Source organism: Ureibacillus thermosphaericus, from assembly GCF_002370195.2.
GTDB lineage: Bacteria > Bacillota > Bacilli > Bacillales_A > Planococcaceae > Ureibacillus > Ureibacillus thermosphaericus.
The window spans coordinates 3,347,501-3,462,843 of sequence record NZ_AP018335.1 but is presented as its reverse complement, the minus strand read 5'-3'; the positions used below and the strand labels follow the sequence as shown (position 1 = coordinate 3,462,843).

Sequence of the window (115,343 nt, the reverse complement as noted above, 5' to 3'; positions counted from 1 at the left end):
TGTCATTAACCGTATATCATCAGCTATTATTCGCAAGGAAGTACCATCCATTAATGCATTAGACGTTTTAAGATCATTAAAAGATGGACTAGATCAACATCCTTCTATTACGCCAGAAGATAAGGAAAAATACATGAACTATATTGCTATCGCAAGACGGGAGTATGATGAAATCGCGAAAAACGAGGTACAAAAAGCCTTTGTTTATTCTTATGAAGAATCAGCAAAAACATTATTAAACAACTATTTAGATAATGTGGAAGCCTATTGCAATAAAAATAAAATTAAAGATCCGTTAACAGGAGAAGAAATGCCGCCAGATGAAAAATTAATGCGTTCTATTGAAGAACAGATCGGTATTTCAGAAAATGCGAAAAAAGCATTCCGAGAAGAGATTCTCATTCGACTTTCTGCTTATGCACGAAAAGGAAAAAAATTCGATTACAATTCTCATGAGAGATTAAGGGAAGCAATTCAAAAGAAACTATTTGCTGATTTGAAAGATGTAGTAAAAATTACAACATCTACAAAAACTCCTGATGAGGCACAATTGAAAAAAATCAATGAAGTGATTGCTAGGTTAATTGATGAATATGGTTATAATTCCACTTCAGCCAATGAATTATTGCGTTATGTTGGAAGCTTGTTGAACAGATGAATAATGAAGAAAGAAACTATTAATTTATGTGCTAAGATTTTTTCTTAGCACTTTTTTATTTTCAAAATGAAGTGGTAATTCCATAAAACTCCCGCATATGATAAAAAAAGTGATTTTCCAGATAGATTAAGGAAAGTCATGAAAGATGGGTGATGATGAGATGGGTAAAAACGATAATAAAAGCTATATTGTTTCTCGAGAAGATTGGTCATTACATCGTAAAGGTTATCAAGATCAACAACGTCATATGGAAAAGGTTAGAGAAGCTATTAAAAATAATTTACCAGATTTAATTAGTGAAGAAAGCATCATCATGTCAAACGGTCGTGAAGTGATTAAAATTCCAATCCGCTCTCTCGATGAATATAAAATCCGGTATAACTATGGGAAGTCTAAACATGTTGGTCAAGGGCAAGGGAATAGCAAAATTGGTGATATTGTTGCAAGGGATTCCCAAGGTGCTCTAGGGCCTGGAAAGGGGAAAGAAGCAGGGAACCTTCCAGGGCAGGATTACTATGAAGCAGAAGTTAGTCTTGATGAGGTACAAAACATCCTATTTAGCGAATTAGAATTACCAAATTTGCAACAAAAGGAAATATCGAATATTACAACAGAAAAAATTGAATTTAACGATATTCGTAAAAAAGGATTAATGGGAAATATTGATAAAAAACGCACCATTCTTTCAGCATTTAAACGAAATGCCCTAAAAGGGAAACCAGCAATCGCACCGATTACAGATGAAGATTTGCGATTTAAAACATGGAACGAAGTAGTGAAACCAGAATCGAACGCAATTGTGTTAGCGATGATGGATACGAGTGGTTCAATGGGGAATTTTGAAAAATATTGTGCTCGCACGTTCTTCTTTTGGATGACTCGCTTTTTACGTTCAAAATACGAAAAAGTTGAAATAGAGTTTATTGCCCACAGTACAGAAGCAAAAGTAGTGACAGAAGAGGAATTTTTCACAAAAGGTGAAAGTGGTGGAACAATTTGTTCATCTGCCTATTCAAAAGCCATTGAACTTATAAAAATGAAGTATAGTCCAAGTCGATATAATATTTACCCAGTTCACTTCTCAGATGGTGAAAACATGTCCAGTGACAATGAAAAATGTTTAAAGCTCGTAAACGAACTAATGGATGTTTCCCAAATGTTTGGATATGGGGAAGTAAACGCTTTAAATCGTTATTCCACTTTAATGAATACGTATAAAAAAATCGATAACCCGAAATTTCGCCACTATATTATTCGTCAAAAAAGCGATGTATATGAGGCGTTAAAAAGCATGTTCCGTAAACAAGAAGCAAATGCTTGATTTTCCAAAGAGAGGTGAGTTTTCTTGGATAAAGAGCTTCAAAAAGCAATTGATGAAATTACGGAAATAGCTATTGGATTCGGGTTAGATTTTTACCCTATGCGCTATGAAATCTGCCCTGCGGATATCATCTATACAATTGGTGCATACGGAATGCCGACAAGATTTTCCCACTGGAGTTTCGGAAAGCAATTTTACAAAATGAAATTGCAGTATGATTTAGGTCTCAGTCAAATATATGAACTTGTCATCAATTCGGATCCTTGTTACGCCTTTTTGTTAGAGTCCAATACACTAACGCAAAACAAATTAATTGTAGCCCACGTATTAGCCCACTGTGATTTCTTTAAAAATAATATTCGCTTTTCTAATACAAGAAGAGATATGGTTGAAAGCATGACAGCAACAGCTGAACGCATTGCTAGCTATGAGAGGGAGTACGGAAAATATGAAGTGGAACAATTTTTAGATGCGGTCCTGTCCATTCAAGAACATATTGATCCCTCTTTAGTTCGTCCACATTTAATATACGAAGAGGAAGAAGATGAAGTTGAGAGCAGCATCCTTATTCAAACCCCATATGATGATTTATGGAATTTAGATGAAAAATTAGAAGGGAAAAAAGAAGAAAATCGAAAGAAAATAAAAAAGAAGAAATTCCCACCGAAGCCGGAAAAGGATTTGTTGTTGTTCATTGAACAATACAGCCGAGAGTTAGATGAGTGGCAACGGGATATTCTTACAATGATGCGAGAAGAAATGTTATACTTCTGGCCACAGCTTGAAACAAAAATTATGAATGAAGGATGGGCATCCTACTGGCACCAACGAATTATGAGAGAATTAGATTTAACGACGGCAGAAACCATTGAATATGCAAAACTCAATGCTGGTGTACTTCAACCATCAAGATCGTCAATCAATCCATACTATTTAGGATTGAAAATCTTTGAAGATATTGAAAGACGTTATGACAATCCGACAGAAGAAATGAAAAAGATGGGCGTAAAACCTGGATCAGGTCGGGAAAAAATCTTTGAAGTGCGAGAAATTGAATCGGATATTTCCTTCATTCGAAATTATTTAACAAAGGAACTTGTGGATCAAGAAGATATGTATTTATTTGAGAAAAAAGGGAATACGTATCAAATTACCGATAAGGATTATGAAAATATTCGAGATCAACTAGTTTCAATGAGGGTGAATGGAGGATTCCCGTACATCGTTGTAGAAGATGGTGATTATTTAAGAAATGGAGAATTGTATTTAAAACATTGTTACGAAGGAATGGAATTAGACCCTCATTATTTAGAAAATGTGTTGCCATATATTTATCAACTTTGGGGCCGTTCTGTTCACTTAGAAACAGTTGTTGAAAATAAACCTATTCTCTATTCATATGATGGAAAACGAAATACAAGGAAGACATTATAATGGTTTCTAAAAAATGCTCATGAAAAACTAGATTCATGGGCTTAATTTTTTTAGTATTCAGCAAACTTTCTTTTAGATCATAGGCTATCTGAAATGAAAGCGGCGATTCTCTGTAGCGCACGCTTAGTCGCAATTTATCTGCGATGAAAAATAAGTGACAGTCACAAAGATTTCCTGTGTGAAAAGCGTCAAACAATACAAAGCTCCGAGGAGTGTGAAGATGGGCTCCTCGGAAAACGTCTGACGAAACGAAAAACGGAAAAAATAATCACCTATACAATTGAAAGATGATTATTTTTTGGAAATGTCCTAATAAGATTTTGTATCTTTTCCTTTCTGAATGGCTTGTTCTACCGCTTTTTTCGCGTTGTAAGCGCCAAGTGGATGAAACTCTTCTGCAATTTCTTCATGATGTTTTTCTTTATTTTTGGCTTCTAAACCTTCTCTTAAACGTCTACCATATTCTTCATCGGCAGCTTCAGCATAAGAAATCATTTTTTCTTGAATATCTTTTGGACAGATGGATAGGTCATTAACGAGATTGTTAATAAGCTCATCTTTTTCCCATTGTTCAAAATTACGATATGTTTCTCCAGCCTGTTTAAAATCGTTTGTTCGATCAATCGATTCTCGCACGAGATTCCCTTCAATCATAGGCGTATATTCTTTTCCAACTTGCTCTGCTTCTTTTAAGCCTCCCATGCTTGAAGGTTCATAGTTTACATGCAAGTTTTGATTTGGGCCTTTATCATTATGATAACGCATGAATCCGCCTTCTTGATTCGTTGCAACCCGCTTCTTTGGAGCGTTTATTGGTAATTGCAAATAGTTAGCTCCCAGGCGATATCGCTGCGTATCAGAATAAGAGAATGTTCTTCCTTGGAGCATTTTATCATCTGAAAAATCTAATCCGTCTACGAGTACTCCTGTTCCAAAGGCGGCTTGTTCAACTTCTAAAAAATAGTTTTCTGGGTTTTTATTTAATACTAATCGACCAACCGGTAACCAAGGAAACTGATCTTTTGGCCAAAGCTTAGTACAATCTAGTGGGTCAAAATCAAGCTCAGGATGCGGCCCGTCCTCCATAATTTGGACGAACAGTTCCCACTCAGGGTAATCTCCCTTTTCGATTGCTTCGTATAAGTCTTGTGTTGCGTGGTTAAAATTTTTCGCTTGAATTTCTTGCGCTTCTTTTGTCGTTAAATTTTTAATGCCTTGTTTTGGTTCCCAATGGTATTTGACAAGAACTGCTTTTCCTTCGCTGTTGACCCACTTATATGTGTTTACTCCGGAACCTTGCATCATGCGATAGTTAGCAGGAATTCCCCACGGAGAATAGACAAGAGTTACCATATGAAACGTTTCAGGAGAATTTGCACAAAAGTCAAAGAATCGTTTTGCATCTTGTATGTTTGTCACTGGGTCTGGGCGAAAGGCGTGAATCATATCAGGGAATTTCATTGCATCCCGAATAAAGAAGATTTTTAAATTGTTTCCAACTAAATCCCAGTTGCCATCCTCAGTATAAAACTTTACTGCAAAACCTCGAGGGTCGCGAACGGTTTCAGGAGAATGTGTACCATGAACAACAGTTGAAAAACGAACAAACACTGGTGTTCTTTTTCCTTTTTCTTGGAATAACTTCGCTCTTGTATATTTAGAAGCTGGTTCATCACCTACTGTACCATAAGCTTCAAAATAACCATGTGCACCGGCACCACGAGCGTGAACGATGCGTTCTGGTATCTTTTCCCGGTCAAAATGGCTAATTTTTTCAATAAAATCGTAGTTCTCTAACGTAGCTGGACCACGATTCCCGACCGTACGAATGTTTTGATTGTTTGTGATTGGATGACCTTGTCGGTTTGTTAATGTATCATCATTTTCAATATTGGTAAGTTGTTTTTCTTGGTTGTTAGTCATGATGGTTAACACTCCTTATATTGGTATAATGATTGGTAAGATCATCGGTTTTTTCTTCGTTTTATCATACAAATATTGACCAACTTCCTTTTTGATGGCTTTCTTCATCGCAAAAATGTTCGGGTCTTTAAATGGATCGACAGCCCCTTTTGCGATTTCGTTAATATTACGAATAAGTTGTTCCGATTCTTTCGCATAAACGAACCCTCTAGAAATTGAATCAGGTTCAGAAATTCGGCTACCGTCCGACTTATTAATGGTGATGACAATGACAAGCATGCCTTCTTCTGAAAGTTGTTTTCTATCCCTCAAAACAATATCTTCAATTCCTTCTTCACCAAAGCTATCAACATATGCGTCTCCTGCTGGTATTTTTCGTGTCTGGCGAGCTTCCTGAAATTGAATATCCACCACATCGCCATTATTCAATATGAAAATATTTTTACGATCTACCCCAACATCTTCGGCTAATTTAGCGTGCAGATGTAACATGCGATATTCTCCATGAATCGGAATGAAGTATTTCGGTTTCATTAATGTCAACATTAGTTTTAAATCTTCTTGATAGCCGTGTCCGGATACATGCATCCCTGTTTTGCTAGCAGCACCGTAAACAACATTGGCACCTAGTTGGAATAAGTTATCAACGATTTTGGTGACGTCTTTTTCGTTGCCAGGGATTGGTGATGCTGCAAAGATGACCGTATCTCCAGGATCTATTCGAACATCTCGATTGCTATTCGTCGATAAACGTGAAAGAGCAGCAAGGGGTTCTCCTTGGCTGCCGGTACATAATACAACCACCCTTTCAGATGGCCATTGTTTAACGTCACGTGCATCAATAAGCAGCCAATCAGGAATATCGATATAACCTAATCTTTTGGCAACGCTGACGACGTTTACCATACTTCTGCCAAGAAGTGCAAGTTTTCGGTTTGTTTTGATTGTTGCCTCTACAATTTGTTGAATTCGATTTACATTGGAAGCAAAAGTAGAGATAATAATTTTTCCTGATGCATTAAAGAATGTTTCTTCGATATGTTTGCCTACTTCTTTTTCAGAAGGAGTTGATCCAGGTCGTTCTGCATTTGTACTTTCAGAGATGAGTAATAATACCCCTTCATCTCCAATTTTCGCCATTTTATGAATTTGTGAATATTGCTTATTCACTGGTGTGAGATCAAATTTAAAGTCGCCAGTATGGACAATTTTTCCTTCTGGCGTATTGAATACAATTCCTAGACAATCAGGAATGCTGTGGCTCACTTTAAAAAAAGTTGCTTGGATTTGTCCAAAATTCAATTCAGATTCTGAATGAATTTCAATCAATGTTGATTCCCGTAAAATTTTATGTTCCTTCAGCTTTAATTCAATTAATCCTAATGTAAAGCGTGTAGCATATACAGGAACATTGATTTTTTTCAATAAATAAGGGATGCCACCAATATGATCTTCATGTCCGTGGGTAACAATGATTCCTCGAATTTTATGTTCATTTTCTAACAGATAGGTAAAGTCAGGAATGATTAAATCAACACCTAAAAATGTTCGATCAGCGAATTTCCCCCCACAATCGACAATAACCAAATCATCTCCATATTCAATTACATACATATTTTTTCCAATCTCATTGATACCACCTAATGCAAATATAGAGAGCATATGTTTAGATGACAAAATCATCCCCTCAATCCATTAAAATTCTTTTAACAGTATTGGTTTTTCTTTTATTTCATATACAGTAGAAAAAAGAAAAAGCCTGCATCCTCTTTTAGTGAAGGATACAGGAGGCTGGGACAAAACCCCCTCTAAAATGGAAACAGCCCATGAAATTTTGGAATGAAATTTCATGGGCTGTTTTTCATTTTTTCAATAAAAAATAAGGACCTCTTCTGTTAAAATTAAGTTAGCACACAAAACCTAACAGAAAGAAGGGTCCTTATGTTCAAATATTATAACATGAATCAATTAGTTTTGCCTCTAGATTTAGAAATAAAATTACAAGAAAATGATATTGCCTTCCACATTCACCATTTAGTTGAAAGTATTCCAGATGAAGCCTTCCAGCCGTTTCTTCGAAATACAGGTTGTCCTGCTTATCATCCACGCATGATGCTAAAAATTATTTTGTGTGCCTATTCGCAGTCTGTCTTTTCAGGTCGAAAAATTGAAGCGCTATTAAAGGACAGTATACGAATGATGTGGTTGGCACAAGGATATGAACCAAGTTATCGGACGATCAATCGTTTTCGTGTGCATCCGGAAGTAAAAGAATTAATTCGTCAATGTTTTGTCCAATTCCGTTGCCAACTGGTGGAAGAAAAGTTAATCGATCAAGAAGCCATTTTTATCGATGGTACGAAGATTGAAGCGAATGCCAATAAATTTACTTTCGTATGGAAGAAATCCATTGAAAAATACAACCAAAACTTAATTGAAAAGTCCAATCAGTTATACAACGAACTATTAGAAAAAGAAATCATCCCTGAAATGGAGCGGGAAAATGAGGGAGAACTGTCCGTTGAAGAACTCGCTCAAATGGTGCAACAAGTCGATGAAGTCATTAAGGAATATGACCAAAAGATAGAAACATCGCCCGATGCCACAGAACGAAAAGCATTAAGAAGCGAACGGAAATATCCGAAGCGAGTGTACAAACAGTTGATTGACTTGATTTTACGTAAACAAAAGTATCAAAAAGACTTCGAAATCTTGGGTGAACGGAATAGTTATTCCAAAACAGACTTAGATGCGACGTTCATGCGAATGAAAGACGACTATATGAAAAACGGTCAATTGAAGGCTGGATACAACGTACAAATCGCAACAGAAGGTCAATACGCACTAGCTTATAGCATCTTTCCAAATCCTACTGATACACGTACATTAATTCCGTTCTTGAATAAGATAGAAAAGGATTATTTTCCGTTGCCAAAGTATATTGTCGCAGATGCTGGTTATGGTAGTGAACAAAACTATGAAGACATCCTTTCGAATCGAAAATGTGAGGCACTCATTCCATATACCATGTATGAGAAAGAACAAAAGAAGAAATATAAACAAAATCCATTTCATCCAGACAATTGGATGTACGACGAAGAAAGTGATACCTACATTTGTCCAAATCAGCAGCGAGTAACCTTCCGATATCGTTCTGTACGTACCGATAAGACCGGTTTCAAACGAGAATTGAAAATCTATGAATGTGAAAACTGTTCAGGATGTCCATTTCGTTCATCATGTACAAAAGCAAAGGAAGGCAATCACCGAAAGGTCATGGTGAATGAAAAATGGGAACAACAAAAAGAATATGTAAGAGCGAAGCTTTCAGAAGAAAAAGCTGGTTCTATTTTCCGTCAACGTAAAATAGACGTAGAACCAGTTTTTGGATTCTTGAAGGCTAATTTGCGTTTCACTCGATTTTCCGTTCGAGGAAAATCGAAAGTGGAAAATGAAATGGGCATTGCCTTAATGGCCGTGAATTTACGAAAATACACGGCCAACAAAGATCAACTAACCAAAAATAATGGGTATAAATGGAAAAAGGAGAATTTGAGTTGGCTCAAATTCTCCTTTTTCCTATCTAGAAGCTAGTTTTGTCCCAGCCTCATTCATAATGGCATTAGGATTAAATCCAACAATCCATTGACCATCAATTTCTATTTGAGGAACCCCCATTTGTCCTGTTTTATTTACTAGCTCTAACATTAGCTCAGGCTTCGCTTCCACATTGATTTCTTCGAAAGGAATACGTTGTTGATTCAAAAAGTTTTTCACCATCACACAATAAGGACAACTATTTGTCGTATAAACTATGACATTCTTCAATATATTCTCCCCCTTTTTAATTTTTAAATACCCCTATGAGTATATTATATTTAATCGAGAAATATGTCTAATGAAAATGGAGGATTCAAAATAAATTTCGTTTACCGAATGGGGTATTTAGATAAAAATTCTAATTAACAATCATAAATAAGAATTCAGCGAATAGTATGTTTAATAACTAATAGAAAGATTGAAGTTTTGGTTAATGACTTTAATAGAGGTGATATTGAATGTCTCTCATAATATGCGTGTTGGAAATAGTTTATTTGTTTTTATGGATGGAATCTGGAAACAATATTTTTTTCTTTGTTGCATTAGGAATTTTCCTTTGGTGGATTATTGAAAGGCGAGAGGAAGAAAAACGCTATCAAGAAAAAATCGAAAAGGATACGATTGAAAAGTTGGAACGAATTCCCCATAACCGAAGAGCTGTATCAGAAGATTGTTTATCAGCTATTTTGTTAGACGATTATTCAAAAACGTTTTACTATGTGAAAAGAAAAGATGTTGAGTCTAACTTTAAAAAGAAAAGTTATGCATTTGATGAAATTTATGAGTGTGCCATTAGTGTTAACGATAATATCTATTCTTTAATATCAAAGGGTGGTATTCATGGATGGTCAATATTAAATGATGATGAAGAATTATATAGTGATGATGATGTTGACGAAGAAGATGTTATAAATAAATTAAGTTTAAAATTAATTGTTGATGATTTGTCCAATCCGCTTATTGAATTTGTGTTTTATGAGGACGAGCGAGGCATTGATACTGAATCAGAAGAATTTGAGGAAATTTGGGAAGAATGTAAAAATTGGCATAAGAAATTTAGTATTATTATTAAACGAGATCAGCGAGAAAAGGTAGCGGTAAATAGTTGGGTTCATCATTAATCTTCTCGTCTTTTCCAACAAAAATTACGAGAATGTAAACATGCGTAATCTTGATAATTATGCGTGAATAACAAAGCAATGAGAAACAAAGTAGCTAGAGATTGAAAAACTATAATATGTTTATACAAGTATTGATAAGCGGGCCACATAATTGGTACAAAATAAGGGGACATCTCATCGGTTTTTTAGACGCCCCCAATGAATTAATAATGAATATATACAGCTGTTCCATTTGGTACAATGCTTGCCAATTCTTCCACGTCTGCATTTAACATCCGGACACAACCCCTTGAAACAGCATAGCCTATTGAACTCGGATCATCCGTTCCGTGAATTCCATAACTTTCTTTGGAAAGAGTTAGCCACATTGTACCAAAAGGGCCGCCTGGATTAGGTGCTCTATTAACAATGACAAAATTTCCTGTTGGTGTTTCAAAAAGCATTCGTCCTACAGCAATTGGATAAGTTTTTACTAAGATGCCATTATTATATAAGGATAATGTACGATTATTTATTGAAATATCGATTTCATATGGAATTGTACTTGGATCTGGCAAACCTGGTATATTAATAGGTTGACCGATGTATAACAAATCCGGATTTGTGATTTGAGGATTGTTTTCCAAAAGTACTAGATACTCGATTCGATAATCTCTTGCTATTTGTACAAGGGTCTCACCAGGTCTCACATAATGAATCACAATAACACCTCCAGCCCTTAATAACTAAACACATATTATTCGTACCAGGTATAATCGGTGCTAAAAAATCAAAAAAGGAAAAAGTACAATAGGAATTGTCGCTAACTCAACAATTGTTGAAGAATAAAAACGACCTGGTATGCAATGTCTACCAGGTCATTATGTTGAGTAAACGAGGCGATCTCTTCCATTTCTTTTCGCATTGTATAAGTTTTGGTCCGCATGATAAATTGTTTCTATTAAATTCATTTCGCCCTTAAATTGTGATAAGCCAATCGAAACTGTGATGTTAACTTTCTCAACGGTGCTATAAGGGAAGGAAGTATATTTAATATCTTTTCGTATCTCTTCCAGTATATTTTTAGCAGTTATCAAATCCGATTCTCCTATATATACAATAAATTCCTCTCCACCAAAGCGACCAACGACTAAATTTTTGCACTCATATTTTCTTAATATTTTAGCCACTTCTACTAATACTTTATCTCCAAATAAATGACCATAAGTATCGTTTACTTTTTTAAAATGATCAATGTCGATCATCGCTATGTAATGATTTGGCTTTAAAGTATTTACCTTCTCTTCTACTAATTCATAGAACTTTCTTTTATTTACTAGTTTTGTGAGCGGATCTTCATCAGCCATTTTTTCTAGATGACTATTCAAAAATCTGCGTTGTCGATCTTGCATAATGAATGTATATAGAATGATTGAGGTAACAACAATGGAGGATACTCGTAATATTGCTGTGTCTTTAAAAATCTCCCATCCATTCGGTACGATAAATATAATAGGGAAATCTGAAACGAACCAGCATAAAAGAACAATAAATATTTTTTCTATATAGTGTTTTTTGATGTTTGAGCGATGGTGGAAGATAAGGGCGATGAACGTCGGCAATATCATGCCATACAAAATTCCTGGAACCATTCCATCTCCCCCCATGAAGAAGCGCCATGTAGAAGCAATTAATAATGCTGGTATTGCAATCCATCCTTGTAAATATGCTAAAAAGGCTAAAGGAACTAATCGCATATCGACGAAATAGTTTTCATTTAAATGGATTGGTAAATAAAAAAGTACAATTACACAAGTAGAATTTAAAAAGATTGAAATGACTTTCCTATAGAAAGGCGGGATTTTTTTTTGATAATCCCATATGAAGGTCATGGTTAAATGCATTAATAAAATTACAGCTATATTGGAGAGGACAGACTGAATCAAAAGGGGTACATCCTTTCATAATGAACTCAACTTTATAAACCATCCATAATTTTACCACAATGATTATTTAATAAATGCATGTTCTGAAATTTTTCATTATTCTTCAAAAATATAAATATTTAGAAATTAGTACATTTTACATGCTAAAATGGATAAATAATGTTTGATTTTATAAATGTCTTTATGGAGGCGGCTATGAGTAAATATATTGGAGAAATAATGCTTTTTACTACAGCGATTATTTGGGGGAGCGGATTTGTGTTCAGCGCAATTTCGTTAGACTATTTAACCCCTTACCAAATACTAGCTGTTCGATTTTCCGTTGGTGTATTAATTTTAAGTTTTATATTTTATAAGAGGCTGAGAAACATTAAGAAATCGACTCTATTGAGAGGTTTTATATTAGGATTTCTATTATACTTGGCATTTCTATTACAAACGGTTGGTTTACAATATACAACACCGTCAAAAAATGCTTTCATTACTGCTATTAACGTTGTGATAGTCCCCTTTATTGCATTAATTATGGATAAAAGAAAAATCGATAAATTTGAAATGTCCGGAGCGTTCTTAGCCATTATCGGAATTGCTTTTTTATCGTTGCAATTATCAGTGGGGAAAATTAATATAGGTGATTTGTTAACATTGGGATGTGCTTTTGGCTTTGCTTATCAAATTTATTACACTTCCAAATATGTAAAAGATGAAGATCCAATCTTGCTTACCGTTGTGCAAATGGGAGTAGCAGCACTCTTTGCATGGATTTTTGTCATTGGAAAAGGAGAAATCTATTTCTCACTGGAATGGGAAGGTATTTTATCCACATTATATTTAGGAGTATTCTCGACGACACTCGCGTATTGTTTTCAAACGACGGCGCAAAAATATACGAGCGAAACAAAAACTGCAATTATTTTATCAACAGAGGCGTTATGGGGAATGGTTTTCTCTGTTTTGATTTTAAGTGAAGTATTAACTGGAAGAATGATTATTGGAGCAATTTTAATATTATTGGCCATCATTTTAGCAGAAACAAAGCCTGACTTTTTCAAAAGAAAGGCGATGGAGGACATATAAAGAATTTAAGGTAAACCTTTTATCTTTTGCTGGTTACAGCACTAGTTGTGATTCCAACAGTAACAATGGCCATAATTGATAACAGCAAGGTGCTTGCAGATAGTAAAAGCCCTCCGATCAAGACAATAATGGAGTCAATAAATAAAATAATTAATCCAACATTGATTTTTGTTTTGTCGCTGATGAATTTAGCTAGTAAGTCAGTTCCACCAGTGCTTGTGTCATATCTAAGCATTATGCCTATACCAAGCCCCACAAATATCCCACCAATGATTGCAGCAAAAGAGGCTTCTATGTCTAAGAGATAACGAAGGGGCTTGAAAATATCGATAATTACAGAAGAAGTTGGTAAACCGTGAACACTATTGTAAAAATATCGTCTATATTTGAACCATGCCAAAATAAAAATTGGCGTGCTTAACACAATGACCATCAATCCGATTTTGAGGTTAAAAAGATAATGCAAAATAAGGGATAGCCCGATAATCCCACCGTCCAATATTTCATAAGGTGCAAGAAAAAGGTTAATGCCAATTGCCAATAAAATGCTGCCAATCATAATAGCTAGTCCCTTTTGTAAATAGTACATGAACATTCCTCCACATTAGGACATGCACTATTGTATGAAAGGGAAAAAAAGAAAATGATAAATCATGTTGAAAGCAAAAAGACCCTCTATTGCTATGCCTTTAATAACGATATTTATTCGAACAAAGATTTTTTTCAATATAAAGTGCTCCATTTGGAAAAAAATATACGGAACATTACACGAATAATTAACTGCAAATTTAGCATGATAAAGGCATAACAATCTTGGAGGTGTTTTTATGGCTAATAACAATAAACGATTTACTCAAACTGGAACAGATATTGAAGAAGTAAAACGTCAAAATGCACAAGGAAAAAGTAGTTCAACTTTCGGTACTAATCCTCAAAAAGTACGAGAGGAAATAGCTCAAGAAGGTGGTTTTGGAAACCAAACTTTTGCTCAACCAAGTCAACCAGGTAAAACACCAGCTGGAACAAATATTCAACAAGTGAGAGATGAAATTGCAGAAGAAAGTGGTTTTGCAACTCCAAATAAACCGCAACCAAATCCGACGCCAGCGAAATCACCAGCTGGAACAAATATTCAACAAGTGAGAGAAGAAATTGCAGAGGAAAGCGGTTTTGCAACTCCAAATTCGCAACCAAATCCGACGCCAGTGAAATCACCAGCTGGAACAAATATTCAGCAAGTGAGAGAAGAAATTGCAGAGGAAAGCGGTTTTGCAACTCCAAATTCGCAACCAAATCCGACGCCTGCTAAAACACCGGATGGAACAAATATTCAACAAGTAAGAGAAGAAATTGCAGAGGAAAGTGGATTCCAACCGCAACAACGTAACAAAAAGAATCAGTCTAATCAATAAAATAAAAAACGCCTCTTCATTTGAGGCGTTTTTCATCATTTTGTACCATATAAAATAATTTATCTAAAACAAAATTTGTTAGTATGGGAATAGTAGGAAAAATTAGTAAGGTGATTTTTATGGAAAAACGAAAAATTATTGGTTTACAAAAATTAGGAACGCAATGGACTACAGAAAGCCCTTTTATTTTAACCGTATATCACAAAGATCATTATCCACCAGGCAACGATGAACAAGGGGTAGACAAAGAGAGGTTAGCAGGAAGAAACTTAGGGGAAGATTTTGAATTAAAAGATGGATTTCGTATGTATCATGGAAAATCAGTTCCGGGATTTCCCGCTCATCCCCATAAAGGATTTGAAACAGTAACGATTGTTCTTCAAGGTGTTGTTGATCATTTTGATTCTAAAGGTTGTTTTGGTCGCTATGCTAGCGGCGATGTTCAATGGCTAACGACGGGCAAGGGGTGCCAACATTCAGAAATGTTTCCGCTTGTGAATAGAGAACAGTCGAATCCACTTGAATTGTTTCAAATTTGGTTAAACCTAGACCGAAATGGAAAAAAGGCAGAGCCGGAATATCGAATGTTTTGGAAAGAAGATATACCTGTAATTGAGAAGCTTAACAATGGCAACAAAACAACAGTAAAAATTATTGCGGGTGAAATGTACGGCATCAAAGCATTAGAGCCAAATTTAGCTTCATGGGCAAGAGAAGAGTCGCATCATGTAGGAATTTATTTGATACATATGGCACCAGGAGCAACATTTACACTGCCTAAAGTATCAAGTACTATTAACAGGAACTTATATTTTTACGAAGGCAATACAATTCAAATTGAAGGGGCAACAATTCAAGCTTCTTACCGTTGTAAACTTGTTGGAGATGAAGAAATTGTTATCCACAACGGTAATACAAACAGCTCCTTACTCCTTTTAGAAGGAGAACCTATAAATGAACCGATTGCCCAATATGGCCCGTTTGTAATGAATAAAAAAGAAGAGATTTATGCCACTTTTGCCGAATATAATAAGACAAAATTTGGAGGCTGGAAATGGGATAGACCGGATCCCGTTAACGAAAGGAATGCGGGCAGGTTTGCCCAATTCGCTGATGGCACTATAGAAAAGCCTAAAGAGGAATAGAGAAAGGGTTTCCTGTTGGCGTTATAGCCTTTACAGGAAACCCTCTATCTATACATCAAGTTTTGCGGAAGTACCAATATGGTTGAGTATCGTTGGCTAATATATGGATGAAGTTGACTAATATCGTGCTCCGAATGGCTAATAAATTCCCGAGAATGACTAATATCCGCAAACTGGAAGCCCAAAATTTTTTCGTTGGCTAATATATGGCTGAACTTGACTAATATCATGTTCCGAATGGCTAATAAATTCCCGAGAATGACTAATATCCGCAAACTGGAAGCCCAAAATTTTTTCGTTGGCTAATATATGGATGAACTTGACTAATATCATGTTCCGAATGACTAATAAGTTTCCGAGAATGACTAATATCCGCAAACTGGAAGCCCAAAATTTTCCCGTTGGCTAATATATGGCTGAACTTGACTAATATCGAGCTCCGAATGGCTAATAAATTCCCTAGAATGACTAATATCCGCAGACAGGAAGATTAATAAAATTTCATATAAACTAGTAGAAAAAAGAGGAGCCTAGAAAACTTTCCAGACTCCTCCACCTCTACATCATCATAATATTATCTTTGCTTAAGTGTATAAACCAGTTTCCACAATTCTTATTGCAAGGGGACTGTCTAAACATCACTTTTTAGACAGCCTCTTTAACTTAAAGGGTTCTTTCAACTTATTTCAAAACATCATGATCAACATAACGTTCGCTGTTTAATTCGCTAATGACGTTGATTGCCACTTTTGCACCGTCGCCAGCAGTGATGATTGTATGGACACTCACACCTGCACAAGTACCTGCAGCCCAAATCCCTTCTACATTTGTTCTGCCTTCATTGTCCACATCAAAAATTGTTTTAACTCTTGGCTCAGTGCCAGGTTTTGTTGCTAATCCAACACTTTCAGCTAAGTCTGTTAAAAATCCAGTTGCAAGGATGATATGTTTCGCTTCCACTTCACCATTCTCATATTGCAATTTAAATCCTTTGTCTGTTTTGGAAATACCAGTTACTTTTGCTTCGATTAGTTCAGCACCATAGTTTTTCGCTTGTTCAATTCCCGTTTTCACTAATTCTGGACCTGTTATTTCTTTAACGCCGTAGTGATTGTAAAGCATTGCGCGTTTTGTAACACCTTGGTCGCTATCTAAAATAACTGTTTTTTTACCTGCCTTTGCAGTAAAAATTGCAGCACTTCCTCCAGCTGGTCCTGCACCGATAATGGCTACATCATACATTACAAGATACCTCCTTTTCTATATTTATCATTCTATCAAAATACAAGCATACTCTCTAAAAATTTGTCTATTTTTTCAAAAAATAGAGGGATTGTTTGAAATTTAATTTTTTGAGTATTACGATTTTATTGTCAACACTTATATGGTTTTTGGAGGGGATAGTAGTGGCAAGTTTGTTGTCAATTGATTGGGACTATTTTATTTCCGCTGAAAATCAAGAAATTACTTCAAGTGTTGAAAATAAAAGAACCATTCATGACTTATGGTACAAAAAATACTTCCAATACAAATCTTTTGGGAAAGATTTTGAAAAGTCTTTTTTTCTTTCAAAAGATGTCGATCAATTCTGGAATAAAATTAAACAAATTTTCCGATGGGATCAGCAAGTGAGAATATATGTGTCAGATTCTCATGCGTTATCTTACAAAATTGCAGAAAAATTTGAAGTCGATGAAGTATATCTATTTGATGCTCATTCTGACTTAGGCTATGGAGGACTTGCTTCCTTACAATTTAACGTTAACTGTGCAAATTGGCTTGGAAAACTTTTGCAAAATCGAATAATTCAAAAAGCATATATTATTTACAGTCCTTTTACAAAAGAAAAACCAGAATTTTTTAATGAAATTAATAAAGCTTTTAATATTCAATATTTGAAGTTTGAAGATTTATATGAAGGAATTAAAACGAATGTTATTCATATTTGTCGTTCGGGAGCATGGACTCCACCTTGGTTAGATGGGAAATTTGTAGAATTCGTAAGAGCAATTGGCTTGCCTTATAAAGTGTATCAATGTCCAATTAGAAAATGGAATCCAAATAATGTGACATTTGCTGAAAAATTGGATTATTTAATGGCGTGACGTTGATTTTGAATAAAGAAGCACAATCAACACATACTACAAAAAAGGAGTGTGTTGTTGATATGAAAAAAGAATCGCTTCCAGAATCAAAAAAGAGATTTGCTGAAATGCCTTATGAAGAAAAACCCGACCGCGTACCATCAGATAATATCAGCCTTTTTGATTTGCATGAAGACATGCAAACGGTGGACGCGATAGCGGTGGACGAATTAAATAAACGGGTAAAAGCTGAAGGAGATGAACTTTTAGAAGAAGTGTTTCGAAAAGAATCTCCTGATGAGAAAGAACATTTTGATAATGCATAGATGCAGTGGCAAACTGCATCTTTTTTATTTACTTTAAAATCTCCATGGTAAAGATTACTACCTTTTAACTTTGTATAAAAATTTACAGAAATCACAATCTTTTAATCTTATAATAGAGTCAGACGGGGACTTTGAAAGGGGAAAAGATATTAATGAAACATTTTATCATTCTACTTCATACATTGGTTCTGTGTGGATTATTAATTTTAAGTCCTATTAATGTCCATGCAGAGAAAGTATTTATAGATACAGATGTGTTTAATGATCATTATGAAAGCACGAATTATTTAAATCAGTTAAACGTTTATGATTATATAGAAGGGAATCAATTTTATCCTAATCAAAGTATATCCAGAAGCGATGTTGCAAAAGTAATACATACATTATTCAAAGACCAGTTAAAGAAAATTAGGGATTATGAGGAGCAACCATTTATTGATGTGTTATCAACGAATCCTTACTATGAATCTATTATTTGGTCTTATGAAGTAGGGATTTTTGATGGAGATCATGGTCGTTTTAAAGGAGAGGAATCATTAAATCGAGCTCAATTAGCAAAAATACTAGTCAATACATTTAATTTACAATCTTCTAGTAAGACTCCATCATTTATTGACGTTCCTGAAGGACATTGGGCATATGACTATATTTATACATTATACGGACTAGGAATTACGAAAGGAAGCAACGGCTACTTTATGCCAAATCAACCTGTAACAAATGGCCAATTTGCTAGTTTCATTTATCGAACAATGCAAGTTACAGGATTAGATGAAATTTTAGCCTCCAAAGAACCTAAATTTAAAGAAAAAAAGCAACTAGCAAGTAAAAATGTATTAGCAACTTTCCCGTCAGAGTACGATTTTGTTTGGAATCAGATCGGAAAAAACGAACAGTTAGAGCTGGAGGGAGTCAATGAAAAAAATGAAGTTGTTGGTTTCTACAGCACAATTATAGGAAAGGAGTTATTTGACATTACAATTGGAGAAAGTGATAAAGAGGACGTCTTACGGCTTTATGGGAAAGGGATTGAAGCAATATTAAAAAATAATACGCCTTATATTTTAGCAAAAGATGATGGACATGCAATCTACTTAATTGAAGGTAAATATGTTACTTTCTTTTTTGATCAATTCCAAAGTGATGTAGTGAGATCAATACTTTGGATAGAAGAAGAATACGAGATGAAAAAAGAAGGTTTTTATGGTAATTATCGCGTGGAAGCTCGTCAAGAAGGCTTTGAAAATTTAATGGTTGAGCTAATGAATCAAGCGCGGGTCATTTTTGGAGTACCACCGCTAAAAAGCGCACAACAATATAGGGAAACGGCGAGAAAACATAGTATGGATATGGTCAAAAATCATTTCTTTTCTCATACAGGTAGCGACGGAAAAAATGCTCTAGAGCGAATGCTTGCTGACGGTATGAATTTTATCCATGGTGGAGGAGAAAACTTAGCAGCAGGTGCATATAACACGATTTATGCTCATGAAGCGTTAATGAATAGTAAAGGGCATCGGGAAAACATTTTATTTAAGCAATATACACACGCTTTTACGGGGGTAGCCTTTGATGGCACAAGGCCGTATTGGACAATCAACTTCTTTATTGCAAACGAATGATATTAGTTAGGTTTTACCTATCCAAATAATTGATTTTGATACCATTTCGTGCTACTTTCATTTTAGTCAAGAAATTTGTCTGTAAAAATAAAAAGTAAAGATGAAGAGAGATGAAGAAGCAATGAATCAACCGTTTTTACCTGTATTATGTGGTTCAGATATGAATGCCTATGGAATGGCACGCGCCTTCCATGAAGCATATGGAATAAAATCAATCGTAGTGGGACGCTCTCACTTAACAGCAACACAGGACAGCAAAATCATTATCTTTGAACAAGTGGACAATTTTAATAAGCAAGAAGCCTTTTTACCAGCATTAGAGAACATTGCAGAAAAATATAAAGATATAAAACTATTGCTTCTTGCTTGCGGAGACGATTATGCAAAATTAATCATTAAAAATAAGCCTGAATTGCAAAAGCACTTTATTGTTCCATATATTGATGAATCTTTAATGGATCAAATCTTATTAAAAGAAAACTTTTATAAAATGTGCGATAAATATGGCTTTAAATATCCAAAAACAACGATTATTAGCTATGAAAATTATAAAGAGTTTGAAATTCCATTCGATTATCCAATTATCATCAAAGCATCTAATTCTGTAGCCTATTGGGCATGTTCTTTCCCGGGAAAGAAAAAGGTATTTGTTGCCCACGATGAAAAAGAAAAAAATGCTATATTAGATGCTATTTACAGCTCTACTTATAAAGATCATTTAATTATTCAAGAGTTCATTCCTGGCGACGACTCTTATATGCGCGTTTTAAATGCTTATGTAGGAAAAGACGGGAAAGTCAAATTAATGTGTTTAGGCAATCCGATTTTAGAGGAGCATTCACCTGAAGGGATTGGCAGTTACGCAGCAATCATTACTACATACGATAAGGAATTAATGGATCGTGTACGTCATTTCCTTGAAGATATCGGATATACGGGCTTTGCCAATTTCGATATGAAATTTGATCCGAGAACTGGAGAATACAATTTATTTGAAATTAATTTGCGAAATGGACGTTCAAGTTATTTTGTAACAGCTGCTGGATATAATCTTATGAAATATGTTGCGGATGATCATGTGTTTAATATTAAACAAGAGTTAACATATGCCGATAACAAACATTTATGGCTTGTTATTCCTAAAGGCGTATTATTTAAATATACTACAAATGAAAAATTAAAAATTGAAGCGAAAAAATTAATTCGAGAAGGCAAATGGACAAACTCCCTATATTATTCATATGATATGAATGCAAAACGTTGGATGAAACTAACATTAAATAAATTAAATTATTACCGAAAATATAAAAAATACTTTAATAAAAAAGGTTTGGCAGAATAATGAAAAAAACTTTAGGAATTATTGGCGGCGTTGGCCCACTTGCAACGATGTTTCTTGGGGAAACAATCGTCCGCCTAACAAAGGCAACATCAGATCAAGAACACATTCATACGATTATTGACAATGATACATCAATTCCGGATCGTACAGCCTTTATTTTAGGTAAATCCAATCAAAATCCAGTACCGATTATTATTCAAGATGCGAAAAAGTTAGCAGAATATGGTGCTGATTTAGTATGTATACCATGCAACACAGCGCATACATTTTATGATGAAATACAACAAGGTTCGCCTATACCTGTTATTCATATGATTAAGGAAACAGCGAAACAGGCAAGAAAACTTGAAGCGAAGAAAGTAGCAATATTAGCAACGGATGGCACCATTCAATCAAATGTTTATCAAGAGGCGCTGATTGAAGAGGGGATAGAGCCAGTCATTCCAGATGAAAATACCCAAAAACTCGTCATGTCCATTATTTATGATGATGTAAAATCGGGTAAAGAAGTTACGAGAGAACGGTGGAATGAAGTGGAAGATGCAGTTGTTGCGCTCAATTGTGACCACATTATTTTAGGATGTACAGAGTTGTCCGTTGTAAATAAAAACTTGCAATTAGGAAGTCGTTACATAGACTCATTAATCGTACTTGCAGAAACAGCAATTCGTAGCTGTGGATATGAAGTAAAAAAATAAAATGAACAGAAAGAATTCGCTTATATGAAGACAGCCTCAATTGGGGAGGCTATAACTAGTACTTAAGCGAATTCTTTTTTCGTGAACGCTAATAAGGTTGCTATTTATTTATAAATAACTTGAACACTTTAGGAAAGAATGGATGTAACAACGGTTGATATTTTCCGATATGTGGTAAAATAAATTTGGGAAGGTGGGAATGCTGATGTCAGCTATCAATTTATTGGATGAATCATTGCAAAAAAAGTGGAAATTTGAAACAACAATGAAAGTACAAGAGCAAATGATTCCAGCGATGTTGGAGGGAAAAGATATTGTTGCCGAATCTCCAACGGGTTCAGGGAAAACATTAGCTTATGTATTACCTATATTAAATAAAGTGGACGGTTCAAAAAAAAGCACGCAAGCTTTAATCGTCGCACCTTCTCAAGAATTGGCTATGCAAATTGTAGAAGTGATTCGAGAATGGATTGTTGGAACAGATATTACCGTCCAACAGCTCATTGGTGGAGCAAATATGGCTCGTCAAATTGAGAAACTAAAGAAAAAACCGACCATCGTTGTAGGGACACCGGGTCGATTAAATGAATTAGTAAGAGCGAATAAATTAAAATTGAGAGAAATCGAAATCGTTGTATTAGATGAATGTGATCAATTATTGAGCAGAGATTATCGGGTCATCGTGAAATCCTTTATTGAAGGAGCATCTCCAAACCGACAAGTCGTTCTTGTTTCAGCGACGATAACTGATGAGATTCGGTTAGTTGCTAGCAGAATGATGAAAGATCCTATCAACATTCAAATTAAACCGGAAGATATGGTAAAAGTGGGGAAAGTCGTTCACTCCTTTGTGAAAGTGGATGAGCGAGAAAAAACGGATGTGTTAAGAAGACTCGCAAATATGGAAGGGGTACGAGGCCTTGCTTTTATCAATAATTTGGATCAATTATTATTAAAAGAAGTGAAATTAAAATATAAAGATGCAAAAGTAGTATCCCTTCATGCAGATATGAATAAAGAAGAGCGCAAAAAATCTTTGGATAATTTCCGTAAAGGTGAAGCCCGCATTTTGCTCGCAACAGATTTAGCCGCAAGAGGATTAGATATTGAAGGGCTTACTCATGTGATTCATGTTGATTTGCCTCATACAGTTGAACAATATTTGCACCGTTCTGGACGTACTGGCCGAGCGGGTGCTGATGGAGAAGTGATAACGCTTCTTTCATATAAGGATGAAAAAAATTATAAAAAATTATTAAGAGAAGTAGGACAAAAACCTGTGCAAAAGATAATTTATAAAGGTCAATTAATTGAAGGGAATTCAAAAACCATCGCTAAAAAGTGAGGGAAAGTTTATGACATTTGAAGAAAAATTAGAACAATATGCGGAATTGGCTGTCAAAGTCGGTGTAAACATTCAAAAAGGGCAATATTTATTAATTAATACAACGACAGATACATTAGATTTTACTAAAATCGTTGTGAAAAAAGCGTACGAAGCGGGAGCAGGAAGAGTACATGTCAATTTGTCTGACCAAGAAATTACCCGTGCTTTTTATGAATATGGAGCGGAAGATGAATTTAGCAAGTTTCCAAAATGGATTGTTGCACAGCGGGATGAATGTATTGAACGGAAAGGGGCTATTCTTTGGATTGACGCAGAAGATCCTGATTTGTTAAGCGGGATTCCAGCGCGTCGCATTACTGCTCAGCAAAAAGCTAGTGGAGAGGCGCTCGTGAATTATCGAAAAGCAATTATGAACGATGATATTGCTTGGTCAATTATAGCTGTGCCTTCAAAAAAATGGGCTGCAAAAGTATTTCCAGACTTACCGGAAGACGAACAAATGAAGGCGCTCTGGGAAGCAATTTTTAAAACCGTTCGCATCGGTGAAGGAGATGCAGTTGAAAATTGGCGCAAACATCTTGCCGAGTTGGAACATCGAGCAAAACAATTAAACAGTAAAAAATATGCGAAGTTACACTATAAAGCACCTGGTACGGATTTAACAATTGAACTTCCTGAAAAGCATGTATGGTGCACTGGTTCAAGCAAAACGCCAGAAGGAGTTACATTTATTGCGAATATGCCGACTGAAGAAGTGTATACTCTCCCATCAAAATTTGGGGTTAACGGTTATGTAAGCAATACGAAGCCTCTCGTTTATCAAGGAAATATTATCGATAAATTTACACTCACATTCGAAAACGGAAAAATTGTAAAGGCAGACGCTAAGCATGGCAATGAATTGTTGCAGGAGTTAATTCAAACAGATGAAGGTGCTGCATATTTAGGGGAAGTGGCATTAGTCCCACATGAATCTCCAATTTCAAAGTCAGGCATTTTATATTACAATACGCTTTTTGATGAAAATGCCTCCAATCATTTAGCGATTGGGGAAGCCTATCCAACTTGTTACGAAGGTGGACGGGAATTAGAAGAAGGGCAATTAGAATCGCTCGGAATTAATGTTTCAGTTACCCATGAGGATTTCATGATTGGCAGTGCTGAGATGGATATTGATGGCATTTTGCCAGATGGAACTAGAGAACCGATATTTAGAAAAGGGAATTGGGCGTTTTAATTTCGGTTTGACCACATCTTTTCTCTATGAGAGATGTGGTTTTTTTATTTGGAATAAAGTTTTTCAGGTTGAGGATGAAAATTTTTGTTTAACGAAGTTGCAAGTATTAATACGAAAATTTTAAGTTGATGAAGAATTTTCCAAAATCGATAAGAACATATATTCGTAAATTTGGTAGTCACTCAATTGAACTCGTGTTAAAATAGATGCATAGCAAAAAGCGGAGGTCGATTGAATTTGAAAATTTTCCATACGGCAGATTGGCATTTAGGAAAGCTTGTGCAAGGGGTGTACATGACAGAAGACCAGCGTTATGTACTCAATCAATTTATAACAGCAATTGATGAAGAAAAACCGGACGTTGTTATCATTGCTGGAGACTTATATGATCGAGCTCTTCCCCCGGTGGAAGCGGTAGATTTACTTGATGAAATTTTTGCCGAAATCGTGCTGAAACGAAACGTGCCTGTACTTAGCATAGCAGGAAATCATGATAGCCCTACACGTCTTGAATTTGGGAGCAAATTGATGAAAGAGAGCGGATTGTACATTGTCGGCGAACTCGATCACCAATTAAAACCGATTATTTTACAGGATGAATTTGGAGAAGTGCATTTTCATCTTGTACCATTTGCAGAACCTTCCACTGTGAAAAATGTATTTCAATGCGAATCAATTAACACATACGATGATGCCATGAAAACTATCATTGAAAAAATAGAAGAAAATATGGATAGAACGAAGCGTCATGTGTTCGTTGGACATGCCTTTGTAACGCATTCTGGAGAAAAGGGAGAAAATACAAGCGATTCTGAACGTCCGCTCTCAATTGGAGGATCTGAATGTGTCAATGCTCATTATTTCCAGGCATTTCATTACACAGCCCTTGGGCATTTACACAAAGCTCATTACGTATTAAATGAAACGATACGATATCCGGGATCTCCATTAAAATATTCGGCATCTGAAGCGAATCATCAAAAAGGATTTTTAATAGTCAATTTAGATGAAAATGGACAAGTTTCTATTGAAAAACGAAATTTCACACCGAGACGAGATTTGCGCATCATTGAAGGCACCATTCAAGAAATTTTAAAACATGATTACTGTGAAGATTATGTATTCGTACGATTGACTGATTTAACACCAGTTGTAGGAGCGATGGAACAAATTCGCACTGTTTACCCGAATGCCATGCATGTGGAACGAAAAACGATTCAAAGAATTGAAAGTGCTGAAGAGAATATTAAAATTCAGCGAGAACAATTGGATGATATGACGTTATTTAAAGCTTTCCATAAAGAAATTTTAGGCTTTGAGCCGACAGAAGAAGCTCTTCAATTATTTGAAGAAGTATTGAATGAAATGTTGCGTGATGAAAGAGAAATGAAAGAGGAGGCGGTGACGAAATGAAGCCAATTTTATTAAAAATGACCGCCTTTGGACCATACAAAAATGAAGAAGTGATCGATTTTACAAAACTTCAGGAAAGAAAGCTTTTCGTGATTTCCGGACAAACTGGCGCCGGAAAAACGACGATATTTGATGCCATCTGTTTTGCGTTGTATGGTTTTGGTAGCGGTCAAGACAGGAAAGATACAAAAATGCTGCGCAGTGATTTTGCAGAAGATGATGTGCATACTTCTGTTGAATTTGTTTTTGAAATACGTGGCAAAAAATATCGTGTTTTGCGCAGGTTGTCCCATGTGAAAAAAGGAAGAAAAACACCAACTGGTGAAAAATATGAGTTGTTTGAAATACTGCCAAATAACGAAGAAATTCCAGCGGTGGAACGGCAACGAGTGACGGATATTAATGAAAAGCTTGAAGAATTGATTGGATTAACTTACGAACAATTTAGCCAAATCGTGATGCTGCCACAAGGAGAGTTTCGTAAATTATTAACTTCTAAATCGGACGAGAAAGAAGAGATATTAAGAAAAATCTTTAAGACAGATCGCTTTGTAAAAATGGCTGATAAACTGGAAGAAAAGAAACGATTAGCGGATCAACAACTAAATGAAGCAAAGGCATTAAAAAATAGCTATATTAATCAAATTGAAGGAACATTACCAAAACGAGAATCATTGTTGTTTACAATGCTTAGTCAACATTCCAATATTTATCAGATTCTAGAAGGATTGGCAGAAGAACAGCAATATTATCAGAAAAAAATTAAAGATGATGAACGAATGTATCGAGAAGCTTTCAAAAAACATCAAGAGGCATATGAAGTTTATGTTGCGAATAAAAAGTTAAATGATCAAATTGATGAATATGAAAGGAAAAAAGAAAAGCTATCCTTTTTACAATCTCAAAAAGACCATTATGAACAAATAAAACAAACAATCGATGCAGCAAATCGTGCAAGCCGAATTTTCCCACTCTATTCTTATCTGATGGAACTGGATAAGGAAAAACAATCCATCGAAAAGAGAATGGAACTCGTTACAAAACTGTTAGAAGCAGCAAAATGGACATTTGCTAAAGCAGAAGAAATGTTCAAGATGGAAGCAATGAAAGAGGAAGAACGGGAACAAGCGAATGAACGAGTAAATGAATTAGAAAAACTTGTCCCTATTTATGAGCAAATGAACGAACAAATAAAGCTCGTGGACAAACTGTTGAATGAAAAAAATCAATTGCAAACTCGCCTACAAAACATAGTAAAACAGATCGAAGAAAAGGAATGGGCTATTCAACAGTTGAGCGAGATGATTGAAAAGCTGGAAGAAGACACAGAATCATTGAATGAACTATTAGAACAGCAACGACTATTAAGAGAAATTGTAGATACCTACACAAAATACTTTGAGGTAAACGCTGAAGTCCATAAACTAGAAAACGAATGGCTTAAAGCGACATCTACCTATGAAGAAGTTCAAAATATATATGCTCAGGAAGAGGAAAAATGGTTGAATAATCAAGCGGCCATTCTTGCGAAGAGTCTCCTGCCTGGAATGCCTTGCCCTGTTTGCGGTAGTACGGTACACCGAATCGAACATACAGCATCAACTGAAACCGTTAATCAAACGGAATTGAAAAAACTGAAAGCAACATTAGATGAAGCTCAGCAAAAGAAATTTGCTGTTCAAGGGAAATTAGAATCGAAACGACATCAATTACAAGAAATAGAACAAAAATTAATGCAATATCACGCGCCATTAAAAGAATATCAAAAATATGTTCATCAATTACAAGATATAAATATTGCTATAAAAGAAAAAGAACGTCAAAAAGAAGTACTTACATTAAATAAAAAACAAATAAAAATTCTGCAAGATGAAAATGCACAATTAGTTCATTTTCGTAAGGAAATCGAACGTCAGTATCATGAAAAACATGAACAATACACGCAGAATAGTACGATTTTAGAACAACAAAAAAAATTAATACCAGAAGAGATTAAAGACCTTTCCCAATTACAAGTTGCACTTCAACAAGCAATCAGCAATAAGCAACAATTAAAACAATCTTGGGAAACAGCCCAAAAGCAGTATCAGGAAGCTAACAAACAAGTTGTAATGAATGAAGAGGCATTTAAACAAATAACTGAACAAGTGAAACATATTCAAGTAAAATGTCAACAATCAAAGGAAAATTTCCATTCAGCTCTTCTACAAGCAAGGTTTACATCGACGGAAGATTTTCTACTTGCTAGACGTCCAGAACAGGAAATTGAAGCTTTACAAATGCAATATGATAATTATTCAAAGGAGCTTCATTCTTTACAAGTGCAAGTGAAAGAGGAAGCAGAAAAATTAAAAGATAAAGAAAAGGTCGATTTAACAGAAGCTGAAAAAGAATTGGAAGCGTTGCAGTTTAATTATGAAAAAGCGTTAGATGAATTAAACTATTCGAAAGCCTGTGAAAAACATTGCATCGACTTTGCAGAGAAGCTTGAAAGACTTGCCAATAATATATTTCAAATGGAAGAAAAATCGAATCAAATCATAGATTTATATAATTTACTTCGTGGACACAACAGCAAAAAAATTTCCTTTGAACGCTATGTACAAATGGGGTATTTAGAGCTCATTACAGAAGCAAGCAATCTTCGCTTGAAAAATTTATCGAACGGTCAATATTATTTGCAAGTTTCTGACCGATTGGAGTCCTACGGTAGGCAAAGTGGATTAGGATTAGATGTATATGATGCATACACTGGACAAGCAAGAGATGTAAAAACTTTATCTGGCGGAGAGAAATTTAATGCTTCGTTAAGTTTAGCACTAGGAATGGCGGATGTGATTCAAAGCTTCCAAGGAAATGTTCAAATCGAAACAATGTTTATTGATGAAGGTTTTGGCTCCCTTGATGAAGAATCGTTGATGAAAGCAATTGATACGCTCATTGAACTACAAAAATCCGGCCGAATGATAGGGGTTATTTCTCATGTGGAGGAATTAAAATCGGCAATGCCTGCTATATTACAAGTAGAAAAATTAAAAGAGGGCTATAGTAAAACATCCATTATATTAAAGTAAATAATGAGGTTGCAATCTTCATATAATTTGATAAAATGACATTATTCCCAATAGAATATAAGATTTGTACCACAAGGGGTGCTGATGAAGTCAGCTGAGAGTGTGCCGGATGCACTAACCCTTAGAACCTGTAAGTTAGTACTTGCGTAGGGATGTGGATAGAAACCGAAACAAAGACGTCTCGGCTCTGTCCGGACGTTTTTTATTTTGTAGTTTTCTATCCTTCTCTCAAGTTCTATAAACGAAGAGAAAGGAGATAATTGAATGAGAAACCAAAAATTATTATGGATGGTTGAAATTGCGATTTTTGCTGCAATTGGTTATGTGTTAGACCAATTGAAATTTTCTATTTGGGCGCAGGGTGGATCCGTTAGTTTAGTTATGCTGCCTATTATTTTAATCGCTATTCGTTGGGGACTATCTGCAGGACTTATGACTGGATTGATTGTAGGATTATTGAACATGACAATTAATCCTTATATTGTCCATTGGGCTCAAGCATTGCTTGATTATGTTTTTGCATTTACTTTCGTAGGATTTGCGGCAATTGTTCGTAAACAAGTGTTAGATGGAGTATCAGAAAATCGTAAAAATAAAATTGCATTATTTGTTATCATCGGAACAATTATTGGCGGTTTGTTGCGCTTTATTTGTCATACACTTGCAGGAGCTATTTTCTTCAAAGAATATGCAGGCGATCAAAATGCCTGGATTTATTCTATCGGGTATAATGGTTCATATATGGTTCCGGCTATTATTTTAACTGCAGTTGCAGCGGTGCTCATCTTTACTGCAAGCCCAAGATTGATAAAAAAAGAAAATTGATTACAATTCTGAATTAAAATAAAAAGCGAATTGGGAGACAATATTGTTTTCCTAATTCGCTTTTTTATGGATAAATTTTTATACGTTTATCTAATTTTACCTACAATCCATTTCCCAAAAGGTAAATACGAAATGCATTTTGAAATGGTAATGGCAACGATTACCGTTGATATCATCATTGCTAAAATTGCTAGATAACCATTGTTGAAAAATGATACAAAGTACTTTGCGGTTAATGATAGTATGTTCCAATGAATTAAATAAATTATAAATGCATACTTACTAATAATTCGAATAATTTTAAAAGATGGAATCAGTTGTCCATAGGCTAAGATCATGCTTGTTATTCCAACGACAAAAGGAATCAAATCCATCCTTCTAGAATGTATTTCAACCATACCGAATTTATAGCCATACCAAATATAAAGAGCTGATAGTGCCGTGAAAATTACAGTGAAAATGCGATATTTTTTCAATAGTGGCTGAATTTTTTCATAATTTGCACCGATTATGAATGCGATTACAAAATAAACGAACCAAGCTGTTCCATACAATTTTTCATACTTCATATTTTCTTGAAAGAATGGATATGGTAAATCAAAAATTCGATGCTGCAGAAAATACAACAATGCACATAAAGGTAACACGACAAAAGATGGCCATTGAAATTTAATCATTAGCCAAAAAAATAGATACAATTGAAGAATAACTAAAACAAACCAACCTACAAATTCACCTAGAACGATATTGTTATAAAAGGTTTGCCAAATTAGACCATTTTGGTAGTTATATTCAATGACAAGGGCATCAATAAAAGCCCAAAATATATATGGAAGTAAAATGAATTGAAGCCGTTTTGACCAAAACGATTGTGGGATTCCATCTTTATATTTTGCTGCAAGAATGATGATGGATAGTAAAATAAATGTCGGTGTAGCATAACATAGAAGTATTCGGATATAATGAACCACTACTGAATTTTCAGAAAGACCTGATTCTAGGTTATAAAAAGTAGTTGAATGTAATAGTAAAATTGATAAACATGCAATAACTCTTAATAAATCCCACTCTTTAATTCGCAATGATAAAACTCCTAATGTTTATAATGTTTGATTATAACATGATTAAAATACCTTTGGAGGTCTAAATAAAATTTTCATTATATATTCTATCATTTCTTGAGTAAAATCATATATCATATTGTGTAGTACATTCCTAAATTTAAATTTGGATTTCCGAAAAACTTTATAGAGTATGTTATATTATAAAAAGAAATTGTATAGAAGAAAGGAACTTTTACATGATTGTAAAAACACAAGAAGAATTTGAAGCGTTAAAAAAAATTGGGCGCATTTGCGCGGAAATTCGGGATGCGATGAAAGCGGCGACTAAACCAGGCATCACAACGAAAGAGTTGGATGAGATTGCCGGCCGCATGTTTGCTGAAGCAGGAGCAATTTCTGGCCCAAAAGGTGAATATGATTTCCCGGGATATACATGTATTAGCGTCAATCACGAAGTTGCACACGGTATTCCAGGCAATAAAGTCATTCGAGAAGGTGACTTAGTCAATATTGATGTTTCAGGATCATTAGATGGTTATTTTGCCGATACAGGCATTTCTTTTGTTGTAGGAGAAGGGTATGAAGACAAAGAAAAACTTTGCCGTGTTGCTAAGTCTGCCTTCGAACGAGCAATGACAAAAGTGAAAGCAGGCTCTAAATTAAATCAAATTGGGAAAGCCGTTGAACGAGAAGCAAAAGATCATGGATTAAAAGTCATTATGAATTTAACGGGGCATGGAGTAGGGCGTTCTTTGCATGAAGACCCACAACACATATTAAATTACTATGATGCATGGGATGGAACTATTTTGAAAGAAGGGATGGTTCTTGCGGTTGAGCCATTCATTTCTGAAAAGGCAGATCATATAATTGAAGCTGGGGATGGATGGACATTTATTACACCTGACAAATCACTCGTTGCACAAGTTGAACATACAATTGTTGTGACAAAAGATAAGCCAATAATTATCACGCAAATTAATGAATAATCATTCGCTTTTATTTCATAAAAAACAATCATGAATTTTCATTCACAACCCTGGCATGAAAATGGATATTTCTTTCCCATAATGTAGATAACACAAACAGTTAACAATACGTAGGCTTTTATGGTGGATGATACCCTGAATAAAAAACTGTTTGAGTGGATTTGGTGAACAACCCATTGTTAGCTCATTCATTTGGAATGATGACTACGTACAGAAAAATGCTTATATTTCAAATTCACTCGCTGTTTGTGAATCTACTTTATGGGAGGGATTATATTGGATGTACTGATGACACGTTGTGCAGGATTAGATGTACATGCTGAAACAATTGTTGCTTGTGTCATGATTGGCGAACAGGACGATGAATTATTCATTGAAACAGAAACTTTCCCCACTTTAACAAAGGATCTCTTTCGTTTACTAAAGTGGTTGGAAAACCATGGCATTACGCACATTGCGATGGAGAGTACTGGAGTTTATTGGAAACCTGTTTATAACATTTTGGAGGATTACTTTGATATTACATTAGCGAATGCTCAAAGAATCAAGAATGTCCCTGGAAGAAAAACAGATGTTTCGGATGCAGAGTGGATTGCGAAGTTATTGCGTTATGGACTGATTGAAAAAAGTTTTGTTCCACCAGAAGATATACGAAGCCTTCGTGATTTAACTCGGCTTCGTAAAAAATGGATTGGCCATTTGACTTCAGAAAAAAATAGGATTCTGAAAGTATTAGAATGCTCAAATGTTAAACTAAATTCAGTTATTTCAGATGTGTTTGGTGTTTCTGGAAGAAAACTTCTATCCAAATTAATTCAAAATGGATATGTTGATTCCATTGATGTAGAAAATAGTATTCACGGAAGAATGAAGCACAAAAAACAAATGATTACAGACTCTTTATTCGGTACTTTAAACGATCATCAAATCTTTCTAATCAAACAATCTTGGCAACACATCGTTTATTTAGAATCATTAATCAGCCAAATCGAGGAAAGAATAGATGAAATTCTGAAGAATTATAAAGAAGAAGTGGAGTTATTACTAACGATTCCGGGTATTAAAAAGGATTCCGCAGCAATTATTATTGCAGAGATTGGGGTGAACATGGAACAATTTCCTACCTCTCAACACTTAGCGTCTTGGGCCGGAGTTGCTCCAGGAAATCATGAAAGTGCAGGAAAACGAAAGTCAACTAAAACGACTAAAGGGAATCCTCATATCAAAACTGTACTGTGCGAAGTAGCATGGGCAATCTCTAGAAGTAGGAATCGTTGGTTAGCTGCTAAATATTGGTCGATTGCTGCAAGAAGAGGAAAGAAAAAAGCACTCGTTGCCATATCGCATCGAATGCTTCGAATCATTTACTCCATGCTAATTAATAAGGAGCCTTATAAAGAACCTTTAATTAATTAGTATAACCAAAGAAGAATAAGTTTAAACAAAGTTACCTTCCATTAGGTAGCTCTGCTTTCTTATTGTCTTTTTTAGGTTATTTATATATTACCCTCAATAGATTGAAGCTATTCATGGGCTAAGTGGAATTAAATTATTTTCACAGAAAAATCCTGAACGTTTAATGACGTACAGGATTTTTTTTCATAAATAATACTCCAACAATTAATACACCACTTAAAAATAGGGATGAAGTTGTAACTAACAGTTCATCAAATCCGTTTGAAATTGCAATTCCTATAAAAGACCAAACAAACACAAGTGGATATGCGGTGTCATAATGATGATAACGTAAATGCAATGCAACTAATGTGGCAAATGTTAATATAATTACCACCCATAAAGCATTACTCAAGCCGAACCCGTGCCATTCTTTATACAATAGTAAATAACAGGTATTGATAATAAAAATAAAAGTAATCCAGCCGAAATAAATAGCAATAGGAATTCTTTTTTTCAAATGTTCTCCTTGCATCGGATATGTAAGATATAGTGCGAATAAGGACAGTAGTTGGATTCCAACGCATATAAAGGAGTAGAATAATGCTTCCTTATTCCATAAGTATATCGAAAGTATTTGGAAGATCATCACGAGCAAAAAGAAAATTGTCTGAATAGGCGAAATAAAGGTTTCAGAGTTACGCTCCTTTGAATAATTAATTGCCCAAATAAATAAAAGAATAAAAAGAAAGAACCAAAATATATATACATAGGTAGAAGGCGATATTAGAAGTGGTAGGCGATTGATAATTGCTATAGTGGATTTTCCTTCGATTGGTAGCCAAAAAGAATATAAGGTATAGATGGTCGCTGCTATAAGGCTACAAAAAATGACGATCATTCGACCCATGTTTCGCACTCCTTTCCATAAAATTATAAACGTTTATTTCAACAACTTAAAGTGAGGAATTAAATTTTTCACTTTTATATATGACAAATATAGCAAGAGGAAAATATTCGAATAGTACTTTGGAAAACAATAGATTAAATGAATAGAGAGAACGAAATGCGGATGAAAACTAAACAAGCACAGCTTTTAACGTGCATATAATATTGTACAATCGAGTAGGTAAATAATGGAGTTTACGGTTCTGCAAGAACAAAAACAATCTAGTAAAGTTTGGGTTTCTTTAGCATGTTTATAACCTACTAACTAAATGCTAGTAGAATTATAAAATATGGAAGAAAGGCATTAGGTAAGTACAATGGTGAAGAAGCTATTACAAATATTTAAAAAGAAGGGTGATCATGTGATTCGAATCGAAAGCGACAGGTTGCATTTACGTACCTTTGTAGAAACAGATGCAAAAAAATTAGCGGAATTGTTACAGCGAAATAAATATTTTTGGGCAACTTATGAGCCATTACATGATGCGGAATATTATACAGAAGAGGCACAGTTTCGAAAAATTTTAGAAGGATTGCATCTTCAGCGTACAAATCGCGAATATTCCTTTGGGATATTTACAAAAGATGAGGAACAATTAATTGGCCATATTTCCTTATATGCGATTAAAAGGTTGCCATATAGCAGTGCATTTATTGGTTACTCCATCGACGAACGATTTACGGGACAAGGTATTGCAACAGAAGCAGTGAATGAAGTTGTGCAATTTGCTTTTAATGTAGTGAATTTACATAGAATCGAAGCATATGTATCACCCAAAAATATAGCTTCTGTGAAGGTTTTAGAAAAGGCAAATTTTAAACGAGAAGGTCTATTAAGGGAATTATTGTATATTAACGGATCTTGGGAAGATCATTATATGTATGCCCTTTTACAAAGCGATTATTTTCGTAATCAACGTTAACCGTTCGCTTCTTAACTAAAATCCTAAAATTAGCGATTTTAGTTAGGAGCGAATTTTTTATATTGCATGTGTGGGAAATCGTGTATCTTGTGTGAGGGAAGTCAAGCTCGAGCGGGAAATGTTCGAACATGTGCGGGAAATCGTCTGTCTTGTGCGGATGGAACCATGCTCGAGCGGGAAATGTTCGAGCATGTGCGGGAAATCGTGTGTCTTGTGCGGATGGAAAGATGCTCGTGCGGGAAATGTTCGAACATGTGCGGGAAATCGTGTGTCTTGTGTGGATGAAACGATGCTCGTGCGGGAAATGTTCGAGCATGTGTGGGAAATGGTTTAACTTGAGCGGATGGAACGATGCTCGTGCGGGAAATGTTCGAACATGTGCGGGAAATGGTTTAACTTGAGCGGATGAAACGATGCTCGTGCGGGAAATGTTCGAACATGTGCGGGAAATGGTTTAACTTGAGCGGATGAAACGATGCTCGTGCGGGAAATGTTCGAGCATGTGTGGGAAATGGTTTAACTTGAGCGGATGGAACCATGCTCGTGCGGGAAATGTTCGAACATGTGCGGGAAATCGTGTGTCTTGTGTGGATGGAACGATGCTCGAGCGGGAAATGTTCGAACATGTGTGGGAAATCCTTCAACTTGTGCAGAACTTTCTTAAAGTTGAAAAAGATAAACTTGCACAAAAAGTCCACCCGCTCGCCAGTTTAATTCCTGACCTATGCAGATGGACTCAATGTTCAATCGTTGTATCATTTGTTACCTAAATATTCATGTCCATTTGTTAATAAATCAAGTTTGCCTGTTTCAGGATTCATAACTAAGCCATGCACTGGCGTATTTTTTGGAAACAGTGGATGGTTGCGAATGATATCAACACTATTCAATACGTTTTTTTCAACATCTCCGAATCCACGTAACCATTCAATCAAATCGATTCCTGAATACTTAATAGATTTGATTATCTCCTTACTTATCCCTTTTTCAATCATATGATCAACCATCAAATAAGGATCAACAGTGCTCATGCCACAATCATAATGACCGATTACATACACTTCATCTGCTTGTAGTTCATAAACAGCCACTAAAATGCTTCTCATAATTCCCCCAAAGGGATGGGCTACCATTGCACCGGCACTTTTAATTATTTTTGCATCGCCATTTCGCAAATTCATCGCCTTTGGTAATAATTCGATTAAACGTGTATCCATACACGTTAATATAACAATTTTTTTATCTGGAAATTTTGATGTTTTATATGGTTCATATTGCTTTTTTTCAACGAATTCTTTGTTAAAACGCAAAATCTCATTTAATGATGCCATTTATTAATCCCCTTTCTGATGTTAAGGACGATTATAGCAATAAGAAATAGGTTGATACAAATGAATGAATTGAATATGAATAAATATAGCAAAAAGTGATAAAAAAAATCGACAAATACAGCTTAACCTGTTTTGTCGATTTTTCATTCAAGTGCTATGGCATTAAAATTTTTCAGATGGTTTTGCGTCAACTTTTACTGAAGAAGTGGAATCTAAACCTTTACGTAAATAGTGAATGAACATCATAACTGCAACTAAAAGAATGCCAATATATCCAGTTACAGTTGCTAAAAATAAGCCCATTGCTAGACTCCTTTCTAAAAAACAATAATGATTTAAATTAATTATACTATAACTATACGACAATTATAAAGGTTTTAGGAGAAAAATAGGATTAGTAATTCCAAGGAACGTTACGCAATTTTGCTATTTTTGTAGAAATTGTGACTTACGTAGTGGAACCGATTTACATGAAAAATCTGTGGTTACGCTATTTTGCTATTTTTGTAGAAATTGTGACAGACAATAATGGGAAGTATGCAAAATTTGATGTGAAAGTATCATTTTTTATTTCCTTACATAAATATTTATTAATTACTCAACTTTCGCACACAGATATTGTCAGACATCTCTTGATGTAATTGGGTAAAGACGCAATCCATTCTTGTACTTTACTTTTAAATAATTCCATGTTCAAACAAACATTAGCTTCTGCTAATGTTTGGAAGATCGCTAATAATTGATTCAATGCACTCTCTAGATTCATATCTTTTACATCTTCACATAATAGAAAAAAGAGATTTCCAATCGTTTTAGGATCGTTGTTTTGTCTACGCTCCCACTCTAAGAGTATAAAGCGAGTAAACACAATCGTTGTATGACTAATCAACAGATCATACGAACGACCTTGAAATTCTTTTGCTAGGTTAAGCAATGATTTGGTACACTTGAAAAATGTTTCGATGTCCCAGCGCATCCCGTAAATACGCACAATTTCTTCATCTGAAAGTGTGGTATCTGTACTCAAAATGGCTAACCATTCACTCTTTTTATTGCGGTTACGCACGAATACAATCTTGACTTGTCGTCCTTTTGCAAGATGAACATGGATCGAACCGAGTAGGTCTTTCTTTTCCATGGTACGCTTTGCTTTTTTAAAGAGTTCATCCAGAGTATGGGCTTCACCATCTATGAAATAACGTTGTTTTAGCTGCTTGACCATACCAATGACAAATAAACCTTTATCCGTGATTTTTTCAATCAAAGGCTCATGCGTAAACCAAGTATCCATTAACACATAATCAGCTGTAATTCCTGCATTTAAGGCATGATCCAATAAAGCAGAGACAACGCTTGGCTTATCTTGTTGTGCTTCAAGACGACGCTTGTAGCCGGAAGTGCGTTTATCAATGGATTCATCGACCCCGTTAAGTTGATTTTCCTTTTTCGCTGAACTCAATAAAGCAAAGTCTACAGGTAGAAAAGAATATCCATCAGACCAACCAAGAGTAAGCAACTGAAACCCCTTATAGAATCGTTTCTCTGTATGATCAAATACTCGTGAAAGAAGTTCAACAGACTTGCTTCGGTTGCGTGAAAAGAGTGAATCATCAACAATAAACACCTTCACTCTGTTGTTTGATGTAAGCTTTTTTATACGTCCAGTAAGATCTTGACATAAGGAAAGTAAAAAAGTTCGCCAAGCATAAGTAGATGAATTTAGAAAACGGTAGATCGTATCTTTTTTAGGTAAGTCCACGGCTTTCTTACTTTGAAGTGCTTGAAACCAATTTTTATATTGGAAAACAAGCAAAAAAATAAGACGGAAAATAGATAAGCATGAATAACCAAATCCCTTAGTAATTCTCGCTTTTCTCAAATGTTTGCCTATATTTAATTCAGAAAATCTTCGTTCAAGTTCTTTTGGTAGTTGTGCAAAAGTATCTTTTTTCGTTATCATAATGGTGACACCTTCTTTGGTATTTGGTTTGTTCACCATAATTTTACCAAAAGATAGGTGTCTTTTTCTTTTAAAAAAATAAAATCAATAAAAAACAAGAGAAATAATGAAAGACGATATAAAACAGTCATATCAAGAGTTGCAATAAGATATTACTCTGCGAAAGTTGAGTTAATTATAAAAAATAATATTTGAATGAAAATAGAAAATTATTATATGAACCATTTATTTTCTATAAAAATTACTCATTATTATAGTTATCTAGTAAAAAGATACTTAAAAAAATATTGGAAAATGTCGAAATATAAAGTAGTGGAAGATTTGGAGGTACAGTTATGGATTTAGCTACAGTTATAGGTATTTTTCTCGGCATTATTGCGGTATTTGTCGGGATGATAGTAAAAGGGGCGTCCTTGAGTATTTTAATCAACCCAGCGGCATTTTTAATCATTATCGTTGGTACAATATCATCTGTTGTGATTGGATTCCCAGGAAAAGAACTAAAAAGAATCCCTAAATTATTAAAAGTAATTTTTACTGAACAAAAAACAGTAAGCGATGTAGAAATCATTCAAATGTTTTCAAAGTGGGCAGACCTAGCTCGCCGTGAAGGTCTCCTTGCATTGGAAAGTGAAGCCCAAGAAATTAAAGATCCATTTTTACGAAATGGTTTAATTCTTGCAATCGATGGTCAAAGTGCAGATTACATACGGGATGTATTAAATGAAGAAGTTGAAGCGATGGTAGAGCGCCATGAAAGTGGTGCCCAAATTTTTTCGCAAGCAGGTACATATGCTCCAACACTCGGAGTACTTGGGGCGGTTGTCGGTCTAATTGCCGCTTTAGGAGATATGGAAAATATCGATAAATTAGGTTATGCAGTTTCTTCGGCTTTCGTTGCAACATTATTGGGGATTTTCACTGGTTATGTATTATGGCATCCATTTGCTAATAAATTAAGACGTAAATCCGCTTTTGAGGCTAGACAAAAACGATTAATGATTGAAGGTGTTTTATCTGTATTAGAAGGTGAGGCTCCGCGTATTATTGAACAGAAATTAGCTTCGTATTTGACAAATGAAGAGCGTAAACTATTCTACGAAAGCGGGGCTGGCGGTCTTGGCAAAGAGAACTAAAAAGCGTGGAAAAGAAACAGAAATCAATGAATCATGGCTTTTACCGTATTCGGACTTAATGACGTTGCTATTAGCGTTATTCATTGTATTATTTGCTTCCAGTAGTATTGACCAAGTAAAGTTCCAAAAAATGTCGCAAGTGTTCAATGAAATTTTTAATGGCGGCGTTGGGTTTATGGAAAATACCTCAGTCATTGATAATCCAACGGCTAGAACAGATGGAATGACAGTAGAGCAAAAAGCTTATTTAAGAGACCAAGCTCAACTTAAACAAATTCAAAGTGAAATTGAAAATTTTATCGCTGTCAATGAATTGGAAGATACATTTTCAGCAAAAATGACAGATGAGGGATTGCTGCTTACAATTCGTGATAGTATTTTATTCGATTCAGGGAAAGCAGATATAAAACTTGAAAACATCCCAATTGCTCAGGAGTTATCGGCTATTTTAGAATTTGACCCACCACGTTATATTGTTATTACTGGACATACGGATAATGTGCCTCAAAATACTCCGGAATTTCGATCAAATTGGGAATTATCTGTGATGCGGGCAGTGAATTTCTTAAAATTAATTATCGATTCAAATCCGAATTTAGATCCTAAATATTTCAGTGCAAAAGGGTATGGAGAATACAATCCAATTGCAACGAACGAAACAGCAGAAGGTAGAGCGAAAAATCGTCGGGTTGAAGTGTTAATTCAACAACTCGTGAAAAAAGATGAAACTACAACTTCAGAAACGAATTAAAACAATATGATGTAAAGGAGCGTTTCATAGTGGAACGCTCCTTTTTAAATCGTTTTATTTAAAGTGTATGATTTACTTTAAAAGAACATAATGAATGCTTTTACAAGATATTTGAATAATGATTAATTAAATAGGAAAAAGTATGCGGTAGTTAATAAAATGAAAATGGTTTATTTTCGAAGCGAACCTAATTCAGAGACGATTGCCTCTATTTCGCTAGGGCTAAAGGAATCACGCTTCATGACCATTTCGTATAAGTCATACAAATCTTCGTAATTAGCTTCTGTAAAATCTTCTGAACGCAATGCGCTCGAATTGACCATTTTCAATTTTTCTTTAATTTTTTCTACAATATACGCCACATTATCTTTAGAAGGCGTTGATAAATTCATCTCTTTTTAGCCACCTTTCAATTAAGCTTTGTATCATCATTTCATTTCATATTATTGTTGTCAAGTTGTATCCATGTATTCGCCCTTACTTTTAAAAGATTAAAAGTTCTTATAGAATATTATTAGTAAAACTTTACATGAATCGACAGGAGGAGAAGGTAATGAGCCAAAGCAAATTATGCAAAGGTGTTGTGATTGGTGCAATAGTAGGTGCCGCAGTGAGCATGTTTGATCGTAAAACAAGAGAACATACCGTTGAAACAATGAAAAATATAAAGGATTCTGTTATTTACTATGCTAAAAATCGTGATGAATTCCAACAACTCGTTTATGAAAAGATAGAAAAAATGCAAAAATTATATGAAGATACGACGGAAAATGTAAATTTTATTATGGAAAAAATCGATGAAATGAAAGAAATTCCAAGTACCGTTCAAGCGATTGTCGAAGATACAAAAGCAGCTTTTTCATCGAAAGAAGAAAAATAATGTGATGTGGGATGAAGGGAAGTGAGCTAGCGCTTGAATGATTCAAAAGTTTCGCAAACAAAATGGGTTTTAATGTTTCAATCAATTTTTAATCCAGATGAATCAAAAATTGATATTACGACTTTTAAAGGATTTGTCCAGGAAATCATTATCAGAATGAAGAAAGTGGACATTTCCGGAATGGGGGCGCAACTAGCTTACTTCTTCTTACTATCATTTTTCCCGTTGTTATTAGTCGTCGTTTCCACATTACCTTTTTTGGATATTAATCAAGAACATGTTTTTCGTTTTATTCAAACCATTGTACCAGCTGAAGTTTTCATGTTGACCCAAGGAACGATTGTAGAAGTATTGACAACGTATAATGGGGGCGGTGTTTTATCAATCGGGATATTAGGTACATTGTGGTCTGCTTCAAGAGGAATGAATGCGATAATTAAAACGTTAAATGAAGCTTATGAAACAGAGCCAAAGATGGGAATTATAAACCGAGCTTGGTCATTAGTCTTTACAGTATTATTAATTTTAATATTGCTGCTTGCTTTAATAGTGCCGATTTTTGGTCAACGATATGTATACTTGCTATTCGATTTTTTAGGAGTCGAGACATCATTTGTTGACTTTTGGAATTATGTACAATGGATTTTACCACCACTACTCATTTTTATTGTGTTACTTTTATTGTACTGGGTTATACCTTATACAGAATCACGAGTTCATATTGTGGCTGTATTACCTGGAACAGTATTTTCAACTATTTCATGGGTAGTGTTAATTTACGGGTTTTCTTTTTATGTGAATCATTTTGGTAATTTTACTTTTACTTATGGAAGTATTGCCAGTGTCATTATTTTTATGCTTTGGTTGTATTTTACGGGAATGATTTTAATATTCGGTGGAATATTAAATGCAGCAATGCGTAAAAGACATTTTGCGAAAATAAGAAAGGCAACATCTCCTAATTAAAAAATTTCCCAAAGCAGACACTCCACTCATAGCAATTTTGTACTTCATACAATTATACAGAAAAGCGGTTTAAGTTATCCGCTTTTCTGTTTACATATAAACCAATGCATCAACTAAATATTCTATGATTGTGTTTTAAGCATTCTTAATCCATTTAATATCACTAAAATAGTGCTACCTTCGTGCCCAACTACCCCAAGTGGGAGATCGACGATTTGAAGAAAATTAGAAATGATGAGTAAAGCAATGACTGCTGTTGAAAAAATAACATTTTGTTTCACAATTTTTTGCATTTTTCTTCCTAGTTTAATAGCGTAGGCAATTTTCGATAAATCGTTTTTCATTAATACGACGTCTGCCGTTTCCAATGCTACATCAGTACCTCCGCCCATAGCAATTCCTACAGTTGATTTTGCAAGGGCAGGTGCATCATTGATACCATCGCCTACCATTCCAACGTATTGATGTTGTTTTAAAGCTTTATTAATAAATTCTGTTTTTGTAACAGGAGAACATTCAGCAATATATTCCGTTACCCCTGCTTCTTTCGCAATCGTTTTGGCTGTTTTTTCATTATCTCCTGTAATCATGGTAATATTGATTCCAAGTTCTTTCAATGTTTGAACAGCTTCTTTCGCTTCATCACGAATTATGTCTTTTAAAGCAATCAATGCGGCAATACCTTGCTCATCTTTCATAAAGACAACGGTTTTTCCCTCTTCTGCCAGTTGAGCTGCAACACCATTCGCAAATGTCTTTGCTTCATTGCTTCCTACAAAATCTCCCTTACCAATCGTGTAAGATTGACCGCGAATATTCCCTTTTAACCCAAATCCAGGAACATCAGCAATATCAATGCCGGAGATAATTTCCACTTGTTGTTCTTTCGCATACTGAACAATGGATTGAGCAAGAGGGTGATTGGATTGAGCTTCAATAGATGCAATAATTTGAAGCGTTTCATTAGTATCCAAATCTTCTCGGACAATCACATCGGTTACTGACGGCTTTCCTTCCGTTAGTGTTCCAGTCTTATCAACTGCAAGTAATTTAATGACGCTCAAATTTTCTAAATGGACGCCACCTTTTAGTAAAATGCCGTGTCGTGCACCATTTGAGATTGCTGCGAGTGTAGCGGGCATAATGGATGCAACAAGGGCACAAGGTGAAGCGACAACTAGCAACACAATTGCTCTATAGAAAGTTGTATTCCAGTCCCAACCAAATAGGTAGTGAGGAAGAACCATCATAATTAAAACGGCAATTAAAACACACTTTACATAGAGATTTTCAAATCTTTCTATAAATAGTTGGGAAGGGGATTTTTCACTTTGAGCTGATTGCACGAGCGTAATAATTTTTTGGAAAAGCGTTTCAGAATTTGGTTTTGTCATGTTAATTGTAATGGTGCCATTTAAATTGATGGTACCTGCGAAAACTTCATCACCTACATTTTTGGAAACGGGAATAGATTCACCTGTTATGGCTGATTCATCAACAGATGAAGAGCCTTTTATGATTTCACCATCTGCAGGAATTCTTTCTCCCGGTTTAATTAACAGATGGTCGCCTACTTTTAAAGTAGATACGGGTACTTTCATCGGCTCAAAATTTCCTCGTACGAGCCATGCTTCTTCTGGTTGCAAATTCATTAAGGATGAGATTTCACGATGACTACGATTCATTGCATAAGTTTCAAGGGCGCCGCTTAAGGAAAAAATGAAGATCAATATGGCACCCTCTGTCCAGTAGCCGATTGTCATTGAACCGATGGCTGCCAAAATCATCAATAACTCCACATTTAATGTTCTATTTTCTATAGTGTCAAGGATTCCTTCCTTTGCTTTCGCATAACCACCAATAATAAAAGCGATTATATATGAAAATACCGAAGCTGTTGATAAGCCTTCTTTTTCTAATTTCCACGCCATTAATATAATGACTCCGCTTATAATAGCTGCGATTAGTTCCTGATGTTGTTTTATATTCTCAATTAGTGAGAAATTTTCTCGATTACTGTTATCCATAAAATCCTCCTTGTGATAATGAATTTCAGTTTCAAACCTCCATTTTTATAGTAATTGATAATCAATATCAATTATTTGAAATAAGTTTTATTTTAAAATTATTCTAATCTAAAACAGTTCTTTTGTAAACAATTAAACACTAAAAATTATAGAAAATTTAAATTATATTAATCTTACTTGACTTATCGGAATAAAGATGTATTATAAAGTTTGTTCATATAAAAGGAGGCTAAGTGATGGGAATTATAGTAAATATTGCTATTTTAATAGGCTTGTTGGTCTTTTTATATTTTTTAAAGAAAAAAAATGTAAAATTTTCAAACAGAGTGTTTATAGCGTTAGCTATTGGGGTAGTATTTGGAGCTGTTCTGCAATGGATTTATGGATTTGGTTCAGAAACGATAACGAAAACGATGCCATGGTTTAATATCATCGGAAATGGTTATGTAAAATTATTGCAAATGGTTGCAATGCCTTTAGTATTTATTTCAATTTTGGCGGCATTTACGAAAGTGACAATAGGAAAAAATTTAGGGAAAATTGCAAGCATCATTTTGGCTGTGCTAATTGGTACAACTGCCATTGCTGCATCCTTAGGTATTTTATCAACAGCCATTTTTGATTTGGATGCTTCACAAATCATGCAAGGGGACTCTGAAGTTGCACGTGGAGAGGAAATTGTGCAAAAAGCTGAAAATGTAAAAACATAGCCAGAGCATATTTTGGAAATGTTCCCTGCCAACCCATTTCTTGATATGACAGGTGCCCGTTCCACTTCAACGATTGCGGTTGTAATTTTTGCAGCCTTATTAGGGTTTGCTTATTTACAACTTCAACGAAAAGATGAGGAAACAGCAAACACAGTGAAAAAAGGCGTCGATGCCATTTATGGTCTTATAATGGGAGTTGTACGCATCGTTCTGCAATTAACACCATATGGGGTATTGGCGATTATGGCACGTACGGTTGCTACAAGCAACTTCGGTGCAATTGCCGATTTAGGCAAATTTGTCATTGCTTCTTATGCAGCGTTGATTGCAATGTTTATTGTACATTTAATAATTGTTTCGTTGACAGGTTTAAATCCAGTATTATACGTGAAAAAAGTTGCTGAAACTTTATTATTTGCATTTTCATCACGTTCAAGTGCAGCTACATTACCGTTAAATCTTCAAACGCAAACAAAACGTTTAGGCGTTCCAGAAGGAATTGCCAACTTTGCAGGTTCTTTTGGCTTATCCATTGGTCAAAATGGTTGTGCTGGTGTATATCCGGCAATGTTGGCTGTTATGATTGCGCCGACTGTTGGAATTGATCCGTTTACACCAGGGTTTATTGCAATGCTTATTTTAATCGTTGCGATCAGTTCATTTGGTGTAGCCGGTGTTGGCGGTGGTGCAACATTTGCAGCAATCATTGTATTATCTGCTATGGATTTGCCGTTAGCGCTTGCGGGTATTTTGATTTCAGTGGAACCGTTGATTGATATGGGACGTACTGCGCTGAATGTAAGTGGTTCTATGGTGTCCGGTATTGTATCAAGCCGTATCACAAAAGAACTAGATACAGAAATTTATAATGACACTTCAGAAAAGACATCTTTGGTTTAACCATTAAATAATACTCCAATTCGCCAAAGGAAAATGGGCATTCATCACAAGTGAATGCCCATTTTTATGGTGCGCCCGGCATGTACATGAACTATAGGGTGTAAGTCCCGAACCCCGAAGACAGAAGTAGAGGTTAGCCAAGAGCAAGGGTGTCCGTGGTGACGCGGAATCTGAAGGAAGCGAACGGCAAACTTCCGGTCTGAGGAACACGAACTTCATATAAGGCTAGGTATCATTGGATGAGTTTGCTAAACAAAACAAAGTCCTTTCTGCCAAAGGTGGTACAGAGTAAATGAAGCAGATAGATGGAAGGAAAGATTACATTCTTACCCGGGGAGGTCTGGCGGATATGTGAAGTACGCTTCATAACCTACTTAGTGATAAGTAGCTGAACCGTCAGAAGTCAGCAGAGGTCATAGTATTAGTTGGTTTAGAACTACTAAGAAGGACCGAACAATTAAGAGAGAATAGCCCTTGGCATTCAGTGAGTCATGATGAACACAGAAAACGTAGTACCTCACTTGAGGAAGGAAGCGGTGAATCCCGTGGGAGACCTCTTGGAGGGTGGAGTGACCACTGGCATAAAGAGAACAGCTATTCACGGAAGTTATAAAGACTTGCGTCAATCATCTTAATTGAACCGCCGTATACGGAACCGTACGTACGGTGGTGTGAGAGGACGGGAGTTAATCGCTCCCTCCTACTCGATTGTTTTTATAATAGTTGCAAAAAGTTCATAAAAAAGCTGCTCAAAAAATCAAATGTTCATCTGATTTTTTGAACAGCAAAACCTATATCATTCTGATTTAATTAGAATACTCTTTCTGCGAATTGAGCTAATTTTTCTAATGAAGATTTTTCGATATCTGCGTGTAAAGAGTTTCCGTGAGAGTCCATTGTAACAACTGCAGTGAAGTCTTCAACTGTTAAGTGCCACATTGCTTCAGGAATACCGAATTCAAGAAAGTCCACACCGTCTACGCTCTTAATGCAGTCAGCATAGTATTGTGCTGCACCACCAATTGCATTTAAGTACACGCCACCGTGTTCTTGTAATGCTTTTAATGTTTTTGCACCCATACCGCCTTTTCCAATTACTGCGCGGATTCCGAATTTTTTCATGATATCGCCTTGATAAGGTTCCTCACGGATGGAAGTTGTAGGACCAGCCGCTTTTACAGTCCAATTTCCATTTTCGTCTTTTGCCATAACAGGACCGCAGTGGTAAATAATTTGACCATTTAAATCTACTGGTGCATCGTGTGTCATTAAGTGGTGGTGAATTGCATCGCGACCTGTGTACATGCGACCGCTAATTTTTACAACGTCACCCACTTTTAGTTCACGAATTTGCTCTTCAGTGATTGGTGCTTTTAATTCAACTACGCGGCTTTCAGATTTTGTTTCAGCTTTTTCTTCTTCGTTTCGGAATGTAATTTTTTCACCATCTTGATAGTGCCATTTTTTGATTTCGCCAGTGTTAGCATCAATATCAACCGCCATGCGACGGAATGCCCAACAGTTATAAGCAATTGATACGAAGAAAGAAGCTGGAATACGGTGCATTACGCCAATTTTACAACCTAATAATGTTGCTTCACCGCCGAAGCCCATTGTTCCTACACCAAGTGTATTTGCTTTTTCAACGATGTACTCTTCTAATTTAGCAAGTTCAGGAATAGGATTTGTATCTTCTAAGTGGCGGAATAATTGTTCTTTTGCAAGATCGTAGCTGCTAGAGCGGTCTCCACCGATACCTACTCCGATAAAACCAGCAGAACAACCTTGTCCTTGAGCTTTCCATACAGCATGAAGAATACATTTACGAATTCCATCAAGATCACGTCCAGCGCGACCAAGACCTTCTAATTCGCAAGGTAAGCTGTATTGAGCATTTTTGTTCTCACAACCGCCACCTTTTAGAATTAATTTTACTTCAATGTAATCGTTTTCCCATTGCTCAAATTTAATAACCGGAACGCCTTCACCTAAGTTATTTCCACTATTTTTACCAGTAAGTGAGTCAACGGCATTCGGACGTAATTTTGCGTCTTCTGTTGCTTTTTCAATTGCATTGCGGATAGCTGCTTTAATTTCTAATTGGTTTACGCCTACAGGAGTTTTTACTTTAAATGTAGGAAGTCCTGTATCTTGACAAATAGGTGATACATTATCTTCTGCCATGACAATATTGTTTGTAATAGTTGATAAACTCATTGCAGCACGAGTACCAGCGTTTTCTGCTTCTTTTGCTTTTTTGATTGCACGGCGAACATCTTTTGGTAAGTTAGTTGATGTTTCACTAATTAAATCGTAAAGGCTCTTTTCTAAAGTTTGTAAATAAGAAGTTGCCACTGACATTAAAATACCCCCCAGAATATTTTGAATTAAACTCCATATTCAATTATACCTTTTAATTTTTTTAAAAAAAAGAGTGATAGAAATTTAATACGGATATTCATAAGAATTAGCTTTTTTCTTATGACAATCTATTGGAAATACTAAGAGTGAACAAAATATTGTGGAATTCTCATTAAGGTAGAAATAGTGTGCAACAGATAATGGGAAATCACTAATTTAAGCAGTCATATAGGCGAAAGCGTCAATTGTAGGATTAATCCGCTATTCGGAAAAATAGGGTTTCTCTGAAGTAGAATATCCGACAAATACTTTAAAAATTATTTTTGAATGAAGGCAATAGATTTTCGGAAAAGTTGAGAACCTAGATGGAATTATTATTCTACTATACATTTCAGATAATTCCTAAAAAAAATAGATGTAAATTTCAGAAAAATATTGAATATTAAAAAATTTTTTAGTATCATTTTTCTATAAATTTAAAAAATGGAATTCGATTTCATTTTTTGGAATGGTTTTACATAACTGGAGGGGGAAAATGTGCAAAAAGTTATGCTCCGAACTACAAATTTAAAAGTTGGTTATACAATTGAAAAACAACAAGTATCTATCGTAAATGGCGTTTCCTTTGAGCTGGAAAAGGGAAAGACATTAGGTATTGTCGGAGAATCTGGATGTGGAAAAAGTATGACGTCCTATTCATTATTAGGTCTTTTACCAAAAGGGATTGAAATACAGAGCGGTTCTATTGAGATAGATAATAAACAAGTAAATATAAAATCTGAAAAAGAATGGCGAAGTCTTCGGGGAAAGAAAATTGCTTTGATTTTTCAGGAGCCGATGAGTTCACTAAATCCAGTATATAAAATTGGTGATCAAATCATTGAAATGATAAGAAGTCATCATAAAAAAACTACTAAAAAAGAAGCAAGAGAAAAAGCGTTAGAGATGCTTAACTTAGTTGGTATTCCAAGGCCTGACAAAGTGATAGATGAATACCCTCATCAATTATCTGGTGGAATGCGTCAGAGAGTAATGATTGCAATTGCTCTATCATGTAATCCAGAGATTTTAATAGCCGATGAGCCTACAACAGCATTAGACGTTACGATTCAAGCTCAAATTTTAGAATTAATGAAAGAACTACAACAGAAACTTGAGATGTCAATTATATTAATCACCCATGATTTAGGTGTTGTTGCAGAAATGTGTGAAAAAGTCATTGTGATGTATGCAGGAGAGGTTGTTGAAGAGGCAACTGTTACGGATTTATTTGATAATCCTAAACATCCATATACAAAAGGATTATTAGCATCATTACCAAGTATTCATGATAGTAAAGATCGTTTATCGACAATTGATGGTGTGGTTCCAGCGCCAGATGAAATGCCTTTAGGCTGTCGTTTTAAAGATCGATGTAGTTTTGCTCATAGTAAATGTTCACAAAAACCTGATTTATTTTTTTCAGATAATCAAAAAGTAAGATGTTGGTTGTATGAAAATGTGTAGAAGGGAGTGGATAGCGTGTCTACACCGATTTTAGAAATAAGAAATCTGAAAAAATATTATAAAGTTGGACCCAATAAAAAAAACGATTTAAAAGCGGTAGATGATGTTTCTTTTACTGTACATAAAGGAGAAATATTTGGAATTGTTGGTGAATCTGGATGCGGAAAGTCAACAATGGGAAAATCAATTTTACGTTTAATTGAACCTACTGAGGGAGAAGTTATTTTAAATGGTGAAGACTTAGTTAAACTTGATTCGGCTGAAATGCGAGAAAAGCGGAAAGATATTCAAATTATTTTCCAAGATCCTTTTGCATCATTAAATCCTAGAATGAAAGTTTTTAAAATCATAGAGGAGCCGTTAATAAATTTCAAAATTGGTACGAAAGAAGAGAGAAGAAAAAGAGTAATCGAAGTTGCAAAGCAAGTCGGTTTAACTGAAAACCATTTACAAAGATTCCCGCATGAATTTTCGGGTGGTCAACGTCAACGAATTGGTATAGCAAGGGCAATTGTAACAAATCCGAAAGTTATCATTGCAGATGAACCAGTTTCAGCTTTAGATGTATCAATTCAATCTCAAGTTTTAAATATAATGAAAGATTTGAATGAAAATTTAGGTATCACTTTTATTTTCATATCACATGATTTAAATGTTGTGCACCATTTCTGTGACAAAATCGGTGTAATGTATTTAGGAAAACTAGTAGAGATAGCAGAAAAAAATGAGTTATTTAATAATGCAAAACATCCATATACAAAAGCCTTATTATCTGCATTACCAAAATCTCATCCTAAAGAAGTAAAACAACGTACAGTACTTAAAGGTGATGTGCCTAGTCCAAGTAATCCACCAACTGGTTGTACATTTCATCCACGTTGTCCTAATGCTATGGAATCATGTAAAACGAGTGTACCAAAGCTATCAAACTATAATACTGAACATAAAGTTTCATGTTTACTCTATGAAACTGTGGAAGTGGTTAAGTGAGTAAAACATTTGAAAAAGCAGTAAAAATTTTATCGCTATTTAACTATGAAAAACCAGTTTGGACATTAGATGAAATGGCACAAGAGACGAATATTCCAAAGCCAACATTAATTCGGTTTTTAAAATCATTTACAGAAGTTGGATTTTTAAGACGACCTAGCCATTATGTTGGTTCAAAATTGGTACTGTCAGATAATTATTATTTAGGATATAAACTTATTGAACTTGGGGTAATAGCTTCAAGTTCATTAGAGGTTAAAAACATTGCATTACCAGAAATGATAAGCCTTCGAGATGAATTTGACGTTGCAGTACAGTTGATTTGTATGGATCAACTAGATGGATTGTATTTAGAAAAAGTAGAGAGTACTAATCCGGCTCTATTATATACAAAAGTAGGTAGGCGAGCACCGTTATATGCAGGTGCATGTTCAAGAATTATTTTAGCTTATCAATCTAACAAATTAATTAATGAAATATTATTAGGTAATTTAGTGAAATTTGCTAGTGGTACATTGACGACAAAAAATGAATTATTAAATGCTATTGAATCTAGTAAAAAATTAGGCTATGCCTATAGTTTATCAGAATTAGCTGAAGGAACAGTTTCACTAGCTGTCCCAATATTTAATGCTGAAGGAAAAGTACTTTATTCAATTTCAATCGCGGGAATAGAAGCAAATATTCCAAAATCAAAAATTAAAGAATACTTACCTCGTATGTGGAAAGCAGCAGCTAAAATTTCCAAAGAATTAGGTTATTCTGCTTCATATCCATATGGGCAATAACAATAATTAACAAAGGAGATGTTGGTATGAAAAGAAATTGGTTGCTTATGTTGTTAGCTAGTATCGTACTCATATTAGCAGCATGTAGTAATTCCGATTCTGGTAATAACGATACTCAAGCTGATACTTCAAACAATGAACCTAAAATTGATAGAGGAAATGAAATTGTGTTTGCTGTTTCAAGTGAACCTCAAAACTGGGACCCAATCGATACATTCTTATTAGATTGGAGTACTATAGCTACATCTGTTTTTGAGGGCTTAGTTATCCGTAATAATGACTTAGAAATTGAACCAGGTTTAGCAGAATCATGGGAATACATAGATGAAAAAACTATCGTATTCCAATTACGTCAAGGGGTTACTTTCCATAATGGTGAGCCATTTAATGCAGAGGCGGTAAAATTCACATTTGATCGTTTATTAGGCGAGGAAGGTCAAGCGGGTCCACAATATTCTAACTATTCTTCAATCGAAAGTGTAGAAGTTACTGGAGAATATGAAGTTACGTTTAAATTAAATAGCCCAGACCCTGTATTAATTACAAAACTTTCTGGTTATGGTGCTTCCATAGTTCCACCAAAATATATTGCTGAAATGGGAGATGAACACTTTAACAACAACCCAGTTGGTACTGGTCCGTATAAAATGGTTTCTTACAAACGAGATCAAGAAATTGTATTAGAAAGATATGAGGATTATTGGGAAAGTGATCAATATCATGTTGATAAAATTACATTTAAAGTAATTCCTGAAGCATCAACACGATTAGCTGAGTTACAAGCGGGCACTATTGATGCAATGAAACGCTTAGAAGTTTCACAAGTTGAAACAGTTAAATCTCAAAGTTATTTACAATTGTTAGAAGTTGGTACACCAACAGCTTACGCTATCCGATTTGATACAGGGAAAAAACCGATGGATGATGTTCGTGTACGTAAAGCAATTAACTATGCAATTGATAAGGAAGCAATTATTGCGCAAATATTAAGTGGTTATGGTAAACCAATTGCAACATTCCAAAGTGAACTTTCATTTGGACATAACCCAGATTTAGAACCTTATCCATATGACCCAGAAAAAGCGAAACAATTATTAGCAGAAGCAAATGTTCCGGAAAATACGACATTAGAATTTTATGTACCTGGTAATGATGGAACATTTAAAGAAATTGCACAAGTAGTAGCAAATTATTTACAAGAAGTAGGACTAAAAGTAGAAATTAAAACAGCAGAAATTACAACGATGAACTCCGATTTAATTCCAAATGGAAAAGCTGGTCATATGTACAGAAATGGCTGGGGTGGATGGACATTAGACTTTGATAATACAGCATATCAAATGTATTATGAAGGTCAATTCTGGAACCCATCATATAAAAATGAAAAAGTTGAAGAACTTTTAGATGCACAACGTCAAAGTATTGATAATGGGGAACGTGCAAAAATCTTTAAAGAATTAACACAAATTTTATATGATGATGTACCAGAAGTTAATCTATATTCAGGTGTAGACTTATATGCAATTAACAAGCGTATTAAAGGTTTCCAACCTCCACATGATGATCGTTTAAGCTTTAAAGGTGTTACAGTGGAGTAAAAATCTAGAGGAGATAGAGAGTTCTTTCTATCTCCTTATCTAATATAAAGGGGAAGATGAAATGGCTAAATATATCGTTAAGCGATTGTTTCATACTATATTCGTAATACTTTCTATTTCAATTATTATTTTCTCAGCAATTCGTTTAACAGGTGACCCAGTAACTGTAATGTTTGGTGCAGGAGAACCAACTGAAGAAGCGATTGAAAGAATTACTATAGAACTAGGACTTGATAAATCATTACCCGAACAATATTTTATTTTTTTAAAAGGATTAATAATGTTTGATTTAGGAGTTTCTTATCGTTCTGGAGAACAAGTAATTGATTTAATTTTGGAACGTGCATGGCCAACATTCGCATTAGCGCTTGGTGGAATGTTTTTCGCAATATTAATTGCATTTCCTGTCGGGATTTTATCTGCAATAAAAAAAGATAAGCCTATTGATTTTTTGGGAAGAGTTTTTTCGTTAATTGGTATTTCCTTTCCTAATTTTTGGCTTGGTATCATGTTGATTTTAATTTTTTCGGTTAATTTAAAGTGGTTTCCAGCTTCTGGTTTTGATGGATTTAAATCAATTATTTTGCCCTCATTTACTCTTGGTTTAATTCTATCTGGAATATTAGCACGACTTATACGTTCGTCAATGCTGGAAGTAATGAAAATGCAATATATTACAACTGCCCGCTCTAAAGGAATTAAAGAATGGAAAGTAATTATTAAACATGGTTTTCGCAATGCATTATTACCAACTGTTACATTAATCGGATTACAATTTGGTGCATTGTTAGGTGGTACGGTAATTATTGAACAAGTTTTTGCATGGCCAGGAATTGGTAGATTAATAGTTGACGCAATAAATCAGAGAGATTATCCAGTAGTTCAAGGTGGGGTAATTGTTTTAGCAATAGTAATGGTTTTAGTAAATTTACTTGTTGACTTAAGTTATTCTTTAATCAATCCCAAGATTCGCACAGGTAAGGGGGATTAACTTTGACACAAATTATTGAACAAAATTCAAAAACTATTGCAAAGAAAAAAAGTTTTATCAAACTACTTATCAATTTTATAATAAAAAATCCAACTGGTTTCATTGGAATGATATTAGTTTCCGTATCTGTTTTTACAGCTCTATTTGCTAATATTATTATGCCTTTTGATCCTTTTAAGGCAGATTTAGTTTCTCGTTTAGTGCCACCAAGCTGGGCTGATGAAGCAGGGAAATCTGTTTATTTTCTTGGTGGAGATCAATTAGGAAGAGATTTATTGAGCCGTATAATGTATGGAGCAAGAATCTCTTTAATTGTAAGTATTGGTGGCGTTTGTATTGCGCTAACTTTAGGAACGATTTTAGGGATATTAGCTGGTTACTTCGGTAAATGGTTTGACGATATTATAATGCGTCTTGGTGATATTCAATTAGCTTTCCCATTTATGTTATTAGCAATTGTTATTATGAGTGTTCTTGGTACTGGTATAGAAAAAATCATTATCATTTTAGGACTAACTTATTGGGTGAATTTTGCACGCTTAATTCGAGGCGAAATATTATCTTTAAAGGAACAAGAGTACATTCAAGCTGCAAAAGCAATTGGCGGTACCCATTTTGTAATTATTTTTAAACATGTATTACCAAATATTGCAGGGCCAATTATAGTGTTAGCAACGATGTGTATTGCTGAATTTATTTTACTCGAAGCATCATTAACATTTTTAGGGTTAGGGGTTGACCCTACTATTCCTTCGTGGGGAGGAATGCTTTCAGATAGTAGAAACTACATTACAACCGCTTGGTGGACAGCGGTATTTCCAGGTCTAGCAATTATGTTAACTGTATTAGGTTTTAATTTATTAGGAGATTGGATACGCGACCGATTAGATCCAAATTCTAAATAGGGTGATAAATTATGATGATAAAACAGCTTATACACAATGGGATACCATCTGTTTATATTGAATTGCCGGATGACGAATCTTTTTTTTCTGAAGGACTAGTGGATTTTATTGCATATTTAGGTGTTTTAAGTAGTGAAATAAAGCTAGATATATTTGAAGATAAAGGACAAAAAAATAAAATAAAAATTGTTCCAACGACTAAAACATCTATTTTATATGAAGAAAATAGTATAACTATTTACTATAATTCCATTTTTGAATTAGACCAACTGTTAAGAGATTTTATTAAAGATTATCCAACAAATAATCTAGAAGAAGAGACACAAGTGACTTATAGCGAGTTGGAGCACTTATGGACATTCTATGGAACAGGTGATAAGCAAGAGGCTCATCCTAAACAACATTTAGATTTTAGTTTTCAAATTAAAGTAACAAAAACGAAAGAACTATTGAAATCAATCTGTTATATGGTATTAAGACTTGGATTATATTCAACAAGTGCGCGATTACCAATTATCAATAATTCAAATGCAACTGCACAATTTAAAATTGTTAAAGGTTCAAATGAAACATTCACTTTAGAATCAAAAAATACGTTTTTATTAGAAAGTAATCATGCGGAAAAAACATTAAATAGTATTGCTCAAGTTGTACATACCAGTGAAGGGGGGATATGGGGCGCATGGAAAAATCATTTGTTTGTGCAACCTGAAATAAAAAGAGTTTTACACAAAACGTGGACTTCTCAATCCGAAGCTACTAGGTTATTAGACAAGCTTAAAGGCATGGAAGGAGATGTTGAAGTATTTGTAACTGCTAATGCAGAAAATCGAAAGAGTTTCCAACAACGTATAAAAAGTGAATGTAATAAGTTGGGTGAAGTGAAAGTTTATAGTGCTTTTAAATCAGGTTTTTATTGGTTATTAGAAGAGGTAGCTCCACTATACGATAAAGTGGAGAAAATCGATATTTACTGTAAAAATGGAGCACAAACTGGAAATTTAGAACTAGCAAATCGATGGATTATGGAATTATATCCAATCGATGAGTTATTGGCACAACGTTTTCAGATTGATAAAGATGCTATCCAATTTCACTTAGTTGAAGAACAAGAAGAAATTTACAAAGTCGTAATAGGGAACAATTATCATACGTTTTCCCCATTAATCGATACTTTCCATTATGTAGATGGACAACATTATGTTTCTCCCACAACAGCTGGAGTTCGTAGTAAAGATGGTCAATGGATTATAAATACGGATAGAAAAAGTTTTTACGAGTATTTGTTAAATGACATTATGCCAGAAATTGAATATTACATTGAACAATCAAAAGGGGATGGCATTACAAGTCCACTTTTTGAAAAACTTGAAATAGTTTATAAAGGTGCGGGCATTGAAGAAGAATTGCCAGTTAAAAATGAGCTTAACTCCTCTTTAGAGGCATTATATGAAGATTTGTATTTTAATTTATTAGAGTACTTTAAAATTCTTGGTTCAAAGAAATTCGGTAAACCTTATACTTCACCTGGTGGAATTATTCCGAAAATGTATTTGTCAGAAGAAATATATGAAGATGTTTCAGGTGAATTTTCACTGTATGTAACTACCGATGAACAACAGGAGGATTGTTTAGAGTTAATTAAATTCAATGAACATGGTGAAATGGAGCAATTCCACTTTTTAAATAACAAGCCCTTAAACTTAAGTGATCTTCAACCTGTACCAATTTCAGAAGATTTAAAATCTCTAGAAAGTAACGTTTCAAAAATTGTTTATGTTAATCATTCATACTTACGTAGACCTATTTTTGCGGTGGAATGCACAATTAGAAGTGAGCAAAGTTTTATATCCGGAATAAAAAAGTCAAATGAGAAACATACAGTCATAATTGAAACCGGTCACCATGCAAATGAAGTTTCTAGCATTCCAGCAGCAAAAAAGTTAATAAAAAAATTGCAGAGTGAGTATGTAGATTATTTAAATAAATTGAATGTAATAGTCATTTTAAATGCAAATCCTGATGGTGAAGCGTTATTAAGAGAATTAACAAAAGAACATCCAAAATGGAAGCATCATGCAGCACGATTTAATGCAGTAGGTTTAGAATTCGCACATCTAAAATTTCAAAAAACTGAGTTTGGTGAAGCAGATGTTCTGCCTAACTTATTAAAAAAATGGGCACCGGATATTGTTATCGACAATCATGGAATTCCAGCACATGAATGGGTACAGCCGTTTGCCGGTTATAATACACCGCCACTATTTCCAGTTTCGTATAACTTACCAAGTGCTAAAGTATATGGTATTGGCCGTTATATAAAAACAGACTATGCGGATGTGCATAAAGAAAATTTACAAATAATAGAAGAACAATTAGATGAATTATTCCGTGATACTGTCTTTGCAGAAGAAAATAAATATTGGAGAAATCGTTATATCAAATACGGAACGCAGTTTGCTCCAGAGAAGTATCCGATAGAAGGTAGTGATAATATTAATTTTTATTCAGAACTAACAGTAACACCCGAATATCCAGCGGTTACTATTTTTAGATATCCATCTTGGGTTGCTGCAGATATCACATCTGAAGTAGCAGATGAAGTTTTATATGGCGAAGAATTAGAAAGTTGTATAGAAGCACAATATTTATTTAACAAATCCATTTTGGAATCAGTATATCAATCCCCTATCATCTTATTGAATAAATACGAAAAAGTCAGACCAATTAGTTTAAGGAGGAAAAACAGATGAAAAAGCTTTTCCTAACAGGGTTTGAACCATTTTTAGATTATCATGTAAATCCAACTTGGGACATTGTAGAAAAATTAAATGGTACGGTTATTGGAGATTATAAAATCGTAAGTAAAGGGTTAAAGGTAGATTTCAAAGATGGTATCGAAGAATTTAAACAAGCGTTAGAAGATATTAAGCCTGACATGATTATTTCGTTAGGAATTGCAGCAGGTCGTCACAAAGTAACACCTGAACGAATCGCGATAAATATTAAAGATGGAGATGCGGACAATCAAGGCTATCAACCCATTGATGAATTAATAGATGAAGAAGGTCCTGACGCGTACTTAACAAACTTACCAATTAGAGCAATGGTAAATCGTTTGTTGAATGAGGGTTATCCAGCTGAAATTTCTAATAGTGCTGGTACGTATCTTTGTAATAACGTAATGTATGAAGGTTTGAAATATGCTACGAAACATAATATATTGGCCGGATTTATTCATATACCGATGAATTTTGAATTAGCTTGTAAACATGGAAAATATCCAGGTTGGAGTAATCATGATTTGCTTTCAGCTGTGAAAATATGTCTAGAGGAAGCGATCAATGCAACTTAATATATTTATGCCAAAGTTTTTTTGGATCACACCAAATATTATAAGATTTTCATTTGAAGAAGAAATTTCTTATGAGAACTTATCTTTATTACAATCATTTGAGTCGATGTTAAATATTCACTTTCGAAAGCATCTCATAGAGATAGTTCCTGGATATCATACGGTTACAGTATATTTAAAAACAAAACATCAATTTAATGTAACCGAAGTTTTGAATTATTGGAGAAAGCACTCAATTCAAAAACAAAACAGATCATCAAAGATTATTACTATTCCAGTATGTTATGACGAAGAGTTTGCTATTGATATGGAGAGAATCATAGAATATACGGGTCTTAGTTATGAAGAAATCGTTAATATTCATAGTTCTAAGACGTATGAAGTATTTCTTATGGGGTTTTTGCCGGGTTTTCCATACTTAGGGATATTAGATGCACGTTTAAGGGTACCAAGATTACCAAAAGCTAGAAAAAATGTTGAAGCTGGTTCTGTCGGCATTGGTGGGATACAGACAGGGATTTATTCATTGTCATCTCCAGGTGGTTGGAATATTCTGGGCAGAACTCCAGTTCAATTATTTAATTTTCAGTATAAACCTTATTTTTTCTTTAGCCCTCAAGTGAAAGTTCGAATTGATCGAATTTCAAAAACAGAGTTTAAAAAAATAGAAGAAAGAGGGTTGGAGCTATGGAAGGACTACTTAAAATTATAAAAATGGGGGTTTATGCCTCTATACAAGATCAAGGGAGATTTAGTTATCGAAGATTTGGTGTTCCACAATCAGGTCCAATGGACAGAGTATCCCATTATTATGGCAATTATATTTTGGGGAATATAGTAAATAGTCCTTCTCTTGAAATATTTGTTGGTGGATTTAAGTTTCAAGCACTCCAAGACAACACGTATGTTATTACTGGTCCAAACGCTGAATGTTATGTAAATGGTGAATTAATTCCTTTGTGGAAAGCATTTGAATTAAAAAAAGACGACTGTTTAGAAATTAAAAGAATTATAGACGGAAATATTATTTATTTAAGTGCGCTAGGCGGATTCGCAAATGAATTAATTTTAGGAAGTCGTTCTACATATGATTTAGCGAATATGGGACTGGAATGTAGAGAAGGTACAATATTAAATAGATTAAACAATGTGGAAAAATGTGAAATAAGAGGATTGTATCCAAAATATATCCCTAATTATTCAAAAAATAAAATTAGAGTCTATAAAGGACCTCACTTTGATTTATTTGATGAAGAAAGTAAAGAGTTGTTTATGAAAAAGTTTCAATATATTGGTGGCAACAGAATGGGATATTATTTGAAAGGTGCTAGTTTAAAACGTACTTGTGAGCAGGATATTTTGTCAGAAGCAACTCAATTCGGAAGTATTCAAGTTATGTCAAATGGACAACCAGTTGTTTTGATGGCAGATAGTCAAACAATTGGCGGTTATCCAATTATTGCAACAATCGTTGAAGAGGACTTACCGATCTTTGTACAGACGAAAATGTTTGATGAAGTTCAATTTGAAATAGTGGGTGAGTTAAATGGATATTAATTGTGATCTAGGAGAAGGTTTTGGTAATTATAAAATGCCAAACGACGAAAAAATTTTACCTTACGTAACTTCAATTAATGTAGCGTGCGGCTTCCATGCAGGGGATCCAATTATTATGGAAGATACAGTTAATTTAGCGATAAAATATAATGTGAAGATTGGCGCACATCCAGGCTATCCTGATTTACAAGGGTTTGGTAGAAGGGAATTGAATATGTCACCGAGGGAGATTTATACAATGCTGTTATATCAGTTAGGCGCATTAAATGCAATTGTAAATGCTAATGGTGCAGAATTGCATCATGTAAAGCCCCACGGTGCATTATACAATCAAAGTGCCAATGACGAAATAATTGCAGATGCAGTGATTTCAGCTGTAAAGGATTTTAATTCGAATTTAATTTTATACTGTTTGTCGGGGAGTTTAATGGCAGAAATGGCTGAGCGGCAAGGTATAGAAGTGTATCATGAAGTATTTGCAGATCGAAATTATAATGACGATGGAACGCTTGTTCATCGAAAGCATCCAAATGCATTAATAAAAGACAATAGTCAAATGTTAAAACATGTGGAAAGAATAATGCGTTCAAAAAAAATATTAACGATTAATAATAAATTTATAGACATTCAGGCAGATACAATTTGCATTCACGGTGATGGGGAGAACGCTTTACAATTCGCACAAAATATTGCAAATATAAAATAATATTTGAAAATGATGCTATCTTTAAGCTGAAAAAAGAATACTTTAATAGGATTAGAGGGGAAATGTTTAGGACTAGGCTTAATTTATAAGGAAGACCTGTTTTCTAGTATTGATTGTAGAGACTGATTCAGGTCTTCCTTTTTTTGTTGATTTACAATTAATATCTTTTAATCGGTGTTGCCATTTTGATTATTATCACGAATTTTAAATTGCTCCAGCTTATCTTCAATATCGTCAATCATTTGAATGAGTCGATCAATATCTTCTACATCAGCTGTTTCTGCGTCAATAGCGTCTAATACTTCAAGGAATATTTCTAAACGTTCTTTTAAATATGTGACTTGTCTGTTTTTGTCATTAATGGGTTTCACGTTTCCACCTCTTTCACCTAGAACATCATAAAGGATAATGGATGTCCATGCAATAATGTGTTTACAGTATGTGTGCGCCTGGCATGGATGTAATCTATAGGGTGCAAGTCCCGAGCCGTGAAGGCAGAAGTAACGGTTAGCTTAACGCAAGGGTGTCTGTGGTGACGCGGAATCTGAAGGAAGCGAGCGGCAAACTTCCGGTCTGAGGAACACGAACTTCATACAAGGCTAGGTATCATTGGATGAGTTTGCACAACAAAACAAAGTCCTTTCTGCCGAAGGTGATACAGAGTAAATGAAGCAGATAGATGGAAGGAAAGATTACATTCTTACCCAGGGAGGTCTGATGGATACGTGAAATACACTTCATAACCTACTTAGTGATAAGTAGCTGAACCATCAGAAGTCAGCAGAGGTCATAGTATTAGTTGGTCTAGAACAACTGAGAAGGACCGAACAATTAAGAGAGAATAGCCCTTGGCATTCAGTGAGTCATGATGAACACAGAAAACGTAGTACCTCACTTGAGGGAGGAAGCGGTGAATCCCGTGGGGGACCTCTTGGAGGGTGGAGTGACCACTGGCATAAAGAGAACAGCTATTCACGGAAGGAGAATAACGATGCTTTTGAATCAAATCCTGTCACGGGAGAACATGCTTCAAGCACTAAAACGTGTAGAACAGAATAAAGGAAGCCACGGAGTAGATATGATGCCCGTACAAAATCTACGACAGCACATAGTTGAAAACTGGCTATCGATTAAAGAAGCAATTCTCAAGGGAACTTATGAACCGATGCCAGTCCGCAGAGTCGAAATCCCGAAACCTGATGGCGGTGTTCGTTTACTAGGAATCCCTACCGTAACAGACCGTTTGATTCAACAAGCAATCGCCCAAGTACTTTCAAAAGTGTATGACCCTACATTCTCTGAAAACAGCTACGGATTTAGACCAAACCGAAGTGCCCATGATGCGGTGAGGAAAGCGAAAGAATATATAAGAGATGGACATCGATGGGTTGTAGATATGGACTTGGAGAAATTCTTTGATAAGGTCAACCATGACAGATTAATGGGTACACTCGCGAAGAGAATCCAAGATAAACCATTACTGAAATTGATTCGTAAGTATTTACAATCGGGCGTCATGATTAATGGTGTGGTGTCAAACACATTTGAGGGAACTCCACAAGGAGGACCATTAAGTCCGCTACTATCTAACATTGTACTAGATGAACTAGATAAAGAATTGGAAAGAAGAGGACACAAATTCGTTCGATATGCGGATGACTGTAACATTTACGTGAAAAGTAAACGAGCAGGACTTCGCACAATGGCAAGTATCCAGCGATTTATTGAAGGAAAACTACGACTGAAAGTAAATGAAAAGAAATCAGCGGTCGACCGTCCATGGAAACGTAAGTTTCTAGGATTTAGCTTTACCTATCATAAAGAGCCAAAGGTTCGTATCGCAAAAGAAAGCCTTAAACGAATGAAGAATAAAGTTCGTGAAATCACATCACGCAAGATGCCCTACCCGATGGAATACCGCATTCAGAAACTGAATCAATATCTAATGGGATGGTGTGGATATTTTGCGTTAGCAGACACCAAATCTATATTCCCTGAATTAGATAAATGGATTCGTAGAAGACTTCGAATGTGTCTATGGAAGAACTGGAAGAAACCGAAAACAAAGTTACGCAACCTTATTCAACTTGGCGTACCACAATGGCAAGCGTATGAATGGGGAAATACTCGGAAGAGTTATTGGCGTATTTCAAAAAGTCCAATATTACACAGAACCCTTGGTAACTCCTATTGGAGAAACCAAGGGCTGAAAAGTCTTGAAGCTCGTTATGAAAACTTGCGTCAATTATCTTAATTGAACCGCCGTATACGGAACCGTACGTACGGTGGTGTGAGAGGACGGGAGTTAATCGCTCCCTCCTACTCGATTTGGATTTGTTTGTTAAATTTGGAAATAAACAGTTTTGTTAAGATCTTTGTTTAAACTGCTCGATTTTTTCTTCAATATCGTCAATCATTTTAATTAAGCGATCAATGTCTTCGATACCCGCAGTTTCTTCATCAATTGCTTCCAATACTTCGAGGAAGATTTCTAAACGCTCTTTTAAGTATTTAACTTGTGTGTTTTTGTCTTGAATTGGTTTCACGTTTCCACCTCTTTCGTCTAGGTCATCATAACGAAAAACAGCGATAATTGCAATAAAAGAATAAAGTTTTAAATTGAAAATAATAGGTATTTAGAATTAATTTTATTTTTATTATTCAGAATATTTACAAAAATGAAGTGTTGTGTTAAATTATAATTAACAATTCGTAAAGGGGATGGTCGAAAAGAACACGCTCACTCTAATTGCAAAGGAGGGAGTTTAAACAATCTTTCGGCCTGACTAATTGCCGAAAACTGTTTATACAACAATAATGGTGGTAAGTAAACGATAAACCCTAGTTGATGTGCATCAATAACGATGCACAATCCTAGGGTTTTAATTTTTGTGTTTTTTTAATACCGGTTCCAATTAAACGATTAAAAAAATTTAGGAGTTGTTTTTGTCCTTTATTTTCTTATTGTTGCCGATTTTTTACAGCATAATTAATGGGTACAGGGGTTTTCTGAAAATAAGGGCAGTATAAAAAAACACCAATTGGTGGCTAGTCCAATTGGTGTTGAATAATTACGATAAACGATTACGGTAATCTTCGTACTTAAACTGTCTAATTACTTTGATGCCTTCTTCTTCATTATATAAGCAAATGCTCGGTAAGTTTACACCGTTAAACATATGGTTTTTCACCATTGTGTAATGAGCCATATCAGTAAATACAATTTTGTCTCCAGGTTTTAGCGGTTCATCGAATGAATAGTCACCAATAACATCTCCTGCAAGGCATGTCATACCACCAAGTCGGTATGTGTATGGTTTATCGTTTGGTGTACTTGCACCGATAATTTGAGGACGGTAAGGCATTTCCAATACGTCAGGCATATGACAAGTTGCCGATGTATCGAGAATTGCGATTTCCATTCCATTTTTTACGATATCAAGCACAGTTGTAACAAGGTAGCCCGTATTTAATGCAATCGCTTCACCTGGTTCAAGAATAACTTGAACATCATATTTGTCTTTTACATAGTTAATCAGATCAACTAGTTTATCGATATCATAATCTTCTCGTGTAATATGATGTCCGCCACCAAAGTTTACCCATTTCATCTGGTGTAAGTATTTCCCGTACTTTTCTTCAAAGTGTGGAAGTATACGTTCAAGCACGTCTGAATTTTGTTCACACATTGCATGGAAGTGGATTCCTTCAACACCATCTAATTCATCTGGACGGAATTGGTCAAATGGAATTCCTAATCTTGAATTGATTGCACATGGATCATAAAGTGCCGTTTCCACTTCGGAATAACCAGGGTTCACTCTCAAACCGATGGAAACGTGCTTGTCCAGTTGTTGAATCTTTTGTTTATATTTATTTAATTGATTGAAAGAGTTGAATACGATATGGTCGATATATTTCAAATATTCATCGATTTCATGTTCAGCGTAGGCTGGTGAGTAGGCATGCACTTCTTTTCCAAATTCCTCGTATCCTAAGCGGGCTTCAAAAAGGGAACTTGCCGTAACCCCCTTCAAATATTTGCTCACTAAAGGAAATGTGGAAAACATGGAAAAACCTTTTAGCGCAAGCAATATATCGCAGCCTGTACGCTGTTGGACGGAATCCAATATCTCCAGATTCCGTTTTAGTAAGCGTTCATCGACAATATAACTTGGGGATGGTGCACTTTTCCAGTTAATCGCTTTCATTATTTTACCTCACGTTTTTCTAGATCTAATTCAAGCAATTCTGGATCGAAGCTTTCTTTCCATGGAAGTCCCCATTTATTTAATTCTTCCATGAATGGATCTGGATCGAATTCCTCTACGTTCCAAACACCAGGTTTTTTCCATAGACCTTTAATAACAAGACTTGCACCAATCATCGCTGGAACGCCAGTTGTATAAGAGATTGCTTGGCTTCCCACTTCACGATAGCATTCTTCGTGGTCACATACATTGTATAAATAGTAAGTTTTTTCTTTGCCGTCTTTTACGCCGCGGAAAATACACCCGATATTTGTTTTTCCTTTTGTACGAGGTCCTAATGACGCTGGATCAGGTAGAACTGCTTTTAAGAATTGAAGAGGTTGAATCATTTTTCCTTCAAATTCAATCGGTTCAATTGATGTCATTCCAACATTTTCAAGTACTCGTAAGTGCGTTAAATATTTTTCTGAGAATGTCATCCAGAAGCGAATTTGTTTAAGGCCTTTAACATTTTTTGCTAAAGATTCTAATTCTTCATGGTAAAGAAGGTAAATATCTTTTGGACCTACTTCAGGGAAGTTATATACTTCTTTAAATTCTAATGGTTCAGTTTCAACCCATTCTCCATCTTTCCAGTAGCGGCCATTAGAAGTAATTTCGCGAATGTTAATTTCAGGGTTGAAGTTAGTCGCGAATGGTAAGCCGTGGTCACCTGCATTACAATCTAAAATGTCGATGTAATGAATTTCATCAAAATGATGTTTTAATGCGTAAGCTGTGAAAACACCTGTTACACCTGGGTCAAATCCACAACCTAATACAGCAGTGATTCCAGCTTTTTCAAATTTTTCTTTATAAGCCCATTGCCATTTATATTCAAATTTAGCTGTTTCAGGTGGTTCGTAGTTAGCAGTATCTAAGTAGTGAACACCTGTAGCTAAACAAGCTTCCATAATAGTTAAGTCTTGATATGGTAATGCTACGTTAATTACCACATCTGGTTTAAAACCATTGATTAATTCAACGAGTTCGTCAACATTATCCGCATCTACTTGAGCAGTGTGGATAATTGTTTTGCCACCGTCGAGTTTCTCCTTTAATGCGTCACATTTTGACTTTGTTCGACTGGCAATCATAATTTCCTCGAACACGTCTGAATTTTGCACACATTTGTGTACCACAACACTAGCTACACCGCCAGCACCAATAATCAATGCTTTACCCAATTCTTTATAACCCCCTTAATGGAAAAATAGTATTAAGCAATGAATTAGATTATACATAATAATTTTTTTCGTATCAATTCTTTTTTAAATGAAAATAAAAAAAATTTTAGTCAATTAAAAAACTAGATAAGATTTGAGTTTCTTCTTATTTTATTTGTTAATTGGCTGAAGTATATGTTGTCTACTTTTTAAATGGGAATGAGTGAGATTTTACGATACAAAATATTCAACATTTATGAGTTTGTAATTGGTCAATTAAGCAGGGAAATTCGTCAAATGGGTTCAAGTATTCGCAACTTTCGGCAAAAATATTGTCTAGGAAAAATATATCTATAAGTCCGAGAAGTCATGCTTTTTAGCAATTAGTCAATTTTTAATTACTAAGAAATAAAAATTTGTTATACACAAAGTAGAACAATTTTGTTATAATAAATGTAGAACAGATTGGGGTGAGGATATGATCATTAGAATTGAACCAGATTCAGATATACCAATTTATATTCAATTAACGAATCAAATTATTGAAGGGATTGCGAAAGGTGATTTAAAACCAGGGGAATTTCTTCCGTCTGTTCGTGCTTTTGCAGCGGATTTGGGGGTGAATATGCATACAGTCAATAAAAGTTATCACGAATTAGAAAAAAAAGGGATTATCGAAATTGTGCCAAAATCAGGTGCGGTCATAAAGAGACATTCCCATATAGATCAAGAAGCATATGAAAGGCTTTATCAGATGCTTAAGCCTCAAATTGCTGAAGGGCTTGTATTAGGGATAGAGAAAGAAGAATTGGTGGATTTAATTGAGAAAATTATAAATGAAATGAAAAAAAATCCTTAAAGGAGGATTGCAATGGCATTATTAATTTCATTGACTATTTTACTGTTTTTAGGGGTTATTCAAGCGATTGTGCCATATTTAGTTAAAAGAACAGTTGTTTTTGGAGTAATGATTCCTGAACAACATATAAAAGATGATTATGTCGTATCTTATAAAAAACAATATTCTATATTGGCCTTAATTTTTTCTTTATTAATGATATTAATGTTTTGCTCATGGATAAGTCTAAAAAATCCTTCTGATGAATTATTGATTTTAGTATGCACTGTCATTGAATTTGGAATTATTTTTGTAAATTTAGCATTATTCTATTACTTCCGAGAAAAAATGAAACAATATAAAGAAGAAATGCAGTGGACGAAACAAATGAAACAAGTGTCAGTAGTTGATGTATCTGTTCGTTCAGAAGATCATTTGCCACCATGGTTTATTTATTTATTCCCAATGGTTATTACTATTGGATTAATAGTTTATACGCTTTATCAATATGATTTATTGCCAAATCAAATTCCAACTCATTGGGGACTGAATGGAGAGCCAGATGCCTTTACTGAAAAAACACCTTTGACTGCTATTCAAATGTTGCTATTTTTACTGTTGCTTCAATTGATGTTTTTGGGAATACAAATAGGAATGAAATTTTCTGGAATTAAGCTGAGTGCCACAAACTTGACTGCTTCGAAAAATCGTCAATTAACATTAAGAAAATCAACTAGCTGGTTTTCGTTTTACACTGTATTGTTATTAACAATGTTGTTTTCATTCTTCCAATTGACGACCATTCATCCGGAATTGTTCGGCGATTCAATATTGAAAACGATTTTGCCTTTTGGATTTTTATTTTTGATTTTAGCTGGAACAATTGTCCTTGTAGTAAAGGTAGGTCGTTCGGATAAAACGCCACCAGCATCGTTAGAAAAGGGAATTATGGATGTGAATGATGATCAATATTGGAAAGCAGGTTTGTTTTATTTTAATAAAAATGACCCATCGATTTTCGTCGAGAAACGATTTGGTGTAGGGTGGACGATTAATTTAGCTAACCCAATTGGTTTCCTTATTCTTATTGTCCCAATAGTGATTATTCTTATTATTACATTGTTGATCAATTAATTAAGATATCAAGTCATACTCGTTAATAGGGTATGACTTTTTTTAATCGTTAGATGATATTCACTTTAACGTCAAACCTACATAAAATACTGTGGAACGAACTATGTGATGAAGGTGAAAACGTTGATACAAAAACTTAGATCCCTGGAGTTCCAACATCGATTAGCACGTGTTTCTCATGCGTTTGAGCAAAACGTAACAAAGCATGATGAAAAAAAAGAAATGCTTCATATTGTTTACGTTATGACCCATACAGGTGTCTCAGGCGGTGCAAAAATTATATTTGAACATGCAAACAGACTTACACGGCTTGGAGCAAAAGTTACAATCGTTGCTCATTATGAAAAGCCGGCTTGGTTTCCGATTGAAGCAGATTATATTAAAGTTCCTTTTGATTTAGAATTAGCGAAAGGCATTCCAGACTGCGACTTGATTGTAGCGACTTACTGGGATCATATTCAACCATGTATTGAAACAGGTATTGCCCCAGTTGTTTATTTTGAACAAGGTGATTTTCATTTATTTGATTACGACAACATGAATCAAACATTAAAGAATTTTATTCAGAAACAATTTCAATTACCTTCTTTTATTTATACTGTTTCTCAACAAGCTGCTGATTTAATTGAAGCTATTTATGGCAGAGAAGCGAAAGTATATCCCAATGCAGTTGATGAACATATTTTTACTCGTGAAGGCCATCGGGAGGAAGGAGAGCATCCATATTTATTAATGGTAGGAGGAGAAAGAACTGCGTTTAAAGGAATCTCCTATATTATGGATGCTTATGAAAAGCTCAAAAATGAAATTGCACTTGATTTATATTGGATTACACCTGAAACACCGTCAGAAAAAATGAAACAAAGAGTAACGAAGTATTTTGTTAGTCCAACACAAGAAAAGATTGCTTCTTTATATCGAGGTGCTGCTTTATATGTATCTGGCTCTACTTATGAAAGCTTTTCCTTGCCTCCACTAGAGGCGATGGCATGTGGATGTCCAGTTGTAACGACGGATAACAAAGGGGCATTAGAATATGCAGTACATCAAAAAAATGCATTAATTTGCCGTATGAAGGATTCAGAAGATATGGCGGAAAAAATTAAAGAATTGCTTACAAACCAAGAATTGAAGGAAAAGTTAATTCATAACGGATTAGAGACGGCAAAACAATATAACTGGAATAAAATTATTGAAAATATTTTGCATTATTATCAAGAAATTGCATCCTTTAAAGTTCAACCACGAAATAAATTAAGCGATTGGAATATCATGATTCATCAAGAAAATTGTTTCAACCATGATGATTATAAGAGATTAGAAAAATTCCTCCTTGTTACAAATGCTGATATTGTGAAAGTACCTGTCATTTATCAAATCGATAAAATTCCTACAATTGCACGATGGGAAGTAGCAGCAGTTCGAAAAGAGGTTGAAGATGGCTTGGTAGAAACATGTTTTTGTCCTGTACGTCCAGATAATAAGTTTCAACTCTATAATCTGAAGGGTTATCAGTCTTTTCTTTTAAAACTATTTGAGCAAGCGTTAGAAGAATTTTTGGCGTTACAGAAAAACGGAGATGAGAAGGAGCAAGCCGTAGCTGAAAAATGGGTTATATTGACGTTAATGAGATTGCAAAGAAAAGAAGAAGCAAAGAGAAGATTAAAAGAATTAATGACAAAACATCCATATAATGCAGATTTATATAAATTATCTCTTCTATTGGAAGGAAAGGATAAGGACAATTTAAAACCGATTTACAACCTTAAAATATTAGGTGATGCCACATCCTATCCCGAATTTTTCTTTAACATTGTTTCAACAGTATAGGGGGATAAATTAGGAAAGAGGTGGACAGATGATCAGTGTCATTTTACCAGTCTATAATGCTGGTCATTATGTAAAAGATTCGATTGCTAGTATATTGCAGCAAACTGAAAGGAATATTGAGTTAATCGTAGTGAATGATGGTTCGACGGACAATAGTGAAGAGATTATATTGTCATTTAATGATGAACGGATACGTTATGTAAAGCACGAGACCAACAAAGGAGTTGCCGCTGCCTTTAATGAAGGATTAAAAATTGCTAAGGGTGATTATATTACTTTTCATGGCGCAGATGATTTGTCTTTGCCCAATCGATTTGAGCGATTATTAGCTGAATTTTGCTGTGAGCAAATTGGGTATGTTCATTCCGATATGTTGCTTATTACGGAACATAATTCTCCTTTTAGTTATTGGCAAGCTGCAAATATTTCTCCGAATGATATTTATTCATTTTTCCTTAATGTTGGTACCCCATTTAATAATGGAACCATCCTATTTAGAAGGGAAGCTGTAGAGCATATTTATTTTGATGAAAGCATCAAAGTTGGTTCCGATACAGATTTTATCTTAAAAGTGGCGAAAGAAAAATGGCGTTCTTCCCATGTTCCTGAACCGTTGTATATCTATAGAAGACATCAAGCAAATATTACGAAGAATAGAAGTTATGAAGAATTAGCGAGGCATATCCGTTTAAATATTCAAGATGAAGATTTGATGAGTCTTAACGAAGTCAATGAAAAAGGAGAGGAAAACAATTTATTAACAGCAAAATTGATTGCAGGGCTTGCCTTATCACGAAGATGGATGAAACAAGAGGGATTTTCTCTCTTTCATGAGGCAATACCATTAGTTAAAACAGAAAGGGATCGTCACTTTTTTGAAGGAATGAAGGGGTTAGTTGAAAATAATTATAGGCATGCTGTCCATCATTTTCAGCAAATTACGGATCGCAATCATATTGAGGAGAATTATCTTGGGGAAGCGTTTCTCCATATGAAGAATTATAATACGGCCTATGAGCACTTTATAAAAGCACTGCAACTATCACCAAACTATCATACGCCTGTGAAAAATTTAAAAATCATTGGCATATTGAAAGGGTATAATATTATTGATAAACATGTGGATCATTTCAGATAAAAAAGTTTTTAATAAAAAAGGTCGTCAAAAAAGAGCGAATGGAAGGAAACGATGAAAAATTTCCCCTTCGCTCTTTTTTTTAAAGGTTAGACAGATCTAACATCTACTCGTGCAGATAGAGTATCCACAAGTGCAGATAAAGATTCAACTTGTGCGGATAATGTTTTGCTATTATACCTGTAAAGTTTACACATTAAAGCGCCCATAAGATGAGCATAATAAATATAAAATGTGGGAATTTATTGGGTTTATTAAAAAGCCACAGCGTAGCTGCAATGCCATTGACACCTACCACGATTCTTAGTACTTGGTGGATGGGGTCGGGGCCCCGCCAACAAGTACTTAGAATCGATCTGTCCGTAGTACAATGACAAACGGAGTGAGCGCAAGGAGCTATTTTTTGAGATCATCTGCAATCTACAATCACTACGGACAATCAGGTAGGTGTCAATGGTGGCGTACTTCGTACATGAATGGAGGATATGGAAATGGCGAAAAAATATCGATATTACACATTTGAATTCAAAAAACAAGTCATTGAAAAATATTTCGAAGGGTATTCTTCCACAGAGGTAGCTAAAATATATAACATTCATCGGAGAAGAGTCTCTGAATGGGTGAAAATTGTGAAAGAAGGAGGCTATGAAGCTCTCTTAACCAAAAGAGAAAAAGTAGCTAAACAGAAACAGTCGCCTGTTGAAAAATCTTTGGAAGAAAAATATCTTCTATTACAGTTGGAGAACGAATACTTAAAAAAGTTGTTAGATCTAAGAAAGGGGTGAATGATAAAGAACAACAATTTGCCTTTATTCACGCTTACGCAGAACAATATCCGATTTCTATTTTAGCGGAAATCGCCAATGTATCCCGTGCGGGTTATTATAAATGGTTAAAGAGAAATGGAGAAAAACATCGTGATCAAATTGATGAACGGTTAATCCCTTATATCCTAAAGGTGTTTAACGATCACCGTGGTACTGTGGGGAGAAAACGAATCAAAATTGAATTGGAAAGACAATATGGGTTAGTCATCAATGAAAAACGGATTGCCCGTTTAATGAGGAAATATGGATTGGTATGCAAAATTCGCCAAAAGAAATTTAGATATCGTCCAAGTGTTCATGGAAAAATTCCCAATCTTCTTAGCCGTAACTTCAAAGCCATTCGAGAAGGAGTAAAGTTTTCCATTGATATTACGTATATTCGCGTGAAAAGAGGACGTCAAAAATGGGTATATCTCTGTGCCATTAAAGACTTATTTAATGAGGAAATCGTGGCTTATTCAATGGGGACAAGTTTGGAAATGAAATTAGTGTATCGCGCCTTAGAAATGCTTAAAAAAAGGGGATATAGTAAAGGAGCGATTCTCCATAGTGACCAAGGCACTCACTTTACTAATCCCGATTATCAAGAGTATCTCCGTGAGATGGAGATAACTCAATCCATGTCCCGCAGAGGCAACTGCTGGGACAATGCCTGCATTGAAAATTTCTTTAGTCATCTGAAGGTTGAACTTGGATGTTTTAGTCAACCCGAAACTGTACGAGAAATTTACGAAGCAGTAGAAAACTATATTAATTATTATAACACCAAACGTATCGTAACTAAACTAAAAATGAGCCCGATGGAATATAGAACAAAAGCAGCATAAATTTGGATTAATACGGGGCGGATAAAAATGTCTACTTGACAGGAGCATGAGCATTTCTACTTGTGCGGATAATGTTTCTACTTGTGCGAATTGCGTTTTGCTATTATACCTGTAAAGTTTACACATTAAAGCGCCCATAAGATGAGCATAATAAATATAAAATGTGGGAATTTATTGGGTTTATTAAAAAGCCACAGCGTAGCTGCAATGCCATTGACACCTACCACGATTCTTAGTACTTGGTGGATGGGGTCGGGGCCCCGCCAACAAGTACTTAGAAGCGATTTGTCCGTAGTACAATGACAAACGGAGTGAGCGCAAGGAGCTATTTTTTGAGATCATCTGCAATCTACAATCACTACGGACAATCAGGTAGGTGTCAATGGTGGCGTACTTCGTACATGAATGGAGGATATGGAAATGGCGAAAAAATATCGATATTACACATTTGAATTCAAAAAACAAGTCATTGAAAAATATTTCGAAGGGTATTCTTCCACAGAGGTAGCTAAAATATATAACATTCATCGGAGAAGAGTCTCTGAATGGGTGAAAATTGTGAAAGAAGGAGGCTATGAAGCTCTCTTAACCAAAAGAGAAAAAGTAGCTAAACAGAAACAGTCGCCTGTTGAAAAATCTTTGGAAGAAAAATATCTTCTATTACAGTTGGAGAACGAATACTTAAAAAAGTTGTTAGATCTAAGAAAGGGGTGAATGATAAAGAACAACAATTTGCCTTTATTCACGCTTACGCAGAACAATATCCGATTTCTATTTTAGCGGAAATCGCCAATGTATCCCGTGCGGGTTATTATAAATGGTTAAAGAGAAATGGAGAAAAACATCGTGATCAAATTGATGAACGGTTAATCCCTTATATCCTAAAGGTGTTTAACGATCACCGTGGTACTGTGGGGAGAAAACGAATCAAAATTGAATTGGAAAGACAATATGGGTTAGTCATCAATGAAAAACGGATTGCCCGTTTAATGAGGAAATATGGATTGGTATGCAAAATTCGCCAAAAGAAATTTAGATATCGTCCAAGTGTTCATGGAAAAATTCCCAATCTTCTTAGCCGTAACTTCAAAGCCATTCGAGAAGGAGTAAAGTTTTCCATTGATATTACGTATATTCGCGTGAAAAGAGGACGTCAAAAATGGGTATATCTCTGTGCCATTAAAGACTTATTTAATGAGGAAATCGTGGCTTATTCAATGGGGACAAGTTTGGAAATGAAATTAGTGTATCGCGCCTTAGAAATGCTTAAAAAAAGGGGATATAGTAAAGGAGCGATTCTCCATAGTGACCAAGGCACTCACTTTACTAATCCCGATTATCAAGAGTATCTCCGTGAGATGGAGATAACTCAATCCATGTCCCGCAGAGGCAACTGCTGGGACAATGCCTGCATTGAAAATTTCTTTAGTCATCTGAAGGTTGAACTTGGATGTTTTAGTCAACCCGAAACTGTACGAGAAATTTACGAAGCAGTAGAAAACTATATTAATTACTCAACTTTCGCAGAGTAATATCTTATTGCAACTCTTGATATGACTGTTTTATATCGTCTTTCATTATTTCTCTTGTTTTTTATTGATTTTATTTTTTTAAAAGAAAAAGACACCTATCTTTTGGTAAAATTATGGTGATCAAACCAAATACCAAAGAAGGTGTCATCATTATGATAACGAAAAAAGATACTTTTGCACAACTACCAAAAGAACTTGAACGAAGATTTTCTGAATTAAATATAGGCAAACATTTGAGAAAAGCGAGAATTACTAAGGGATTTGGTTATTCATGCTTATCTATTTTCCGTCTTATTTTTTTGCTTGTTTTCCAATATAAAAATTGGTTTCAAGCACTTCAAAGTAAGAAAGCCGTGGACTTACCTAAAAAAGATACGATCTACCGTTTTCTAAATTCATCTACTTATGCTTGGCGAACTTTTTTACTTTCCTTATGTCAAGATCTTACTGGACGTATAAAAAAGCTTACATCAAACAACAGAGTGAAGGTGTTTATTGTTGATGATTCACTCTTTTCACGCAACCGAAGCAAGTCTGTTGAACTTCTTTCACGAGTATTTGATCATACAGAGAAACGATTCTATAAGGGGTTTCAGTTGCTTACTCTTGGTTGGTCTGATGGATATTCTTTTCTACCTGTAGACTTTGCTTTATTGAGTTCAGCGAAAAAGGAAAATCAACTTAACGGGGTCGATGAATCCATTGATAAACGCACTTCCGGCTACAAGCGTCGTCTTGAAGCACAACAAGATAAGCCAAGCGTTGTCTCTGCTTTATTGGATCATGCCTTAAATGCAGGAATTACAGCTGATTATGTGTTAATGGATACTTGGTTTACGCATGAGCCTTTGATTGAAAAAATCACGGATAAAGGTTTATTTGTCATTGGTATGGTCAAGCAGCTAAAACAACGTTATTTCATAGATGGTGAAGCCCATACTCTGGATGAACTCTTTAAAAAAGCAAAGCGTACCATGGAAAAGAAAGACCTACTCGGTTCGATCCATGTTCATCTTGCAAAAGGACGACAAGTCAAGATTGTATTCGTGCGTAACCGCAATAAAAAGAGTGAATGGTTAGCCATTTTGAGTACAGATACCACACTTTCAGATGAAGAAATTGTGCGTATTTACGGGATGCGCTGGGACATCGAAACATTTTTCAAGTGTACCAAATCATTGCTTAACCTAGCAAAAGAATTTCAAGGTCGTTCGTATGATCTGTTGATTAGTCATACAACGATTGTGTTTACTCGCTTTATACTCTTAGAGTGGGAGCGTAGACAAAACAACGATCCTAAAACGATTGGAAATCTCTTTTTTCTATTATGTGAAGATGTAAAAGATATGAATCTAGAGAGTGCATTGAATCAATTATTAGCGATCTTCCAAACATTAGCAGAAGCTAATGTTTGTTTGAACATGGAATTATTTAAAAGTAAAGTACAAGAATGGATTGCGTCTTTACCCAATTACATCAAGGGATGTCTGACAATATCTGTGTGCGAAAGTTGAGTTAATTATTATAACACCAAACGTATCGTAACTAAACTAAAAATGAGCCCGATGGAATATAGAACAAAAGCAGCATAAATTTGGATTAATACGGGGCGGATAAAAATGTCTACTTGACAGGAGCATGAGCATTCCCACTTGTGCAGATGTTACTTCTACTTGTGCAGATAGTGCATCTACTCGTGCGGATAGAGTATCACATAAGCGGATAATTCTGCTACTAGTGCGGATAGTACTCCTCCTCGTACGGAAAGAGTTCGTACTGTACAGAAACGTTTTCGTTAGTGCAGGATCCTCCTTCTACAGAAGCAGCTTATGTCGTTTTACTGTACACCAATTCCTCGATATTTCATTCCTAAACTCTCAATCTTTTTCTGATTGAGAGCATTTCTTCCATCTAAAACGAATTGACAGTTTGGGAAGAGTTCAAATTTAAAATCTCTATATTGATCATGAAAAGCTTGAAGAATGATAGAATCAATCTTTTCACGATTTTCTATAGAAAAAGGCTTTACTTGAAAAGCAGCAATTTCTTCTGCAGTGTAAAGAGGATCGTCAACATATACTGTAGAACCTCTTTTTTTCAATTCATTTGCAAGCAGAAGAGTAGAAGATTTTGTAGTTTCTTTCACATTTTCTCGGAATGAAAGTCCTAAAATGAGAATGTTTTTATTTTCAAGAGTTGAGAAATATTCTTCCACTTGATCAACAGCATATTTAGCCATTTTGTCATTTATTTCCCTTGAAAGAGGTACCAGTCCATCACTTAAACCATTGTTAATAAAAAAGTAAGGATAAACCGGAATACAATGGCCGCCTACTCCGACACCAGGAAAGTGAAGATGGGAAAAAGGCTGGCTATTTGCTGCTTGAATTACTTCCTTAATGTTAACTCCTAATGAGTCAGCATATACAGCCAGTTCGTTCGCTAATGCAATATTAACATCACGGTAAACGGATTCAACTACTTTTGTAAATTCAGCGGTCTCTAAATTGCTGACAGGCATGATGTCACAGTTTAAAGCTTTTTTATAAAAGGATATGACTAATTCTAGACTTTTTTCGTTATCACCGCTGACCACTTTTGGATAGTTAGAAAGGTCTTGAATAATACGATTTGAGTAAACTCTTTCAGGACTATAGCCTAAATGGAAATCCGTTCCTAATGTTAATCCTGAAAGCTCGGCGATTCTTTTGCCAAAACGGTTTCTAGTATCTCCAGCAGGTAATGTTGTTTCAAAAATAACTAGCGTTCCTTTACGAATCCCTTTTCCGATATCTTCTACAGCTGAGTCAATGAATTCATAGTTGATTGTTCCTTGTTCATTTACTAATACGGGTACAATGACAATAACCACATCAGATTGTTTCACTGCTTTAGTCGTATCAACTGTGGCTCGAAATGTCCCCGCTTTCCATGCTTCATATAATAGCTGATCTAATCCTGGTTCATTTTGAATATGTGAAATTCCTCTATTCACAGTTTCAATGACTTTTTCGTTTTTATCGGCGCCAATGACATTGAAATGCCCAGAGTTTGCAACAACTGCTGCAAGTGGTAATCCAATTTTACCTAACCCAACAACAGTAACAGTTTTCATACATTCAACTCCTTTTTACCTTAACAACTTTGCAGAGTTCAATCCTAAAAAAACTCTATTTTCTTTCCATCACATAAATCATATGTATAAAAGTTGTCGATGGTGTAAGAGTTTCTCATCTTTTCTCTTTTTTCAGCAAATTTAGTGAGAACGTTTAAACACTTGGTATGAATGAAACATATATTGAATGTTGTGTAGGGTAGGAGGGGGTAAAATGCAAAAAAAACTTAAAATATTAATTCTGATTCGACAATTTACAAAAAATTTTCCGAAGCATAAACATAAATTTGAAACGATCAAAGCGATTGAAAAATTTGCTGATGTTCGATATTGGTACAGGGATGGAAATATTCACGATATTCTAAAACAACTTGATTTTAAACCTGACTTTATTTTCCATTATGATATAGGTTGGGGATACGTATTAGCCCCAAGGATTACAGGACTTCATGAAATAAACATTCCAAAAGGTTGTTATGTAATTGATACACATTATTCACCTGCAGAAAGACGAAAATATTTCGAACAAAATAAAATCGATTTGATTTTTTCTGCAACGAAATCTTCTTTTTTGAAAACTCATGCAAAATATAAAGATAAATTCAGATGGTTGCCTTTTTCTATTGATCCAACTATTTTTAAAGATTGGCAATTAGAAAAAGACATCGACTTCTTATTAATTGGACAATTGTATGACAGAACAAAAAAAACAGGGTATCAATCAATGACGCCAAAAGGGAAATATCCATTTAGAGAAGCGGTATTGGAGAAATTGAGGGGAGAGAAAGGATTTGTCTTTCATCCTCACCCAGGCCATAATGCTTCTTCCAATGCTTTAGTAAATGAGAAATATGCAAAAGAATTGAATCGTGCGAAAATCTTCTTTACTTGCGGCTCGAGATTACAATATCCTGTCTTGAAATATTTTGAGGCTCCAGCTTGTAAAACCCTTCTCCTTGCAGAACCTGTACCTGATATCTTGGAATTGGGATTTAAAGATGGAGAGAATTTTGTTGCATGTAATCAATCTAATTTCTATGAAAAGGCTATGTATTATTTAAAAAATGAAAAAGAGCGCAAAAGAATCACGGAAAACGGCTATCAATTTATTCATACAAAACATACAAATGATGTTAGGGCAAAAGAATTTGTCCAAGAGGTGCAAAAATTTTTAGACAAATTGTAAAAGTACAATCAGTTTCAAAGGATTTTGCATAGTATAACGATTAACATCCTTTAAAAACATTTCTAACTTTTAAGAGTTGGAGGAATCAAATTGAATATTCCCTTGATTGACTTAAAAAAAGAGTATGAGATGTATGGAAAAAATATTGAAAAAGCTGTTATCGAAGTAATGCAAAGTGGTTCTTATATTCTAGGAAATAAAGTAATGCAATTTGAAAATGAGATTGCAAATTACTTAGGAGTTCAATTTGCTGTAGGTGTAGCAAATGGTACGGATGCACTGCTTCTAGCTCTCGAAGCACTGGATATAGGTGAAGGAGATGAAGTGATTACTTCGCCGTTTACTTTTTTTGCTACTGCAGAAGTTATTGCAAAAGTTGGTGCAAAGCCTGTATTTGTTGATATAGAACCGAATACCTATAACATCGATGTGAATAAAATCGAAAAAGCGATTACGGAAAATACAAAAGCGATTATCGTTGTTCACCTGTTCGGTATGGCAGCAGAGATGGATGAGATTATGAAGATTGCTTCGAAATATAAGTTAAAAGTGATTGAAGATGCTTGTCAGGCAATAGGAACGGAATATAAAGGTAAACGAGTTGGTGGTATTGGTGATATTGGCTGCTTTTCCTTTTTCCCAACGAAAAATTTAGGTGCATTTGGGGATGGAGGATTAGTTGTAACAAACAATCCAGATATTTTTGAGAAAATTTGTTTTTTACGCAATCACGGCAGCAAAGAAAGATATGTTCATACATCAATAGGGATGAACAGTAGATTAGATGAAATACAAGCTGCAATTTTAATAGAAAAACTTAAATATTTAGATATGTTTATATTTAAGAGAATGACTGTTGCTAACAAGTATACCCAAGAACTTAATCATTTGAAACGAAAGCCGCCGCAATATACAGATAGGAGCCATACGTATCATCAATATTGTATTGAAGTAGATGAAAGGGACCAACTTATAAACTTTTTAAAACAAAAGGGAATTGCCACTGGAATCTATTATCCTATTCCGTTGCATTTACAAAAAGCCCTTCAGTACCTTCAATATCAACAAGGGGATTTCCCTGTTTCAGAGAAGGTGGCAAAACATATTTTAGCACTTCCAATTAATCCTACGATTACTGTAACAGAACAGGAATATATTATTAAAGCTATGAAAGAGTTTGCAGGTGTTTCATCATGAGTTTAGTAAGAGTTGGTGTCGTAGGTACTGGAAAGATGGGTTTTTTTCACTGTTCAAAATTAAAGCAAATGAAAAATGTGAACTTTATCGGAATTTATGATCCAGATATGAATAGGGCAAAAAAGATTAGTAAAGCCTTTCAAGTTAAAGCGTTCAATACTTATACTGAACTATTGAAAAATATTGATGCGGTCATTATCGCGACACCTACACCATTTCACTTTTCATTAGCAGCAGAAGCGATTGTTCACAATAAACATGTATTTGTTGAAAAACCAATTACAATGACGGTAGAAGAAGCAGATAAAATTAAAGCGCTTCTGAAAAATAAAAATCTTAAATTTCAAGTAGGGCATATTGAACGGTTTAATCCAGCTATAAGGCGAATTCATGACTATATTCGCCCTGAACAAATTATGAATATTGAAGCAAGAAGACTTGCTTATTCAGATAGAATAAAAGATACAGATGTTGTATTGGATGTTATGATTCATGATATTGATATTATTTTGAGCATAATTAAAAGTCCGATTAAACGAATCTCAGCAGAGGGGATTCGTTTACGTGATGCTCTGAAGTATGACACCGTTTCAGCAATACTTCTGTTTGAAAATGGAATTGTCGCAAATTTATTAGCAAGTAATATATCTCATGAAAAGGTGAGAGAACTTATTATTTATGAGAAAGAAAAAGTGATTAAAACGGATTATTTAATGAGACAGCAACAACTTGTCATGAATGAATTAAATAATCATTCTACAGTTCCAGTCGGAACAGAGACCGTTATTGCTAATATTGCCCTACCTTATTCCGATCCATTACTGGAAGAGCTTCTACATTTTATTGACTGTATCTATTCAGATACAAAGCCGCTTATCGGCGTTGAGGAAGGAAGAGCGGCGGTAGAGGTTGCATTGAAAATTAAACAAAGTTTAATAGATTCACAATAAAAAAGAAATGTATAACTCTTTATGATGATGGTAAAAGAGTTATACATTATTTTAGTTGTTATAAATATATGAATTTCTCTTTACTTTTCTGCATCGTTAGAATTTATTTTTGAAATTTTTTTAGCAGGCACGCCGACAACTGTTTCATTTGGCTGAACGTCTTTTGTTACTACGGAACCAGCACCGACTATAGCGTTTTCGCCAATAGTTACATTTGGTAGAAGGGTAGCGTTATTTCCAATTTTCGCTCCTTTTTTAATATGCGCTCCTTTTAATTCATACGGTTTTAACCCCATGTATTTATCATTTGACATAGACACACATGGACCGATAAAAACATCATCCTCTAAAATGGTATCACCAGTTATATAGGCCAAGGTTTGTATTGTACATCTTTTCCCAATTGACGTATTTAGCTCAACAATAGCACCTCTGCCAATAACTGTTTGGCTGCCGATTGTTGAATTCTCTCGAATGCTAGCATGGTCAGCAACAAAAACGTGGTCTGCAATCTCTGAGCCAGCGTAAATCGTTACATTATTTCCGATTTTTGTATTTTCTCCGATGATTAGATGAGGCTGTTTCACATTGGATGCCCTCATTTTTTGATTTCCGCTTTTTTTGACCCCTAAAACACAATTGGATCCAATGATTACATTGTCACCAATAATCGTGTTTTTTAGGATTACTGTATGATGTCCAATCGTAACATTTTCTCCGATTGTGACCCCTTCTTCAATTACCACATGTTGCCCAAGTTTAATGCTTTCAGGTAGTTGAGGTTGCCCCAGTTTGCTCATCCTTTCATTTTTGTTTTTGGAAATAGGGCTTTTCGTTTTCTAACTTCGAATTAATCGAAAATAAGGAAATTCACCTTCAATATTTTAGACTTACTATTTAACGCTATCTTTCCTATTTTGATTTTTTAAGTAGCTTTGAAAAAATTCTTCATTATATAAAACTTTCGGATCATTTGGGATATATTGTTTCGTCAATTCGTGGTGTTTAATTGATTCTCCAACATTTCCTAATTGCCAATAGCAAACGCATAGAGCGAGATGCGGATACCAGGTTGTGTAAGAAGTATGGTGAAAGCCGCCTGTTTTTTTATGTTTCATTTTCACAGCCAACTGATACCAAAACAAAGCTGTTTTGAAGTCTTTTCTTGCTTGGAAGATGTCTCCGATGCGGCAGCAGGCCTCAGATCTCGGTTCATCATAGTTAAACGTTTTAAAGAGAGCCATCAATTCATTCTCTTTTTCTCCGAGACGAGCATAACAGTCGGCCATATATATGCAAGCCCGAATATTATCTTCTATCCAACCTTTTTTTCCATCTAAAAATTCTTGATAATAAATAATCGCTTTATTGTATTGTTTATGATCTTTAAGCTCATTGGCATAATAAAACAAATCTCTTGGTGAAAACTCTTCTCCATTTTTGATGCGATTTTCATAAATTCTTAGGTTTCTGCCGATTGATTGAGTATCCACTTTTTTCTCTCTCTTTTTATGATGGATGGAAATGTCCGCTTCCAATATATTTCCGTGAACAGCAAGATATTCATGTACAGGTCCAATCCATTTAAATCCTTTGCTTCGTTTCACAAGGCGGTTTCTTCGGTAATGGAAGGTTGGATTTCCATTTCCGTCTGTAGCGGCAATATAGTTCATGGAGACAGCATCAATATTGCTATTAAGGTTTTTTTTCAGCTTTTTAAACTTTTTTTGCTCTTCTGGAAGAATAACATCATCAGCATCTAACCAGAGAATATAATCTTTTGTTGCAAGACTGAATGAATAGTTTCTCGCTGCTGAAAAGTCATCAATCCAAGTAAAGTCATATATTTTATCTGTAAATTTACTTGCGATTTCTTTTGTTCTATCTGTCGAACCCGTATCGACAATGATGATTTCATCACAAATATCTTCTACACTTGATAAACAATTTGCCAAAACCTCTTCTTCATTTTTGACAATCATGCAAAGACTGATTGTCGGCATTTATACACCCCTCTACTAATCGAAATAACTATTCATATATATATGTAGCTTTAAATAATTCGGAACTTACGAATGAAAGGTGTAATAAATAAAAAAGGGAAAATGATGATTGCAGCCCATCGAAATTTTCCTTATTGGGTAAGTAAAATTGCAATAGCTAATAAATGTAAAGCATAATGAGTGGAAGTTATCGAGGGAAAGTATAAGGAGAATTTTTATGGGGAAAGTGGAAGAAGAGCGATGAAGAATTATAATCTTTTTAAATTTAGGTGCTGTCGAATGTATAAGAGTACATTTTTAGTGAGGCCAAATCCAAAAATTCGCATCAGCAGAGATGGGATAATAGTCAAATTCAAAGAGATAATAGCCAACTCGGCCAAGATAATAGTCAATCCAGATAAAATAATAGCCAAATCCAAAAATTCGCATCAGCAAAGATAGGATAATAGTCAAACCCAAAAAGATAATAGCCAACTCGCCGAAGATAATAGTCAACCTAGGTAAAATAATAGCCAAAGCCGAAAATTCGCTCCAGCAAAGATGAGATAATAGTCAAATTCAAAGGGATAATAGCCAATTCGCCTGAGATAATAGTCAACCTAGATAAAATAATAGCCAAAGCCAAAAATTTGCTCCAGCAAATAAAAGATAATAGTCAAAACCCAAGCGATAATAGCCAACTCGGCCGAGATAATAGTCAACCTAGGTAAAATAATAGCCAAATCCAAAAATTCGCATCAGCAGAGATGAGATAATAGTCAAATTCAAAGGGATAATAGCCAACTCGTCCGAGATAATAGTCAACCTAGATAAAATAATAGCCAAAGCCAAAAATTCGCTCCAGCAGAGATGAGATAATAGTCAAATCCAATAAGATAATAGCCAACTCGGACAAGATAATAGTCAATCTAGGTAAAATAATAGCCAAAGCCAAAAATTTGCTCCAGCAGAGATGAAATAATAGTCAAATTCAAAGGGATAATAGCCAACTCGGCCGAGATAATAGTCAATCTAGGTAAAATAATAGCCAAATCCAAAAATTCGCATCAGCAGAGATGAGATAATAGTCAAATTCAAAGGGATAATAGCCAACTCGTCCGAGATAATAGTCAACCTAGATAAAATAATAGCCAAAGCCAAAAATTCGCTCCAGCAGAGATGAGATAATAGTCAAATCCAATAAGATAATAGCCAACTCGGACAAGATAATAGTCAATCTAGGTAAAATAATAGCCAAAGCCAAAAATTTGCTCCAGCAGAGATGAAATAATAGTCAAATTCAAAGGGATAATAGCCAACTCGGCCGAGATAATAGTCAATCTAGGTAAAATAATAGCCAAAGCCAAAAATTTGCTTTAGCAGAGATGGGATAATAGTCAAAATCAAAGGGATAATAGCCAACTCGGCCGAGATAATAGTCAATCTAGGTAAAATAATAGCCAAAGCCAAAAATTCGCATCAGCAGAGATGAGATAATAGTCAAATTCAAAGGGATAATAGCCAACTCGTCCGAGATAATAGTCAACCTAGATAAAATAATAGCCAAAGCCAAAAATTCGCTCCAGCAGAGATGAAATAATAGTCAAATTCAAAGGGATAATAGCCAACTCGGCCGAGATAATAGTCAATCTAGGTAAAATAATAGCCAAAGCCGAAAATTCGCTCCAGCAAATAAAAGATAATAGTCAAAACCCAAGCGATAATAGCCAACTCGTCCGAGATAATAGTCAACCTAGATAAAATAATAGCCAAAGCCAAAAATTCGCATCAGCAGAGATGGGATAATAGTCAAAAGCAGTGAGATAATAGCCAATTCGCCAGAGATAATAGTCAATCCAGATAAAATAATAGCCAAAGCCAAAAATTCGCATCATCAGAGATGGGATAATAGTCAAATCCAAAGAGATAATAGCCAACTCGTCCGAGATAATAGTCAACCTAGATAAAATAATAGCCAAAGCCAAAAATTCGCTCCAGCAGAGATGAAATAATAGTCAAATTCAAAGGGATAATAGCCAATTCGCCTGAGATAATAGTCAACCTAGATAAAATAATAGCCAAAGCCAAAAATTCTCTCCAGTAGAGATGGGATAATAGTCAAATCAAAAGAGATAATAGCCAACTCGTCCGAGATAATAGTCAATCCAAATAAAATAATAGCCAAAATTTTTATGATCTACATATTTCTTTTTCTATGGGGGTCACATTAAACGCGCCGCTTCGTCGCAATTTATTTGTAACGAAAGTGTTAACGTCAGTTAAAAAAGGAGGTGGCTTAAAATTATTTTTCAGCCGTCCTCCCTTTTTCTAGCACTTATTTTTTTAAAGTTAATTTCGATACTATTTCAACCCGAGCTGTCTGAGGGAACATATCAACTGGTTGGATGTATTCAACGGTGTATAGCCTAGATAATTCTTTTAAATCCCTTGCGAAAGTGGATGGGTTGCAAGAAGTATAGACGAATCGTTTTGGTTTAATTTTTAATACGGTTTTAATAAAATTTGGTGCAAGACCAGTACGAGGTGGATCGACCGTTACAACGTCTGGTACAAATCCTTCTTTCGCCCATTTCTTAAGCCACTCTTCTGCTGGACCGTTATAGTATTTGGCATGAGTAAATCCGTGGTTTTGTGCATTTTTTTTAGCATCTTCAATGGACTCAGGAACGATATCCATTCCACGTACTTCTTTTGCATCTTTTGCAAGCCATAAACCGATAGTTCCGACACCACAATAGGCATCTACAACTGTTTCTTTGCCAGTTAACCCCGCGGCTTTTTTGATTTCATCATATAAAACAACAGTTTGTTTTGGATTGAGTTGGAAAAATGCGCGGGAAGATAAATCAAAAGCAAGTTCTCCTAATTTTTCGTGTATCGTCTCTTTGCCATCAAGTACAATGGTATCATCCCCAAAAATCAAGGAAGTTTTTGAAGGGTTGATATTTTGAGTGATGGAAACAATGCTTGAATCCAAATTTTTTATGCCTTGTATTAATTCCGCTTTTTTAGGAATTTCTTTTTTCGTCGTAACAAGGCATACTTGTGTTTCTCCTGTTTGAATACCTGTACGAACGACAATGGTGCGAACAATTCCTTTTGATTTTCCATCATAGATTGGAATGTTCAGTTTTTGTAAAAGCTTTCGAATGCCGACAGTAATTTTTGTTGTTATAGGATGTTGTACGATGCAATCATTGATATTTAAGAGTTTATTCGTGCCTTCGACGAACAATCCGGCAGAAACATAGCTACCATTTTTTCGTACCTGGAAAGAGCTTTTATTTCGATAATGCCATGGATTGTCCATTCCAATAGTAATACGTATTTCTGCATTTTCAGCAATCTGTGGTACATATTTTTCTAAAGCTTGAATAACGATATCACGCTTTTCTTTTAATTGTCCTTCGTATGATAAGTGTTGTAATTGGCATCCCCCACATTGCTCATAAATTTTGCATGGAGGGGTTATGCGATTTTTTGAAGTTTCTCTAATTCGCACAATTTCCGCCTCCGCAAAATTTTTATGGATTTTTGAAACTTTTGCTGTGACGACTTCACCAGGAAGTGCTCCTTTTACGAATACAACATTCCGCTTGAAAAAGCCGACACCTTCACCATTGATTCCAAGTCGTTTAATTGTTAATGGAAATTTTTGACCGATTTCGATTTGCACTTTTTCAGACATCATTTCACGTCCTTTATTCAATCTTCAAATATTATAGCAATCGAATAAGGATAGGTAAAATTGCATATGTATGATTAGTGCAAGATAATAAATCAAGTTGATTATGTGGATTTTCTCCGAAATAAGTGTTATTGTTATAGATAATTAAATATTTTTATATCCTTCGGGGTCGGGTGAAATTCCCAATCGGCGGTGATGAAGCAATGCTTCTAAGCCCGCGAGCTCTTTTGGAGCAGGATTTGGTGAGAATCCAAAGCCGACAGTGAAAGTCTGGATGGGAGAAGGATGGTTTGTAAAAAATACCCATTAATCGTTAGTTAATGGGCTAGTTTAGTATACCCTTTTTTACATTCTATCTCCCGCATATAAGCGGGAGTTTTTATTTAGGTATACGTGAAAAATTTGCCTGTACACAGGCTTTTTTGTCATGCCTAAAAATTCATCATTCTCCCAACCCCGTTAAGTTTTCGCTTAATGGGGTTTTTGCTTTTATTAAAAGAATGAGGGGGATTTACATGTTTACTGGCTTAATTGAAGACAAAGGAATTGTCACTGCTATTCAAAAAGACGAAAAAAGTATGAAAATCGTTATTCATTCTCCAAAAATTGTGTCAGATGCGTCTTTAGGAGACAGTATTGCTGTCAATGGCGTTTGTCTAACAGTTACTCATTTAACAAAAGATGAAATGACGGTAGATGTCATGCCGGAAACTGTAAAAGCCACAACGATTCATCAGTTAAAAAAAGGAGACTATGTCAATTTAGAAAGGGCAATGGCAGCTGGTGGACGTTTTGGTGGCCATATGGTGTCGGGTCATGTGGATGGAGTAGGAACGATTCGCAGCAAAAAGCCGGTATCCAATGCAGTGTATTACGAAATTGAGATGCCGAAAGAACTGTTAGAACAATGTATTCCTAAAGGATCCATTACGATTGACGGGACAAGTTTGACGATTTTTGGAGTTAGTGATACAAGCGTCACAATTTCTCTCATTCCTCATACGTATTCAGAAACGATTTTAGGAATGAAAGGGATTGGCGATCAAGTGAATATTGAGACGGATATGTTGGGAAAATACGTGTTACATCATTTAAAGAAAATCAATCAAAAAGAAGAATCAAAAATTACGTTAGAATTTTTAACTCAAAATGGATTTTAAGGATGGTGGTTTTAATGTTGAACACAATCGAGGAAGCAATTGAAGATTTGAAAAAGGGGAAAACCATCATCGTTGTGGATGATGAAAATCGGGAAAACGAAGGGGATTTAGTGGCTTTAGCAGAGCATGCAACACCAGAGACCATCAATTTTATGGCGACATACGGCCGAGGTTTAATTTGTACGCCCATCACAGAAGAATTGGCAAAAAAATTGGATTTACATACAATGGTTGCAAATAATACAGACAATCATCAAACAGCATTTACCGTTAGTATCGACCATATTAGCACGACAACAGGCATTAGTGCATATGAGCGTTCAACAACGATTTTAAAAATGATAGATGATGATGCGAAAAAAGAAGATTTTCGCAGACCAGGACATGTTTTTCCGCTTATCGCCAAGAAAAATGGAGTATTGGAAAGACAAGGGCATACAGAGGCTGCAGTTGATCTAGCTAGGATTGCAGGATCATTTCCTGCGGGTGTGATTTGCGAAATTATGGGGGATGACGGAAAAATGTCTCGCCTCGATGATTTATTGAAATTCGCAAAAGTACATGATTTAAAAATTATTTCAATTGAGGAATTAGTTCGTTATCGTTTCCGAAATGAAGTGGTTGTAAGTCGGGCAGCATCAGTAAATATGCCGACAACATTCGGAAATTTTCGAATGATTGGTTATGAAAATGATGTTGATGGATTGGAACATGTGGCTTTAGTAAAAGGGGATATCCATGAAGGAGAAACACCGCTTGTACGAATTCATTCAGCTTGTTTAACGGGAGATGTTTTTCATTCAAAACGTTGCGATTGTGGTCCACAGTTAGAAAAGTCATTAGAGATGATAGAGAAGGAAGGAAAAGGCGTTCTATTATATATGCAACAAGAAGGACGCGGCATCGGATTAATTAATAAGCTCAAAGCATATGCATTACAGGAACAAGGTTTTGATACGGTTGAAGCCAATCTGAAACTTGGGTTTCCTGCAGAGTTGAGAGATTATGCATTAAGTGCACAAATGTTAAAAGACTTAGGCATTACAAAAATTCGATTAATGACGAACAATCCAGAAAAAATTGAAGGTATCGAGAAATATGGCATCCAAGTTGTGGAACGTGTGCCAATTAAAATCGAACCGAATAATGCTAATGCTTTTTATTTAAAAACAAAAAGAGAAAAAATGCATCATTTTATTTAAACAAAGATATTGTATTTACATTTTAGAAGAGGGAGTAGTTGGAAATGGGAAAAATATTTGAAGCAAATTTAGTTGGAACAGGGCTGAAAATTGGCATTGTAGTAGGAAGATTTAACGAATTTATTACAAGTAAATTGCTAGATAGCGCAATGGATGGATTGAAGCGCCATGGAGTGGATGAAGAAAATATTGATGTGGCATGGGTACCGGGTGCTTTTGAAATACCGTTTATTGCAAAACAAATGGCTGAAACTGGCGAGTATGATGCGGTAATCGGTTTAGGAACGGTTATTCGTGGTTCTACAACTCATTACGATTATGTATGTAATGAAGCAGCAAAAGGCATTGCACAAGTTTCTCTGCAAACAAATGTGCCAGTCATTTTCGGAATTGTTACAACGGAAAATCTTGAACAAGCGATTGAACGCGCTGGAACAAAAGCTGGAAATAAAGGTTATGATGCAGCTGTTTCTGCGATTGAAATGGCGAATTTGAAAAAGATGTTTAAATAATAGATGAAAAGCTGTTTGGAGAGGAAAACTTTCTAGGCAGCTTTTTTAAATAGGTATAAGTTGAAGGATTTTATTGCTAAAGTTGAGGGTATTTGCACGAGCAGAAGTTGCATTTGCACAAGTGGAAGAGTTATCTGCAAGAGAAGGGGTTGTATACGCATTAGCGGTGGAGGTAACTGCACAAGCAAGGTTTATTTACACAAGCAGGAGTTGTATCCTCACAAGAAAGGAATTTAAGTGCACGAGTACTATGTTTATCCGCACAAGTAGAAGAGTTATCCACACAAACAGGGGAGCTTAGTGCACAAGTGTGATGTTTATCTGCTCATGCAGAAGTTGTATCCGCACAAGTAAAGAAATTATCTGCACAAGCAAGCATTGTAAAAGGAACCCATTTTAAAATGGGTTCCACAAATTATATTAAGAAGCTTTCCCCCATAAATAATCATCAACTAAATGATCAAATACAAGATCGTCCAAAGTTCCAAAAGTATAACCCTGTTTTTTCGCTTCTTTTATAAAATCCGGCAATGCATCAGCATTATGTTCAGCAACCGTATGCATTAATATAATAGCTCCGGGATGCAGCTGACTGATTAACTCGTTGTATGCGTAATCTGCACCTTTCTTTTGATCGGTATCCCAATCTCTGAAAGCAATGGACCAAAAGATGTGGGTATAGCCATTTTCATTGCCTATTTCTAACAATTCAGTACTAAAAATTCCTTCAGGTGGTCGAACATAATAAGTACGATTAATACCCGTAATCTCTTTTAATTTCTTATCAAAATTTTGCCATTCTCTTAGCATTCCTTCGCGAGATAATCTAGCCATGTTCGGATGCTTATCTGAATGGTTCCCGATAGTATGCCCATCTTTAACCATTCTCTTCACTAATTCCGATGCACTTGTTAAATAATGTCCCGTTAAGAAAAAGGTTGCTTTCACATTTTCTTTCTTTAATGTATCGAGTATTTTTTCCGTATAACCTGCTTCAAATCCGTTATCGAAAGTTAAATAAATTACTTTTTTCTCTGGATTTCCTCTATATAACGCACCGTAGTTTTTTAATAAACCTTCAAACTCTGCACCAACATCTGGGGGATTTCCATTTTTCGATTTTGTAAAACCCCAATGGTATTCTTTTGCGAATGCTTGAGGTGCTGGGATACTAAATAACAAAACAATGGCCAGGGCAATATTGATCCATTTCAACTTGCTACCTCATCTCCTTTTTGCCTTAGATTGTGCAAAAAGAAAGTGTTTATGCGACTTATATCGAATGGCAAATATCCCAAATCATATGAACGTTTCGGGATTTTGTGTATACTAAAAACGAGGAGTGTTTCAATGCAAGTAATTACAAAAATCACCCGTCAAAAAAATAATAAAGAGCGATACAATATATATTTAAATGAAGAATTTGCCTTTTCAGTAGATGAATCCACTTTAATTAAGTTTGGCTTAACAAAAGGGAAATTACTCGATTCATTTGAAATTGATGAAATTGCATATGAGGATGAAATTGCGAAAGCCTTTAATCGAGCAGTATCATATTTAAGCTATCAAATGCGAAGTGAATATGAGGTGAAAAAAAAGTTGCTTAATGCGGGCTTTGGCGAATCAGTTGTACTCGAAGCAATTCGGAAACTTGAAAAATTAGGTTTCCTCAATGATGAAACGTATTCAAAAGCATTGCTTGAAACAAGGAAAAAAACTGCAAAAAAAGGTCCAATGGCTATAAAGCAAGACTTAATAAAAAAAGGAATTGATAAAAAAACGCTCGAAAAAACATTAAAATCATTTACATATGAAGAACAAATGCAATTAGCGATGCAGTTAGCTGAAAAAACAGTGAAGATGAATAGCAATAAAACACCTACCCAAATAAAGCAAAAAATACAGGACGTATTAATTCGAAAAGGATATTCTTTTGAAATTGTGAATGAAATACTTGACCAAATTCAATTAGAGCGAGAAGATGATGAATGGTACGAATTAATTACCATACAAGGTGAGAAAATTTGGAATAAATATGTTCGGAAATATGAAGACAAGCAACTTGAATTAAAAGTAAAACAAGCCCTGTATCAAAAAGGATTTCCATTAGAGATAATCGATCGATTTATCGATGAAAAGAGGGAGAAGGAATGAAAAAAACTTATGCTCAAATGACTCCAGAAGAATTGAGACAGGAAATAGCAAACTTTAAGGAAAAAGCAAGAAAAGCAGAACAATTAGGAATCGTCAATGAGTTTGCGGTTTACGAAAGAAAAACGCTTATGGCTCAAGCCTATTTAATGGATCCGTCACTTATTAAGCCTGGTGAGATTTACAGAATTGATGGTGCTCCTGGGGAATATTTCAAAGTAGAATATTTAAAAGGACGCTTTGCATGGGGTTTCCGATTAAACGGTGAAAATTTTGAAGAAGCGTTACCTATTTCCATGCTCTCACCATTGAAAGCGGGGGAATAATATGGACGCATACACACTTATGGATAAATTGACGAAAGAATTATTAGAAAAAAATCCGTTTTTATCTGAAAACAAAGCTCGTACTTGGATTGAATTATTATGGTCTGATTTTGAAGCAACATATGCAAAAGCTGGTTATGTCTATCGTGGGGCAGAATATACAGAAAGAATTATTCGCCAATGGATTGAAAGTTATGGCGATAAAATCCATGAATTTGCAGGACGTAACCCGAAATATGCACATTTATTGGAAGAACAGTAATGAAAAGGGGTGTCTTGAAAGTCGAAAGCTTTCTAGACACCCTCAAATCATGATTTTTATAAATATTAGTCGAAGCAAGTTTCTTTGTCGCAGGTGAGCCGTCTCATAATGATTTTTCAAAAGACCACTTCAATTTCAATCACTTGCACCAATCTGCAATTTTCGTTGTAGTTTGTCTTCACTGTAAATCCAACCGGTATAAGAAGTAATAATGTTTAAATCTTCATCCAAATGAGCTACCGCAACAAAAGGGTAATGTTCATTACTTCGATATCTTAAATCGACTAATCGAACTTCTGTAAGACCATTTTCTAGTTCAGAAATGTCCCAATGATAAATTGGCGAGAACGATAAAAAAGCAGATAAATTTGGATCATTCAATGCTTTTTCCACCAATGGCGTTTGTGGTAGAGGACGAATTTTAAATTTATCGTATATATTAATCGTTCTTCCAAATGCTCGTCCTACATAGTAATGCGTTTCAGATTTTGCAGCAACCCGCCAAGTGAAAAAACGCATCGTTGGGGCAACAATGATGATTTTTGCATCTGGAATCGTTTTACGAACGGCATTTTTTACCGATTGTTGAAGTAAAAATCTTAAAATATAATAACCGATGATGATGAAATACATAATGGAGAAGATTATTATCGGGTTTGAACCTAAAGCCCATAAAATTATTCCAATACAGTGGATACCAAAAATATATGGATCAAAGGTATTGATGACACCTAGGGCGACCCACTTTCTTGAAAAGGGGCGTAAAGCTTGAGTTCCGTAAGCATTAAATATATCGACAAATACATGCAAAAAGACGGCAAGAAATGTCCATAGCCAAAGATGTAGTACATTGGCGTCTTGGAAAATGAGTGATACAATTGCGGTAATTCCAATAGGCCAAAGAATGACTGCAGGAGTGGAGTGGGTAATGCCACGATGATGTCTTATATAAACCGCATTATTGCGAAGTTTCAACACAGTATCTACATCGGGTGCTTGGGAACCAACAATCGTCCCAGTTAAAACGGCTGCAAATGTAACGCTATGATTTGCAACAACTGGATCCATTAAAGATAAGCCTCCGAGCGCAATGCCCATGACAAGATGTGTACCTGTATCCATCCAAATCAACTCCTTATAATCGGAGGACTACGCTTTTTAAAAATAAATGCAAAATTTATATAACTATATTATACCCTTTTAAATAAAATTAAAATCGAAAACTGGTAGGAGGTACTAGTGAAATATCCATATTCGCAACAATTTCGACAAAGTCTTGTCGAATGGTTTCACCGTGAAAAAAGAGACTTACCTTGGAGACGTACGAAAGATCCATATAAAATTTGGGTATCAGAAGTGATGCTTCAACAAACAAGAGTTGATACGGTTATTCCTTATTATCATCGTTTTATAGAGAAATATCCTTCGATTGAAGCTTTAGCATATGCCGATGAAGAAGAATTATTAAAAATGTGGGAAGGCTTAGGATATTATTCAAGAGCACGTAATTTACAAAGCGGCGTTAAAGAAGTTGTAGAAAAATACGGGGGTATTGTTCCGAACAATCGCCATGATTTACAACAATTAAAAGGTATAGGTTCCTATACTGCTGGAGCGATATTAAGCATTGCGTATAATCTTCCAGAACACGCAGTCGACGGAAATGTCATGCGTGTGTTGAGCCGAGTTTTACATATAACAGAAGATATTGCCCTTCCAAAAACTCGCAAAACATTTGAAAAAGCTGTCGAACAACTTATTCATCCTGAATACCCAGGCGATTTTAATCAAGCATTAATGGATTTGGGAGCGATGATTTGTACTCCGACTTCTCCAAAATGTTTACTTTGTCCTGTTAGAGAATATTGTGTCAGTTTTATGGAAGGTGACGCAGACCAGTTGCCAATAAAGTCGAAGAAAACAAAAGTAAAAAACGAATATTACGATGTTTACATCGCAGTGAATGATGGGAAAGTCTTATTTGAAAGACGACATAGTGATGGCTTGCTTGCAAATATGTGGCAATTTCCGATGATTTTTGTGGAAAAATCACCTGAAGAAACAGGGAAATCTTTTGAAAAAACATACAATGTTAAAATTACAAAAGTATTGGAAGAAGATTTTTTTGAACAAAAACATGTATTTTCACATCTCATTTGGAATTTACGATGTCATTTAGTAGAAGTAAAAGAAATTGGACCATTAGGAGACATGGTTCAGTTCGTAACATTAAAAGAAATTGAGGAATTACCCCTTCCTGTGCCAATGATAAAAATTAAGAATTTTCTGAAACAATATATTTTTAAACCTTTGGAATAATAACCTGTTCATCTGTGCACAATATCTAGCGTGGAGGTGAACATTCATGGCAAAAAATCGCAACAAAAATAACCAAGAGGAGTTTGCTCAAGAACAAGATTTTCAACAAACTCGTCAAGATCAACAAAATAAACAACAACAAAATCAACAAAACCAACAAAACAACAACCGCAATAACAACAAATAAGGTATTATTCAATGAGTGAATAAATTTCACTTCCAGGTATAGACGTCTGTCTATACCTTATTTTTGGTGCGCCCGGCATGTACATGAACTATAGGGTGTAAGTCCCGAACCCCGAAGACAGAAGTAGAGGTTAGCCAAGAGCAAGGGTGTCCGTGGTGACGCGGAATCTGAAGGAAGCTGGAGGCAAAACACCGGTCCGAGGAACACGAACCTCATATAAGGCTAGGTATGATTGAGTGAGTTTGCCAAACAAAACAAAGCTCTTTCTGTCGAAGGTCATATCGAGTAAATGAGGCGGATAGATGGTGTGAAAGTGCATGTACTTACCCGGGGAGGTCTGGCGGATAGGTGAAGTACGCTTCATAACCTACTTAGTGATAAGTAGCTGAACCGTCAGAAGTCAGCAGAGGTCATAGTATTAGTTGGTCTAGAACAACTGAGAAGGACCGAACAATTAAGAGAGAATAGCCCTTGGCATTCAGTGAGTCATGATGAACACAGAAAACGTAGTACCTCACTTGAGGAAGGAAGCGGTGAATCCCGTGGGAGACCTCTTGGAGGGTGGAGTGACCACTGGCATAAGAAGACAAGCTATTCACGGAAGTTATGAAAACTTGCGTCAATTATCTTAATTGAACCGCCGTATACGGAACCGTACGTACGGTGGTGTGAGAGGACGGGAGTTAATCGCTCCCTCCTACTCGATTATTTGTAGCTTATTGTCACACAGCTTTTATGTAATTTTATGACATTTTAAATAGAAAAAAAGGAAATTTCTAAATATAATAAATAAAGAATGTGTAATTTTCTACAAGTTTTTATAAACATTGATATAATAAACGTGAGTATATAGAGAAAGAGTAAAGGTGGGGCTAAAATGACGGTACCGAAAGAAGGAGAAACCATACAAATACATAGTTATAAACATAATGGAAGCATCCACCGAGTTTGGCATGAAACGATGGTTTTAAAAGGAACGAAAAATATTATTATTGGAGCGAATGACAGAACGCTCGTAACGGAAGCGGATGGTCGAACTTGGCTTACAAGGGAACCTTCCATATGTTATTTTCATGCAGAACATTGGTTTAATATTATTTGCATGTTGCGTGAAGATGGAGTTTATTATTACTGCAACATGAGTTCTCCTTTCGTATTTGACAATAACGCAATTAAATACATTGATTATGACTTGGATATAAAAGTATTTCCAGATAAATCTTACACATTATTAGACGAAGATGAATATGAACAACATAAAAATGAAATGGGATATCCAGAAGTAATTGATAAAATTTTAAAGCGAAATGTAACGAAATTGTTGAGCTGGGTAAAGCAAAAAAAAGGGCCTTTTGCCCAAGACTTTATTGAAGTTTGGACAAACCGTTATTTATTTTATAAAGACATGCGGTCTAACGATAAATAACGAACAATGGCGTCTCACATGAAGAGACGTCTTTTTATTGTGGTAAAATATAAACGTTATATTTATGAAATATCAATTAGTAAAATTTGAACTCAACTAACTTTGGGTGGCATTAAGGATGTGACGATATTTGGATAGTATTAGAAGATATATGCAATTTGTAAAACCCTATTATTGGGAAATCATTTTAACCCTCATTATAGGAGTTGTTAAGTTTGCTATTCCTTTATTTATTCCGTTTTTAACTAAAATTGTAATCGATGATATTATATTAAATACGGAATTAACGAATGCCGAGCGTATTGAGCAATTGGTTTATTGGCTAGGTGGAGCGATTATTATTTTCTTTATTATTCGTCCACCTGTTGAATATTACCGACAATATTTTGCCCAACACGTCAGCAATAAAGTGTTGTTTGATATTCGAAAAAAACTGTTTGTACATTTGCAAAAATTAAGCTTGAAATATTATTCCAATCATCGTGCAGGAGATATTATATCCCGTGTAATCAATGATGTCGAATCAACGAAAAACTTCGTGATGATTGGTCTTATGAACTTGTGGCTTGATATGACGACGATTCTTATTGTAATAGGAATCATGTTAACAATGAATTGGAAGTTAACAATTGTTTCTATTATTTCTCTTCCTTTATTTGCAATTAGCGTAAAATATTTTTTTGGAAGACTAAGGGCATTAACAAGAATACGTTCGCAAGCGTTAGCAAATGTACAAAGCTATTTACATGAAAGAGTAAGCGGCATCAGCATCATAAAAAGTTTTGCTCTTGAGGAACATGAGCAAAAGATTTTTGATAAAGAAAATGGAGAGTTTTTAGAAAAATCGTTGGATCATACAAGATGGAATGCAAAATCTTTTGCGGTTGTTAACACTATAACGGATATTGCGCCATTATTAGTGATTGGTTTTGCATCATATTTAATCATTAATGGACAACTTTCTGTCGGAGAAATGGCAGCCTTCATGGGTTATATCGAACGGTTGTATGCACCGCTAAGAAGATTGGTGAACTCATCGACAACGCTTACTCAATCCATTGCTTCCATGGACCGAATGTTTAGTTTGATGGATGAAGAATATGATGTTCAAAATAAATCGAATGCATTGCCTTTACCACCTGTATCGGGGAAAGTAGAGTTTAAAAATGTTGAATTTAAGTATGAAGAAGAAGGAAACCCAGTCTTGAAAAATGTAAACTTTACAATTCAACCAGGAGAAACAGCAGCGTTTGTAGGAATGAGCGGTGGAGGAAAATCGACGATTGTTAGCCTCATCCCACGTTTTTATGATGTAACGGGTGGTTCGGTAAAAATTGACAATCGAGATGTGCGGGATGTAGATATTAAATCATTGCGCTCGCAAATTGGGATTGTATTGCAAGACAATATTTTATTCAGCGATTCAGTAAAACAAAATATTTTAATGGGAAAACCGGATGCAACTGATGAAGAAGTCGTTGCTGCAGCAAAAGCAGCAAACGCTCATGATTTTATTATGTCCTTGCCAAATGGCTATGACACAAAAGTGGGAGAACGAGGTGTGAAGCTTTCTGGAGGTCAAAAACAACGCATCGCGATTGCAAGGGTGTTCTTAAAAAATCCTCCGATATTAGTGTTAGATGAAGCAACTTCCGCTTTGGATTTAGAAAGTGAAGCGTTAATTCAGGAATCTTTGGAACGTTTGGCAAGTGATAGAACGACAATCATTATTGCCCACCGTCTTTCAACAATTACCCATGCAGATAAAATATTTGTTATCGATCATGGTGAACTAATTGAAGAAGGAACTCATGAGTCGTTAATGTCGAAAAAGGGAGTTTACCATGATTTATTCCAAATACAACAATTAGAATAATTGATTTTGCACTCAACCAATTGAGGTTGGGTGTTTTTTTATGTTGAAAATAATGTTATGCTCTAAAAATATTTAATTTCTTCATCACCTTATATAGATAAAAAAACAAAATAAAACTTTTGTCGGATTGAATAAATTGAATAATTCTAAATTTTCTGTAATAAAAACAAATATTGCTAGGTTAGATATCATTAGCATTGCATAAATATAGTTAGAATTTTCTGTTAATTAATTTTTGTGAATTTGTGCCAAAAAGACAAAACCTAAAGAAAGGTGGCACTGCCCATTTGGTAAATATATACAGTTAAACCAGAGCGACAACGACAAAAGGGAGATTATGGACTGGCTCGCCCATCAAATTTTCGCAACCAAACATAAGCTGGTTTCCACAGAGCTCTCTTTAACCAACGAGTAATTCGAAGTAGAGATTTCTTACTTTTCATCTCCAATTGAATGAGAACATGTAAGCAATACGTGATAAGGGCTAAGAAAATTTGATTTTGAATAGCTGTTTCACTCATTCCATAAAAGTGCTTAATTTCTACGTGTTGCTTGAGCCATTTGAAAAAGAGTTCAATAGCCCAGCGAGATCGGTAAATATCACTTATCTCTTCTGGTTTTAAATCAAATCGGTTGGTGATGAAACGAAGTAAGTTCCCTTTTGTGTCCATAACTTCTAGTAGACGAAAGACATTTTCAGTACGATTTTGTGTGGTACCAATGTAGACCATTTTATCGGATAGAACGTGACAATCATCAGGAAGTGAAAATGTATAGACTTCACGAATGACTGCGTTTTTCTTCAGTCTTGAAACGAAGAAATAGCCATCATCTGTCATCCGATCAAAACGTTCATAGTCCACATAACCGCGGTCAAACACATACATGGCTTCTTTATCATCCACTAGGACTTCGAGTTGATTTCGGTCATGTTCTTTTGCTGTCGTAATCACTGCTTTTTCAGGATAGACGGTGTCTTTATCCATGAAAACGAGCCGTAAGTGTAGCTTTACACCAGCTTTTGTTTTACGGAATTTTGCCCATTTATAATTGGTCAAATTCAACGGGAGTGTACTTGAATCAATGATTTTCAGTGGCATATTCTTTCCGGTTTTATAATGGTACCGTTGAATTTTCCAAACAAGATCCAAGAACAAATTTGCAAGAATTAGTGGGTTGATCTGATTGTTTTTTCGGGATAGCTGAGAGGCACTTATCGATTCAAATCCGAGTGCTTTTTGAAGATCTTCGTCTACAAGTGCATCACTCATTTCCTCTAAGCTCTTAAATTCGAGCAGCTGGGCTACCAATAAAAGTTTAATATAGGCTTCTGTTGTCAGCTTTTTTGTGTAATAGTCCTGTTTCAATTCTTTGACTTGTTCGCTAAGTTTTTGAATATTTATGGGTGAAACCCATTTACCAAATGATGAAATTAGTGTATTCTTGTCCATAACGTTTATCCTTTACGATTGGATTTGGACAGGAACCACCTGTACTTCCATTGTAAAGGATTTTTTTGTTTCGAAATCAATAAAAAATTGAACATTCTTAGTATTTTGAATCATCAGATTTAATTAGTGCAATGCTAGTGGTTAGATATAAAAGTATAAAATGTTTAGTAAAATGGAAAAATTTTTAGTTTAGGGAATTTTTTTTCTTATCTGGCATTTGTTAAAATTAAATCATTATATTATGATATTCTACTTTTTTACTAGTAGTATTTTTGATTTAAGGTAGAAGGATGATTAACTAAGCCATTCATTCAAGCGAATTTTTTTTGCAATATTATTTCAGAAAATTCTAAGTAAGAAGTAAAATGAGTCAATTTTTCAACACGAAGCTACAAAAAAACAAATGGGGTGAATACATGGAAAGAAAAGTGTTGTTAGAGGTAAAAGGATTAGAAACGACGTTTTTTACTAACGACGGAAAAATTCCTGCAGTAGATCATATAGATTTTAAAGTTTATGAGGGAGAGATATTAGGAATTGTTGGAGAATCTGGTTGCGGGAAAAGTGTTACCTCGTTATCCATAATGGGACTAGTTCCAAACCCTCCAGGAAAAATTACATCAGGTGAAATATTACTTGAAGGCAAAGACTTAACGAAGCTTTCTGAAAAAGAAATGAGAAAGATTCGTGGAAAAGATATTGCCATGATATTTCAAGAACCAATGACGTCTCTAAATCCTCTCTATACAATTGGTAACCAATTGATTGAGGCTATTCGAATACATAATAAGTGGGATAAAAAGAAGGCTGCCAATCATGCCATTGAAATGATGAAACTTGTTGGGCTACGTCGGGCGGAAGAATTAATGAAAGAATATCCCCATCAATTATCAGGGGGGATGAGACAACGTGTAATGATCGCGATGGCTTTGGCATGTAATCCGAAACTAGTTATTGCTGATGAACCGACAACCGCTTTGGATGTAACAATCCAAGCGCAAATTATGAAACTAATGCAAGACTTGAATAAAAAATTCAATTCAGCTGTTCTACTCATTACCCACGATTTAGGGGTAGTGGCGGAAATATGTGAACGAGTAATTGTTATGTATAGTGGACAAATTGTGGAAGAAGCACCAGTGATGGAAATATTTAAAAATCCGAGCCATCCATATACAAGAGGATTAATTCAATCAGTTCCAGATATGCGAGAGAAAAAAGAAACGCTCTATTCTATTCCTGGTGCAGTGCCGAAACCTGGGTCAATAAAAGTAGGATGTCGATTTGCACCAAGATGTGAATTTGCGAGAGAACGTTGCTTTAATGAAAATCCTCCAATATATGATGTTTCAGCCAATCATAAGGCAAGATGTTTCTTATTGGAAAAAGGGGAGGGGACAGTTTATGACAAACGTGCTGTTGAAAGTTGAACAATTAAAAAAACATTTTCCCAAGAAAAAAAAGGGATTTTCAAAAACAACTGATGTAGTGAAAGCGGTTGATGGTGTTTCGTTTGAAGTATATGAAGGTGAGACACTGGGCATTGTGGGGGAATCGGGCTGTGGAAAGTCCACAACAGGAAGAATGATTATGCGGCTTTTGGAGCCGACGGATGGAAAAATCTATTTTAATGGCATTGAACTAACATCTCTCTCAAAAAGTGAGATGCGGAAAGCAAGAAGAGATTTACAAATGGTGTTCCAAGACCCTTATGCTTCATTAAATCCAAGACATACTGTTGAACAAATATTAGAAGAACCGTTAATTGTTCATGGTATTGGAAATAAAAGTGTTCGAAAAGAAATGGTAAAAGAATTTCTCCAAATCGTTGGTTTAAATTCGTACCATGCAAAAAGATATCCCCACCAATTTAGCGGTGGGCAAAGACAGCGAATTGGTATTGCAAGAGCTCTAATGACAAATCCAAAACTCATCATTGCTGATGAACCAGTGTCAGCATTAGACGTTTCGATACAGGCTCAAGTTCTAAATCTAATGAAGCGCTTACAAGAAGATTTGAAACTAACATATATATTTATTGCACATGATTTAGGTGTTGTACGACACATTAGTGATCGTGTAGGGGTCATGTATTTAGGAAGATTAGTAGAATTAGCAGAATGCGAATCTCTTTACGAGGAACCGTTACATCCATATACAAAAGTGTTGCTTTCTTCAGTTCCAATACCGGACCCTACTTATCAAAAGGAACAAATCTTGATTCAAGGAGATGTTGCAGAATCTCTACCAAAGAATGGTTGTTTATTCCAACAAAGATGTCCATTTGCAACAGAAGCATGTAAGACAATAGTTCCAGAATTAAAAGAAGTTAAACCTGGTCATTCTGTTGCGTGTCATCTTTATGATGAACCGCAGCAATGACATAAATTTAAGATTTGAAATTAGGAGGGGTTTTATGTTAAAAAAACTTTGGTCAGTAGGACTGCTTCTACTGATATTCGTTTTGGCTGCTTGTAGCGGTAATGATAAAGCGAATGAACCAGCTGAAACGGACGGAGACAAAAAATCAAATGTACCGCAAGTATTAGTATTTGGACGCGGTGGAGATTCAGTATCTCTAGACCCAGCGATTGTTACAGATGGTGAATCAGCAAAAGTAACAATCAACATATATGAAACATTAGTAAATTTCGGTGAGCAAGATACAACGATTCACCCAGGACTTGCTGAGAGCTGGGAAGTAAGTGAAGATGGTTTAACGTATACGTTTAAACTACGTGAAGGTGTCAAGTTCCATGATGGTACAGATTTCAATGCTGAAGCGGTAGTGAAAAACTTCGAACGCTGGAAAGCTGGAGCTTCAGAAAAATTCTATTACTATCACTCCATGTTTAAAGCTGATGGAGAAGATATTATTAGTGAAGTAATTGCTGATGGCGATTATACGGTTATCTTTAAATTATCAAGACCACAAGCACCATTCTTGAAAAACTTAGCGATGTTCCCATTCGGTATTGCTTCACCTACAGCTTTAGATCAATATGGTGAAAGCTTTGGAGATAATCCAGTTGGTACTGGACCATTTAAGTTTGTTGAATGGAAACGAAATGATTCTATTACACTTGAAAAATTTGAAGATTACTGGCAAGAAGGTTTACCAAAGTTAGACAAAGTTATTTTCCGCTCTATTCCTGATAACTCAGCGCGCTTAAATGCATTAGTTGCTGGGGAAATCGATTTAGCAGACGGAATTAATCCATCAGATGCACAATCAGTTGAAGCAAACGCGAATTTACAACTAATTGAACGACCATCTATGAATATTGGTTATTTAGGTTTAACTAACACTCGTCCACCATTTGATAATAAACTAGTGCGTCAAGCAGTGAACCATGCAATTGATAAACAAGCGATTGTAGACGCATTCTATTTAGGAAGAGCTGAAGTGGCAGTAAACCCAATGCCACCATCTATTAGCGGTTATAATGATGCGATAAAAGATTATGAATATGATCCAGAAAAAGCAAAAGCTCTTCTTGCTGAAGCTGGATATGATGGTACACCAATTGAACTTTGGGCGATGCCTGTACCACGTCCATATATGCCAGATGGAAGAAAAATTGCTGAAGCTATTCAGAAAAACTTACAAGACGTTGGAATTCCATCTGAAATTAAAACAGCAGAATGGGCAACATATTTAGATATGGCGAAAAATGGTGAATTCGATGCATTCTTATTAGGTTGGACTGGTGACAATGGGGATGCAGATAACTTCATTTATACATTACTAGATAAAGATACAATCGGAAGTAATAACTATGCGTACTATGCGAACGAAGAAGTTCACAACTTACTAATCCAAGCTCAATCTGAAGTAGACGAAGAAAAGAGAAATGAGCTATATAAGAAAGCTCAAGAGATTATAAAAGAAGACGCTCCTTGGGTACCATTAGCTCACTCTATACCACTTCTTGCTGCTAAGAAAGGTGTAACGAACTACAAACCACATCCAACGGGTTCAGAAGTATTATCGAATGTAGAAATTCAGTAATTTCATGCAAGGCACTCATGCAAGTTGTATGAGTGCCAAGCATTTATACCATTTGTAGAGGGGTGAAGAATATGCTTCACTACATAGGGCGTAGATTTTTGCAACTAATCCCTGTGCTTCTTGGAATGACTTTTATTGTATTTTTAATTATTCGTGCAATTCCTGGGGATCCAGCCCAAATGATTTTAGGACAACAAGCAACAAAAGAATCTGTGGAAGCATTAAGAGAAAATTTAGGACTAAATAATCCGTGGTATATTCAATATTTTGATTACTTAAAAGGGTTGCTTACAGGAGACTTAGGGGTATCTATCCGAACAAATCAACCAATATCTACTGAAATTTGGCCATATCTTGCCGCAACCTTTGAATTAGCGTTTTTTGCGATGTTTATTGCAGTTGTAATCGGAATGAATGCTGGTATTATATCGGCTTGGTTCCAAAATACTTGGTTTGATTATTTAGCAATGGTAATTGCTTTAATTGGCGTATCGGTGCCAGTGTTTTGGCTTGGTTTGTTAGAACAATGGTTGTTCAGCATTAATTTAGGATGGTTTCCTACTTCTGGACGTGAGGAAGTACGAGATCCAATTATGGCCATAACGCATTTCTATTTAATCGATACATTAATTCAAGGTAGATATGATCAATTTGGAACAGTCGTAAAACACCTAATTTTGCCTGGAATGGCTCTTGCAACTATCCCGATGGCGATTATTGCCAGAATGACTCGTTCATCTATGCTTGAAGTAATGCGATCTGATTACATTCGCACAGCTCGTGCAAAAGGACAAAAAATGTTTATTGTCGTGTATAAACATGCTTTAAAAAATGCAATTATTCCAATTTTAACGGTAATTGGTTTACAAACTGGATTGCTGTTAGGTGGAGCTATTTTAACAGAAACAATTTTTAGTTGGCCAGGAATTGGTCGCTACATATATGAAGCAATTGGATTTAGGGATTATCCGGTGATTCAATCTGGCATTTTAGTTGTGGCATTTCTCTTCGTCATTATCAACTTTATTGTCGATATTTTATATTCATTCATTGACAAGCGAATTAAGTACAACTAGAAGGAGGGGGAGACTATGGCAGAAACAGCAACAAAAGACATGAATGTGCAAGTAGTGGAAGATAAAGTGACGTCTCCTTGGAAAGAAGCGTTACGCACTTTTCTAAGAAGTAAATCGGCTGTAGCGGGAACAGTCATTGTATTGTTTTTCATCCTTGTTGCACTTTTTGCTCCAATTATTGCTCCTGAAGGGATTAACGAGCAAAAGTTAGGAGATCCAAGCACTCATTTAGTACCTCCTTCAAGTGAATTTTGGTTTGGAACAGATGAATTTGGAAGAGATATTTTTTCTCGTGTTGTATGGGGGGCACAAATTTCTTTAACAGTCGGCTTTGGTGCGGTTGTATTGTCTGCTGTTCTTGGTAGTTTTTTAGGAATCATTGCAGGCTATTATGGTCGATGGGTTGATACGATCATTTCAAGGTTCTTTGATATTTTACTAGCCTTTCCAAGTATATTATTGGCTATTGCAATTGTTTCAATTTTAGGTAGTTCCTTACAAAATGCTCTCATTGCGATTGCTATCGTAAACGTGCCGAATTTTGGAAGGTTAATTCGTTCAAAAGTATTAAGTGTTAAAGAAGAAGAATATATAACAGCAGCAAAGGCAATTGGAATGAAAGATTCCAGAATATTATTAAGACACATATTGCCAAACTCTTTTGCACCAGTCATCGTTCAAGGTACATTAGCAATTGCGACTGCTATCATTGAAGCGGCAGCTCTCAGCTTCTTAGGGTTAGGAGCGGAACCGCCACAACCAGAATGGGGTAAAATGTTAGCGGATGCGCGCATTTATTTAATGAATGCACCTTGGACAATGATTTTCCCTGGACTTGCAATTATGTTAACTGTTCTTGGATTTAACTTAATGGGGGACGGATTAAGAGATGCACTTGATCCAAAAATGAAAAACTAAAGTCTTTCCAATTTGATAAATAAGAGCTTGCTGGAATTTTTGTCATTCTAGCAAGCTCTTTTTAGCATTATTGACTTTGGATCTTTATTTATACTTCAAATAAATCTGTCGATAAGTATCGTTCTCCAGTATCAGGTGCAAGGCACAGCACATTTGCTTGTTTAGGAAGGTCTTTCGCAAATTGAATTGCAAAATAGGCAGAAGCTGCGCCAGATGCACCGACTAAAATTCCTTCTTCACTAGCTAGACGTCTTGCTGTCTCTTGGGCAGCTCCATCTTCTATATGAAGAATTTTATCATAAATGTTTGTATTTAAAATTTTAGGGATGAATCCTGGTCCTGTGCCTGGGATTTTGTGTGGCCCTGGGCTTCCACCAGCGAGTACTGGAGATCCAGCTGGTTCAACAACGTAAATTTTCAAGTTTGGCAAAGCTTTCTTCAATTCTTCTCCTGTACCTGTAATAGTGCCGCCAGTACCTGCTGTTAAAACAAAAGCATCTAGTTGATTTCCGAAAGCATTTAATATTTCAACCGCTGTTGTATTTCGATGAGCATCCGAATTGGCTTCGTTCTCGAATTGGAGTGGAATGAAGTGATCTGGAATGTTTGCTGCAATTCGATATGCTTCATCAATGGCACCTTGCATTCTCAAATGACTTGGAGTTAAGTACACTTCTGCTCCATATGCCCGCATTAATTGAATGCGTTCTTTCGTTGCATTATCAGGCATCGTAATAATACAACGATAACCTCTAACTGCACAAACCATTGCAAGCCCGATTCCTGTATTTCCTGACGTTGGTTCAATGACGGTACTTTTCCCAGGGATTAATTTTCCTTCTTTTTCTGCACGTACAATCATATTATAGGCAGCGCGGTCTTTTACGCTCCCACCAGGGTTAAAAGATTCCAATTTTATATAAACGTTTGCTCCTTCAGGAGAAGGTAGTTTATTTAATTTCACAATGGGCGTGTTGCCAATAAGTTCTACGATCGAATTATATCTTTTCATAATGGACGTCCTTTCAAAGAGTGTTACTAAAAATTAACAGTACTTTCATTAAACGAAGACGGGCAACTTCTCCAAGTTGCTCATACCCATAGGATAAGGACAAGACTTGGTTAAGTGCCCGCATTTTACAATAAAATTTTGTTATTATTGTTCATTTAATACTTCATTTAAATAAGAAAGGTTTACAAGTCCTTCGATGTTGTCAGAATTAATGTATCCGGCTTCTTTTGAAATTACTGCCATTTCTTTAATGACATCTTCATTTACATCTGTTGTCGCTTTTAATCGAGCAAATGCTTTCGTTACTTCATCAGATGAAAGCTCTTTACCTGTAATTTCTTTAATATGATCTAAGAATAGTTGAATCGCTTCATCTGGATTTTCATTAATAAATTGAATCGCTTGAATATGCGTTTTTAAATATTTTTTTGTAAGTTCTGGGTTAGCTTCTGTAAATTTTGTTTGTGCTACTACAACAGTGTTTGTTGATTCACTGCCCCAAGCAAATTCATTTTCATCTAATAATAATTTAGCACCTGCAGTTGTTTCGATATTTACTCCCCAAGGTTCTTGAGTTGCAGCACCATCTAATTCTCCTTTTAATATTAATGCTGCTGTATCAGCTGGTGCTTGTTTAACTGTAATGACATCTTTCACATTTACCCCAGCGTCAATTAGAGATTTTCTTAAACCAACATCTTGCGTACTACCGAATGTTGGGATAGCGATTTTTTTACCAACTAAATCTTGCACAGAGTTTATATTTGAATCGCCAGCAACAACTAAAACCGCTCCACCGTTAACTGCACCTGAAATAATTTCGTGTTTTGGATTTTTAATAAATGTGTTTAAAGCTGGAGTAGGTCCTACTGTACCGATATCAATGGCGTTAGTTGACATAGCTTCCATGAAGGAAGAACCATCACTAAAAGTATTTGTAGAAATCTTTACATCGCCAAATTGTTCTTCAAAATATCCTTTTTTCAATGCCACAATTGTTGCGATATGTGTCATATTTGGGAAATAGCCGATACGAATTTCAGTTGCTTCAGAACTACCTCCAGATTCTCCACTATTTTCTGAACCGCTGTTTCCACATGCAGCGAGTACAAATACGATAAGTGATAAAATCGCTAAGTATAAAATCTTTTTCATTTTTACATCTCCTTTTAAGTTGATGAAATGCCCCATTTACGGAATACAAATTTTTCGAGGCGAACGAAGACAATATTGTCTATTAGAGAGCCAATGATTCCGATGATGATCATGATGCTGAAAATTAAATCCATCGCTTGAATAGAGCGGCCTAAGTCAAGCAATGTTCCAAGACCGCCACCACCGCCGCCAAGTAATTCTCCAGCAAGAACTGCTCGCCAAGCAAGAGCCCAAGCAATGCGAAGTCCTGCAATTAGCTGCGGGATGGAAGCTTTAAAAATAACAGTTCGGAATAAATGCCAGCCAGAAGATCCCATCGTTTGTGCTACACGTATCAATAGGGGATTTACTCCTTTAAATGCAGCGCTCGATGTAATGGTCACAGAGATGGCGGCACCTAATATGACAATAAATAGAACAGATCCTACCCCCAGTCCGAACCATAAAATGGCTAACGGCAACCAAACGATATTTGGAATCGCCTGTAAGCTTGTTACAAAAAATCCAAGCGTATCATCTACAACTTTATATTTATAAATTAATAATCCTAGTAGCAGCCCAATTACGATAGCAATAATAAATCCGATAATCAGCCTTAGTAGGGAAGCACCTGTAGCTTCTAGCAATTGACCAGAGGCAATTCCACTAATGAAAGTTTTAAATACAGTTACTCCCCCAGGTTCATTTGGAAAAAGTAGGGGTGGCCACATAAATGCAGGAAATAGTTGGAGTTTAGATATCGCTTCCCAAATTATTATGAGGATCAATATGAAGGCGATCCTTCTTAAGTGCGTAATCACTGCCTAATTCCTCCTTCAGCACTTTTTCCATCTCTTGCTCAAGCTCAGATAAAATGCGAGTTTCTAAATAATTTAAAATGCTGTCGGATGAATTGCGTGGACGTGCTGCCTGCACTGAAAATATATTTTTTATTCCACCTGGCCGTGTTTTCATTAATACAATTCGATCTGAAAGAACGACAGCTTCACGAATGTTGTGGGTAACAAAAATAACTGTTTTACCCGTTTCTCTCCATAAGGTCTCCAGTTCTTGATGAAGTACCATTCGCGTTTGTTCATCTAATGCAGCGAAAGGTTCATCCATTAATAATATTTCTGGGTCCATTACTAAAGCTCGAGCAATAGCAACTCGCTGCTTCATCCCTCCAGATAATTCATGAGGGCTTCTGTCAGCAAACTTGCCAAGGTGCACTTTTTGAATCCAATTCATTGCCCGCATCTTTGCTTCTTCTTTTGGCACTTTTTTTATAAGCAATCCATACATGACATTTTCTAAAACAGTCATCCAAGGAAATAAGCCGGATTCTTGAAAAACAACAATACGATCATTTCCAGGCCCTGTAATCGGTGAGCCATTAATTAGCACTTGTCCAGAAGTTTCTTTTTCAAGTCCAGCAATGATATTTAATAATGTAGATTTCCCACATCCAGAAGGTCCAAGTAAGGAGATGAATTCACCACGTTTTATTGATAGTGAAACATCTTCTAATGCAACTGTCTCGGAATGATTTTTCTTAGAAAACGTTTTGTATACGTTCTGTAATACAATATGTTCGGTCATTTTCATTCACCTAATTTCTTATAAAACAAACTAAATTAATGGGTTTTGTTGTTAAAAGAAATTTTAATCATTAATAAAAATAATTTCTGTCACTTTTGTTACAAAATTAAAAGATTTTAGTATAATCAAAGTATATAAGGAGGAATTATGGGAAAAATCGCAGATAAATTAATGCAATTCGGTGAGTTAGTTACAGTAAAAAGGGGAAAACCGATTTATCAAACAGGAGAGAAAATAAATTCATTTTATTATATTGAAAAGGGAATAGTGAAACTGGCTGCGGATTCTTTAGATGGTAAAACAACGACCATTTCTTTAAACGAGTCAAATGAGTTTTTTGGATATTTAGAATATTTAAAGGGATGTCAGGAATATACAAGATACGCTGTGGCGCTGACAGATTGTATACTTTATTCAATGCCGATTGATTTATTACATAATCCTTATATAAGAGAAAGTTTTATTTTTGATTCTTTGATACAACAATTAGAAAAAGCGGAACAGTTAAACTTCGTGCTTTCTACGATGACAGTTCCTGAACGGTTACGATGGTTGCTTTTAAAAATGGCAAAAGATAAAGAAGGAGTACTATTAATTGAATCTCCTCTGACCCATGAAGAAATGGCGAATTATCTTGGTTGCAGCCGTCAAAAAATCAGTAACTATTTAAGTAAATGGAAAAAAGATGGAGCCCTTTCTTATGATAGTGGAATCATTATGATAGTTGATGTTGAAAAACTACAATAAAATATTTTTCAGCATCGAGTAGGAGGGAGCGATTAACTCCCGTCCTCTCACACCACCGTACGTACGGTTCCGTATACGGCGGTTCAATTAAGATAATTGACGCAAGTTTTCATAACTTCCGTGAATAGCTTGTCTTCTTATGCCAGTGGTCACTCCACCCTCCAAGAGGTCTCCCACGGGATTCACCGCTTCCTTCCTCAAGTGAGGTACTACGTTTTCTGTGTTCATCATGACTCACTGAATGCCAAGGGCTATTCTCTCTTAATTGTTCGGTCCTTCTCAGTTGTTCTAGACCAACTAATACTATGACCTCTGCTGACTTCTGACGGTTCAGCTACTTATCACTAAGTAGGTTATGAAGCGTACTTCACCTATCCGCCAGACCTCCCCGGGTAAGTACATGCACTTTCACACCATCTATCCGCCTCATTTACTCGATATGACCTTCGACAGAAAGAGCTTTGTTTTGTTTGGCAAACTCACTCAATCATACCTAGCCTTATATGAGGTTCGTGTTCCTCGGACCGGTGTTTTGCCTCCAGCTTCCTTCAGATTCCGCGTCACCACGGACACCCTTGCTCTTGGCTAACCTCTACTTCTGTCTTCGGGGTTCGGGACTTACACCCTATAGTTCATGTACATGCCGGGCGCACCAACAAAAAAAGAGCGAATCGATTCGCTCTTTTTATCTTTAGAAAACCCTCCATTAATAAAATTGCTCTTCTAAATCTTCATTGCGGTCTTGGCTATGGAAGTTGCGGAAGGAAACGATTAAAGTATCAAGATGTTCCAAGTTTTCCTCATAATCAAGAATTCGTGAAAAAATGTAGAATAAATGATAGCTAGAAAACTCTTCTTCACCTTCACGTTGTTTTTCAATCTCGATTTGTTTAATTAATTGTTCCATTACTTCCGAACGATTTAAATGATGTTTACTAACAGACCATTTTGAATGCTCAGATCGAAGTTTTCCAGTATATTTCAATAACAGTTGTTCATGATACGTTAGCAAAAAGTCTAATCGCTCTTGAAGCATTGTTTGGAATGCGATTGGTAAATGGACGATTTCATTTTCGTGCTTATGAAGTCTCACGAGCAACTCAAAACTTTTCTTTGTTGTCAAAATCATTTGACGATACACAACAAGCCTGCGAAGTTGCGTATTTCGTTTCTTTTTGCTATATTGCCTCTCTTCCTTATATAAATCATAAATTGATTCAATTTCAGAGAGTCTTTTTTCAAATTTACTTAAAGCTTTTTTTGTTGAGACATGCTCTGAAGCACCTCGAATCGCTAATCTCGACCATCGAATGATATCATCCTGCAGTGTTTGAATAAGTCTGAATAACTTTACTTCATAACGAGGTGGCAGGAAGATCATATTGACGATAAAAGAAGCAAATACTCCAATCATTACCGTTGCAAAACGAATGATACTAAATTCCAAAAAATCATTGCCTTCATATACCATAATAACTACTACTGTAACGAGAGCTAATGAAAGGGATGAATTTAATTTCAATTTTAGCATAATGCCAATGACAATAATTGCTGCGATACCAATTGCCACAATATGATGGCCGAAAAATAGCCCGAATAAAACTGCGACAACTGCTCCAATCAAGTTTCCTTGAATTTGTTCCACAATCGTCAAATATGAACGATAAATGGAAGGTTGAATTGCAAAGATTGCAGCAATACCAGCAAAAACAGGCGATGGAAGACTTAAAAGTTCTGCTAAAAATAAAGAAAAGACGATTGCTACTCCTGTTTTTAATACTCGGGCGCCTAATTGCATAATGTAGCCCCCACTTTATAAAGTTTTAAGAAATTAAAATGAAGTAAATAATTCAATAACAATCTGATTCTCATTTATATTAATAAATCCCCCAAGGAAATATGCTAGTCAAAAAATAAGTATTGAAAATATGGTTGGAGCATGGAATCCTATTGTATCCCATTTAGCTTGCAGAAGGCAACATATCCCAAAATTATTAGGAGTGAAGCATAGTATTCCATACTTGCATTTTTTATTTTAATTTTGAAAATGCATAATTTACAGCATCAATCGTTTCAAGAATATCCTCTTCTTTATGTTCAGTTGTTAAGAACCACGCCTCGTATTTGGATGGAGCCAAGTTGATTCCTTTTGAAAGCATTAATTTAAAGAATTTGGCAAACATTTCGCCATCCGATTGTTCTGCTTGTTTATAATTTTCAACTTTTTCGCTTGTAAAGTATACCGTAAGCGCTCCTTTTATTCGGTTGACTGTTATTGTGATGCCATGTTTCTCCGCAGCATCTAAAATTCCTTTTTCAAGCATTGCACCTAGACGATCCATTTCTTCATATACTCCCGGTGTTTGCAATACTTCAAGACAAGCGATTCCAGCTAACATAGACGCAGGATTTCCTGCCATTGTTCCAGCTTGATAGGCTGGTCCTAGTGGGGCTACTGTATCCATGATTTCCTTGCGGCCGCCATACGCACCAATTGGTAGGCCTCCTCCGATAATTTTACCCATTGCCGTTAAATCTGGCGTTAGTCCTAGCAAGTCTTGAGCAGCTCCATAATGGAACCGGAAAGCTGTTATAACTTCATCATATATCGTAAGAGCACCAAATTCTTTTGCAACTTTATGAACATATTCTAAAAAACCTGGTTTTGGCATAACCATACCGAAGTTTCCAACGATTGGCTCAATTAAAATAGCAGCAACGTCTTCTCCCCATTTATCCATTGCCATTTGGAATTGTTCAGTATCATTATAAGGAACCGTAATGACTTCTGTAGCAACTGTTACAGGAACGCCAGCAGAGTCTGGTGAACCTAGAGTTGCTGGTCCAGAACCTGCAGCTACTAATACTTGGTCGAAATGCCCATGATAACAGCCTTCAAATTTGATGATTTTTGTCCGTCCAGTATAGGCGCGAGCTACACGAACAGTCGTCATTACAGCTTCTGTACCGGAATTAGTAAAACGCACTTTATCTAAAGATGGAATAGCTTCTTTTAACATTTTTGCAAATTTTACTTCGTGAACCGTTGGAGTTCCAAAAAGCACCCCTGTATCAGCAGCTAATTTTATGGCTTTTGCAATGTGTGGGTGTCCAAAGCCAGTAATAATTGGACCATATCCAGCTAAATAGTCAATGTAGCGGTTACCATCTACATCCCAAAAATATGGTCCTTCTCCTTTTGCCATTACAACGGGTGCCCCTCCTCCGACCGCTTTATAGGAACGTGAAGGGCTATTTACTCCTCCTACGATATGTTGTAAAGCTTCTTGATATACTTCTTCAGATTTTGTGTGAATCATCGTATTGCCTCCATTTTATAATTTCAACTTTAACTTTATTTTAGCCTTCTTTGGTATAATACGCCAAAGAAATTGAAACATTTTACGCGGTTCGGTAGGATATTCAAAAGGGAGGAATTTTTATGAATGAATCTTTAGTAAATAAAGAAGCACCAGATTTCACGCTGTTAAATGAAAATGGTGAACCAGTGAGCTTAAGTGATTTTCGAGGAAAGAAAGTAATTCTGTATTTTTATCCGAAAGATATGACGCCTGGTTGTACTACGGAAGCTTGTGATTTCCGTGACCATCATGAATCCTTTGCCGATTTGAATGCGGTGATATTAGGTGTTAGTGGAGATTCGGCAGAACGACACAAAAAGTTTATTGAAAAATATAATTTACCATTTACTTTGCTAGTAGATGAAAATCATGAAGTATGTAAAAAATACGGCGTTTGGGTTTTAAAGAAAAATTTTGGAAAAGAATATATGGGAATTGAACGTTCTACATTTCTAATAGATGAAAATGGAATCATTATGAAGGAATGGAGAAAAGTTCGCGTAAAAGATCATATTAAAGAAGTTTTGCAATATTTGCGTGATTTTAAAGGGGAGTAACGATATGAGGGTTTATTTCACATTTGATCCAAGACCAGATTTAAAAGAATCTTTACTAAAAGATTTTCCTGAAGTTGATTTTGTTTTCCATAAAAAAATCGATGAAGAAGAATTAGCGAAAGCGGAAGTGTTAGTTACTTACGGGGAAGATTTAGATAATGAAAAAATTAAAATTGCTGAAAAAGTAGAGTGGATTTTTGTAGCTTCTGCTGGAATTGAAAAAATGCCTGCACAAGCAATTGCTGATAGAGGTATTATTGTTTCAAATGTGCGAGGCATACATAAAAAACCAATGGCAGAATCCATATTAGCTCATCTGTTGTCGATTAAAAGAGCATTGCCATTTATTTATAAACAGCAGTCAGAAAAAATTTGGAATCAACAAACAAAATTGTATGAATTAAATGGTTCAACTGCTCTTATTTTAGGCCCAGGAGCTATTGGCAGTGAAGTTGGGCGTATGTTACAAGCATTTGAAGTATACACAATTGGACTCAACCGCAGCGGAGAAAGTGCTCCATACATGAATGAAACGCATTCAATGGATAAATTAAAACAATTGTTACCTAAAGCGGATATTGTCATCTCTATTTTGCCAAGCACAAAAGAAACAAAATACTTGTTGACTTATGAAGATTTTACTTTAATGAAAAATAATTGCATTTTTATGAATTTTGGACGAGGAGATTTAGTGCGAACAGAAGATTTAATAAAAGCACTTGAAGAAAAGCAAATTTTCCATGCAGTGTTAGATGTTTATGAAACGGAACCATTACCGAGTGATAGCAAGCTTTGGGAAATGGATAATGTAACGCTCTCACCTCATATTTCAAGCCGGTCTTCAAGATATTTAGAACGTAGCTTTGAAATATTTAAACCAAGCTTAAGAAAGTGGATGAGCGGTGATAGAGATTTAGAAAATGTTATGGATATTTTGCGTGGATATTAATTTTAAATTAGAATAAATATTATTTAAAAATTAGATTGTTATCATGATGAAAACTTCCAATAAATAATATATTGAACATAATAAAAGAATTTGAGAAAATCAATATACCGAGAGTTTAAATATGTCGAATTGTTGACGAATTTCAATTATTTAGGTACACTATTTATAACGATTATCAATTAATAATGAGTGGAAAGAGGTGCATGACGATGTCTGAATTGCATCTAAAAAATGCTCTAGACACGTTAAAGGCAACGGGCGTAAGAATTACTCCACAACGTCATGCTATTTTGGAATATTTAATTAATTCTATGTCTCATCCAACTGCTGATGAAATATATAAATCATTGGAAGGTAAATTTCCAAACATGAGTGTTGCGACAGTATACAACAATTTACGTGTATTTCGTGAAGCAGGTTTAGTTAAAGAATTAACTTATGGTGATGCAGCGAGTCGTTTTGATTTTGTAACAAACGACCATTATCATATGATTTGCGAAGGATGTGGGAAAATTACTGATTTCCACTACCCAGCATTAAAAGAAGTTGAACACTTCGCATCTCATGTTACTGGTTACAAAGTTAATTCTCACCGCCTCGAAGTTTATGGAACATGCCCTGACTGTCTAGAACAAAAGAATAAGCAAGTGCTATAAAAATCCTAGTAACCTTCGTTGCTAGGTTTTTTTATGTCTTCATAAAGATAGCTTGTATGCGATTAATGTTTATCTTTTTTATAAAGAGTTGGATGATAACGGTTGCGTTACTTGAAAGGTGAAAAATAAGAACAAATCCATTCGTCGCAGATAAATAGTTGCGAAAATGATAAAAAATATTGGTCATAAGAATTTGAGCCTGCCCAAAAGTTCTGTACTATTTGGACAGGCTCATTCGTTTTATTGATTATTTTTCGATTTTTTATTGTAATCTTCACTGAATTCTTTTCCTTCTAGTAACGGATCTAAAGTCAATGGTTCGTTGCAATACATGCAAATATCTACACGTCCTAACATTTTTGTATGCTTACCACAATTTGGACAAACTACTTTCACTGCCCGGGTGGACAACATCCCGATCCAAAGATAAACAACAGTGCTGGCAA

Annotated in this window: 106 protein-coding genes, 1 pseudogene and 2 riboswitches (2 of these 109 running past the window's edge); of the genes and pseudogenes, 73 read left to right on the top strand and 34 right to left on the bottom strand. The window is 35.3% G+C overall.

The genetic code is table 11. The features are described from left to right. From UtA1_RS16730 to UtA1_RS16720, 3 genes are all read left to right on the top strand, one after another. Positions 1 to 658, top strand: the 3' end of a protein-coding gene (locus UtA1_RS16730; protein WP_096552327.1) for a PrkA family serine protein kinase. Its footprint begins 1,238 nt before the window's first position; the window shows 658 of its 1,896 coding nt (coding positions 1,239-1,896); its start codon lies off the left edge, out of view; it ends in the stop codon at positions 656 to 658. 160 nt (positions 659 to 818) lie between these two features. Further along, a complete protein-coding gene (yhbH, locus tag UtA1_RS16725) occupies positions 819 to 1,979 on the top strand; it encodes a sporulation protein YhbH (protein ID WP_096552596.1) in 1,161 nt (386 codons plus the stop codon). Between the two features lie 24 nt (positions 1,980 to 2,003). Beyond that, positions 2,004 to 3,413 (top strand): SpoVR family protein, encoded by a 1,410-nt coding sequence (locus UtA1_RS16720; protein WP_096552325.1) that lies wholly within the window; start codon positions 2,004 to 2,006, stop codon positions 3,411 to 3,413. A 309-nt stretch (positions 3,414 to 3,722) separates the two neighbouring features. Here the strand turns inward: UtA1_RS16720 and UtA1_RS16715 are convergent, their stop codons facing one another. Beyond that, a complete protein-coding gene (locus tag UtA1_RS16715; protein WP_096552323.1) occupies positions 3,723 to 5,336 on the bottom strand; it encodes a catalase in 1,614 nt (537 codons plus the stop codon). A gap of 15 nt (positions 5,337 to 5,351) precedes the next feature. Then, positions 5,352 to 7,019, bottom strand: coding sequence for a ribonuclease J (locus UtA1_RS16710; RefSeq protein WP_408647303.1), 1,668 nt, complete (start codon positions 7,017 to 7,019; stop codon positions 5,352 to 5,354). Between the two features lie 258 nt (positions 7,020 to 7,277). Here UtA1_RS16710 and UtA1_RS16705 point away from each other — a divergent pair, with 258 nt between their 5' ends. Beyond that, the gene (locus UtA1_RS16705; protein WP_232019873.1) at positions 7,278 to 8,930 is read left to right on the top strand and encodes an IS1182 family transposase; all 1,653 of its coding nucleotides are present in this window, start codon (positions 7,278 to 7,280) and stop codon (positions 8,928 to 8,930) included. Here the strand turns inward: UtA1_RS16705 and UtA1_RS16700 are convergent. Further along, a complete protein-coding gene (locus UtA1_RS16700; RefSeq protein ID WP_096552321.1) occupies positions 8,916 to 9,164 on the bottom strand; it encodes a glutaredoxin family protein in 249 nt (82 codons plus the stop codon). The genes UtA1_RS16705 and UtA1_RS16700 overlap by 15 nt on opposite strands. 230 nt (positions 9,165 to 9,394) lie before the next feature. Between UtA1_RS16700 and UtA1_RS16695 the strand changes: the two genes are divergently transcribed. Then, positions 9,395 to 10,057, top strand: coding sequence for a hypothetical protein (locus UtA1_RS16695; RefSeq protein ID WP_016837923.1), 663 nt, complete (start codon positions 9,395 to 9,397; stop codon positions 10,055 to 10,057). A gap of 203 nt (positions 10,058 to 10,260) precedes the next feature. Here the strand turns inward: UtA1_RS16695 and UtA1_RS16690 are convergent, their stop codons facing one another. After that, a complete protein-coding gene (locus tag UtA1_RS16690; protein ID WP_016837922.1) occupies positions 10,261 to 10,758 on the bottom strand; it encodes a L,D-transpeptidase family protein in 498 nt (165 codons plus the stop codon). Positions 10,759 to 10,917: 159 nt separating this feature from the next. Further along, positions 10,918 to 11,982, bottom strand: a complete 1,065-nt coding sequence (locus UtA1_RS16685; RefSeq protein ID WP_016837921.1) for a GGDEF domain-containing protein — start codon at positions 11,980 to 11,982, stop codon at positions 10,918 to 10,920. 195 nt (positions 11,983 to 12,177) lie between these two features. Between UtA1_RS16685 and UtA1_RS16680 the strand changes: the two genes are divergently transcribed. Further along, complete coding sequence (locus tag UtA1_RS16680; protein ID WP_016837920.1) at positions 12,178 to 13,059, top strand: DMT family transporter; 882 nt, start codon at positions 12,178 to 12,180, stop codon at positions 13,057 to 13,059. Positions 13,060 to 13,078: 19 nt separating this feature from the next. Here the strand turns inward: UtA1_RS16680 and UtA1_RS16675 are convergent, their stop codons facing one another. Then, on the bottom strand, positions 13,079 to 13,648 hold the full coding sequence (locus tag UtA1_RS16675; protein ID WP_096552319.1) for a YitT family protein: 570 nt from the start codon (positions 13,646 to 13,648) through the stop codon (positions 13,079 to 13,081). 238 nt (positions 13,649 to 13,886) lie between these two features. Between UtA1_RS16675 and UtA1_RS16670 the strand changes: the two genes are divergently transcribed. Next, complete coding sequence (locus tag UtA1_RS16670) at positions 13,887 to 14,471, top strand: hypothetical protein (RefSeq protein WP_096552317.1); 585 nt, start codon at positions 13,887 to 13,889, stop codon at positions 14,469 to 14,471. A gap of 119 nt (positions 14,472 to 14,590) precedes the next feature. Continuing rightward, on the top strand, positions 14,591 to 15,616 hold the full coding sequence (locus UtA1_RS16665) for a pirin family protein (RefSeq protein ID WP_096552315.1): 1,026 nt from the start codon (positions 14,591 to 14,593) through the stop codon (positions 15,614 to 15,616). A gap of 681 nt (positions 15,617 to 16,297) precedes the next feature. Here UtA1_RS16665 and UtA1_RS16660 read toward each other — a convergent pair. Continuing rightward, entirely contained in the window at positions 16,298 to 16,858 is a 561-nt protein-coding gene (locus UtA1_RS16660; protein ID WP_016837916.1) for an FAD-dependent oxidoreductase, read from the bottom strand. A gap of 164 nt (positions 16,859 to 17,022) precedes the next feature. Here UtA1_RS16660 and UtA1_RS16655 point away from each other — a divergent pair, with 164 nt between their 5' ends. From UtA1_RS16655 to thiT, 10 genes are all read left to right on the top strand, one after another. Further along, on the top strand, positions 17,023 to 17,721 hold the full coding sequence (locus tag UtA1_RS16655) for an arginase (protein ID WP_096552313.1): 699 nt from the start codon (positions 17,023 to 17,025) through the stop codon (positions 17,719 to 17,721). 62 nt (positions 17,722 to 17,783) lie between these two features. Then, positions 17,784 to 18,026 carry a hypothetical protein gene (locus tag UtA1_RS16650; protein WP_016837914.1) on the top strand — a complete coding sequence of 81 codons (243 nt, stop codon included), beginning with the start codon at positions 17,784 to 17,786 and terminating at the stop codon, positions 18,024 to 18,026. A gap of 152 nt (positions 18,027 to 18,178) precedes the next feature. After that, positions 18,179 to 19,648 (top strand): S-layer homology domain-containing protein, encoded by a 1,470-nt coding sequence (locus tag UtA1_RS16645; RefSeq protein WP_016837913.1) that lies wholly within the window; start codon positions 18,179 to 18,181, stop codon positions 19,646 to 19,648. A 100-nt stretch (positions 19,649 to 19,748) separates the two neighbouring features. Beyond that, the gene (locus UtA1_RS16640; RefSeq protein WP_232019872.1) at positions 19,749 to 20,990 is read left to right on the top strand and encodes a carboxylate--amine ligase; all 1,242 of its coding nucleotides are present in this window, start codon (positions 19,749 to 19,751) and stop codon (positions 20,988 to 20,990) included. Further along, positions 20,990 to 21,688 carry a cysteate racemase gene (gene cuyB, locus UtA1_RS16635; protein ID WP_408647302.1) on the top strand — a complete coding sequence of 233 codons (699 nt, stop codon included), beginning with the start codon at positions 20,990 to 20,992 and terminating at the stop codon, positions 21,686 to 21,688. Before UtA1_RS16640 ends, cuyB begins: the two co-directional genes overlap by 1 nt. A gap of 205 nt (positions 21,689 to 21,893) precedes the next feature. Next, positions 21,894 to 23,033 (top strand): DEAD/DEAH box helicase, encoded by a 1,140-nt coding sequence (locus UtA1_RS16630; protein WP_096552309.1) that lies wholly within the window; start codon positions 21,894 to 21,896, stop codon positions 23,031 to 23,033. Positions 23,034 to 23,043: 10 nt separating this feature from the next. Then, positions 23,044 to 24,273: an aminopeptidase gene (locus UtA1_RS16625; protein ID WP_096552307.1), complete on the top strand. Its 1,230-nt coding sequence runs from the start codon at positions 23,044 to 23,046 to the stop codon at positions 24,271 to 24,273. Between the two features lie 237 nt (positions 24,274 to 24,510). Beyond that, positions 24,511 to 25,686, top strand: coding sequence for an exonuclease SbcCD subunit D (locus UtA1_RS16620; protein ID WP_016837908.1), 1,176 nt, complete (start codon positions 24,511 to 24,513; stop codon positions 25,684 to 25,686). Then, on the top strand, positions 25,683 to 28,760 hold the full coding sequence (locus tag UtA1_RS16615; RefSeq protein WP_096552305.1) for an AAA family ATPase: 3,078 nt from the start codon (positions 25,683 to 25,685) through the stop codon (positions 28,758 to 28,760). Before UtA1_RS16620 ends, UtA1_RS16615 begins: the two co-directional genes overlap by 4 nt. Before the next feature lie 64 nt (positions 28,761 to 28,824). Next, a riboswitch (TPP riboswitch) is annotated at positions 28,825 to 28,930 on the top strand. A gap of 94 nt (positions 28,931 to 29,024) precedes the next feature. Then, a complete protein-coding gene (gene thiT / locus UtA1_RS16610) occupies positions 29,025 to 29,585 on the top strand; it encodes an energy-coupled thiamine transporter ThiT (RefSeq protein WP_096552303.1) in 561 nt (186 codons plus the stop codon). Positions 29,586 to 29,671: 86 nt separating this feature from the next. On the opposite strand, the gene UtA1_RS16605 is transcribed toward thiT, so the two are convergent. After that, complete coding sequence (locus UtA1_RS16605) at positions 29,672 to 30,667, bottom strand: acyltransferase family protein (RefSeq protein ID WP_096552301.1); 996 nt, start codon at positions 30,665 to 30,667, stop codon at positions 29,672 to 29,674. 218 nt (positions 30,668 to 30,885) lie between these two features. Between UtA1_RS16605 and map the strand changes: the two genes are divergently transcribed. Both map and UtA1_RS16595 read left to right on the top strand, forming a co-directional pair. After that, entirely contained in the window at positions 30,886 to 31,638 is a 753-nt protein-coding gene (gene map, locus UtA1_RS16600) for a type I methionyl aminopeptidase (RefSeq protein ID WP_096552299.1), read from the top strand. 276 nt (positions 31,639 to 31,914) lie between these two features. Further along, positions 31,915 to 33,054 (top strand): IS110 family RNA-guided transposase, encoded by a 1,140-nt coding sequence (locus tag UtA1_RS16595; protein ID WP_096550217.1) that lies wholly within the window; start codon positions 31,915 to 31,917, stop codon positions 33,052 to 33,054. Positions 33,055 to 33,214: 160 nt separating this feature from the next. Here UtA1_RS16595 and UtA1_RS16590 read toward each other — a convergent pair whose 3' ends face one another. Next, positions 33,215 to 33,553: a hypothetical protein gene (locus UtA1_RS16590; RefSeq protein ID WP_126434551.1), complete on the bottom strand. Its 339-nt coding sequence runs from the start codon at positions 33,551 to 33,553 to the stop codon at positions 33,215 to 33,217. A 790-nt stretch (positions 33,554 to 34,343) separates the two neighbouring features. On the opposite strand from UtA1_RS16590, the gene UtA1_RS16585 reads away from it, so the two are divergent. Continuing rightward, positions 34,344 to 34,904 (top strand): GNAT family N-acetyltransferase, encoded by a 561-nt coding sequence (locus UtA1_RS16585; protein WP_016837902.1) that lies wholly within the window; start codon positions 34,344 to 34,346, stop codon positions 34,902 to 34,904. Positions 34,905 to 35,659: 755 nt separating this feature from the next. Here the strand turns inward: UtA1_RS16585 and UtA1_RS16575 are convergent. The 3 genes from UtA1_RS16575 to UtA1_RS16570 form a co-directional block, all read right to left on the bottom strand. Next, complete coding sequence (locus tag UtA1_RS16575; RefSeq protein WP_016837901.1) at positions 35,660 to 36,235, bottom strand: beta-class carbonic anhydrase; 576 nt, start codon at positions 36,233 to 36,235, stop codon at positions 35,660 to 35,662. Positions 36,236 to 36,397: 162 nt separating this feature from the next. Then, positions 36,398 to 36,538: a hypothetical protein gene (locus tag UtA1_RS17380; RefSeq protein WP_172597895.1), complete on the bottom strand. Its 141-nt coding sequence runs from the start codon at positions 36,536 to 36,538 to the stop codon at positions 36,398 to 36,400. Between the two features lie 295 nt (positions 36,539 to 36,833). After that, positions 36,834 to 38,195, bottom strand: coding sequence for an IS4 family transposase (locus UtA1_RS16570; protein ID WP_096550514.1), 1,362 nt, complete (start codon positions 38,193 to 38,195; stop codon positions 36,834 to 36,836). 335 nt (positions 38,196 to 38,530) lie between these two features. Here UtA1_RS16570 and motA point away from each other — a divergent pair, with 335 nt between their 5' ends. Together motA and motB are read left to right on the top strand one after the other, a co-directional pair. Continuing rightward, positions 38,531 to 39,331 carry a flagellar motor stator protein MotA gene (gene motA, locus UtA1_RS16565; protein WP_096552293.1) on the top strand — a complete coding sequence of 267 codons (801 nt, stop codon included), beginning with the start codon at positions 38,531 to 38,533 and terminating at the stop codon, positions 39,329 to 39,331. Continuing rightward, positions 39,315 to 40,082 carry a flagellar motor protein MotB gene (gene motB / locus UtA1_RS16560; protein WP_096552291.1) on the top strand — a complete coding sequence of 256 codons (768 nt, stop codon included), beginning with the start codon at positions 39,315 to 39,317 and terminating at the stop codon, positions 40,080 to 40,082. Before motA ends, motB begins: the two co-directional genes overlap by 17 nt. 170 nt (positions 40,083 to 40,252) lie before the next feature. Here motB and UtA1_RS16555 read toward each other — a convergent pair whose 3' ends face one another. Continuing rightward, positions 40,253 to 40,474, bottom strand: coding sequence for a DUF1128 domain-containing protein (locus UtA1_RS16555; RefSeq protein WP_016837897.1), 222 nt, complete (start codon positions 40,472 to 40,474; stop codon positions 40,253 to 40,255). A 161-nt stretch (positions 40,475 to 40,635) separates the two neighbouring features. Between UtA1_RS16555 and UtA1_RS16550 the strand changes: the two genes are divergently transcribed. Together UtA1_RS16550 and UtA1_RS16545 are read left to right on the top strand one after the other, a co-directional pair. After that, entirely contained in the window at positions 40,636 to 40,962 is a 327-nt protein-coding gene (locus UtA1_RS16550; RefSeq protein WP_016837896.1) for a YtxH domain-containing protein, read from the top strand. Between the two features lie 33 nt (positions 40,963 to 40,995). After that, entirely contained in the window at positions 40,996 to 41,928 is a 933-nt protein-coding gene (locus tag UtA1_RS16545; RefSeq protein WP_096552289.1) for a YihY/virulence factor BrkB family protein, read from the top strand. Between the two features lie 122 nt (positions 41,929 to 42,050). Here UtA1_RS16545 and UtA1_RS16540 read toward each other — a convergent pair whose 3' ends face one another. Further along, complete coding sequence (locus tag UtA1_RS16540) at positions 42,051 to 43,955, bottom strand: heavy metal translocating P-type ATPase (protein WP_096552287.1); 1,905 nt, start codon at positions 43,953 to 43,955, stop codon at positions 42,051 to 42,053. 236 nt (positions 43,956 to 44,191) lie between these two features. Here UtA1_RS16540 and UtA1_RS16535 point away from each other — a divergent pair. Both UtA1_RS16535 and UtA1_RS17375 read left to right on the top strand, forming a co-directional pair. Continuing rightward, positions 44,192 to 45,565: pseudogene (locus UtA1_RS16535) on the top strand (L-cystine transporter). Between the two features lie 491 nt (positions 45,566 to 46,056). Next, positions 46,057 to 46,200, top strand: coding sequence for a hypothetical protein (locus UtA1_RS17375; protein ID WP_172597779.1), 144 nt, complete (start codon positions 46,057 to 46,059; stop codon positions 46,198 to 46,200). Between the two features lie 175 nt (positions 46,201 to 46,375). On the opposite strand, the gene UtA1_RS16525 is transcribed toward UtA1_RS17375, so the two are convergent. Then, positions 46,376 to 47,926 (bottom strand): fumarate hydratase, encoded by a 1,551-nt coding sequence (locus UtA1_RS16525; protein ID WP_096552285.1) that lies wholly within the window; start codon positions 47,924 to 47,926, stop codon positions 46,376 to 46,378. 549 nt (positions 47,927 to 48,475) lie between these two features. Between UtA1_RS16525 and UtA1_RS16520 the strand changes: the two genes are divergently transcribed. The 11 genes from UtA1_RS16520 (at position 48,476) to UtA1_RS16470 (ending at position 60,322) form a co-directional block, all read left to right on the top strand. Beyond that, positions 48,476 to 49,432 (top strand): ABC transporter ATP-binding protein, encoded by a 957-nt coding sequence (locus UtA1_RS16520; RefSeq protein ID WP_096552590.1) that lies wholly within the window; start codon positions 48,476 to 48,478, stop codon positions 49,430 to 49,432. A gap of 15 nt (positions 49,433 to 49,447) precedes the next feature. Further along, on the top strand, positions 49,448 to 50,422 hold the full coding sequence (locus UtA1_RS16515) for an ABC transporter ATP-binding protein (protein WP_096552283.1): 975 nt from the start codon (positions 49,448 to 49,450) through the stop codon (positions 50,420 to 50,422). Then, complete coding sequence (locus UtA1_RS16510) at positions 50,419 to 51,210, top strand: IclR family transcriptional regulator (RefSeq protein WP_096552281.1); 792 nt, start codon at positions 50,419 to 50,421, stop codon at positions 51,208 to 51,210. The genes UtA1_RS16515 and UtA1_RS16510 overlap by 4 nt, the downstream gene beginning before the upstream one ends. Before the next feature lie 26 nt (positions 51,211 to 51,236). Beyond that, a complete protein-coding gene (locus tag UtA1_RS16505) occupies positions 51,237 to 52,808 on the top strand; it encodes an ABC transporter substrate-binding protein (protein WP_096552279.1) in 1,572 nt (523 codons plus the stop codon). A gap of 61 nt (positions 52,809 to 52,869) precedes the next feature. Continuing rightward, positions 52,870 to 53,799, top strand: coding sequence for a nickel ABC transporter permease (nikB, locus tag UtA1_RS16500; RefSeq protein WP_096552277.1), 930 nt, complete (start codon positions 52,870 to 52,872; stop codon positions 53,797 to 53,799). A 2-nt stretch (positions 53,800 to 53,801) separates the two neighbouring features. Further along, entirely contained in the window at positions 53,802 to 54,704 is a 903-nt protein-coding gene (locus UtA1_RS16495) for an ABC transporter permease (RefSeq protein ID WP_096552275.1), read from the top strand. Between the two features lie 98 nt (positions 54,705 to 54,802). Continuing rightward, positions 54,803 to 57,457, top strand: a complete 2,655-nt coding sequence (locus tag UtA1_RS16490; protein WP_172597894.1) for a M14 family metallopeptidase — start codon at positions 54,803 to 54,805, stop codon at positions 57,455 to 57,457. Beyond that, positions 57,454 to 58,059: a pyroglutamyl-peptidase I gene (locus UtA1_RS16485; RefSeq protein WP_096552271.1), complete on the top strand. Its 606-nt coding sequence runs from the start codon at positions 57,454 to 57,456 to the stop codon at positions 58,057 to 58,059. Before UtA1_RS16490 ends, UtA1_RS16485 begins: the two co-directional genes overlap by 4 nt. Further along, positions 58,049 to 58,771 carry a 5-oxoprolinase subunit PxpB gene (gene pxpB, locus UtA1_RS16480; RefSeq protein ID WP_096552269.1) on the top strand — a complete coding sequence of 241 codons (723 nt, stop codon included), beginning with the start codon at positions 58,049 to 58,051 and terminating at the stop codon, positions 58,769 to 58,771. Before UtA1_RS16485 ends, pxpB begins: the two co-directional genes overlap by 11 nt. Further along, on the top strand, positions 58,747 to 59,616 hold the full coding sequence (locus UtA1_RS16475) for a 5-oxoprolinase subunit C family protein (protein WP_096552267.1): 870 nt from the start codon (positions 58,747 to 58,749) through the stop codon (positions 59,614 to 59,616). The genes pxpB and UtA1_RS16475 overlap by 25 nt, the downstream gene beginning before the upstream one ends. Further along, the gene (locus UtA1_RS16470; RefSeq protein WP_096552266.1) at positions 59,606 to 60,322 is read left to right on the top strand and encodes a 5-oxoprolinase subunit PxpA; all 717 of its coding nucleotides are present in this window, start codon (positions 59,606 to 59,608) and stop codon (positions 60,320 to 60,322) included. The genes UtA1_RS16475 and UtA1_RS16470 overlap by 11 nt, the downstream gene beginning before the upstream one ends. 167 nt (positions 60,323 to 60,489) lie before the next feature. Here the strand turns inward: UtA1_RS16470 and UtA1_RS16465 are convergent, their stop codons facing one another. Further along, positions 60,490 to 60,693 (bottom strand): SE1561 family protein, encoded by a 204-nt coding sequence (locus UtA1_RS16465; protein ID WP_096552264.1) that lies wholly within the window; start codon positions 60,691 to 60,693, stop codon positions 60,490 to 60,492. Positions 60,694 to 61,313: 620 nt separating this feature from the next. On the opposite strand from UtA1_RS16465, the gene ltrA reads away from it, so the two are divergent. Continuing rightward, positions 61,314 to 62,576 carry a group II intron reverse transcriptase/maturase gene (ltrA, locus tag UtA1_RS16460; protein ID WP_096552415.1) on the top strand — a complete coding sequence of 421 codons (1,263 nt, stop codon included), beginning with the start codon at positions 61,314 to 61,316 and terminating at the stop codon, positions 62,574 to 62,576. Between the two features lie 112 nt (positions 62,577 to 62,688). Here the strand turns inward: ltrA and UtA1_RS16455 are convergent, their stop codons facing one another. From UtA1_RS16455 to UtA1_RS16445, 3 genes are all read right to left on the bottom strand, one after another. Continuing rightward, complete coding sequence (locus UtA1_RS16455) at positions 62,689 to 62,868, bottom strand: SE1561 family protein (protein ID WP_016837889.1); 180 nt, start codon at positions 62,866 to 62,868, stop codon at positions 62,689 to 62,691. Between the two features lie 525 nt (positions 62,869 to 63,393). Beyond that, a complete protein-coding gene (nspC, locus tag UtA1_RS16450) occupies positions 63,394 to 64,533 on the bottom strand; it encodes a carboxynorspermidine decarboxylase (RefSeq protein WP_096552262.1) in 1,140 nt (379 codons plus the stop codon). Further along, positions 64,533 to 65,759 (bottom strand): saccharopine dehydrogenase family protein, encoded by a 1,227-nt coding sequence (locus tag UtA1_RS16445; protein WP_016837887.1) that lies wholly within the window; start codon positions 65,757 to 65,759, stop codon positions 64,533 to 64,535. The genes nspC and UtA1_RS16445 overlap by 1 nt, the downstream gene beginning before the upstream one ends. A gap of 457 nt (positions 65,760 to 66,216) precedes the next feature. On the opposite strand from UtA1_RS16445, the gene UtA1_RS16440 reads away from it, so the two are divergent. From UtA1_RS16440 to UtA1_RS18105, 10 genes are all read left to right on the top strand, one after another. Beyond that, positions 66,217 to 66,597, top strand: coding sequence for a GntR family transcriptional regulator (locus UtA1_RS16440; RefSeq protein ID WP_016837886.1), 381 nt, complete (start codon positions 66,217 to 66,219; stop codon positions 66,595 to 66,597). Between the two features lie 12 nt (positions 66,598 to 66,609). Further along, entirely contained in the window at positions 66,610 to 67,710 is a 1,101-nt protein-coding gene (locus UtA1_RS16435; RefSeq protein WP_096552260.1) for a DUF1648 domain-containing protein, read from the top strand. A 123-nt stretch (positions 67,711 to 67,833) separates the two neighbouring features. After that, positions 67,834 to 69,540, top strand: a complete 1,707-nt coding sequence (locus UtA1_RS16430) for a glycosyltransferase family 4 protein (protein ID WP_172597893.1) — start codon at positions 67,834 to 67,836, stop codon at positions 69,538 to 69,540. Between the two features lie 28 nt (positions 69,541 to 69,568). Continuing rightward, a complete protein-coding gene (locus UtA1_RS16425) occupies positions 69,569 to 70,678 on the top strand; it encodes a glycosyltransferase (RefSeq protein ID WP_096552256.1) in 1,110 nt (369 codons plus the stop codon). 488 nt (positions 70,679 to 71,166) lie between these two features. Continuing rightward, positions 71,167 to 71,460, top strand: coding sequence for a helix-turn-helix domain-containing protein (locus UtA1_RS16420; RefSeq protein ID WP_172597841.1), 294 nt, complete (start codon positions 71,167 to 71,169; stop codon positions 71,458 to 71,460). Further along, positions 71,457 to 72,329, top strand: coding sequence for an IS3 family transposase (locus UtA1_RS16415; protein ID WP_096550742.1), 873 nt, complete (start codon positions 71,457 to 71,459; stop codon positions 72,327 to 72,329). The genes UtA1_RS16420 and UtA1_RS16415 overlap by 4 nt, the downstream gene beginning before the upstream one ends. A gap of 420 nt (positions 72,330 to 72,749) precedes the next feature. Then, the gene (locus tag UtA1_RS16410) at positions 72,750 to 73,043 is read left to right on the top strand and encodes a helix-turn-helix domain-containing protein (RefSeq protein ID WP_172597841.1); all 294 of its coding nucleotides are present in this window, start codon (positions 72,750 to 72,752) and stop codon (positions 73,041 to 73,043) included. Beyond that, a complete protein-coding gene (locus UtA1_RS16405; protein ID WP_096552254.1) occupies positions 73,040 to 73,861 on the top strand; it encodes an IS3 family transposase in 822 nt (273 codons plus the stop codon). Before UtA1_RS16410 ends, UtA1_RS16405 begins: the two co-directional genes overlap by 4 nt. A gap of 152 nt (positions 73,862 to 74,013) precedes the next feature. Beyond that, positions 74,014 to 75,375: an IS4 family transposase gene (locus UtA1_RS16400; RefSeq protein ID WP_096550531.1), complete on the top strand. Its 1,362-nt coding sequence runs from the start codon at positions 74,014 to 74,016 to the stop codon at positions 75,373 to 75,375. Between the two features lie 24 nt (positions 75,376 to 75,399). Continuing rightward, the gene (locus tag UtA1_RS18105; protein ID WP_126434575.1) at positions 75,400 to 75,453 is read left to right on the top strand and encodes a hypothetical protein; all 54 of its coding nucleotides are present in this window, start codon (positions 75,400 to 75,402) and stop codon (positions 75,451 to 75,453) included. A 245-nt stretch (positions 75,454 to 75,698) separates the two neighbouring features. Here UtA1_RS18105 and UtA1_RS16390 read toward each other — a convergent pair whose 3' ends face one another. Then, positions 75,699 to 76,976 (bottom strand): nucleotide sugar dehydrogenase, encoded by a 1,278-nt coding sequence (locus tag UtA1_RS16390; protein ID WP_096552252.1) that lies wholly within the window; start codon positions 76,974 to 76,976, stop codon positions 75,699 to 75,701. Positions 76,977 to 77,190: 214 nt separating this feature from the next. Between UtA1_RS16390 and UtA1_RS16385 the strand changes: the two genes are divergently transcribed. From UtA1_RS16385 to UtA1_RS16375, 3 genes are all read left to right on the top strand, one after another. Then, positions 77,191 to 78,162: a glycosyltransferase family protein gene (locus UtA1_RS16385; RefSeq protein WP_016837880.1), complete on the top strand. Its 972-nt coding sequence runs from the start codon at positions 77,191 to 77,193 to the stop codon at positions 78,160 to 78,162. A 90-nt stretch (positions 78,163 to 78,252) separates the two neighbouring features. Further along, on the top strand, positions 78,253 to 79,359 hold the full coding sequence (locus tag UtA1_RS16380; RefSeq protein WP_016837879.1) for a DegT/DnrJ/EryC1/StrS family aminotransferase: 1,107 nt from the start codon (positions 78,253 to 78,255) through the stop codon (positions 79,357 to 79,359). After that, on the top strand, positions 79,356 to 80,309 hold the full coding sequence (locus tag UtA1_RS16375) for a Gfo/Idh/MocA family protein (RefSeq protein WP_096552250.1): 954 nt from the start codon (positions 79,356 to 79,358) through the stop codon (positions 80,307 to 80,309). The genes UtA1_RS16380 and UtA1_RS16375 overlap by 4 nt, the downstream gene beginning before the upstream one ends. 80 nt (positions 80,310 to 80,389) lie before the next feature. Here UtA1_RS16375 and UtA1_RS16370 read toward each other — a convergent pair whose 3' ends face one another. From UtA1_RS16370 to rlmD, 3 genes are all read right to left on the bottom strand, one after another. Further along, a complete protein-coding gene (locus tag UtA1_RS16370) occupies positions 80,390 to 81,109 on the bottom strand; it encodes a DapH/DapD/GlmU-related protein (RefSeq protein ID WP_016837877.1) in 720 nt (239 codons plus the stop codon). A 93-nt stretch (positions 81,110 to 81,202) separates the two neighbouring features. Further along, positions 81,203 to 82,312: a glycosyltransferase family 2 protein gene (locus UtA1_RS16365; protein ID WP_096552248.1), complete on the bottom strand. Its 1,110-nt coding sequence runs from the start codon at positions 82,310 to 82,312 to the stop codon at positions 81,203 to 81,205. A 2,314-nt stretch (positions 82,313 to 84,626) separates the two neighbouring features. Then, positions 84,627 to 86,000, bottom strand: a complete 1,374-nt coding sequence (gene rlmD, locus UtA1_RS16360) for a 23S rRNA (uracil(1939)-C(5))-methyltransferase RlmD (RefSeq protein ID WP_096552244.1) — start codon at positions 85,998 to 86,000, stop codon at positions 84,627 to 84,629. Between the two features lie 155 nt (positions 86,001 to 86,155). Continuing rightward, positions 86,156 to 86,290: riboswitch (FMN riboswitch) on the top strand. Between the two features lie 225 nt (positions 86,291 to 86,515). On the opposite strand from rlmD, the gene ribE reads away from it, so the two are divergent. The 4 genes from ribE to UtA1_RS18100 all read left to right on the top strand — a co-directional run bounded on the left by ribE (position 86,516) and on the right by UtA1_RS18100 (position 89,188). Continuing rightward, complete coding sequence (gene ribE / locus UtA1_RS16355; protein ID WP_096552242.1) at positions 86,516 to 87,160, top strand: riboflavin synthase; 645 nt, start codon at positions 86,516 to 86,518, stop codon at positions 87,158 to 87,160. A 14-nt stretch (positions 87,161 to 87,174) separates the two neighbouring features. After that, a complete protein-coding gene (locus tag UtA1_RS16350; protein ID WP_096552240.1) occupies positions 87,175 to 88,362 on the top strand; it encodes a bifunctional 3,4-dihydroxy-2-butanone-4-phosphate synthase/GTP cyclohydrolase II in 1,188 nt (395 codons plus the stop codon). A gap of 44 nt (positions 88,363 to 88,406) precedes the next feature. After that, positions 88,407 to 88,874 (top strand): 6,7-dimethyl-8-ribityllumazine synthase, encoded by a 468-nt coding sequence (gene ribH / locus UtA1_RS16345; protein WP_096552588.1) that lies wholly within the window; start codon positions 88,407 to 88,409, stop codon positions 88,872 to 88,874. A gap of 176 nt (positions 88,875 to 89,050) precedes the next feature. Further along, complete coding sequence (locus UtA1_RS18100) at positions 89,051 to 89,188, top strand: MbeD/MobD family mobilization/exclusion protein (RefSeq protein ID WP_126434573.1); 138 nt, start codon at positions 89,051 to 89,053, stop codon at positions 89,186 to 89,188. 106 nt (positions 89,189 to 89,294) lie between these two features. Here UtA1_RS18100 and UtA1_RS16335 read toward each other — a convergent pair whose 3' ends face one another. Next, complete coding sequence (locus UtA1_RS16335; RefSeq protein WP_096552236.1) at positions 89,295 to 90,089, bottom strand: polysaccharide deacetylase family protein; 795 nt, start codon at positions 90,087 to 90,089, stop codon at positions 89,295 to 89,297. 135 nt (positions 90,090 to 90,224) lie between these two features. On the opposite strand from UtA1_RS16335, the gene recX reads away from it, so the two are divergent. Genes recX through UtA1_RS16320 form a run of 3 tightly spaced genes read left to right on the top strand, consistent with a single transcriptional unit; the run spans position 90,225 to position 91,613 of the window. Next, positions 90,225 to 91,028 (top strand): recombination regulator RecX, encoded by an 804-nt coding sequence (gene recX, locus UtA1_RS16330; RefSeq protein WP_096552234.1) that lies wholly within the window; start codon positions 90,225 to 90,227, stop codon positions 91,026 to 91,028. Beyond that, positions 91,025 to 91,351 carry a YfhH family protein gene (locus UtA1_RS16325; RefSeq protein WP_096552232.1) on the top strand — a complete coding sequence of 109 codons (327 nt, stop codon included), beginning with the start codon at positions 91,025 to 91,027 and terminating at the stop codon, positions 91,349 to 91,351. The genes recX and UtA1_RS16325 overlap by 4 nt, the downstream gene beginning before the upstream one ends. A gap of 1 nt (position 91,352) precedes the next feature. Further along, a complete protein-coding gene (locus UtA1_RS16320; protein WP_016837867.1) occupies positions 91,353 to 91,613 on the top strand; it encodes a YfhJ family protein in 261 nt (86 codons plus the stop codon). Between the two features lie 135 nt (positions 91,614 to 91,748). Here UtA1_RS16320 and UtA1_RS16315 read toward each other — a convergent pair whose 3' ends face one another. Continuing rightward, entirely contained in the window at positions 91,749 to 92,735 is a 987-nt protein-coding gene (locus tag UtA1_RS16315; protein ID WP_096552230.1) for a metal-dependent hydrolase, read from the bottom strand. A gap of 117 nt (positions 92,736 to 92,852) precedes the next feature. On the opposite strand from UtA1_RS16315, the gene mutY reads away from it, so the two are divergent. The 5 genes from mutY (at position 92,853) to UtA1_RS16300 (ending at position 97,421) form a co-directional block, all read left to right on the top strand. Beyond that, positions 92,853 to 93,932, top strand: a complete 1,080-nt coding sequence (gene mutY / locus UtA1_RS16310; RefSeq protein ID WP_016837865.1) for an A/G-specific adenine glycosylase — start codon at positions 92,853 to 92,855, stop codon at positions 93,930 to 93,932. Between the two features lie 46 nt (positions 93,933 to 93,978). Further along, positions 93,979 to 94,119 carry a hypothetical protein gene (locus UtA1_RS17370; RefSeq protein WP_016837864.1) on the top strand — a complete coding sequence of 47 codons (141 nt, stop codon included), beginning with the start codon at positions 93,979 to 93,981 and terminating at the stop codon, positions 94,117 to 94,119. A 488-nt stretch (positions 94,120 to 94,607) separates the two neighbouring features. Next, complete coding sequence (locus UtA1_RS17365) at positions 94,608 to 94,751, top strand: hypothetical protein (RefSeq protein ID WP_172597780.1); 144 nt, start codon at positions 94,608 to 94,610, stop codon at positions 94,749 to 94,751. Between the two features lie 245 nt (positions 94,752 to 94,996). Beyond that, positions 94,997 to 95,545: a nucleoside tri-diphosphate phosphatase gene (ntdP, locus tag UtA1_RS16305; RefSeq protein ID WP_016837863.1), complete on the top strand. Its 549-nt coding sequence runs from the start codon at positions 94,997 to 94,999 to the stop codon at positions 95,543 to 95,545. A 130-nt stretch (positions 95,546 to 95,675) separates the two neighbouring features. Continuing rightward, on the top strand, positions 95,676 to 97,421 hold the full coding sequence (locus tag UtA1_RS16300) for an ABC transporter ATP-binding protein (protein ID WP_096552228.1): 1,746 nt from the start codon (positions 95,676 to 95,678) through the stop codon (positions 97,419 to 97,421). A 335-nt stretch (positions 97,422 to 97,756) separates the two neighbouring features. Here UtA1_RS16300 and UtA1_RS16295 read toward each other — a convergent pair whose 3' ends face one another. Next, the gene (locus tag UtA1_RS16295) at positions 97,757 to 98,872 is read right to left on the bottom strand and encodes an IS4 family transposase (protein ID WP_096549683.1); all 1,116 of its coding nucleotides are present in this window, start codon (positions 98,870 to 98,872) and stop codon (positions 97,757 to 97,759) included. A gap of 416 nt (positions 98,873 to 99,288) precedes the next feature. On the opposite strand from UtA1_RS16295, the gene UtA1_RS16290 reads away from it, so the two are divergent. From UtA1_RS16290 to UtA1_RS16270, 5 genes are all read left to right on the top strand, one after another. Next, the gene (locus UtA1_RS16290; protein WP_016837861.1) at positions 99,289 to 100,302 is read left to right on the top strand and encodes an ABC transporter ATP-binding protein; all 1,014 of its coding nucleotides are present in this window, start codon (positions 99,289 to 99,291) and stop codon (positions 100,300 to 100,302) included. Then, the gene (locus UtA1_RS16285) at positions 100,277 to 101,254 is read left to right on the top strand and encodes an ABC transporter ATP-binding protein (RefSeq protein WP_016837860.1); all 978 of its coding nucleotides are present in this window, start codon (positions 100,277 to 100,279) and stop codon (positions 101,252 to 101,254) included. The genes UtA1_RS16290 and UtA1_RS16285 overlap by 26 nt, the downstream gene beginning before the upstream one ends. Before the next feature lie 34 nt (positions 101,255 to 101,288). After that, a complete protein-coding gene (locus tag UtA1_RS16280; protein ID WP_016837859.1) occupies positions 101,289 to 102,884 on the top strand; it encodes an ABC transporter substrate-binding protein in 1,596 nt (531 codons plus the stop codon). A 71-nt stretch (positions 102,885 to 102,955) separates the two neighbouring features. After that, on the top strand, positions 102,956 to 103,960 hold the full coding sequence (locus tag UtA1_RS16275; RefSeq protein ID WP_096552226.1) for an ABC transporter permease: 1,005 nt from the start codon (positions 102,956 to 102,958) through the stop codon (positions 103,958 to 103,960). Positions 103,961 to 103,975: 15 nt separating this feature from the next. Then, entirely contained in the window at positions 103,976 to 104,878 is a 903-nt protein-coding gene (locus UtA1_RS16270) for an ABC transporter permease (RefSeq protein WP_016837857.1), read from the top strand. Positions 104,879 to 104,966: 88 nt separating this feature from the next. On the opposite strand, the gene cysK is transcribed toward UtA1_RS16270, so the two are convergent. The 4 genes from cysK to UtA1_RS16250 form a co-directional block, all read right to left on the bottom strand. Beyond that, positions 104,967 to 105,890 carry a cysteine synthase A gene (gene cysK, locus UtA1_RS16265; RefSeq protein WP_016837856.1) on the bottom strand — a complete coding sequence of 308 codons (924 nt, stop codon included), beginning with the start codon at positions 105,888 to 105,890 and terminating at the stop codon, positions 104,967 to 104,969. A 144-nt stretch (positions 105,891 to 106,034) separates the two neighbouring features. After that, positions 106,035 to 107,045: an aliphatic sulfonate ABC transporter substrate-binding protein gene (locus tag UtA1_RS16260; RefSeq protein WP_096552224.1), complete on the bottom strand. Its 1,011-nt coding sequence runs from the start codon at positions 107,043 to 107,045 to the stop codon at positions 106,035 to 106,037. A 14-nt stretch (positions 107,046 to 107,059) separates the two neighbouring features. Continuing rightward, on the bottom strand, positions 107,060 to 107,812 hold the full coding sequence (locus UtA1_RS16255; protein ID WP_172597892.1) for an ABC transporter permease: 753 nt from the start codon (positions 107,810 to 107,812) through the stop codon (positions 107,060 to 107,062). Beyond that, on the bottom strand, positions 107,778 to 108,626 hold the full coding sequence (locus UtA1_RS16250; RefSeq protein ID WP_016837853.1) for an ABC transporter ATP-binding protein: 849 nt from the start codon (positions 108,624 to 108,626) through the stop codon (positions 107,778 to 107,780). Before UtA1_RS16250 ends, UtA1_RS16255 begins: the two co-directional genes overlap by 35 nt. Positions 108,627 to 108,773: 147 nt before the next feature. On the opposite strand from UtA1_RS16250, the gene UtA1_RS16245 reads away from it, so the two are divergent. Then, positions 108,774 to 109,373: a Crp/Fnr family transcriptional regulator gene (locus tag UtA1_RS16245; protein ID WP_016837852.1), complete on the top strand. Its 600-nt coding sequence runs from the start codon at positions 108,774 to 108,776 to the stop codon at positions 109,371 to 109,373. An 87-nt stretch (positions 109,374 to 109,460) separates the two neighbouring features. Here the strand turns inward: UtA1_RS16245 and UtA1_RS17360 are convergent, their stop codons facing one another. The 3 genes from UtA1_RS17360 to UtA1_RS16235 form a co-directional block, all read right to left on the bottom strand. Beyond that, positions 109,461 to 109,604: a hypothetical protein gene (locus UtA1_RS17360; RefSeq protein ID WP_172597780.1), complete on the bottom strand. Its 144-nt coding sequence runs from the start codon at positions 109,602 to 109,604 to the stop codon at positions 109,461 to 109,463. Positions 109,605 to 110,079: 475 nt separating this feature from the next. After that, positions 110,080 to 111,171 (bottom strand): FUSC family protein, encoded by a 1,092-nt coding sequence (locus UtA1_RS16240; protein ID WP_016837851.1) that lies wholly within the window; start codon positions 111,169 to 111,171, stop codon positions 110,080 to 110,082. 232 nt (positions 111,172 to 111,403) lie between these two features. Next, on the bottom strand, positions 111,404 to 112,693 hold the full coding sequence (locus UtA1_RS16235; protein ID WP_016837850.1) for a glutamate-1-semialdehyde 2,1-aminomutase: 1,290 nt from the start codon (positions 112,691 to 112,693) through the stop codon (positions 111,404 to 111,406). 122 nt (positions 112,694 to 112,815) lie between these two features. On the opposite strand from UtA1_RS16235, the gene bcp reads away from it, so the two are divergent. The 3 genes from bcp to perR all read left to right on the top strand — a co-directional run bounded on the left by bcp (position 112,816) and on the right by perR (position 114,897). Continuing rightward, positions 112,816 to 113,292: a thioredoxin-dependent thiol peroxidase gene (gene bcp, locus UtA1_RS16230; protein WP_096552220.1), complete on the top strand. Its 477-nt coding sequence runs from the start codon at positions 112,816 to 112,818 to the stop codon at positions 113,290 to 113,292. Between the two features lie 4 nt (positions 113,293 to 113,296). Continuing rightward, entirely contained in the window at positions 113,297 to 114,241 is a 945-nt protein-coding gene (locus UtA1_RS16225; protein WP_096552218.1) for a D-2-hydroxyacid dehydrogenase, read from the top strand. Between the two features lie 203 nt (positions 114,242 to 114,444). Next, a complete protein-coding gene (gene perR, locus UtA1_RS16220; protein ID WP_040764514.1) occupies positions 114,445 to 114,897 on the top strand; it encodes a peroxide-responsive transcriptional repressor PerR in 453 nt (150 codons plus the stop codon). Positions 114,898 to 115,137: 240 nt separating this feature from the next. Here the strand turns inward: perR and UtA1_RS16215 are convergent, their stop codons facing one another. Beyond that, positions 115,138 to 115,343, bottom strand: the 3' portion of a protein-coding gene (locus UtA1_RS16215) for a YgzB family protein (protein WP_096552216.1). 154 nt of this gene lie beyond the right edge of the window; only the last 206 of its 360 coding nucleotides appear in the window; its start codon lies off the right edge, out of view; the stop codon is at positions 115,138 to 115,140.

Excerpts from the sequence above, each read along its gene's own strand:
- yhbH (WP_096552596.1), top strand. The coding sequence starts at position 819 with ATGGGTAAAAACGATAATAAAAGCTATATTGTTTCTCGAGAAGATTGG.
- UtA1_RS16715 (WP_096552323.1), bottom strand. The coding sequence starts at position 5,336 with ATGACTAACAACCAAGAAAAACAACTTACCAATATTGAAAATGATGAT.
- UtA1_RS16710 (WP_408647303.1), bottom strand. The coding sequence starts at position 7,019 with ATGATTTTGTCATCTAAACATATGCTCTCTATATTTGCATTAGGTGGT.
- UtA1_RS16705 (WP_232019873.1), top strand. The coding sequence starts at position 7,278 with ATGTTCAAATATTATAACATGAATCAATTAGTTTTGCCTCTAGATTTA.
- UtA1_RS16695 (WP_016837923.1), top strand. The coding sequence starts at position 9,395 with ATGTCTCTCATAATATGCGTGTTGGAAATAGTTTATTTGTTTTTATGG.
- UtA1_RS16680 (WP_016837920.1), top strand. The coding sequence starts at position 12,178 with ATGAGTAAATATATTGGAGAAATAATGCTTTTTACTACAGCGATTATT.
- UtA1_RS16675 (WP_096552319.1), bottom strand. The coding sequence starts at position 13,648 with ATGTACTATTTACAAAAGGGACTAGCTATTATGATTGGCAGCATTTTA.
- UtA1_RS16670 (WP_096552317.1), top strand. The coding sequence starts at position 13,887 with ATGGCTAATAACAATAAACGATTTACTCAAACTGGAACAGATATTGAA.
- UtA1_RS16665 (WP_096552315.1), top strand. The coding sequence starts at position 14,591 with ATGGAAAAACGAAAAATTATTGGTTTACAAAAATTAGGAACGCAATGG.
- UtA1_RS16660 (WP_016837916.1), bottom strand. The coding sequence starts at position 16,858 with ATGTATGATGTAGCCATTATCGGTGCAGGACCAGCTGGAGGAAGTGCT.
- UtA1_RS16650 (WP_016837914.1), top strand. The coding sequence starts at position 17,784 with ATGAAAAAAGAATCGCTTCCAGAATCAAAAAAGAGATTTGCTGAAATG.
- UtA1_RS16645 (WP_016837913.1), top strand. The coding sequence starts at position 18,179 with ATGAAACATTTTATCATTCTACTTCATACATTGGTTCTGTGTGGATTA.
- UtA1_RS16640 (WP_232019872.1), top strand. The coding sequence starts at position 19,749 with ATGAAGAGAGATGAAGAAGCAATGAATCAACCGTTTTTACCTGTATTA.
- cuyB (WP_408647302.1), top strand. The coding sequence starts at position 20,990 with ATGAAAAAAACTTTAGGAATTATTGGCGGCGTTGGCCCACTTGCAACG.
- UtA1_RS16630 (WP_096552309.1), top strand. The coding sequence starts at position 21,894 with ATGTCAGCTATCAATTTATTGGATGAATCATTGCAAAAAAAGTGGAAA.
- UtA1_RS16625 (WP_096552307.1), top strand. The coding sequence starts at position 23,044 with ATGACATTTGAAGAAAAATTAGAACAATATGCGGAATTGGCTGTCAAA.
- UtA1_RS16615 (WP_096552305.1), top strand. The coding sequence starts at position 25,683 with ATGAAGCCAATTTTATTAAAAATGACCGCCTTTGGACCATACAAAAAT.
- thiT (WP_096552303.1), top strand. The coding sequence starts at position 29,025 with ATGAGAAACCAAAAATTATTATGGATGGTTGAAATTGCGATTTTTGCT.
- map (WP_096552299.1), top strand. The coding sequence starts at position 30,886 with ATGATTGTAAAAACACAAGAAGAATTTGAAGCGTTAAAAAAAATTGGG.
- UtA1_RS16575 (WP_016837901.1), bottom strand. The coding sequence starts at position 36,235 with ATGGCATCATTAAATGAGATTTTGCGTTTTAACAAAGAATTCGTTGAA.
- UtA1_RS17380 (WP_172597895.1), bottom strand. The coding sequence starts at position 36,538 with ATGGGCTTATTTTTAGCAACTGTAACTGGATATATTGGCATTCTTTTA.
- UtA1_RS16570 (WP_096550514.1), bottom strand. The coding sequence starts at position 38,195 with ATGATAACGAAAAAAGATACTTTTGCACAACTACCAAAAGAACTTGAA.
- motA (WP_096552293.1), top strand. The coding sequence starts at position 38,531 with ATGGATTTAGCTACAGTTATAGGTATTTTTCTCGGCATTATTGCGGTA.
- UtA1_RS16555 (WP_016837897.1), bottom strand. The coding sequence starts at position 40,474 with ATGAATTTATCAACGCCTTCTAAAGATAATGTGGCGTATATTGTAGAA.
- UtA1_RS16550 (WP_016837896.1), top strand. The coding sequence starts at position 40,636 with ATGAGCCAAAGCAAATTATGCAAAGGTGTTGTGATTGGTGCAATAGTA.
- UtA1_RS16540 (WP_096552287.1), bottom strand. The coding sequence starts at position 43,955 with ATGGATAACAGTAATCGAGAAAATTTCTCACTAATTGAGAATATAAAA.
- UtA1_RS17375 (WP_172597779.1), top strand. The coding sequence starts at position 46,057 with ATGATGAACACAGAAAACGTAGTACCTCACTTGAGGAAGGAAGCGGTG.
- UtA1_RS16525 (WP_096552285.1), bottom strand. The coding sequence starts at position 47,926 with ATGTCAGTGGCAACTTCTTATTTACAAACTTTAGAAAAGAGCCTTTAC.
- UtA1_RS16520 (WP_096552590.1), top strand. The coding sequence starts at position 48,476 with ATGCTCCGAACTACAAATTTAAAAGTTGGTTATACAATTGAAAAACAA.
- UtA1_RS16505 (WP_096552279.1), top strand. The coding sequence starts at position 51,237 with ATGAAAAGAAATTGGTTGCTTATGTTGTTAGCTAGTATCGTACTCATA.
- nikB (WP_096552277.1), top strand. The coding sequence starts at position 52,870 with ATGGCTAAATATATCGTTAAGCGATTGTTTCATACTATATTCGTAATA.
- UtA1_RS16485 (WP_096552271.1), top strand. The coding sequence starts at position 57,454 with ATGAAAAAGCTTTTCCTAACAGGGTTTGAACCATTTTTAGATTATCAT.
- pxpB (WP_096552269.1), top strand. The coding sequence starts at position 58,049 with ATGCAACTTAATATATTTATGCCAAAGTTTTTTTGGATCACACCAAAT.
- UtA1_RS16475 (WP_096552267.1), top strand. The coding sequence starts at position 58,747 with ATGGAAGGACTACTTAAAATTATAAAAATGGGGGTTTATGCCTCTATA.
- UtA1_RS16470 (WP_096552266.1), top strand. The coding sequence starts at position 59,606 with ATGGATATTAATTGTGATCTAGGAGAAGGTTTTGGTAATTATAAAATG.
- ltrA (WP_096552415.1), top strand. The coding sequence starts at position 61,314 with ATGCTTTTGAATCAAATCCTGTCACGGGAGAACATGCTTCAAGCACTA.
- nspC (WP_096552262.1), bottom strand. The coding sequence starts at position 64,533 with ATGAAAGCGATTAACTGGAAAAGTGCACCATCCCCAAGTTATATTGTC.
- UtA1_RS16440 (WP_016837886.1), top strand. The coding sequence starts at position 66,217 with ATGATCATTAGAATTGAACCAGATTCAGATATACCAATTTATATTCAA.
- UtA1_RS16435 (WP_096552260.1), top strand. The coding sequence starts at position 66,610 with ATGGCATTATTAATTTCATTGACTATTTTACTGTTTTTAGGGGTTATT.
- UtA1_RS16425 (WP_096552256.1), top strand. The coding sequence starts at position 69,569 with ATGATCAGTGTCATTTTACCAGTCTATAATGCTGGTCATTATGTAAAA.
- UtA1_RS16420 (WP_172597841.1), top strand. The coding sequence starts at position 71,167 with ATGGCGAAAAAATATCGATATTACACATTTGAATTCAAAAAACAAGTC.
- UtA1_RS16410 (WP_172597841.1), top strand. The coding sequence starts at position 72,750 with ATGGCGAAAAAATATCGATATTACACATTTGAATTCAAAAAACAAGTC.
- UtA1_RS16400 (WP_096550531.1), top strand. The coding sequence starts at position 74,014 with ATGATAACGAAAAAAGATACTTTTGCACAACTACCAAAAGAACTTGAA.
- UtA1_RS16390 (WP_096552252.1), bottom strand. The coding sequence starts at position 76,976 with ATGAAAACTGTTACTGTTGTTGGGTTAGGTAAAATTGGATTACCACTT.
- UtA1_RS16385 (WP_016837880.1), top strand. The coding sequence starts at position 77,191 with ATGCAAAAAAAACTTAAAATATTAATTCTGATTCGACAATTTACAAAA.
- UtA1_RS16375 (WP_096552250.1), top strand. The coding sequence starts at position 79,356 with ATGAGTTTAGTAAGAGTTGGTGTCGTAGGTACTGGAAAGATGGGTTTT.
- UtA1_RS16370 (WP_016837877.1), bottom strand. The coding sequence starts at position 81,109 with ATGAGCAAACTGGGGCAACCTCAACTACCTGAAAGCATTAAACTTGGG.
- UtA1_RS16365 (WP_096552248.1), bottom strand. The coding sequence starts at position 82,312 with ATGCCGACAATCAGTCTTTGCATGATTGTCAAAAATGAAGAAGAGGTT.
- rlmD (WP_096552244.1), bottom strand. The coding sequence starts at position 86,000 with ATGTCTGAAAAAGTGCAAATCGAAATCGGTCAAAAATTTCCATTAACA.
- ribE (WP_096552242.1), top strand. The coding sequence starts at position 86,516 with ATGTTTACTGGCTTAATTGAAGACAAAGGAATTGTCACTGCTATTCAA.
- UtA1_RS16350 (WP_096552240.1), top strand. The coding sequence starts at position 87,175 with ATGTTGAACACAATCGAGGAAGCAATTGAAGATTTGAAAAAGGGGAAA.
- ribH (WP_096552588.1), top strand. The coding sequence starts at position 88,407 with ATGGGAAAAATATTTGAAGCAAATTTAGTTGGAACAGGGCTGAAAATT.
- recX (WP_096552234.1), top strand. The coding sequence starts at position 90,225 with ATGCAAGTAATTACAAAAATCACCCGTCAAAAAAATAATAAAGAGCGA.
- UtA1_RS16325 (WP_096552232.1), top strand. The coding sequence starts at position 91,025 with ATGAAAAAAACTTATGCTCAAATGACTCCAGAAGAATTGAGACAGGAA.
- UtA1_RS16320 (WP_016837867.1), top strand. The coding sequence starts at position 91,353 with ATGGACGCATACACACTTATGGATAAATTGACGAAAGAATTATTAGAA.
- UtA1_RS16315 (WP_096552230.1), bottom strand. The coding sequence starts at position 92,735 with ATGGATACAGGTACACATCTTGTCATGGGCATTGCGCTCGGAGGCTTA.
- UtA1_RS17370 (WP_016837864.1), top strand. The coding sequence starts at position 93,979 with ATGGCAAAAAATCGCAACAAAAATAACCAAGAGGAGTTTGCTCAAGAA.
- UtA1_RS17365 (WP_172597780.1), top strand. The coding sequence starts at position 94,608 with ATGATGAACACAGAAAACGTAGTACCTCACTTGAGGAAGGAAGCGGTG.
- ntdP (WP_016837863.1), top strand. The coding sequence starts at position 94,997 with ATGACGGTACCGAAAGAAGGAGAAACCATACAAATACATAGTTATAAA.
- UtA1_RS16295 (WP_096549683.1), bottom strand. The coding sequence starts at position 98,872 with ATGGACAAGAATACACTAATTTCATCATTTGGTAAATGGGTTTCACCC.
- UtA1_RS16290 (WP_016837861.1), top strand. The coding sequence starts at position 99,289 with ATGGAAAGAAAAGTGTTGTTAGAGGTAAAAGGATTAGAAACGACGTTT.
- UtA1_RS16285 (WP_016837860.1), top strand. The coding sequence starts at position 100,277 with ATGACAAACGTGCTGTTGAAAGTTGAACAATTAAAAAAACATTTTCCC.
- UtA1_RS16280 (WP_016837859.1), top strand. The coding sequence starts at position 101,289 with ATGTTAAAAAAACTTTGGTCAGTAGGACTGCTTCTACTGATATTCGTT.
- UtA1_RS16275 (WP_096552226.1), top strand. The coding sequence starts at position 102,956 with ATGCTTCACTACATAGGGCGTAGATTTTTGCAACTAATCCCTGTGCTT.
- UtA1_RS16270 (WP_016837857.1), top strand. The coding sequence starts at position 103,976 with ATGGCAGAAACAGCAACAAAAGACATGAATGTGCAAGTAGTGGAAGAT.
- cysK (WP_016837856.1), bottom strand. The coding sequence starts at position 105,890 with ATGAAAAGATATAATTCGATCGTAGAACTTATTGGCAACACGCCCATT.
- UtA1_RS16260 (WP_096552224.1), bottom strand. The coding sequence starts at position 107,045 with ATGAAAAAGATTTTATACTTAGCGATTTTATCACTTATCGTATTTGTA.
- UtA1_RS16250 (WP_016837853.1), bottom strand. The coding sequence starts at position 108,626 with ATGACCGAACATATTGTATTACAGAACGTATACAAAACGTTTTCTAAG.
- UtA1_RS16245 (WP_016837852.1), top strand. The coding sequence starts at position 108,774 with ATGGGAAAAATCGCAGATAAATTAATGCAATTCGGTGAGTTAGTTACA.
- UtA1_RS17360 (WP_172597780.1), bottom strand. The coding sequence starts at position 109,604 with ATGATGAACACAGAAAACGTAGTACCTCACTTGAGGAAGGAAGCGGTG.
- UtA1_RS16240 (WP_016837851.1), bottom strand. The coding sequence starts at position 111,171 with ATGCAATTAGGCGCCCGAGTATTAAAAACAGGAGTAGCAATCGTCTTT.
- UtA1_RS16235 (WP_016837850.1), bottom strand. The coding sequence starts at position 112,693 with ATGATTCACACAAAATCTGAAGAAGTATATCAAGAAGCTTTACAACAT.
- bcp (WP_096552220.1), top strand. The coding sequence starts at position 112,816 with ATGAATGAATCTTTAGTAAATAAAGAAGCACCAGATTTCACGCTGTTA.
- UtA1_RS16225 (WP_096552218.1), top strand. The coding sequence starts at position 113,297 with ATGAGGGTTTATTTCACATTTGATCCAAGACCAGATTTAAAAGAATCT.
- perR (WP_040764514.1), top strand. The coding sequence starts at position 114,445 with ATGACGATGTCTGAATTGCATCTAAAAAATGCTCTAGACACGTTAAAG.